Annotated in this window: 111 protein-coding genes, 2 tRNA genes and 2 pseudogenes (1 of these 115 only partly in view); 71 read left to right on the forward strand and 44 right to left on the reverse strand. The window is 52.8% G+C overall.

The features are described 5' to 3' along the window. The 7 genes from marA to P0H77_RS11300 form a co-directional block, all read left to right on the forward strand. A protein-coding gene (gene marA, locus P0H77_RS11270; protein ID WP_276164966.1) for an MDR efflux pump AcrAB transcriptional activator MarA crosses the window boundary here: on the forward strand, nt 1-263 show its 3' portion. Its footprint begins 121 nt before the window's first position; 263 of the gene's 384 nt are visible here — the last part of the coding sequence; the start codon falls outside the window, past its left edge; the stop codon is at nt 261-263. Between the two features lie 30 nt (nt 264-293). Then, nucleotides 294-512 (forward strand): multiple antibiotic resistance protein MarB, encoded by a 219-nt coding sequence (gene marB / locus P0H77_RS11275; protein WP_276164967.1) that lies wholly within the window; start codon nt 294-296, stop codon nt 510-512. Between the two features lie 330 nt (nt 513-842). Beyond that, entirely contained in the window at nt 843-2,102 is a 1,260-nt protein-coding gene (gene otnK / locus P0H77_RS11280; RefSeq protein ID WP_276164968.1) for a 3-oxo-tetronate kinase, read from the forward strand. After that, nucleotides 2,095-2,751 (forward strand): aldolase, encoded by a 657-nt coding sequence (locus P0H77_RS11285; protein ID WP_276164969.1) that lies wholly within the window; start codon nt 2,095-2,097, stop codon nt 2,749-2,751. The genes otnK and P0H77_RS11285 overlap by 8 nt, the downstream gene beginning before the upstream one ends. 10 nt (nt 2,752-2,761) lie before the next feature. Then, the gene (locus P0H77_RS11290) at nt 2,762-3,553 is read left to right on the forward strand and encodes a DeoR/GlpR family DNA-binding transcription regulator (protein WP_276164970.1); all 792 of its coding nucleotides are present in this window, start codon (nt 2,762-2,764) and stop codon (nt 3,551-3,553) included. Between the two features lie 97 nt (nt 3,554-3,650). Further along, nucleotides 3,651-5,006: a gluconate:H+ symporter gene (locus tag P0H77_RS11295; RefSeq protein ID WP_276164971.1), complete on the forward strand. Its 1,356-nt coding sequence runs from the start codon at nt 3,651-3,653 to the stop codon at nt 5,004-5,006. A gap of 24 nt (nt 5,007-5,030) precedes the next feature. Further along, a complete protein-coding gene (locus P0H77_RS11300; protein ID WP_276164972.1) occupies nt 5,031-6,392 on the forward strand; it encodes a hypothetical protein in 1,362 nt (453 codons plus the stop codon). A gap of 72 nt (nt 6,393-6,464) precedes the next feature. On the opposite strand, the gene eamA is transcribed toward P0H77_RS11300, so the two are convergent. Then, complete coding sequence (gene eamA, locus P0H77_RS11305) at nt 6,465-7,364, reverse strand: O-acetylserine/cysteine exporter (protein ID WP_276164973.1); 900 nt, start codon at nt 7,362-7,364, stop codon at nt 6,465-6,467. A 183-nt stretch (nt 7,365-7,547) separates the two neighbouring features. Here eamA and ydeE point away from each other — a divergent pair, with 183 nt between their 5' ends. Beyond that, the gene (gene ydeE / locus P0H77_RS11310) at nt 7,548-8,738 is read left to right on the forward strand and encodes an efflux MFS transporter YdeE (protein WP_276164974.1); all 1,191 of its coding nucleotides are present in this window, start codon (nt 7,548-7,550) and stop codon (nt 8,736-8,738) included. Between the two features lie 223 nt (nt 8,739-8,961). After that, nucleotides 8,962-9,114 carry a Hok/Gef family protein gene (locus P0H77_RS11315; protein WP_276164975.1) on the forward strand — a complete coding sequence of 51 codons (153 nt, stop codon included), beginning with the start codon at nt 8,962-8,964 and terminating at the stop codon, nt 9,112-9,114. A 61-nt stretch (nt 9,115-9,175) separates the two neighbouring features. Here the strand turns inward: P0H77_RS11315 and urtE are convergent, their stop codons facing one another. The 7 genes from urtE to P0H77_RS11350 all read right to left on the reverse strand — a co-directional run bounded on the left by urtE (nt 9,176) and on the right by P0H77_RS11350 (nt 16,488). Further along, nucleotides 9,176-9,874, reverse strand: coding sequence for an urea ABC transporter ATP-binding subunit UrtE (urtE, locus tag P0H77_RS11320; protein ID WP_276165110.1), 699 nt, complete (start codon nt 9,872-9,874; stop codon nt 9,176-9,178). 9 nt (nt 9,875-9,883) lie between these two features. Continuing rightward, nucleotides 9,884-10,681 (reverse strand): urea ABC transporter ATP-binding protein UrtD, encoded by a 798-nt coding sequence (gene urtD / locus P0H77_RS11325; protein ID WP_276165111.1) that lies wholly within the window; start codon nt 10,679-10,681, stop codon nt 9,884-9,886. Then, nucleotides 10,681-11,754, reverse strand: a complete 1,074-nt coding sequence (gene urtC / locus P0H77_RS11330; protein WP_276164976.1) for an urea ABC transporter permease subunit UrtC — start codon at nt 11,752-11,754, stop codon at nt 10,681-10,683. Before urtC ends, urtD begins: the two co-directional genes overlap by 1 nt. Then, nucleotides 11,754-13,328 (reverse strand): urea ABC transporter permease subunit UrtB, encoded by a 1,575-nt coding sequence (gene urtB, locus P0H77_RS11335; RefSeq protein ID WP_276164977.1) that lies wholly within the window; start codon nt 13,326-13,328, stop codon nt 11,754-11,756. Before urtB ends, urtC begins: the two co-directional genes overlap by 1 nt. Before the next feature lie 44 nt (nt 13,329-13,372). Continuing rightward, entirely contained in the window at nt 13,373-14,644 is a 1,272-nt protein-coding gene (gene urtA, locus P0H77_RS11340) for an urea ABC transporter substrate-binding protein (RefSeq protein WP_276164978.1), read from the reverse strand. A gap of 181 nt (nt 14,645-14,825) precedes the next feature. After that, nucleotides 14,826-15,929 (reverse strand): cobalamin-independent methionine synthase II family protein, encoded by a 1,104-nt coding sequence (locus tag P0H77_RS11345; RefSeq protein ID WP_276164979.1) that lies wholly within the window; start codon nt 15,927-15,929, stop codon nt 14,826-14,828. Nucleotides 15,930-16,077: 148 nt separating this feature from the next. Then, complete coding sequence (locus tag P0H77_RS11350) at nt 16,078-16,488, reverse strand: rhodanese-like domain-containing protein (protein WP_276164980.1); 411 nt, start codon at nt 16,486-16,488, stop codon at nt 16,078-16,080. A gap of 68 nt (nt 16,489-16,556) precedes the next feature. Here P0H77_RS11350 and ftrA point away from each other — a divergent pair, with 68 nt between their 5' ends. Then, nucleotides 16,557-17,561 (forward strand): transcriptional regulator FtrA, encoded by a 1,005-nt coding sequence (gene ftrA / locus P0H77_RS11355; RefSeq protein WP_276164981.1) that lies wholly within the window; start codon nt 16,557-16,559, stop codon nt 17,559-17,561. 280 nt (nt 17,562-17,841) lie between these two features. Next, nucleotides 17,842-18,084: a biofilm development regulator YmgB/AriR family protein gene (locus P0H77_RS11360; RefSeq protein WP_276164982.1), complete on the forward strand. Its 243-nt coding sequence runs from the start codon at nt 17,842-17,844 to the stop codon at nt 18,082-18,084. Nucleotides 18,085-18,132: 48 nt separating this feature from the next. Here the strand turns inward: P0H77_RS11360 and dcp are convergent, their stop codons facing one another. Next, on the reverse strand, nt 18,133-20,184 hold the full coding sequence (gene dcp / locus P0H77_RS11365) for a peptidyl-dipeptidase Dcp (protein WP_276164983.1): 2,052 nt from the start codon (nt 20,182-20,184) through the stop codon (nt 18,133-18,135). A 204-nt stretch (nt 20,185-20,388) separates the two neighbouring features. Here dcp and ydfG point away from each other — a divergent pair, with 204 nt between their 5' ends. Both ydfG and P0H77_RS11375 read left to right on the forward strand, forming a co-directional pair. Beyond that, nucleotides 20,389-21,135, forward strand: coding sequence for a bifunctional NADP-dependent 3-hydroxy acid dehydrogenase/3-hydroxypropionate dehydrogenase YdfG (gene ydfG / locus P0H77_RS11370; protein WP_276164984.1), 747 nt, complete (start codon nt 20,389-20,391; stop codon nt 21,133-21,135). A gap of 88 nt (nt 21,136-21,223) precedes the next feature. Further along, nucleotides 21,224-21,910 (forward strand): GntR family transcriptional regulator, encoded by a 687-nt coding sequence (locus P0H77_RS11375; protein WP_276164985.1) that lies wholly within the window; start codon nt 21,224-21,226, stop codon nt 21,908-21,910. Nucleotides 21,911-21,960: 50 nt separating this feature from the next. Here P0H77_RS11375 and P0H77_RS11380 read toward each other — a convergent pair whose 3' ends face one another. The 7 genes from P0H77_RS11380 to P0H77_RS11410 all read right to left on the reverse strand — a co-directional run bounded on the left by P0H77_RS11380 (nt 21,961) and on the right by P0H77_RS11410 (nt 30,743). Further along, nucleotides 21,961-23,424 carry a mannitol dehydrogenase family protein gene (locus P0H77_RS11380; protein WP_276164986.1) on the reverse strand — a complete coding sequence of 488 codons (1,464 nt, stop codon included), beginning with the start codon at nt 23,422-23,424 and terminating at the stop codon, nt 21,961-21,963. Between the two features lie 148 nt (nt 23,425-23,572). Beyond that, a complete protein-coding gene (locus P0H77_RS11385; RefSeq protein WP_276164987.1) occupies nt 23,573-25,117 on the reverse strand; it encodes an MFS transporter in 1,545 nt (514 codons plus the stop codon). A 27-nt stretch (nt 25,118-25,144) separates the two neighbouring features. Continuing rightward, entirely contained in the window at nt 25,145-26,551 is a 1,407-nt protein-coding gene (uxaC, locus tag P0H77_RS11390) for a glucuronate isomerase (protein ID WP_276164988.1), read from the reverse strand. 83 nt (nt 26,552-26,634) lie between these two features. Next, nucleotides 26,635-28,011, reverse strand: coding sequence for an MFS transporter (locus tag P0H77_RS11395; RefSeq protein WP_276164989.1), 1,377 nt, complete (start codon nt 28,009-28,011; stop codon nt 26,635-26,637). Between the two features lie 54 nt (nt 28,012-28,065). After that, the gene (locus P0H77_RS11400) at nt 28,066-29,082 is read right to left on the reverse strand and encodes a Zn-dependent oxidoreductase (RefSeq protein WP_276164990.1); all 1,017 of its coding nucleotides are present in this window, start codon (nt 29,080-29,082) and stop codon (nt 28,066-28,068) included. An 11-nt stretch (nt 29,083-29,093) separates the two neighbouring features. Continuing rightward, nucleotides 29,094-30,308, reverse strand: a complete 1,215-nt coding sequence (gene rspA / locus P0H77_RS11405) for a starvation-sensing protein RspA (RefSeq protein ID WP_276164991.1) — start codon at nt 30,306-30,308, stop codon at nt 29,094-29,096. Nucleotides 30,309-30,416: 108 nt separating this feature from the next. After that, a complete protein-coding gene (locus P0H77_RS11410; RefSeq protein WP_276164992.1) occupies nt 30,417-30,743 on the reverse strand; it encodes a YnfA family protein in 327 nt (108 codons plus the stop codon). A gap of 145 nt (nt 30,744-30,888) precedes the next feature. Between P0H77_RS11410 and P0H77_RS11415 the strand changes: the two genes are divergently transcribed. Together P0H77_RS11415 and speG are read left to right on the forward strand one after the other, a co-directional pair. Beyond that, nucleotides 30,889-31,236 carry a DUF1283 family protein gene (locus tag P0H77_RS11415; RefSeq protein ID WP_276164993.1) on the forward strand — a complete coding sequence of 116 codons (348 nt, stop codon included), beginning with the start codon at nt 30,889-30,891 and terminating at the stop codon, nt 31,234-31,236. A gap of 36 nt (nt 31,237-31,272) precedes the next feature. Then, on the forward strand, nt 31,273-31,827 hold the full coding sequence (gene speG, locus P0H77_RS11420) for a spermidine N1-acetyltransferase (RefSeq protein WP_176920787.1): 555 nt from the start codon (nt 31,273-31,275) through the stop codon (nt 31,825-31,827). 14 nt (nt 31,828-31,841) lie between these two features. Here speG and P0H77_RS11425 read toward each other — a convergent pair whose 3' ends face one another. Further along, on the reverse strand, nt 31,842-32,552 hold the full coding sequence (locus P0H77_RS11425; protein WP_276164994.1) for a YnfC family lipoprotein: 711 nt from the start codon (nt 32,550-32,552) through the stop codon (nt 31,842-31,844). Between the two features lie 106 nt (nt 32,553-32,658). Here P0H77_RS11425 and P0H77_RS11430 point away from each other — a divergent pair, with 106 nt between their 5' ends. From P0H77_RS11430 to osmV, 9 genes and pseudogenes are all read left to right on the forward strand, one after another. After that, a complete protein-coding gene (locus P0H77_RS11430) occupies nt 32,659-32,961 on the forward strand; it encodes a DUF1161 domain-containing protein (protein ID WP_276164995.1) in 303 nt (100 codons plus the stop codon). Between the two features lie 195 nt (nt 32,962-33,156). Beyond that, nucleotides 33,157-35,592 (forward strand): annotated as a pseudogene (gene ynfE / locus P0H77_RS11435) (selenate/tellurate reductase subunit YnfE). Between the two features lie 10 nt (nt 35,593-35,602). After that, on the forward strand, nt 35,603-36,223 hold the full coding sequence (locus P0H77_RS11440) for a DMSO/selenate family reductase complex B subunit (protein WP_276164996.1): 621 nt from the start codon (nt 35,603-35,605) through the stop codon (nt 36,221-36,223). 1 nt (nt 36,224) lies between these two features. Beyond that, a complete protein-coding gene (locus P0H77_RS11445) occupies nt 36,225-37,082 on the forward strand; it encodes a dimethyl sulfoxide reductase anchor subunit family protein (RefSeq protein ID WP_276164997.1) in 858 nt (285 codons plus the stop codon). 43 nt (nt 37,083-37,125) lie between these two features. Continuing rightward, entirely contained in the window at nt 37,126-37,740 is a 615-nt protein-coding gene (gene dmsD / locus P0H77_RS11450) for a Tat proofreading chaperone DmsD (protein WP_276164998.1), read from the forward strand. Nucleotides 37,741-38,067: 327 nt separating this feature from the next. Then, nucleotides 38,068-38,784 (forward strand): osmoprotectant ABC transporter permease OsmY, encoded by a 717-nt coding sequence (gene osmY / locus P0H77_RS11455; protein ID WP_276164999.1) that lies wholly within the window; start codon nt 38,068-38,070, stop codon nt 38,782-38,784. Between the two features lie 19 nt (nt 38,785-38,803). Beyond that, on the forward strand, nt 38,804-39,706 hold the full coding sequence (gene osmX / locus P0H77_RS11460; RefSeq protein ID WP_276165000.1) for an osmoprotectant ABC transporter substrate-binding protein OsmX: 903 nt from the start codon (nt 38,804-38,806) through the stop codon (nt 39,704-39,706). Nucleotides 39,707-39,715: 9 nt separating this feature from the next. Then, on the forward strand, nt 39,716-40,363 hold the full coding sequence (osmW, locus tag P0H77_RS11465; RefSeq protein WP_276165001.1) for an osmoprotectant ABC transporter permease OsmW: 648 nt from the start codon (nt 39,716-39,718) through the stop codon (nt 40,361-40,363). Next, the gene (gene osmV, locus P0H77_RS11470) at nt 40,363-41,511 is read left to right on the forward strand and encodes an osmoprotectant ABC transporter ATP-binding protein OsmV (RefSeq protein ID WP_276165002.1); all 1,149 of its coding nucleotides are present in this window, start codon (nt 40,363-40,365) and stop codon (nt 41,509-41,511) included. The genes osmW and osmV overlap by 1 nt, the downstream gene beginning before the upstream one ends. Here osmV and P0H77_RS11475 read toward each other — a convergent pair. Next, a complete protein-coding gene (locus P0H77_RS11475; RefSeq protein WP_276165003.1) occupies nt 41,508-41,939 on the reverse strand; it encodes a hypothetical protein in 432 nt (143 codons plus the stop codon). The genes osmV and P0H77_RS11475 overlap by 4 nt on opposite strands. A 171-nt stretch (nt 41,940-42,110) precedes the next feature. Between P0H77_RS11475 and clcB the strand changes: the two genes are divergently transcribed. After that, nucleotides 42,111-43,385 (forward strand): voltage-gated ClC-type chloride channel ClcB, encoded by a 1,275-nt coding sequence (gene clcB, locus P0H77_RS11480; protein ID WP_276165004.1) that lies wholly within the window; start codon nt 42,111-42,113, stop codon nt 43,383-43,385. Here the strand turns inward: clcB and bioD are convergent. The 3 genes from bioD to P0H77_RS11495 form a co-directional block, all read right to left on the reverse strand. Next, a complete protein-coding gene (gene bioD, locus P0H77_RS11485) occupies nt 43,359-44,054 on the reverse strand; it encodes a dethiobiotin synthase (RefSeq protein ID WP_276165005.1) in 696 nt (231 codons plus the stop codon). The genes clcB and bioD overlap by 27 nt on opposite strands. A gap of 127 nt (nt 44,055-44,181) precedes the next feature. Then, entirely contained in the window at nt 44,182-45,402 is a 1,221-nt protein-coding gene (gene mlc, locus P0H77_RS11490; protein ID WP_276165006.1) for a sugar metabolism global transcriptional regulator Mlc, read from the reverse strand. 95 nt (nt 45,403-45,497) lie between these two features. Next, on the reverse strand, nt 45,498-46,418 hold the full coding sequence (locus P0H77_RS11495; protein WP_276165007.1) for a LysR family transcriptional regulator: 921 nt from the start codon (nt 46,416-46,418) through the stop codon (nt 45,498-45,500). Nucleotides 46,419-46,521: 103 nt separating this feature from the next. Here P0H77_RS11495 and P0H77_RS11500 point away from each other — a divergent pair, with 103 nt between their 5' ends. The 3 genes and pseudogenes from P0H77_RS11500 (at nt 46,522) to P0H77_RS11510 (ending at nt 49,310) form a co-directional block, all read left to right on the forward strand. Next, entirely contained in the window at nt 46,522-47,775 is a 1,254-nt protein-coding gene (locus tag P0H77_RS11500; protein ID WP_276165008.1) for an MFS transporter, read from the forward strand. A 130-nt stretch (nt 47,776-47,905) separates the two neighbouring features. Beyond that, nucleotides 47,906-48,190 (forward strand): annotated as a pseudogene (gene asr / locus P0H77_RS11505) (acid resistance repetitive basic protein Asr); the annotation flags it as partial. 316 nt (nt 48,191-48,506) lie between these two features. Beyond that, nucleotides 48,507-49,310, forward strand: a complete 804-nt coding sequence (locus P0H77_RS11510) for a serine protease (RefSeq protein ID WP_276165009.1) — start codon at nt 48,507-48,509, stop codon at nt 49,308-49,310. 6 nt (nt 49,311-49,316) lie between these two features. Here the strand turns inward: P0H77_RS11510 and smrA are convergent, their stop codons facing one another. After that, nucleotides 49,317-49,880 carry a DNA endonuclease SmrA gene (gene smrA / locus P0H77_RS11515; protein WP_276165010.1) on the reverse strand — a complete coding sequence of 188 codons (564 nt, stop codon included), beginning with the start codon at nt 49,878-49,880 and terminating at the stop codon, nt 49,317-49,319. A gap of 571 nt (nt 49,881-50,451) precedes the next feature. On the opposite strand from smrA, the gene ogt reads away from it, so the two are divergent. From ogt to uspE, 3 genes are all read left to right on the forward strand, one after another. Beyond that, nucleotides 50,452-50,967, forward strand: a complete 516-nt coding sequence (gene ogt / locus P0H77_RS11520) for a methylated-DNA--[protein]-cysteine S-methyltransferase (RefSeq protein WP_276165011.1) — start codon at nt 50,452-50,454, stop codon at nt 50,965-50,967. A 184-nt stretch (nt 50,968-51,151) separates the two neighbouring features. Next, a complete protein-coding gene (gene fnr, locus P0H77_RS11525; RefSeq protein WP_133159226.1) occupies nt 51,152-51,904 on the forward strand; it encodes a fumarate/nitrate reduction transcriptional regulator Fnr in 753 nt (250 codons plus the stop codon). Nucleotides 51,905-52,045: 141 nt separating this feature from the next. After that, the gene (gene uspE / locus P0H77_RS11530; protein ID WP_276165012.1) at nt 52,046-52,996 is read left to right on the forward strand and encodes a universal stress protein UspE; all 951 of its coding nucleotides are present in this window, start codon (nt 52,046-52,048) and stop codon (nt 52,994-52,996) included. Nucleotides 52,997-53,027: 31 nt separating this feature from the next. On the opposite strand, the gene P0H77_RS11535 is transcribed toward uspE, so the two are convergent. From P0H77_RS11535 to pntA, 3 genes are all read right to left on the reverse strand, one after another. Beyond that, nucleotides 53,028-53,288: a DUF2534 family protein gene (locus P0H77_RS11535; protein ID WP_276165013.1), complete on the reverse strand. Its 261-nt coding sequence runs from the start codon at nt 53,286-53,288 to the stop codon at nt 53,028-53,030. A 106-nt stretch (nt 53,289-53,394) separates the two neighbouring features. After that, complete coding sequence (gene pntB, locus P0H77_RS11540; protein ID WP_276165014.1) at nt 53,395-54,783, reverse strand: Re/Si-specific NAD(P)(+) transhydrogenase subunit beta; 1,389 nt, start codon at nt 54,781-54,783, stop codon at nt 53,395-53,397. 10 nt (nt 54,784-54,793) lie between these two features. Further along, nucleotides 54,794-56,323, reverse strand: coding sequence for a Re/Si-specific NAD(P)(+) transhydrogenase subunit alpha (pntA, locus tag P0H77_RS11545; protein WP_276165015.1), 1,530 nt, complete (start codon nt 56,321-56,323; stop codon nt 54,794-54,796). Between the two features lie 516 nt (nt 56,324-56,839). Between pntA and ydgH the strand changes: the two genes are divergently transcribed. Both ydgH and P0H77_RS11555 read left to right on the forward strand, forming a co-directional pair. Then, nucleotides 56,840-57,784: a DUF1471 family protein YdgH gene (gene ydgH, locus P0H77_RS11550; RefSeq protein ID WP_276165016.1), complete on the forward strand. Its 945-nt coding sequence runs from the start codon at nt 56,840-56,842 to the stop codon at nt 57,782-57,784. A 217-nt stretch (nt 57,785-58,001) separates the two neighbouring features. Beyond that, nucleotides 58,002-59,339, forward strand: coding sequence for an amino acid permease (locus tag P0H77_RS11555; protein WP_276165017.1), 1,338 nt, complete (start codon nt 58,002-58,004; stop codon nt 59,337-59,339). 102 nt (nt 59,340-59,441) lie between these two features. On the opposite strand, the gene P0H77_RS11560 is transcribed toward P0H77_RS11555, so the two are convergent. Then, complete coding sequence (locus P0H77_RS11560) at nt 59,442-59,777, reverse strand: GlpM family protein (RefSeq protein ID WP_276165018.1); 336 nt, start codon at nt 59,775-59,777, stop codon at nt 59,442-59,444. Nucleotides 59,778-59,903: 126 nt separating this feature from the next. On the opposite strand from P0H77_RS11560, the gene rstA reads away from it, so the two are divergent. The 3 genes from rstA to tus all read left to right on the forward strand — a co-directional run bounded on the left by rstA (nt 59,904) and on the right by tus (nt 62,956). Next, a complete protein-coding gene (rstA, locus tag P0H77_RS11565) occupies nt 59,904-60,620 on the forward strand; it encodes a two-component system response regulator RstA (RefSeq protein ID WP_276165019.1) in 717 nt (238 codons plus the stop codon). A 28-nt stretch (nt 60,621-60,648) separates the two neighbouring features. After that, nucleotides 60,649-61,950: a two-component system sensor histidine kinase RstB gene (rstB, locus tag P0H77_RS11570; RefSeq protein WP_276165020.1), complete on the forward strand. Its 1,302-nt coding sequence runs from the start codon at nt 60,649-60,651 to the stop codon at nt 61,948-61,950. Nucleotides 61,951-62,023: 73 nt separating this feature from the next. Then, nucleotides 62,024-62,956, forward strand: a complete 933-nt coding sequence (gene tus / locus P0H77_RS11575) for a DNA replication terminus site-binding protein (RefSeq protein WP_276165021.1) — start codon at nt 62,024-62,026, stop codon at nt 62,954-62,956. Here tus and fumC read toward each other — a convergent pair. After that, nucleotides 62,946-64,349, reverse strand: a complete 1,404-nt coding sequence (gene fumC, locus P0H77_RS11580) for a class II fumarate hydratase (RefSeq protein ID WP_276165022.1) — start codon at nt 64,347-64,349, stop codon at nt 62,946-62,948. The two genes, tus and fumC, sit on opposite strands and share 11 nt — an antisense overlap. A 163-nt stretch (nt 64,350-64,512) precedes the next feature. Then, complete coding sequence (fumA, locus tag P0H77_RS11585) at nt 64,513-66,159, reverse strand: class I fumarate hydratase FumA (RefSeq protein ID WP_276165023.1); 1,647 nt, start codon at nt 66,157-66,159, stop codon at nt 64,513-64,515. 198 nt (nt 66,160-66,357) lie between these two features. Between fumA and manA the strand changes: the two genes are divergently transcribed. Both manA and P0H77_RS11595 read left to right on the forward strand, forming a co-directional pair. Next, complete coding sequence (manA, locus tag P0H77_RS11590) at nt 66,358-67,536, forward strand: mannose-6-phosphate isomerase (RefSeq protein WP_276165024.1); 1,179 nt, start codon at nt 66,358-66,360, stop codon at nt 67,534-67,536. A 100-nt stretch (nt 67,537-67,636) separates the two neighbouring features. Beyond that, nucleotides 67,637-69,253, forward strand: coding sequence for a YdgA family protein (locus P0H77_RS11595; RefSeq protein WP_276165025.1), 1,617 nt, complete (start codon nt 67,637-67,639; stop codon nt 69,251-69,253). A gap of 193 nt (nt 69,254-69,446) precedes the next feature. On the opposite strand, the gene P0H77_RS11600 is transcribed toward P0H77_RS11595, so the two are convergent. Further along, nucleotides 69,447-70,493 carry a Mal regulon transcriptional regulator MalI gene (locus P0H77_RS11600; RefSeq protein ID WP_276165026.1) on the reverse strand — a complete coding sequence of 349 codons (1,047 nt, stop codon included), beginning with the start codon at nt 70,491-70,493 and terminating at the stop codon, nt 69,447-69,449. Between the two features lie 165 nt (nt 70,494-70,658). Here P0H77_RS11600 and malX point away from each other — a divergent pair, with 165 nt between their 5' ends. The 3 genes from malX (at nt 70,659) to add (ending at nt 74,592) form a co-directional block, all read left to right on the forward strand. After that, on the forward strand, nt 70,659-72,251 hold the full coding sequence (gene malX / locus P0H77_RS11605) for a maltose/glucose-specific PTS transporter subunit IIBC (protein WP_276165027.1): 1,593 nt from the start codon (nt 70,659-70,661) through the stop codon (nt 72,249-72,251). 67 nt (nt 72,252-72,318) lie between these two features. Next, the gene (locus tag P0H77_RS11610; protein ID WP_276165028.1) at nt 72,319-73,491 is read left to right on the forward strand and encodes a MalY/PatB family protein; all 1,173 of its coding nucleotides are present in this window, start codon (nt 72,319-72,321) and stop codon (nt 73,489-73,491) included. A 99-nt stretch (nt 73,492-73,590) separates the two neighbouring features. Next, nucleotides 73,591-74,592, forward strand: coding sequence for an adenosine deaminase (gene add / locus P0H77_RS11615; RefSeq protein WP_276165029.1), 1,002 nt, complete (start codon nt 73,591-73,593; stop codon nt 74,590-74,592). A gap of 38 nt (nt 74,593-74,630) precedes the next feature. Here the strand turns inward: add and P0H77_RS11620 are convergent, their stop codons facing one another. Next, nucleotides 74,631-75,674 carry an oxidoreductase gene (locus tag P0H77_RS11620; protein ID WP_276165030.1) on the reverse strand — a complete coding sequence of 348 codons (1,044 nt, stop codon included), beginning with the start codon at nt 75,672-75,674 and terminating at the stop codon, nt 74,631-74,633. 212 nt (nt 75,675-75,886) lie between these two features. Here P0H77_RS11620 and blr point away from each other — a divergent pair, with 212 nt between their 5' ends. From blr to gstA, 13 genes are all read left to right on the forward strand, one after another. After that, a complete protein-coding gene (blr, locus tag P0H77_RS11625; protein WP_276157081.1) occupies nt 75,887-76,024 on the forward strand; it encodes a division septum protein Blr in 138 nt (45 codons plus the stop codon). 112 nt (nt 76,025-76,136) lie between these two features. After that, nucleotides 76,137-77,537 carry a GH1 family beta-glucosidase gene (locus P0H77_RS11630; protein ID WP_276157082.1) on the forward strand — a complete coding sequence of 467 codons (1,401 nt, stop codon included), beginning with the start codon at nt 76,137-76,139 and terminating at the stop codon, nt 77,535-77,537. 264 nt (nt 77,538-77,801) lie between these two features. Further along, entirely contained in the window at nt 77,802-78,017 is a 216-nt protein-coding gene (gene ydgT / locus P0H77_RS11635; protein WP_276157083.1) for a transcription modulator YdgT, read from the forward strand. 83 nt (nt 78,018-78,100) lie between these two features. Then, on the forward strand, nt 78,101-78,541 hold the full coding sequence (locus P0H77_RS11640) for a DUF2569 domain-containing protein (protein WP_276157084.1): 441 nt from the start codon (nt 78,101-78,103) through the stop codon (nt 78,539-78,541). A gap of 77 nt (nt 78,542-78,618) precedes the next feature. Then, nucleotides 78,619-79,200 carry an electron transport complex subunit RsxA gene (gene rsxA, locus P0H77_RS11645; RefSeq protein WP_276157085.1) on the forward strand — a complete coding sequence of 194 codons (582 nt, stop codon included), beginning with the start codon at nt 78,619-78,621 and terminating at the stop codon, nt 79,198-79,200. Further along, a complete protein-coding gene (gene rsxB / locus P0H77_RS11650; RefSeq protein ID WP_276165112.1) occupies nt 79,200-79,778 on the forward strand; it encodes an electron transport complex subunit RsxB in 579 nt (192 codons plus the stop codon). Before rsxA ends, rsxB begins: the two co-directional genes overlap by 1 nt. Then, nucleotides 79,771-81,891, forward strand: coding sequence for an electron transport complex subunit RsxC (gene rsxC, locus P0H77_RS11655; RefSeq protein ID WP_276157086.1), 2,121 nt, complete (start codon nt 79,771-79,773; stop codon nt 81,889-81,891). Before rsxB ends, rsxC begins: the two co-directional genes overlap by 8 nt. Further along, nucleotides 81,892-82,944, forward strand: coding sequence for an electron transport complex subunit RsxD (gene rsxD / locus P0H77_RS11660; protein WP_276157087.1), 1,053 nt, complete (start codon nt 81,892-81,894; stop codon nt 82,942-82,944). A gap of 9 nt (nt 82,945-82,953) precedes the next feature. Next, nucleotides 82,954-83,574, forward strand: a complete 621-nt coding sequence (gene rsxG / locus P0H77_RS11665; RefSeq protein ID WP_276157088.1) for an electron transport complex subunit RsxG — start codon at nt 82,954-82,956, stop codon at nt 83,572-83,574. A gap of 3 nt (nt 83,575-83,577) precedes the next feature. Then, nucleotides 83,578-84,276, forward strand: coding sequence for an electron transport complex subunit E (locus P0H77_RS11670; protein WP_276157089.1), 699 nt, complete (start codon nt 83,578-83,580; stop codon nt 84,274-84,276). Then, nucleotides 84,276-84,911: an endonuclease III gene (gene nth / locus P0H77_RS11675; RefSeq protein ID WP_276157090.1), complete on the forward strand. Its 636-nt coding sequence runs from the start codon at nt 84,276-84,278 to the stop codon at nt 84,909-84,911. Before P0H77_RS11670 ends, nth begins: the two co-directional genes overlap by 1 nt. 595 nt (nt 84,912-85,506) lie before the next feature. Continuing rightward, nucleotides 85,507-87,012, forward strand: a complete 1,506-nt coding sequence (gene dtpA / locus P0H77_RS11680; protein WP_276157091.1) for a dipeptide/tripeptide permease DtpA — start codon at nt 85,507-85,509, stop codon at nt 87,010-87,012. A 114-nt stretch (nt 87,013-87,126) separates the two neighbouring features. After that, entirely contained in the window at nt 87,127-87,732 is a 606-nt protein-coding gene (gene gstA, locus P0H77_RS11685) for a glutathione transferase GstA (RefSeq protein WP_276157092.1), read from the forward strand. Nucleotides 87,733-87,798: 66 nt separating this feature from the next. Here gstA and tyrS read toward each other — a convergent pair whose 3' ends face one another. The 4 genes from tyrS to anmK form a co-directional block, all read right to left on the reverse strand. Then, nucleotides 87,799-89,073, reverse strand: coding sequence for a tyrosine--tRNA ligase (tyrS, locus tag P0H77_RS11690; RefSeq protein WP_276157093.1), 1,275 nt, complete (start codon nt 89,071-89,073; stop codon nt 87,799-87,801). 126 nt (nt 89,074-89,199) lie between these two features. Beyond that, on the reverse strand, nt 89,200-89,856 hold the full coding sequence (pdxH, locus tag P0H77_RS11695; RefSeq protein ID WP_276157094.1) for a pyridoxamine 5'-phosphate oxidase: 657 nt from the start codon (nt 89,854-89,856) through the stop codon (nt 89,200-89,202). 62 nt (nt 89,857-89,918) lie between these two features. After that, complete coding sequence (gene mliC / locus P0H77_RS11700; RefSeq protein WP_276157095.1) at nt 89,919-90,242, reverse strand: C-type lysozyme inhibitor; 324 nt, start codon at nt 90,240-90,242, stop codon at nt 89,919-89,921. A 96-nt stretch (nt 90,243-90,338) separates the two neighbouring features. After that, nucleotides 90,339-91,463: an anhydro-N-acetylmuramic acid kinase gene (gene anmK, locus P0H77_RS11705; RefSeq protein ID WP_276157096.1), complete on the reverse strand. Its 1,125-nt coding sequence runs from the start codon at nt 91,461-91,463 to the stop codon at nt 90,339-90,341. 248 nt (nt 91,464-91,711) lie between these two features. On the opposite strand from anmK, the gene slyB reads away from it, so the two are divergent. After that, nucleotides 91,712-92,179 carry an outer membrane lipoprotein SlyB gene (slyB, locus tag P0H77_RS11710; RefSeq protein WP_276157097.1) on the forward strand — a complete coding sequence of 156 codons (468 nt, stop codon included), beginning with the start codon at nt 91,712-91,714 and terminating at the stop codon, nt 92,177-92,179. A gap of 257 nt (nt 92,180-92,436) precedes the next feature. Continuing rightward, nucleotides 92,437-93,801, forward strand: a complete 1,365-nt coding sequence (locus P0H77_RS11715) for a GGDEF domain-containing protein (protein ID WP_276157098.1) — start codon at nt 92,437-92,439, stop codon at nt 93,799-93,801. Nucleotides 93,802-93,829: 28 nt separating this feature from the next. Here the strand turns inward: P0H77_RS11715 and slyA are convergent, their stop codons facing one another. Next, on the reverse strand, nt 93,830-94,270 hold the full coding sequence (gene slyA, locus P0H77_RS11720) for a transcriptional regulator SlyA (RefSeq protein WP_276157099.1): 441 nt from the start codon (nt 94,268-94,270) through the stop codon (nt 93,830-93,832). A 194-nt stretch (nt 94,271-94,464) separates the two neighbouring features. Here slyA and P0H77_RS11725 point away from each other — a divergent pair, with 194 nt between their 5' ends. Genes P0H77_RS11725 through P0H77_RS11735 form a run of 3 tightly spaced genes read left to right on the forward strand, consistent with a single transcriptional unit; the run spans nt 94,465 to nt 97,581 of the window. Further along, entirely contained in the window at nt 94,465-94,701 is a 237-nt protein-coding gene (locus tag P0H77_RS11725; RefSeq protein WP_276157100.1) for a DUF1656 domain-containing protein, read from the forward strand. A gap of 4 nt (nt 94,702-94,705) precedes the next feature. Further along, entirely contained in the window at nt 94,706-95,569 is an 864-nt protein-coding gene (locus tag P0H77_RS11730) for an HlyD family secretion protein (protein WP_276157101.1), read from the forward strand. After that, nucleotides 95,566-97,581: an FUSC family protein gene (locus P0H77_RS11735; RefSeq protein ID WP_276157102.1), complete on the forward strand. Its 2,016-nt coding sequence runs from the start codon at nt 95,566-95,568 to the stop codon at nt 97,579-97,581. Before P0H77_RS11730 ends, P0H77_RS11735 begins: the two co-directional genes overlap by 4 nt. On the opposite strand, the gene sodC is transcribed toward P0H77_RS11735, so the two are convergent. The 3 genes from sodC to P0H77_RS11750 all read right to left on the reverse strand — a co-directional run bounded on the left by sodC (nt 97,582) and on the right by P0H77_RS11750 (nt 99,414). Next, complete coding sequence (sodC, locus tag P0H77_RS11740; RefSeq protein ID WP_276157103.1) at nt 97,582-98,103, reverse strand: superoxide dismutase [Cu-Zn] SodC; 522 nt, start codon at nt 98,101-98,103, stop codon at nt 97,582-97,584. It lies immediately after the preceding gene. Nucleotides 98,104-98,184: 81 nt separating this feature from the next. Beyond that, a complete protein-coding gene (locus P0H77_RS11745; RefSeq protein WP_276157104.1) occupies nt 98,185-99,081 on the reverse strand; it encodes an aldo/keto reductase family oxidoreductase in 897 nt (298 codons plus the stop codon). Between the two features lie 48 nt (nt 99,082-99,129). Continuing rightward, entirely contained in the window at nt 99,130-99,414 is a 285-nt protein-coding gene (locus P0H77_RS11750; RefSeq protein ID WP_276157105.1) for a DUF1289 domain-containing protein, read from the reverse strand. 63 nt (nt 99,415-99,477) lie between these two features. Between P0H77_RS11750 and P0H77_RS11755 the strand changes: the two genes are divergently transcribed. From P0H77_RS11755 to rnt, 4 genes are all read left to right on the forward strand, one after another. Beyond that, complete coding sequence (locus P0H77_RS11755) at nt 99,478-100,074, forward strand: TetR/AcrR family transcriptional regulator (protein WP_276157106.1); 597 nt, start codon at nt 99,478-99,480, stop codon at nt 100,072-100,074. A 57-nt stretch (nt 100,075-100,131) separates the two neighbouring features. Further along, nucleotides 100,132-101,229, forward strand: coding sequence for an alkene reductase (locus P0H77_RS11760; protein WP_276157107.1), 1,098 nt, complete (start codon nt 100,132-100,134; stop codon nt 101,227-101,229). A gap of 91 nt (nt 101,230-101,320) precedes the next feature. Beyond that, complete coding sequence (gene gloA, locus P0H77_RS11765; protein WP_276157108.1) at nt 101,321-101,728, forward strand: lactoylglutathione lyase; 408 nt, start codon at nt 101,321-101,323, stop codon at nt 101,726-101,728. Between the two features lie 103 nt (nt 101,729-101,831). Further along, nucleotides 101,832-102,479, forward strand: a complete 648-nt coding sequence (rnt, locus tag P0H77_RS11770; RefSeq protein ID WP_276157109.1) for a ribonuclease T — start codon at nt 101,832-101,834, stop codon at nt 102,477-102,479. 41 nt (nt 102,480-102,520) lie between these two features. On the opposite strand, the gene P0H77_RS11775 is transcribed toward rnt, so the two are convergent. Beyond that, on the reverse strand, nt 102,521-102,868 hold the full coding sequence (locus tag P0H77_RS11775) for a Grx4 family monothiol glutaredoxin (protein ID WP_176920853.1): 348 nt from the start codon (nt 102,866-102,868) through the stop codon (nt 102,521-102,523). 343 nt (nt 102,869-103,211) lie between these two features. Between P0H77_RS11775 and P0H77_RS11780 the strand changes: the two genes are divergently transcribed. Both P0H77_RS11780 and sodB read left to right on the forward strand, forming a co-directional pair. Then, nucleotides 103,212-104,021, forward strand: coding sequence for a C40 family peptidase (locus P0H77_RS11780; protein WP_276157110.1), 810 nt, complete (start codon nt 103,212-103,214; stop codon nt 104,019-104,021). Nucleotides 104,022-104,138: 117 nt separating this feature from the next. After that, entirely contained in the window at nt 104,139-104,720 is a 582-nt protein-coding gene (gene sodB / locus P0H77_RS11785) for a superoxide dismutase [Fe] (RefSeq protein WP_276157111.1), read from the forward strand. Between the two features lie 38 nt (nt 104,721-104,758). On the opposite strand, the gene P0H77_RS11790 is transcribed toward sodB, so the two are convergent. Both P0H77_RS11790 and P0H77_RS11795 read right to left on the reverse strand, forming a co-directional pair. Continuing rightward, nucleotides 104,759-105,925 carry an MFS transporter gene (locus P0H77_RS11790; RefSeq protein WP_276157112.1) on the reverse strand — a complete coding sequence of 389 codons (1,167 nt, stop codon included), beginning with the start codon at nt 105,923-105,925 and terminating at the stop codon, nt 104,759-104,761. Between the two features lie 165 nt (nt 105,926-106,090). After that, nucleotides 106,091-106,180 (reverse strand): YnhF family membrane protein, encoded by a 90-nt coding sequence (locus P0H77_RS11795; RefSeq protein WP_276157113.1) that lies wholly within the window; start codon nt 106,178-106,180, stop codon nt 106,091-106,093. Nucleotides 106,181-106,477: 297 nt separating this feature from the next. On the opposite strand from P0H77_RS11795, the gene purR reads away from it, so the two are divergent. Then, nucleotides 106,478-107,503, forward strand: coding sequence for an HTH-type transcriptional repressor PurR (gene purR, locus P0H77_RS11800; protein ID WP_276157114.1), 1,026 nt, complete (start codon nt 106,478-106,480; stop codon nt 107,501-107,503). Nucleotide 107,504: 1 nt separating this feature from the next. Here the strand turns inward: purR and punR are convergent, their stop codons facing one another. Next, nucleotides 107,505-108,434: a DNA-binding transcriptional activator PunR gene (gene punR, locus P0H77_RS11805; RefSeq protein ID WP_276157115.1), complete on the reverse strand. Its 930-nt coding sequence runs from the start codon at nt 108,432-108,434 to the stop codon at nt 107,505-107,507. 112 nt (nt 108,435-108,546) lie between these two features. Between punR and punC the strand changes: the two genes are divergently transcribed. Both punC and cfa read left to right on the forward strand, forming a co-directional pair. Then, on the forward strand, nt 108,547-109,743 hold the full coding sequence (gene punC, locus P0H77_RS11810; protein WP_276157116.1) for a purine nucleoside transporter PunC: 1,197 nt from the start codon (nt 108,547-108,549) through the stop codon (nt 109,741-109,743). 287 nt (nt 109,744-110,030) lie between these two features. Then, nucleotides 110,031-111,179 (forward strand): cyclopropane fatty acyl phospholipid synthase, encoded by a 1,149-nt coding sequence (cfa, locus tag P0H77_RS11815; RefSeq protein WP_276157117.1) that lies wholly within the window; start codon nt 110,031-110,033, stop codon nt 111,177-111,179. Nucleotides 111,180-111,214: 35 nt separating this feature from the next. Here cfa and P0H77_RS11820 read toward each other — a convergent pair whose 3' ends face one another. Beyond that, complete coding sequence (locus P0H77_RS11820) at nt 111,215-111,853, reverse strand: riboflavin synthase subunit alpha (protein WP_276157118.1); 639 nt, start codon at nt 111,851-111,853, stop codon at nt 111,215-111,217. 232 nt (nt 111,854-112,085) lie between these two features. Between P0H77_RS11820 and mdtK the strand changes: the two genes are divergently transcribed. The 3 genes from mdtK to P0H77_RS11835 all read left to right on the forward strand — a co-directional run bounded on the left by mdtK (nt 112,086) and on the right by P0H77_RS11835 (nt 113,773). Further along, complete coding sequence (gene mdtK, locus P0H77_RS11825; protein ID WP_276157119.1) at nt 112,086-113,459, forward strand: MdtK family multidrug efflux MATE transporter; 1,374 nt, start codon at nt 112,086-112,088, stop codon at nt 113,457-113,459. A 151-nt stretch (nt 113,460-113,610) separates the two neighbouring features. After that, nucleotides 113,611-113,687, forward strand: a tRNA-Val gene (locus P0H77_RS11830). Nucleotides 113,688-113,696: 9 nt separating this feature from the next. Beyond that, nucleotides 113,697-113,773 (forward strand) — tRNA-Val (locus tag P0H77_RS11835). A 76-nt stretch (nt 113,774-113,849) separates the two neighbouring features. Here the strand turns inward: P0H77_RS11835 and fumD are convergent. Beyond that, a complete protein-coding gene (gene fumD / locus P0H77_RS11840; protein WP_276165113.1) occupies nt 113,850-114,062 on the reverse strand; it encodes a fumarate hydratase FumD in 213 nt (70 codons plus the stop codon). Nucleotides 114,063-114,143: the final 81 nt, after the last annotated feature.

Below are 114,143 nucleotides of genomic sequence, written 5' to 3' on the forward strand. Positions count from 1 at the left end.
ACCTGCAAAGAATGTTTAAAAAAGAAACCGGACACTCGCTGGGTCAATATATTCGCACCCGTAAGCTGACGGAAATCGCCCAGAAGCTGAAGCAAAGCAACGAGCCGATCCTGTATCTGGCCGAGCGTTACGGTTTTGAATCGCAGCAAACCCTGACCCGAACGTTCAAGAACTATTTCGACGTGCCGCCGCACAAATACCGGATCATGGATATGCCGGGTGAAGCGCGCTATCTGCAACCGTTAAATCACTGTAATCACTAATCGCCTGTTTTAAGACGTATCGAGGAAATCATGAAACTGCTCGTCTCCGCTACTTTTGCATTAGCGATGCTGACCGCCGGTCAGAGCTTTGCGGAGCAACCTCGTCACCCTGCTGAAGGCAGCGCCCGCGCGACGTTAACGATTCCTTCCGCGTATGACCAGTCTCCGTTTGATTTTAATCATATGGGCACAGGAAGTGACAAATCCGACGCACTGGGTGTGCCTTATTATAATCAGCACAGCCTGTGATTCGTTTGCCCCGCCCAGGCGGGGCTTTTTTTGCCGCCCGATCTGCCGTTTTGCTCAATGACGTCCCGGTAATTCCCCTCCCGATCCATCCCACGCAAGCAATCCCCTCACACTGTTTAATTCCGTTGCGCACATAAAATCACAACATTCACAGAATTTCACATGGCGATGTTAAGAGATGAAAACAAGTTAACTATTTTAAAATCAATAATTTATTAATTAATACAGCGTGAAATGTATGCGTTTTTTTGTGATATTCATCATCTTAATGTGAAAGTATACCCTTCACAATAATGCACATCATCACAACGTAGCGCTGGAATAATAAGTATGAGCATACGCCTGGGCATCATTGCAGACGACTTTACAGGAGCGACCGATATCGCCAGCTTTATTGCACTTTCAGGCTGGCAGGTCATACAACTCAATGGTATTACCGACAGGAGCATTGATATCACCCATGCCGATGCCGTGGTGATTTCGTTGAAAAGCCGTTCTTGTCCGGTTAATGAGGCAAAACGTTTGACGCGCGAGGCCTGCGAATGGCTCCAGTCTCAGGGCTGTCAGCGCATCTATTTTAAGTATTGCTCAACGTTTGATTCTGGTCCGGCAGGCAATATTGGTCCTGTCACGGACCTCCTTCTTGAACTCACACAATCGCCCATGGCAGTGTTATGCCCTGCACTTCCGGTGAATGGCAGAACCGTTGTCCATGGTCATCTGTTTGTGAACGGTCAGCTACTTAACGAATCCGGGATGCAAAACCATCCGATCACCCCCATGACCGATGCCAGTCTGCTGCGCGTGATGGAACAACAGGCATCGGGCCAGTGTGGCCTGGTCTCACTGGATCAGGTGCGGGCTGGCAGTCAGGTGGTAACCCATCAACTTAATGCGCTGCAACAACAACACAAACGCTACGCGGTTCTGGATGCCATGACCGATGAAGATCTGCAGGTGCTTGCGGCGGCAATCCCGGAAAATCTCTTACTGACTGGCGGCTCAGGGCTGGCGGGCGCACTGGCTTTCCTCGCGCCTGAAACGCGTAACACCACGGATATCGGTATTCCAGGGACTGAAGGAAAATGCCTGGTGCTGGCGGGCAGTAGTTCAACCATGACCAACCGCCAGGTTAATTTTTATCGTCAGCATGCGCCATCGTTGTCTATTGATGTTGAACGCGCGTTACATGATAAAACTGCCTATCTGAAGGAACTGGTCAGCTGGTATTTATCCCGCTCAGGCTCACTGGCACCGATGCTGTATGCCACGCGTCCTGCCGACGAAGTGAAAGTGATACAACAACGCTATGGCGCAGACGCCGCCGGCATCGCTATTGAGTCGCTTATTGCGGCGCTTGCCAGTGAACTCACGCATCACGGAGTGAACAAGATCATTGTTGCGGGTGGTGAAACTTCCAGTCTGTTAGTTCAGCACCTCGGCGTAAAAGGATTTGTTATCGGCCAGTCTATTGCTCCCGGCGTACCGTGGGTAAAAGATATCTCGCGCAATATGTGGTTAGCGCTTAAATCAGGTAATTTTGGTGACGAGCGCTTTTTTATCAAAGCTCAGGAGCTTTTTAATGAATGAGTTACAACTGCGGGAGCAGATGGTCACGCTGGCCAGTTCGATGTTTATGCGCGGCTATAGCAGTGGTGGCGCAGGAAATATGAGTACGCGCCTGCCGGAGGGAGGGTTTCTGGTAACACCGACCAACTCCAGCTTTGGCTCTCTCGATCCTGCAACCCTCAGCAAACTTGATGCTCAGGGCCAGTGGGTTTCAGGAGAAAAACCGTCGAAAGAATCATTGATGCATCTGGCTTTCTATCGCCAGCGCGCCGATATTGGTGGTATTGTGCATCTTCACTCTACCTCTCTGACGGCATTGTCGTGTTTGCCCGATCTGGATCCGCAGGACTGCCTGCCGCCCATTACCCCCTATTTCGTTATGCGTACAGGTAAATTGCCACTGATCCGCTATCTACGGCCGGGGCATCCGGGTCTGGCGGATGAAGTGGCAAAACTGGCTCCGGATCATAATGCGATGCTGCTGGCGAATCATGGCCCTGTCATTGGGGGGACCACGCTGCGCGAGGCCACATTCAATGCCGAAGAGCTGGAAGATACCGCACGGATCTGGTTTATGATCAGGCCACACGGAATGAATACGCTGAATGACGAGCAGGTCAGCGAACTGAAAACCCGCTTCAGCGTCAATACTGCGCCTCCAGCCCCTTAAGGATACTGAAATGTTGCCCGACGAGCGCCGCGTTTTTATCTACAGTCATCTTCACCGTTATGCCCACGCGGCGATCGGCGATCTGGCAAAATTACTCGGTGTCTCGCACATGACCATTCGCAGAGACTTGAAAGAAATGGAGAACGAAGGAAGAGTCAAATTTATCAGCGGTGGAGCTAAATTGAATGAAGTGCTTATTCAGGAATTACCTTACGTTGAAAAAGCGATGTTACATCATTCAACTAAAAGACAAATCGGAATCATTGCCGAGCAATTTATTGATTCAGGCAGCGTGATTTATCTTGATGCCGGGACGACGACCTATGAAATTGCCCAGGTTATTGCCAATAAATTAAAAAAAGTCACCGTTATTACGAATGATTTTACGATTGCTGATTTTTTAATGTCGACATCGTGTGTCGACCTGTTTCATACCGGAGGCCGGGTTGACGTGCGTAATCGCTCAGCGGTCGGACATTGCGCCGCTCAGTTCATTCGTCAGTACAATATTGATATTGCCTTCATAAGCACCAGCTCATGGGATTGTGAACACGGGATCTCTACGCCTGATGAAGGAAAAATGCTGGTAAAACAGGCCGTCATAGCTTCATCCCGGCATAAGGTACTGGTCTCGGATTGCAGTAAATATGGCAAATACGGCATGTTCCATATTTGTCATCTTGACCAGATCGATGACATTATTTGCGACGATCAGCTTCCGGCAGAAGCCATTAATAAATTACAACAGTTGCCATTGCGCCTGCACCAGGTGAGCCATACATGGAACAACAAGGAGAAATAAAATGTAGATCTTCACTCATTCCCTACAAACGATAAATTCTATTACCAGTTTCCAATTATAAATATAAGGCTACTGCACCAGTCAGCCCGGAGGCTCTATGCAATTTGAAATCAGCCACTTTATTTCACTCATTGCATCTATTGCGATATTAGTTATTCTGATTACCAGGTTTAAGTTCCATCCTTTTTTGGCATTAATTATTGCGGCAGGTTTTTTAGGCATTGCCGCGGGATTATCGCCAACGCAAACGATAAAAAGTTTTGAGAAAGGCTTTGGCGGCGTATTGGGTTCGACCGGCCTGGTAGTAGGGCTGGGCACCATGCTCGGCGGCGTTATGCTGGAGTCGGGAGCCGCTGACAGGATCGCGAATACCTTTATTCGTCTTGGTTCGGTTCGTATGATCCCCCTGACCATCTGTATAGCCGCACTGATCATCGGTCTTCCACATCTTTTCGATGTCAGTTTTGTTATGCTGGTGCCGCTGGTGTACGTCATTGCGCGCCGTACCCGCAGTCAGTTGTTACGCATTGGTATTCCTCTGGCGGCAGGGTTATACGTTGCCCACGGTTTAATGTTGCCGCACCCCGCCCCGACGCTTGCGATGACGACCTATGGCGCTGATGCCGGTACGTGTATGTTCTATGGACTCCTGCTGGCTATCCCGATGGTTATCCTGTCCGGCCCGGTATTTACTCACTTTGCGTTAAAGGTGTTTCCGGATCTGCGTCGTCAGGATTATCGTCAAATGCAGGCTGACGATAATGTACAGGAGACGACTCACCAGAATATGCCTTCGTTCGCAATGTCGATGTTGACGATTCTGCTGCCTCCCATTTTGATGATGTGCAAAACCCTGGCAAAAGGATCTGTGGCACCTGGCTCCTTTCCGGCAGAATTGCTCAACACCATTGGCGACCCGATAGTTTCTCTTCTCATTGCCGTCTTGTTTTCTCTCTGGGCACTTGGCGTGCGCAGCGGCTTCGGCATGAGCCAGCTCCAAAAAATCGTCGGCAAAAGCCTCGGTCCGTGCGCTGCCATCATTCTTATCCTTGACGCTGGCGGCGGATTTAAAGAGATGCTGCTGGCGACCAATGTCAGTACGCTGATTGCCAGCTCTGCAATGCACTGGAACATCTCGCCACTGGTACTGGCGTGGGTGGTTACCGCCTTAATTCGCATTGCCATTGGTTCTGCCACCGTTGCCGTGGTGACTACCGCCGGGATCGTCGCCCCGCTGGCCAGCCACAGCGGAGTGAACCTCGAATTGCTGGTACTCGCGACCAGCACGGGCGGCCTGATGTTATCGCACGTGAATGACTCCGGTTTCTGGCTATTTAAAGAGTATTTTCAGCTTACGGTGGCCGAAACATTGAAAAGCTGGACCCTGCTGGTGTCGTTTCTGTCGATCCTCGGTCTGATTTTCGTTTTATTGCTTAACGCCCTCGTTGGCTAACCTGTTTATTAATGAGGAAGGAACATGAACTACACATTGCTGTTCGACACGTTAAATACCCGTGAGATACGCATCGCCATCACCGGGGCATCCGGCGGATTTGGTCGCTCGTTGCTTGTGCAGTGTCGGGAAATTCCGTCAATACAGATTGTCGCCCTCTGCGACCTGAATGTTGAAGGCTCTCAGTCATTACTTAACGATCTTAATTACTGTACGGATGCGGAAATTTGCGAAGACGCCGGGCAGGCTATTGCCGCTCAGCAGGCGGGAAAAACCGCCATTATACGCGATTACACCCTTCTGGACGCGCTCGATCTGGATATGGTGATCGAGGCGACCGGTAAGCCGGAGATCAGCATCGCTATCGCAATCCATGCATTACAGCGCGGCGTCCATGTCGGTATGGTGAGTAAAGAAACCGACTCTGTCGCGGGTCCGTGGCTGAATCAGCTGGCGCTGAAACATGATGCGGTTTACACCACGGTCGATGGCGATCAGCCTTCGAATCTGCTGGGTCTCATCACCTGGGCACAGGTTCTGGGACTGGAAATTGTTGCTGCCGGTAAATCCAGTGAGTATGACTTTGTCTGGTCGCCTGCTAACAACACCATTAGCTGGTGCGATCGTCAGGTGGAGGTTAGTGGCCTGACGGAGTGCTGGCAGTTAAGTGACGATATTGCCGCCACGCTCGCCAGGAGAACATCACTACTCAGTATGTTGCCGCTTAGCGCCACGCCGGACTACTGCGAAATGAACGTGGTAGCAAACTCCGCCGCGCTGACCCCGGCGTGCGATGAAATGAGCTATCCGATGTGCCATATCAGCGAGCTGGCCGATATTTTTATTCCTGAGGAGGATGGCGGCATCCTGACGCGTCATGGCGTGGTTGATGTGTTTAACTGCCTGCGTCGCGAGGACGAAGTGAGCTTTGGCGGCGGTGTGTTTATCATTGTGCGCTGTAAAGATAACGCCACCTGGGAAATGCTGGCCGGCAAGGGGCATGTCGTCAGCAAAAACGGAAAATACGCCTGTATTTACCTGCCGTATCACATCATGGGACTTGAATCGCCGCTGTCCATATTTTCTGCGGTGCTGCATCGTCGCGCCTCCGGAGCGACAAATCAGCAGATCCACGCAGTGATGGCCGGGTATGCCGATCGTCCGCTGAAAAAAGGCGAAATGCTGGAAATGGGTGGACATCATCACACCATACCTGACGTCAGCGCCCGGCTGTTGCCAAAATCCGCCGGTGCCGGTATTGCGCCTTATTACCTTCTGTCGAATAAAGTATTAACCCGTGATATTCCTCAGGGCGAATTGATCCCTCTTGATGCTTTGCAGATGGAAGATTCGCTGCTGTATACCGCGTGGAAGGAGACGTTTTAACCACCGCGTGAAACGGCAGTCCGGGAGTACTGATTTTTTTATCACCTGTAACCTGGACTGCCGTCGTGAGGGTTATCCCCTGACCGCTTTCACCCGCCGAATACGCAAGCCAAACACATTAATATACAGCCCTGCCATGATCAGCGCCGCGCCCACAAGCTGTAGCAGGGTCAGGGTTTCCCCCAACAACAGGGCCGCACTGGCTAATCCAACCACCGGCACCAGCAGCGATAGCGGCGCAACGCGCCAGGTTTCGTAGCGTCCCAGCAATGTTCCCCAGATGCCGTAGCCCACGATGGTGGCAATAAATGCGAGGTAGATCAGCGATAAAATGGTGGTCATATCGATTGCCACCAGGCTTTGCAGTATTGCTGCCGGACCATCAAATATCAGCGACGCCAGCAGAAATGGCACAACAGGGAACGGTGCACTCCAGACCACCAGCGACATCACTGCCGGACGGTTTTCGAGCTGCATAATTTTCTTATTAAAAATATTGCCGCAGGCCCAGCTCAGGGCGGCGGCCAGCGTCAGCATAAAGCCCAGCATCGCAACATGCTGCCCGTTAAGGCTCGACTCTATCAGCACCAGCACGCCGAATACCGCAAGCGTAATTCCGGCCAGCTGTTTGCCCTGCAGTCTTTCCCCAAACGCAAACGCGCCGAGCAGGATGGTGAAAAAAGCCTGCGCCTGAAGAACCAGTGACGCCAGCCCGGCGGGCATGCCAAATTTGATCGCCGAAAAGAGAAAGGCAAATTGGCCAAAGCTGATGGTGAGTCCGTATCCTAAAAGCAAACGCAGCGGCACTTTCGGCCGGGCCACAAAAAACAGGGCAGGAAAAGCCACCAGCAAAAAGCGCAGGCCAGCCAACAATAGCGGCGGCATATTATGCAATCCAACTTTGATGACGACGAAGTTAAGCCCCCAAACCACGACAACCAGCAGCGCCAGCAGCCCATCTTTACGCGTCATACCCTGCCTCTGTAATTGTTAGAATTATGTGAACTGTCCCACGTTAGCGGAAAAAAAGACGCTTTAACAGATCATTATTTCTGGTAGGCCATCCTTCCCCCTAGCCGCGCTATACATTGTTCTTATTGCGTGATATTCCTGATAAGACAAAATAATGAAACAGAGCACTTGTCGGGCAGGAAAATGATCACATCAACCAGGCGCTCAATTACTGCGCTGCTGGCATCGTCATTACTTTTAACTATTGGTCGCGGGGCAACACTTCCCTTCATGACGATTTATCTGACGCGTCGCTATGCGATGAGCGTTGAGGCGATCGGCTATGCGATGACTATCGCGTTGACCATTGGCGTCGTATTTAGTCTGGGTTTCGGCATTATGGCGGATAAATTTGATAAAAAACGCTATATGCTGGTTTCAGTACTGATATTTATCCTTGGCTTTATTGCTATTCCGGCAGTGAATAATGTTGCGCTGGTCGTTATATTTTTTGCAATGATTAACTGCGCATATTCGGTTTTTGCCACCGTTCTGAAAGCCTGGTTTGCCGATGTTCTTTCTCCGGCAGAGAAAGCGCGGATATTTTCGCTTAACTACAGTTTTCTGAATATTGGCTGGACGATAGGCCCACCTATCGGCACGCTGCTGGTGATGTACAGTCTGAATTTGCCTTTCTGGCTGGCCGCATTTTGCGCCGCCTTCCCGCTGGTGTTTATCGGACGTTTCGTGCAGCGGGTCGCGGCGAACACTGCCAATGGTGAGCCTGTTGCATGGTCGCCTTCCGTGCTGCTACGCGATAAGGCGCTGTTCTGGTTTACCCTGTCGGGTTTTCTGGCCTCGTTCGTCGGCGGATCCTTTGCATCCTGCATTTCACAATACGTGCTGGCGGTTGCCGACAGCAACGTTGCCGAACATGTGGTCGCGGTGGTTTTGCCGGTTAACGCCGCGCTGGTCGTGACGTTACAGTACTCAATTGGTCGGCGGTTAACGGCGAAAAATTTACGCCCGCTGATGACCGTCGGCACCGTTTTCTTTGTGGCAGGCTTAACAGGGTTTATGTTCTCTGGCGTAAATCTGGTCGTCTGGGGAATATCGGCAGCGGTATTTACCATTGGTGAGATAATATATGCACCGGGCGAATACATGTTAATTGACAATATTGCGCCGCCGGGAATGAAAGCGAGCTATTTTTCTGCTCAGGCGTTGGGCTGGCTGGGGGCAGCGGCAAACCCGCTGGCGACCGGATTGATATTAACCCATCTCCCGCACTGGTCATTATTTGTTATTTTAATGGCGGCCATCGTCCTGGCGTGGTTAATGATTATCCGCGGGATGAGTAGCAAACGTATTCATGATGTTGTGCAAACCAACTGAGACGTTGCGAGCAGCCTCGCAGGCTAAGAATAAAGCCTGAAAACAGGCTGGTACAGACGTTATCGAAGCATAGAATACACGGCGGGTGCTTGAGGCTTTCCGGTCTCAGGCCTTGTCGGAGTTCGGAAAGATGAAAGCCCCAGGAGATATTTCTATCCACCTGAGGCCAACGTCCGAACCCAACAATCGGATGTTAGTCTCTTCTTTGCACGGAGGCAATAACATGCTGACGAAATACGCCCTGGTGGCGATCATAGCGTTGTGTTTAACAGCGCTAGGGTTCACGTTGATGGTGCGCGACTCGCTCTGCGAGCTGAATATCAGAGATTGTGGTATGGAGTTTAAAGCTGTTCTCGCTTACGAATCGAGGAAGTAGCTAACACGCGGGGAGCAATCCCCGCGTACCGGCTGTCGGGTCTGGTCCTCAGCGCACCCGTTTAAATTGCCACCATCCCCCGTACGCCTTCGGCGTCCATGTCCATTCCCCGGCCCTGTTGCACGATGGCGCCGCGGGACATTACCAGGTAGCAGTCCGCCAGTTCGGCGGCGAAATCATAAAATTGCTCTACCAGCAAAATGGCCATATCGCCACGACGGGCGAGTTCACGGATCACCACGCCAATTTCTTTAATCACTGACGGCTGGATACCTTCCGTCGGTTCATCAAGAATAAGCAGTTGCGGGCGGCTTGCCAGCGCACGACCGATGGCCAGTTGCTGCTGCTGTCCGCCGGACAAATCGCCACCGCGACGATGTTTCATCTCTTTTAATACCGGAAAAAGATGGTAGATATCGTCAGGCACCGTACGCGCATCTCGCGCCGGAAAGCGCGACAGCCCCATCAGCAGATTTTCCTCTACCGTGAGACGGGGGAAAATGTCGCGCCCCTGCGGTACATAGGCAATACCGGACTGCACCCGCTGATGCGGTTTGCGGAGGGCGATCGGGCGATCCTGCCAGACGACCGAGCCGCTGCGCGCCGGAATAAGCCCCATCAGGCATTTTAGCAGCGTGGTCTTACCTACTCCGTTACGCCCCAGCAGACAGGTGATTTCCCCGGTTTTGGCCGTAAAACTGACACCCCGCAGGATATGGCTTCCGCCATAGTATTGATGCAAATCGCTAACCTGTAACATCATCGCTCCTTAACGTCCGAGGTAGACTTCAATAACCTGTTCATTTTGCTGGACCTCACGTAGCGATCCCTCCGCCAGCACCTGCCCCTGATGCAGCACGGTGACCCTGTCGGCGATGGTTTCAACGAAGCCCATGTCGTGTTCGACCACCATCAGTGAATGTTTTCCTGCCAGCTGGCGAAAAAGCTCGGCGGTATAGGCGGTTTCGGCATCGGTCATCCCGGCGGCAGGCTCATCCAGTAATAAAAGGTGTGGTTCCTGCACCAGCAACATTCCAATCTCGAGAAACTGTTTTTGCCCGTGGGACAACAGTCCGGCACGTCGATGACGCTCTGCACCAAGACGCAACAGCAGTAAAATTTCATCGATACGGTCCTGCTGCTCGCCACGTAATCTCGCCCGCAGAGTCGCCAATACCGACTTGTCGGTTTTTAATGCCAGTTCAAGATTCTCTGCGACCGTTAACGCTTCAAAGACCGTCGGCTTCTGAAATTTGCGCCCAATCCCGCGACGCGCAATTTCGATGGGATCCAGACCGGTCAGTTCCAGCGACTGATCGTAAAGCGCAGAGCCACTCTGCGGTCGCGTTTTGCCGGTGATGACGTCCATCAGAGTTGTTTTTCCTGCCCCGTTCGGCCCAATCACACAGCGCAACTCGCCGACGCCGATATTTAGCGTCAGATCGGTCAGCGCCTGAAAGCCGGCAAAGTTAACGTTGATATTTTTCAGTTGCAGTACCGGATCGGTCTGCTCACGAAAGCGGTCTCCCGGAAGCTGGCGGGTGAAAAGCCCTTCGTCAGGTTGCATCATTTCTCTCCTCTGCGCAGCAGGCCAATGACGCCGCGGGGTAAAAACAGGGTAACCAGAATAAATATCAGGCCGAGAAATACCTGCCAGTACTCCGGCATGGCAACGGTAAACAAGCTTTTTGCGCCATTGACCAGCCCGGCCCCCAGGACCGGACCAATTAAGGTCCCTCGTCCCCCGAGCGCGACCCAAATCGCCATTTCAATGGAGTTGGTGGGCGACATTTCGCCGGGGTTAATAATGCCGACCTGAGGAACATACAGTGCGCCTGCCAGCCCGCAGAGAACGGCGGACAACGTCCAGACCAGCAGCTTAAAACCGCGTGGATCGTACCCGCAAAACATTAGCCGGTTCTCCGCATCGCGAACGGCGGTGAGGACCCGGCCAAACTTACTTTTTGCCAGCGCATAACCAACGGTCAGCGACAGCACCAGCAGGATCACGGTTGCCAAAAACAGAGCGATTCGCGTGGACGTGGCCGTCACCGGAAAACCGAGAATGGTGGTAAAGCCGGTAAACCCGTTGTTGCCGCCAAATCCGGTTTCATTACGAAAGAACAGCAGCATGCCCGCGAACGTGAGTGCCTGGGTCATAATCGAAAAGTAGACGCCTTTAATTTTCGAGCGAAAGGCAAAGTAGCCGAACACCAGCGCCAGCAGTCCCGGCACCATGACTACCAGCATCATTGCCCAGGCGAAATGCTGCGTTCCCCACCAGAACCACGGTAATTCATTCCACGATAAAAACGACATAAACGCGGGTAGCCCGCCACCGGCGGCCTGACGCATCAGATACATTCCCATCGCGTAGCCACCGAGGGCGAAAAAAATCCCATGTCCGAGCGACAGTAATCCCGCATAGCCCCACACAAGATCCAGCGCCACGGCGACAACCGCATAGCAAAGGATTTTACCAATCAGCGTCAGCATCCATGTCGACAGAAACAGCGGATGGCTGGCAGGCAACAACGCCAGAAACGGTAATATCAGCAATCCGGCCATCAGGATCCCGCCGACAATACGCAGCGTAAGAGGCGCTTTTTGCGCCAGAGTAAGCGTCAAAGGCTGGCTCATTAGTCAATGCTCCTCCCTTTCAGGGCGAACAGCCCTTGCGGCCGTTTCTGAATAAACAAAATAATGACAACAAGAATAAGGATCTTACCGAGCACCGCGCCCAGCTGCGGTTCGAGGATTTTATTGAAGATCCCCAGACCAAACGCTGCGACTACGCTGCCCGCCAGCTGGCCGACCCCGCCAAGAACTACGACCAGGAAAGAGTCGATAATGTAACCCTGTCCCAGTTCCGGCCCGACGTTGCCAAGCTGGGAGAGCGCCACGCCACCCAGCCCGGCAATACCGGATCCCAGGCCAAAGGCCAGCATATCAACCCGTCCCGTCGGTACGCCGCAGCACGCCGCCATGGCGCGATTCTGCGTCACCGCCCGCACATTCATGCCCAGCCGCGTTTTGTTAAGAATAAGCCAGGTGAAAAACAGTACCAGTAGCACAAATCCCAGTACCACCACCCTGTTCCACGGCAGGATGAGGTTGGGCAACGCCTGGATCCCGCCCGACAGCCAGCCCGGATTGGCAACCTCAACGTTTTGTGCGCCAAACAGCATACGCACCAGCTGGATTAGCATCAGGCTGATACCCCACGTCGCCAGCAAGGTTTCCAGCGGACGCCCGTACAAATGGCGGATAATCGTGCGCTCAAGCAACATTCCCATCCCTGCCGTCACGGCAAAGGCTACCGGCAGCGCCACCACCGGATAGAATGCCAGCCACTGTGGCGCAAACTGCGCCATCGCCTGCTGTACCAGCCAGGTGCTGTACGCGCCGAGCATCAGCATTTCGCCATGCGCCATATTGATGACGCCAAGCAGACCGTAGGTGATCGCCAGCCCAAGGGCCGCCAGTAATAAAATGGAACCCAGCGACAATCCCATAAAGGCTTGTCCCAGGACCTCACCAAGAACCTGACGCTGCTTAATTTGCGCAATGCTGCTTATGGCCGCCTCGCGAACGCTGGCATCGGGTTCAGTGTGGCTATCGGTAAACGGGGTAAGCCGCGATTGCGTTTCAGGATCGGAGGAGTTGCCCAGCTCCACCGCAGCATCACGACGTATCGCCGCATCGGCACTGCTGAGTTGCAGGCTGGCGAGGGCAATGGTCAGTTGCGCTTTGACCTCGTCATCCTTTTCGAGCGCTTTACGCTGTATCAGCATGGGTAACATCGAGGGCTGCGCGTCACGACGCAGCGTTTTTGCCGCGGCCAGCCTTTCCGTGACGTTGTCACTTATTAGCAAGTGCGTGGCGAGGGCTACTGCCGCCAGATTACGTAACCGGTTTGTCAGACGGACTTTTTTAAGCCCGCCCTCGGGCGTTGAGGTTCCATCCAGCGCCACGGGCTGACCGTTCTCCAGCGCAAAGGCATGACGTTCGCCATCAACATTGAGATTTTCTGCGGCCAGCGCGCGCAGAAAAGGGATCCGCTGTGGTTGCGGTTCAGCCGCCCATTTTTCCAGTAGCGTTGCCTGCGCGGATCGGCTGGCGGCAACAAAATCATCGGCATCCGCCGCCTGTGCGTTCAGCGGCAGGATCCCTGCCAGCAATAATAAACAGCACATCATACGTATAACGTTCATAACCCCTCCTCCCGAAACGCGCCCTCCGTGAGGAGGGCTAAAAATCATTGCCCGCCTGATTTAACCGGGCTGTCAGATTTTTTTTCATTTCCGGGAATGAACGGGCTCCACGGCTGGGCGCGGACCGGGGCGTCGGTTTGCCATACCACGTTAAACTGACCGTTATTTTCGATTTCACCAATCATCACCGGTTTATGCAGATGGTGGTTGGTTTTATCCATGGTCAACGTAAAGCCAGACGGCGCGGCGAAAGTTTGCCCAGCCATCGCCTCACGCACTTTATCTACATCGGTGGTCCCTGCTTTTTCAACCGCCTGCGCCCACATATGCAGGCCCACATAAGTAGCTTCCATCGGATCGTTAGTTACCACGGTATCGGCGTTGGGCAGCTTATGGGCCTTAGCCCACGCTTTATAGTCGGCGACAAACTTCTGGTTAGCCGGATTATCGACGGATTCAAAATAGTTCCACGCCGCCAGATTGCCCACCAGCGGTTTGGTATCGATGCCACGCAGTTCCTCTTCTCCCACCGAAAACGCCACAACCGGTACATCGGTAGCTTTCAGCCCCTGGTTTGCCAGCTCTTTGTAAAAAGGAACATTGGAATCCCCGTTGATGGTGGACACCACTGCCGTTTTGCCGCCCGCGGAGAATTTTTTAATATTGGCAACGATAGTCTGGTAGTCGCTATGGCCAAACGGGGTATACACCTCTTCGATATCGCTATCCTGCACGCCTTTTGAATGCAGGAACGCGCGGAGGATCTTGTTGGTGGTTCGTGGATAAACATAGTCAGTCCCGAGCAGGAAGAAGCGTTTAGCGCTGCCGCCATCTTCACTCATCAGGTATTCCACTGCCGGGATGGCCTGCTGATTAGGAGCCGCGCCGGTGTAAAAGACGTTCGGCGACATCTCTTCGCCCTCATACTGCACCGGATAGAACAACAGCCCGTTGAGTTCTTCAAATACCGGCAAGACTGATTTGCGGGAGACGGACGTCCAGCAGCCAAATACCACCGCAACTTTATCCTGAGTTAATAATTGCCGCGCTTTCTCTGCGAACAACGGCCAGTTAGAGGCCGGGTCGACGACCACCGGCTCCAGTTTTTTGCCCAGCACGCCACCTTTGGCGTTGATCTCATCAATGGTCATCAGCGCCACATCTTTGAGCGGCGTTTCAGAAATTGCCATGGTGCCGGAGAGCGAATGCATAATGCCGACTTTAATCGTGTCGGCAGCATAGACGCTAAAGGTCATCCCCATGCTGACAACGGAGGCGGAGAGCGCAAAAGCTTTTAACAGGGTACGACGTTGCATAATTCACTCCTGAATATTCAAATGACGACGGTCAAGGAAAGCGTTCAGAAGAGATCAGGCAAAAAAGATGCCAGGTATGTTTTTATCGCGGGAATCAAGGAGAAAAGACGGAACAGCGGGCGTGGAGCATTATTGTGGCACAGCGCTGCATTATTACAGTGCAACGCTGTGCCGTTGCGTGTTACCAGACCTGAGAAGCAACATCCGTTACCAGACGGACTTTATCCCACTGCTGCTGTTCGGTCAGCGAGTTACCTTCCTCGGTCGAGGCGAATCCGCACTGCAGGCTCAGGCAGATCTGTTTTAAATCGACGTATTTCGCCGCTTCACGAAGACGAGCTTTTACCCCTTCAGGATCTTCCAGCTCGCCGTTTTTGGTGGTGATCAAGCCCAAAACAACCTGCTGATGACCAGGACGAATAAAGCGCAGCGGCGCAAAGTCACCGGAGCGATCGTTGTCATATTCGAGGAAAAACGCATCCACGTTCACCGTGCCGAATAAGATCTCTGCTACCGGCTCGTAGCCGCCTTCCGAAATCCACGTCGAGCGGAAGTTACCGCGACAAACGTGCAGGCTCACCGTCAGATCGTCAGGCTTACCTTCCAGCGCTTTATTCAGCACCCTGGCATAAATTTTTGCCAGCTCATCCGGATCTTCGCCACGTTCACGCACCTGACGGCGCTGGTCGTCTGAGCACAGATACGCCCAGACGGTGTCATCAAGCTGTAAATAGCGACATCCCGCTGCGTAAAATGCCTGAATCGCATCGCGCCAGGTGGTGGCGAGATCGGCGAAGTAATCGGCCAGATCCGGATAAACACGGGCGTCAATGTCTTTACGCCCGCCGCGGAAATGCAGGACGCTGGGCGACGGGATGGTCATTTTGGGCTCAGCATTACCACTGATGCTTTTCAGATAGCGAAAATCTTCCAGCATCGGGTGATCGCCGAATGCCAGCTTTCCGGTCACACGCACGCCGTGGGCTTTGGTCTGTACGCCGTTAAACTGAATACCTTTATCGGAATCGTAGCGTTCCACGCCCTGTAATCCATCAAAGAAATCAAAATGCCACCAGGCGCGACGGAACTCGCCGTCGGTCACCACATGCAAACCGCATTCGCACTGCTGTTGAACCACATGGCGGATGGCGTCATTTTCTATTTCGCGAAGCTGGCTGGCGGTAATGTCACCGCTCGCCAGTTGTTGACGCGCCTGCTTAATGCTGTCCGGACGTAAAAAGCTGCCGACGATATCTGCGCGGTACGGGCCATGTTGCTGTGACATATTTTCTCCTCTGGCTATGGGCAGTTCATTGCCCACAGTGATAATTCAGCATGTGAACTTATAGACTTCTGGATGGCTATATGTCTAAAAGATGACACAGTCTATATCACATCGCAAAGGAGAAAATTTCACGGCGCATGAAAATAATTCACGTTGCCGCTGATGACTCTCCGGCAAATGCAAAACCTTCATCGTGCCATCCGGTCATGCCGCCGAGCATCAGCTTCACCGGTCGGCCCAGCCTGGCGATTTTCAGCGCGGCTTTATCCGCACCATTACAATGTGGGCCGGCGCAATACACGACAAATAACGTTTCCGGGGGCCACTGCGCTACTGTTTGCGCATTGATTTGCCCATGTGGAAGGTGTACGGCACCCGGCAGATGTTTCTGGTCAAAATGCGCCGGTTGGCCAATCACGTGGAGTAGAACAAAGTCCTGCTGATGGTGGCTTATCGCGTCATGAACGTCCGAGCAGTCCGTTTCGAGGCTCAGGCGACGGGAAAAATACGCAGCGGCTTCCTCAGGGGCAGCAGCAGGATAATCAGTAACGTAACTCATAGCGTGTTCTCCTGGTTTATGTTAACAATGATTTAACCAGAGTGCGCCCGGTAAAACCGCCCATTAACATGTCAGAAAACAGCGTAAAAATGACAATCTCGCCCTCCCCACTTACGCCACGACGCGTAGTCGTTCTCGCCTATGATGGCCTTTGCACGTTCGAGTTTGGCGTGGCGGTCGAAATTTTTGGCCTGCCGCGCCCCGAATTTGGCGATAACTGGTACCAGTTTGCCGTGGCGGCTGTGGATAGCGGCGAAATGCGTGCTACGGGAGGGATCCGCATCATGGCCGATGGCGGACTGGATTTACTGGCGCAGGCGGACACCATTATTATTCCGGGCTGGCGTGGCATTGATTCCCCGGTGCCGACGGCGCTTATCGACGCATTACGTCAGGCTTACGCGCGCGGCTGCCGGATAATATCGATCTGCTCCGGCGTGTTTGTCCTCGCGGCGACAGGATTGCTCGCGGGTATGAAAGCGACAACCCACTGGCGCTATACGCGGATCCTCCAGCAGCGTTTTGCGGATATCACGGTGTTGAATGATGTCCTTTATGTCGCCGGACAGCGCGTGATGACCTCGGCGGGCAGCGCAGCAGGTATCGATCTTTGCCTGCACGTGGTACGTGAGGATTACGGACTGGAGATCGCCAATAGCGTTGCGCGTCGACTGGTGATCCAACCCCACCGTGATGGCTCCCAGGCGCAGACTGTTCCCCGTCCCGTCGCCAGCGCCCGTGAAAGCCAGACGCTGGGCCAGCTATTTGATTATCTGCATCAGCATCTGGCGCAGAGGCACAGTCTGGAGGTTCTGGCACAGCGGGCAGGCATGAGTCCCCGAACCCTGCTACGCCGGTTTGCCCTTGCGACCGGCACCACGCCCGCACGCTGGATTTTGCGCGAGCGCCTGCGCTGTGTTCAGGCGCACCTGATGCATAGCCAGCACAGTATTGAGACCATCGCAGAGTTGACCGGGTTTGCCAGTGCCAGTGTATTACGTCAGCACTTTCGCCAGCATTTTGCGCTATCACCGACCCAATTCCGTAAAGAAAACCGTCGCGTTAATCAATAATGGCGCTCTGCTTTCTGGCACAAAAATAAGAAGAGTGAGAAAAAGACAGATCGATTATTGCGGTATTTATCTACTCACTTTTTTCTTTTCTACGTCCCGGCTGTCTCCCGCATACGTAGAATGCATTAAAAAAGTTAATGTGTTGTTATTTATTTGAGCATTTAAAAATATTTTTGCGTTTGAATTTGTACATTTGCAGGTTTGTGACTAGTTTAAAACCGTTGAGATTAAGCGTCCCGACTTTCCACTATCGTTAACTATGCACGGTGCAACATAAAACATGCCAATACAAGAAGTCGACCAGAGTTCCCCGCTGTCGTTTGGTTATAACCATGATGATGCCGGGCAAAAAGTCATTTCTGAGATTATGCAGGATCTCTTGTCCAGAAAAACCGCCGTTAATAATAAAGATATCATTCTGGAGCTGGTGGTCCGGCTTGAAACAGAAAAAGATATCGTCAAACTGGATATCTACCGTAGCGCATTAGAAATGGTTGTACTGAATACGCCTGACGATATTTAAACGTCAGCCTACAGAACAGATAAACAAAACGGGCTTACGCCCGTTTTTTTATTCCTGCTCGCTCAGACCACGGTGTTTAAGCATCGGCGCAATGAGAGGGTCGCTTCCCCGCCACTGACGATACAATGTTTCCAGATCGGCGCTGTTTCCCCTGGATAAAATGGCTTCACGAAAACGTTGACCATTTTGCGCCGTTAATCCGCCCTGTTCGACGAACCACTGGTAGCCATCATCAGCCAGCATTTGCGTCCACAGATAGGCGTAATAGCCCGCCGCGTAGCCGCCACCAAAAATATGCGCAAAGTAACTGCTGCGATAGCGCGGAGGAACGGCCGGGAGATCCAGATGTTCCTGACGGATCGCCGCCGCTTCAAAGCTATCCACCGATTCAGGAATATTATCTGCGCTGACGCGATGCCAGTTCATATCGAGCAATGCCGCACTGAGCAGTTCGGTCATTTCATAGCCTTTATTAAAATGCGTCGCCTGTAGCATGCTGGCCTGCAACGCTTCCGGCATTGCTTCCCCGCTCTGATAATGACGGGCGAAACGGGAAAATACCTGCGGATGCGTCGCCCAGTGTTCGTTAATCTGCGAAGGAAACTCAACGAAATCACGCGGGGTATTGGTGCCTGACAGGCTGGCGTAACGCTGACGCGCAAACAGGCCGTGAAGCGTATGACCAAATTCGTGGAACAGGGTGATCACATCATCCCATGAGATCAGCGCGCTGTGACCTGCCGCGGGTTTTTGATAGTTACACACATTGTAAATCACCGGCTGGGTGTTAAGCAGCGTCGATTGTTCGACAAAGTTACCCATCCATGCCCCGCCGCTCTTGGAATCGCGGGCAAAGAAATCGCCGTAGAATAATGCCAGACCTTCACCACTGGCATCGAAGATCTCCCAGACGCGAACGTCCGGATGGTAAACGGGGATATCAAAACGCTCGACAAAACGGATGCCAAAAAGCTGCGACGCGGTCCAGAAAACGCCCTCTTCCAGCACGGTATTCAGTTCCAGGTAGGGTCTGACCTGCGATTCGTCAAACGCATATTTTTCCTGGCGAACCTGGTCGGCATAAAAATCCCAGTCCCACGCCTGCGCCTGAAAGCCGCCGTTCTGCTTATCAATGACCTGCTGGATCGCGGAATGCTCCTGTTCTGCCCGCGCCCGTGCCGCCGGGACAATTCTGCGCATGAATGCCAACGCCGCCGCCGGGGTTTTCGCCATTTGATCGGCCATTTTCCAGCTGGCGTAATCCTCGAAACCAACGAGCCCGGCCTGTTTTGCCCGAATCTCCACCAGCTGTAATATCAGCGATCGGGTATCATTTTCGTCATTTTTTACGGTGCGGGTCCAGCCCGCGTTAAACAACTGCTCCCTGGCCTGACGATCGCGTAATGCCGCTAACGCAGGCTGCTGGGTGGTGTTTAGCAGGGGTAATAACCAGCGATCGGTTAATCCTTTTTCCCGCGCGGCATCCGCCGCCACGGCGATTTCATCCGCAGTCAGCCCCGCAAGCTGCTGCTCGCGTTCAACCACCCATGCTCCGGCTTTATTTGCCGCCATCAGGCGCTGGTTAAACTGGCTGGTCAGGGTAGCGGCTTCGGTATTAAGCGTTTTTAACGCCGCTTTCTCTGCCTCGCCCAGCGTTGCGCCCGCGAGAACAAACTGCTGGCGGATCGTCTCAACCAGACGGCGGGTTTCATCATCCAGCCCCAGCGACTCGCGCTGCTGCCAGACATGCTCCACGCGTTGAAAAAGGGCATCATTGAGGTAAATATCGTTCGCCAGCGCCGCCAGTTCGGCAGAAAACTGCTCATCAAGCCGTTGCAGCGTATCGTTGGTATGGGCATGGGACATGGCAAAAAAAACATGGGTTACACGTTCTAACAATAAACCGCTTTTTTCGAGCGCCACGAAAGTATTCTCAACATCTGCCGGGGCCGGATTGTGCGCGATAGCCTCGATCTCTTCGCGCTTGAGACGGAGTCCTTCATCAAAGGCCGGGCGATAATGCTCATCCCTGATTTCATCAAACCGGGGAGCCTGATAAGGCAAGGTGCTCACATTAAAAAACGGATTGTTTAACGACATCACTTTCTCCTGAAAACCTGACCGTTCAGACCAGGCTTTTCGCTGATCCACCACGCTTCATTAGACATTCGCACAAAAATAACGTGGATGCGTCATCTATCCAAACGTTAGCGGCACTTTTTTGCCACACTTAACTTCGGTTTCCCGCAAACCGGGAACGCATGTTAAGGTTATACAACACAAAAAGCGTTGAGGAACAGTGAGATGATTATTCTGGTAACAGGCGCGACGGCGGGTTTTGGTGAAAGCATTACGCGCCGTTTCGTTGGAAATGGACATAAAGTGATTGCAACCGGCCGCCGCCAGGAGCGTCTGCAGGCGCTGAAAGATGAGCTTGGCGATGCCATTTATCCACTGCAACTGGATGTACGCGATCGCGCCGCAATCGACGAGAAACTCGCGTCACTGCCCGCAGAATGGCGCGACATCGATATCCTGGTTAATAACGCCGGACTGGCGCTGGGCATGGAGCCTGCACACAAAGCGAGCGTCGAAGACTGGGAAAATATGATCGATACCAATAATAAGGGGCTGGTGTATATGACGCGCGCCTTCCTGCCCGGCATGGTCGAGCGCAACCGTGGGCATGTGATTAATCTCGGGTCTACAGCCGGTAGCTGGCCGTATGCGGGAGGTAACGTGTACGGGGCAACCAAAGCGTTTGTCCGTCAGTTCAGCCTCAACTTACGAACCGATCTTAATGGAACTGCAGTCCGCGTGACGAACATTGAGCCGGGGCTGGTTGGGGGCACCGAGTTTTCCAATGTGCGCTTTAAAGGCGACGATGCGAAAGCGGATAAAACCTACGAAAACACCACCGCGCTGTCTGCGGAAGATATCTCTGAAGCGGTGTGGTGGGTTGCCACACTGCCGAAGCATGTCAACATTAACACCCTTGAAATGATGCCCGTGAGTCAGACCTATGCCGGGTTGAGCGTACATCGGGGTTAATTTTTATCGCCCGGTCGCAAGGCCGGGTATTGAAAATAGTGAAGTGGTGGTAAAATCAACTGGTTAATCGCCTAAAAAGTAAGAATGAATGACCTTCGAGACCCAACTGAACCCTACACAGCCAGTTAATCAGCAGATCTACCGGATTTTACGCCGGGATATCGTGCATTGCCTGATTGCGCCCGGCACGCCGCTCTCCGAGAAAGAAATTTCAGTCCGCTTTGATGTCTCTCGTCAGCCGGTGCGAGAAGCCTTCATTAAACTTGCAGAAAATGGTCTGATCCAGATCCGTCCGCAGCGCGGCAGTTACGTCAACAAGATCTCACTTTCCCAGGTGCGGAACGGGTGTTTTGTTCGTCAGGCGATTGAATGCGCCGTCGTCCGGCGCGCAGCAGGGATGATTAATGATGAACAACTCTGGCAGCTTGAGCAAAACCTGCATCAGCAGCAGATTGCCATTGAGCGTAAGCAGCTCAACGATTTTTTTCTGCTTGATGACGAATTTCATCAGAAGCTGGCGCTGATCGCGGACTGTCAGCTGGCGTGGGATACTATTGAAAATATCAAAGCGGCCATTGACCGGGTGCGTTACATGAGTCTTGATCATGTTTCCCCACCGGAAATGCTCCTCCGCCAGCACCTTGATATTTTTGCCGCTCTCCAGCAGCGCGATGCCGATACGGTTGAAAAGGCAATGGCGCTACATTTGCAGGAAATTAGCGGTTCTGTACAGCTGATTCGTCAGGAAAACCGCGACTGGTTTAGTGAAGATTGACTGTAAAAAATGTTGCCGGACGAGGTGGTTCCGTCCGGCCCTGTTAACGTTTAGCGATTAGCCACAACGTGTGCGACCGTTGCTTTCGCGCCCTTCTCCAGCAGCATCTGATACGCCTGCGTTACGGCGCTGACAAATTGACTGTCATCCGGCAGTCCCTTACCAAAGATCGCCTCGATGCCCAGCAGTGCCTGAACACGCGCTGGCCCCTCTTCGCTACGGTTCACCGCCTCCTGAATGACCGCTAACTGCGGATCGCAGATTTCAATGGGGTTACCCTGATCGTCCACGCCACTCACGTAGCGCATCCAGCCAGCCACGCCCAGCGCCAGAAGCGCAAAGCGGCTCTGGTGCGCCAGATGCCAGCGCACGGAGTCCAGCATCCGCTGCGGCAGTTTCTGGCTACCGTCCATGGCGATTTGCCAGGTACGGTGGCGCAGCGCCGGGTTACTGTAGCGTTCAATCAGTCTGTCGGCGTACTGTTTGAGATCGACGCCCTGCACTTTCAGCGTAGGTGCCTGCTCCTGGAGCATAAGCGCATGGGCGGCAAGACGGTAATTATCATCTTCCATACAGTCATTGATATGCTGATAGCCGGCAAGATAGCCCAGATAGGCGAGGAAGGAGTGACTGCCGTTAAGCATACGCAGTTTCATCTCTTCGAACGGCAGCACATCGGCCACCAGCTCCGCACCGGCTTTTTCCCATTCAGGACGCCCTGCCACGAAGTTATCTTCAATCACCCACTGACGGAAAGGTTCACAGGCCACGCCAGCCGGATCGCGCACGCCCGTCAGTTGCTCAATCTTATTAAGCGTATCCGGCGTTACTGCCGGTACGATACGGTCCACCATCGTTGACGGGAAGGTGACATTTTGCTCAATCCACCCGGCCAGATCGGCATTCACTTCGCGAGCGTAGGCGCATACAACGTTACGCATGACGTGGCCGTTTTCAGGCATGTTGTCGCAGGACATCACACTGAAGGCCGGTAGCCCGGAGGCTTTACGGCGCGCCAGGGCTTCGACAATCACCCCGACCGCTGATTTCGGTTGGTGCGGGTTTTGCAGATCTCCCACAATCAGCGGATGGTCGAGCATCAGCTTCCCGGTCGCCGGAGAGTGGCAGTACCCTTTCTCGGTGATCGTCAATGACACGATGGCAACCTGTGGTTCACACATTTTTGCCAGTACGGCTTCCAGCCCATCAACCTGCGCGTGCAGCGCTTCCTTTACCACTCCGACAACCCGAGCGGTCCAGGCATCCGCCGACATTTCCGCGACGGTATAAAGGTGGTCCTGCTTTTTGAGATCGGCAACCTGCTGCTCGCCGCCAATTAAATTTACTTCAACATAGCCCCAGTCGCTGCCGTGTTCTGAAGCCAGGATATCCGCGTAAACGCCCTGATGCGCACGATGAAACGCCCCGAAACCAAGGTGAACGATACGGGGTTTGAGTGCGCTCCGATCATAAGCCGGAAGCGTGGCTTTCGCTTTTAAGAGTTCGTTTTCCATATTTAACTCGCTATAGGATGATTTTACTGCACCAGATTACCCTCCGGTGCAGCGGATACTTTGATTTGTATTAAACTCGTCGCAATTGGTATAACAAAATCAAAACATGTGTGACAGCATCGGAATCTTCTGCCGATGCCATCGGGCATTAATGTGCTTTAGACAAATTTTCCGCGGGTACCACACCTGCCTGCGCGGGATCGTTCCACAGCTGGTCATAGCGATAACCGGTAAGATCTTCGACAATCTGCCGCGTTTTCGGGTCCACGTCCTGTTTCGCACCATGCGCTTTAAGTCGTTCAACTTCATCAACGAAAATTTTGTGGGTTTGCTTATTAAGATGGAAAGTCAGCGCCTGCCATAATGCGATGACCAGCAGACATCCCGTCCCGGCAAACAGCAGGATGGCGATCGTCGTAATGGCTTCCTGTGGCTGCACCTGACTGCCTTTAACATAACCTCCGCTTTGTAACAGCACGCCGACCACAAAGGTGGCAATGGCAACCGTCGTTTTACGGGAGAACGTCATCACGGCGGCGAACAGCCCTTCCCGACGCTGGCGGGTGATCATTTCGTCAATATCGGGAATGAACGGAAAGACGTTCCACGGCGTAAACTCCAGAACGCAGCGCCCGACCTGATAAACCGCAGCCAGCACAATCAGCGTCGGAATGGTATTCCACGCCGGGAACTGATAGACGATAAAAAAGCCAAGCAGGCATAACAGCATGACGCTATAGGCAAAAACATATAGCCGTGATGGCCCAAATTTAATAATGGCAAGACCGGCTAATAATGTAACCGGCAGCCCCACAATACTCATGGAGAGTAAGCTGCCGGCAAAAGCCGAAGAGACATTCAGGCAATAGACGCAAAAAAAGACGAATACCGTGTTGTAAACATCTTTGCCGGTAAAGGAAAACAGGTAGATAGCCAGATGTTTTCTGAACGCCCTGACTTTCAGGGTTGAAGCGTAATCTTTAAATAAGCCGCCGACCCTGCGCATATTTTCAGCGAACGTTTTCGGCGCAGCCGTGCTTTCAAGCTCGGCCAGCATCTCTGGCGTTAATTCCCGCTCCCAGGTCACTTTCCACGAAATAAATACGCAGAACATAAACAGTACCGCAAACACGACGCCGTTAATCATATAGGCGTTGGCATTATGTTCACCAAAATGATTAATCAGCAAGCCGGGAATAAAAGTGGCGAGGAAGGTGCCGGTGGCAGACAGAAACATGCGGCAGGTCGACAGTTTAGTCCGCGAGTTAAAGTCTTTGGTCATCTCCGAGGGTAATGTCTCCCATGGAATAAGTACCATAGCGGCAATCACCTCAAACGCCAGGTACACGGCCAGATAGAAACCGTAGCCCATGCCATCCAGCCACAGTAAGGTATAGACCAGCATTAAAGGCGCACCGATCAGCAGAAAGAAACGACGGCGGCCAAATTTTTTACCTAGCGCGTTCTTGTAGAAATGATCGGTAAAACTCCCCATAAACAGGCTGACAATCGCATCCACAATACGGGCGATAGCCACGATAGAGGCGGCCTCAACGGGAGAAAGGCCGACAAACGTTGTATAGAAAAATAATAACCAGGCACCAATAACCGTGAAAGCCCCACCGCCCATAATATCGGTCAGGCCATAACCGATACTCACCGGTATGGTTATTTTTTTATTTTTGCGAGTCATGTTCTATCCTCATCGGAAGCTATCTAATTAAAATTTGAAATAGTTCTCAGCATTGTCGTGGCAAATATTTTTTATCATACGGGTCAGTATGTCTTTATTATCAGGGACTTCGCCACGCTCAACCCACCCACCGATGAGATTGCACAGGATACGGCGGAAATAATCGTGCCGGGTGTAGGACACGAGGCTACGCGAATCCGTCAGCATGCCGACAAAATTCATCAGCAGTCCCTGATCGGCCAGAGAATTAAGCTGGCTTTCCATTCCGCGGCGGGTATCGTTAAACCACCAGCCAGAGCCAAACTGGATCGGCGACTTAACCCCCTCGTCTGCGGACTGAAAATTAGCCACGGTGGTCGCGACAATATCGTTATAGACAGGGTTCAGGTTATAAAGAATGGTTTTAGGCAGGGCATTCTGTTGGGCCATTGCATCCAGTAAGCGATTAAGGCTGGAGGCGAGATTGACCTGATCGTTAATCGAGTCAAAGCCGGTGTTGATGCCCAGGGCTTCACGCATTTTGCTATTATTATTGCGGATCGCGCCAAAATGGATCTGCATTGCCCAGCGGTGTTTTTTATACTGTTTCGCCAGCTGGATAAACATCGCGCTGCTGATAATGGCGTTTTCATTCACGTCTAGCGTTTCGCCATTGAGCTTCCTCAGAAACAGGCTCGCGACCTGTGCTTTATCGGCTGGCACATAATTGATGGCCAGTGGGCCATGGTCGGAAATACGGCATCCCACGTCATGAAAGAAATCAATCCGCTGAGCAATCGCGGCCTCGAAATCATCAAGCGACGAAATCTGTTTGTCGGTTAGTTCCGCGAGCTTCGTTATAAAAGCTGACCAGGTGGCGGGATTTTCATCAAACATTTCATCCGGACGGAACGTCGGTAATACTTTAAAGGGCAGCGTGTTATCACTGGCTAACAGCCGATGATAGTGTAATGAGTCCAGCGGTGAGTCGGTGGTACAAATGACCTCGACGCCAGAGCGGGAAATCAACGCTTGCGGCTTAAATTCATCTTCTTTTAACCGGCGATTACATGCCTCCATTACCTCGCGCCAGTTATGGCTGTCCAGCATTGTGTCGCAGGCAAAGTAAAAGTTTAATTCCAGGTGCGTCCAGTGATAGAGCGGATTGCCAAAGCAGGACTCCACCGTTTGCGCCCAGGCCTGAAATTTTTCCTCGTCGGAGGCATCTCCGGTAATCAGGGCTTCGCTGACGCCATTCGCCCGCATCGCTCGCCATTTATAATGGTCGCCCGCAAGCCACAGTTGGGTGATATTATCAAATGCCTTATTTTGATAAATTTCTCTGGCATCAAGATGACAGTGGTAATCAATAATCGGCAGATGTTTAGCGACCTGTTGATAAAGTTCAAGACCAGGTTCGTTGGTGATCATAAAGCGATCGTTTATAAAACTCATAATATTCTCCACACCCGACGGAGTGGTAAATAGCCGTCGGACAAAGCTGAATGAAAGGCACTGCTTACACAGCACCCTTTAGTTCAAATATAATGACGGGCGCTCGTCGCTTTTACCGCTTTTTGAACTTCAGCGGCATCTTCAGCAATACTTAAATCGCGATCTTTAACCTCAGGCATTATCCACGCCGCAACAAGGCCAATAAATGAATAGATGATAAGCATGGCGACAATAGGCAACCACGACCCCGTCATATTACAGAAAATCCCTGCCAGTACCGGGCCAAACCCAACCGCAACCAAACCACCCGCTTCTTTCGAAATAGCCATCCGGGTAAAGCGGTTCCGCGAACCAAATATTTCTGCCATGGTAATATTTTCCAGGGCAAAAAGTCCCAGCACCGCGAAGTTGTGAATCACAATAAGCGCCAGCATAATTACGCCGGGGGTATACGTTTTATCCACAATAATAGCCAGCATAGGATATGCCAGAACAATGGCGGAAATATTCAACAAAATATACGGTAAGCGACGGCCAACTTTATCTGACAACCAGCCTAATAAAGGAATTGTCAGGAAACCCAGCACTGAACTGATCATCAGCGCATCGGTGGGAATACCCTTATCAAAGAGCAACGTTTGCACCAGATAACCCGCCAGAAACGTCTGGATCAGACCTGAATTTCCGGCCTGGCCAAAACGAAGCCCGGTTGCCAGCCAGAAGGATTTGCTTTTAAACGTTGCGCCCAATGTTGTCTGCTGAGACTGAGCGCTCACCTGAGAACGCCCGGTATCATTGACTTTTTCGAACACCGGACTTTCTTTCAGGTTCAGGCGGAGCCAGATGGCAAAAACCATGACCACTACACTTGCCAGAAATGGCACTCGCCAGCCCCAGGCCACTAACTCATCCCGGTCGAGAAAGAAAAACATCGCCGCCCAGATGGCTGTGGCGCTCAATGTTCCGCAGTTCGTACCCAGCGCCACCAGTGAAGAGATAATGCCGCGTTTTCCCTTTGGGGCATACTCAGCAAGCATGGTTCCGGCACCCGATATTTCTGCACCGGCTCCCAGCCCCTGAATAATGCGCAAGGTGACTAATAAAACAGGTGCAAAAATACCAATCTGCGCATAGGTTGGCAGTACACCGATGAGCGTAGTACAGATCCCCATCATGGTGATGGTAATAAATAATACCTTTTTGCGGCCAATGGTATCGCCCATCTTGCCAAAAATAAACGCACCAATAATTCGCGCAATATAACCTGCACCATACGTACCCATTGCAAGAATAAGCGCCATAGCGGCTGATTGTTCCGGGAAGAATATTTCATGGAAGACCAGTGCTGCACCCAAAGAGTAAAGCTGGAAATCCATAAATTCCAGTGCTGTTCCTAACCAGCCGGATAAAGCGGCCCGAACCAAATCCTTAGTGCTTCTTTCATGTTTAATTTGCGTCATATTGGCGTTCTCAAAAGGTAAGGTGCGTACCACTAGCTCGCATGGATATAATCATTAAGCAAACGTGAGTAATACCTTGCAGCACTGCTGCTGATCTTTCTCAAAAACGTTAATGGCATCAACGACCTGCTGATACTCAAAAGTATGCGTAATGAGTTTCTCTGGATCGATAAGTCCCTTGGTTAACCAGTCGATGACCACCGGAAATTTATGCGCATTCAATCGCGAAGAAAAAATAGAAATTTCTTTTCCGGTAATCCCCTGCTGGATAATTTCACCAGGCTCGCTGGAGAATCCCATAATGACGATCCGTGCCGCTGGCGAAGCCAGTGAAATGGCTTCCTGTAAAATAGAGGGATGACACGCGGCATCGATAATCAGCGTGGGTTGTATCCCTTTTTCTGCCAGCTGCGCCGCCAGAGAGTGCTCACGGTTATTTATAACCCAGTCGGCACCACTCTTCTTCGCCATCGTAAGGCGTTCATCAATACGATCGACAACAATGACCTGACTGACGTTATACACCCCTTTCAGCACCTGCACGGTGGTCAATCCCATCGGCCCGGCACCGTAAACCAGCGCAATATCCCTGGCGTCGGGGGCGACCTGACCGGTCACATTCGCGGCAATAGTAAAAGGTTCGACCATCACCGCGTGCCGGTCGGGAATAGCGTCGGGAATAACAAACGCATTCCTGGCCGGGACCACGGCATATTCGCTGAATCCGCCGTCACGGTGAACGCCCAGTACCACCAGCGAGGTACATACATTGGGTTTTCCGACCGAGCATGGATAGCAATGACCGCAGCTTATGACCGGATCAACGGACACGCGTTGCCCCAGACGCGACGTTTCAATCCCTTCACCCACCGCATCAATAACGCCAAAGAATTCATGTCCGATGACGCGCGGATATTTCGCAAATGGATTATGCCCCCGGTAAATATGGCTATCTGAACCACATATACCGGCCAGTTTAATTCGTACCCGCACCTCTCCTGCGGCGGGAGTCGGTAGCGGACGATCCTCAATAACTAAATCATCAGGCTGTTTAACGACAATGCTTTTCATATTTTGCTCCGTTACCAGTTCCACAATGTGCCATCTTCCAGTCGGGCGACGGGTAAATAAGCCGGGTCATAGGGATATTTCGCCGCGAGCGCTTCATCAAACTCAATGCCAAGACCCGGTTTATCGCCGGGATGCATGTAGCCGTTGTCGAACGTCCAGTTATGCGGGAAGACTTCCAGCATTTGCTCCGAATAGCCCATATATTCCTGAACGCCGAAATTTGGTACCCACAGATCGAAATGCAGCGCGGCGGCCATACAAACCGGCGAAAGATCGGAAGGACCGTGAGAGCCGGTGCGCACCTGGTATAAAGAGGCAAAATCGGCAATACGGCGCATGCCGGTGATGCCACCAGCGTGGGTTATGGTGGTGCGGATATAATCAATAAGCTGTTCTTCAATCAGCTGTTTGCAATCCCAGATGCTGTTGAAGACTTCACCTACCGCGACCGGCGTTACCGTATGCTGACGAATCAGGCGGAAACACTCCTGATTCTCCGCCGGCGTAGGATCTTCCATCCAGAACAGGCGATAGTCTTCGATACTTTTACCGAAGCGGGCGGCTTCAATCGGCGTCAGGCGATGGTGCATGTCGTGAAGCAGATGTTCATTAAAGCCAAATTTTTCGCGCACGGCCGCAAACAGTTTCGGGGTGAAATCGAGGTATTTTTCCGTGGACCACAGTTGCTCTTCCGGCCATTGGCCTTTCGTTGCCGGCTCGTAAGCCAGCCCTTTCCCTTTCGACATGCCGTAAGTGGTTTTCATGCCCGGCACGCCGCACTGAACGCGGATGGCTTTAAAGCCCATCTCTTTGTGGCGGGCATAATCTTCCAGCACATCATCCAGTGAATGACCGGTGGTGTGGCAATACACCATTACCCCTTCGCGCGAAGCGCCACCGAGCAACTGGTAGAGCGGCATGTTGGCTGCTTTCGCCTTGATATCCCACAGCGCCATGTCCACGGCGGAGATCGCCGACATGGTGACCGGACCACGACGCCAGTAAGCCCCTTTATAAAAGAATTGCCAGATATCTTCGATGCGATGTGCATTGCGGCCAATCAGCTGGGGACACACATGATCCTTCAGATAGGACGCGACGGACAGTTCACGGCCATTCAGCGTGGCATCACCCAGACCCGTAATACCCTCGTCGGTGGTAATTTTCAGCGTAACGAAGTTACGTCCGGGGCAGGTAACGAAGACTTCAGCGCCAACAATTTTCATTTTAATCCCTTACATCTCAGTATGTGATGCCGGGAATTTACTCACCTGAACTACTACCATACAAGTATTACTATCAAAAAAGCGGCCTTCGATCACAAAAAAAGGCGCTCAGGCGCGCCCCCATCCCGCGATAATAATCAACATGCCGCACAGGGCGATTACGGCTCCCGCCCAGTCATAAACGCTGAGTTTTACGCCGTCAACCACCCGCAGCCAGATCAACGCCGTACAGACGTACACGCCGCCATAAGCTGCATACACGCGTCCGCTTGCCGCCGGGTGAAGCGTCAATAGCCAGACGAACATCGCCAGAGCCAGACCTGCCGGGATCAGCAATAACGGCGTGGCCCCTCGCTTCAGCCACAGCCAGGGCAGAAAGCAGCCGATGATTTCACACAGCGCGGTGATAAAAAAAAGAAGGGTTGTTTTTAACATGTGACCATTTCAGTGAGGTGCGGTTGAACCATCATACGACATAATCAGTTGAGCATATTCACACACTCTCTGTGGGTAGGCGACGTGTGAGAGATAGAGTAGAATCTGCATTATATTATTCCGTGTACTGACAGAGGGATCCTCAATGAAAATGACACTGAGCAAACGCCTGGGTCTGACCGCGATGCTGGCGCTGGCCGCCGTGGTTTATACCGCTTCCGGCACGGTATATGCCGAAACCAGCAAGCTGGTGATCGAGTCGGGTGACAGCGCCCAAAGCCGACAGAATGCCGCGATGGACAAAGAGCAGTGGGACGATACTCGCTCACTGCGCCAGAAGGTCAACAAGCGTGCCGAAAAAGAGTGGGATAAAGCCGATGTTGCCTTTGATGCCGAGGATAAATGCAACCAGAGCGCCAATGTGAACGCTTACTGGGAGCCGAATACGCTGCGCTGTCTCGATCGCCGCACCGGTCGTGTCGTCACACCCTAAGTGTCTGTTGTTAACAATGACAAGAAAGGAATTCTGATGACCGACGTCATTAAACTGCGCCCGCTTGAGCGTGAAGATTTGCGCTTTGTGCACCAGCTCGACAATAACGCCAGCGTGATGCGCTACTGGTTTGAAGAGCCTTACGAGGCGTTTGTCGAGCTGTCCGATCTCTATGACAAGCACATACACGATCAAAGCGAGCGTCGTTTCGTCGTTGAATGCAATGGCGATAACGTGGGGCTGGTTGAACTGGTAGAGATAAACCACGTTCACCGCCGGGCTGAGTTCCAGATTATCATTTCGCCTGAACATCAGGGGAAAGGGCTGGCCTCTCGTGCGGCAAAGCTGGCGATGGATTATGGCTTCACCGTACTAAACCTTTATAAGCTCTATCTGATCGTCGATAAGGAAAATGAGAAAGCGATCCATATTTATCGCAAGCTTGGATTCCGTATCGAAGGTGAGTTGATCCACGAGTTTTTTATTAACGGTGAATACCGCAACACTATCCGTATGTGCATATTCCAGCAGGAGTATCTGGAAAACCACAAGCCATCCGGCCAGACGCTGTTAAAACCGACCGCGCAATAAAATGCGCGGTCGGCTTAGTAATATTTTGTGCTGTATTTAATCGTATAGTGCGTCTCTACCGCAGGAGAGGCGCTTTCATCGGTGAGCAGCAATTTACAGCTTACCGGGTTATCGTGGCTATCGTAATCGCAGGATTGTTTCGCCCGGGTCAGTGGCTTGTCGTTCAACAAGCTTACCGCGGTATAATCCATTTTTTTGCGCGGATCGGCTGACGGTTTAATCTCATCTTTAAGCTGTTTATCTTTTGCTTCAGAGGTTTTGCCCAACGGATAGCCTTCGTCGTCGTATTGATAGTGTATCTGGACCTCACGCCCTTTCGCAGCGGTTATAAAACCTTTGTCATTCGTTTCCCAGGACAGCCCCGCGGCAGGCAGTTCCGCCAGCTGGCATTTACCCTGGGTGCGGAGTTTTTTCTCATGCGTTTGCGCATCCAGATAATAATTCGCATCCAGGATCAACGCCACGCCAGAGTCGTTAGCCACGTCATGTAACTCCAGCACGTCAAAGCATCCCTCTTTGGACATGGAGGCAGAAACGCGTTTCGCGACCTCGCCCTTCTCGTCGAGCAGCGTCTGGCTGAATTCTTTAACAGGTCCACGCAAGGGATCAAAGTCGAATTCGCTGGAAAACCCCGCCATTTCCGGGGTAAAAGCCACCGGCGCGGTCGGTTCATCACAGCTTGCCAGCAGTGCCCCGAAGGGGATTAAAATCAGTAATTTGTTCACGTTATCTACCTGAGTCAGGACCTTTCTCAATTATAATAGCAAATACAGACGTTTACACTGCCTGTGCTATGCTTTAGCGTAAATCCTGAGATTAGGAGATGATGAAATGAAAACGTCCCGTTGGTTAATCGCCCTGCTTTTAGTGGGTTCAGCCCCGGCGCTGGCCGCCCCGGATTCCTGTGAGCGGGTGAAAAGCGATATTCAGCAAAAAATCATTAATAATGGCGTACCGGAAGCGGGTTTCACGCTTGCCATCGTACCTAACGATCAGACGGACCAGCCTGATTCGCAGGTCGTGGGTCATTGTGCTAATGATACCTACAAAATCCTTTATACCCGTACCAGCAGCGGCAACTATCCGGTAAGCGGTAACGCGACCCAGGACGGACAGCCAGCTGAACCGCAGTAAATCAGTTCAATCTTAGTAATGGCGTTTAATACTGTGAGCCAGATCTATTAAACGCCTTTTTTTCTTTCCTTAATGCCTCCCCGTTTGACCCGTGATAATAATCCGTACCCATGAAGAGGTAGCATTGTCCATCATTAGGCCGGTATTAATTTCGGCCGGTAATGTTTTTATTACGATAACTATGATGGAGCAATTATGTCCAATGTCGAAAATCCTGGTGGGATCAGCCGACGAACCCTTGTCAAATCAACGGCAATAGGTTCGCTGGCGCTGGCTGCCGGAAATTTTTCTCTACCTTTTGGGTACAAAACCGCAGCTGCAGCCGTTCAACAAGCCACTCAGCCCTCGGATAAAGTGGTGTGGGGAGCCTGTTCCGTCAACTGCGGCAGCCGCTGTGCTTTACGCCTGCATGTTCGTGATGACGAAGTTTATTGGGTAGAAACCGATAATACCGGCCACGACGTTTACGGCGATCACCAGGTGCGGGCCTGTTTACGCGGGCGTTCTATTCGCCGACGGATTAATCATCCCGACCGCCTGAATTATCCTATGAAACGGGTGGGTAAACGCGGAGAAGGTAAATTTGAGCGCATAAGCTGGGATGAGGCGCTGGATACAATTAGTCAAAACCTGAAAAACGTGGTGGAGAAGTACGGTAACGAAGCCGTTTATATTAATTATTCCTCCGGCATTGTGGGCGGTAATATTACCCGCTCCTCGCCATATGCTTCCCTGGTGGCCCGACTGATGAACTGCTATGGCGGGTTTCTGAGTCACTACGGCACCTATTCTACCGCGCAAATTGCCTGCGCGATGCCCTACACCTACGGCTCGAATGAGGGCAACAGCACCTCTGATATTGAAAACTCAAAGCTGGTAGTAATGTTCGGTAATAACCCTGCTGAAACCCGCATGAGCGGCGGCGGGATCACCTGGTTTCTGGAGCAGGCACGCGAGCGTTCGAATGCCAGAATGATTGTTATCGACCCGCGCTATACCGACACGGCCGCCGGGCGCGAAGATGAGTGGATCCCCATCCGTCCCGGCACGGATGCCGCACTGGTCGCCGGACTGGCCTGGGTACTCATTACTGAAAATCTGGTCGATCAGGATTTTCTCGATCGTTACTGCGTTGGCTATGATGAGAATACCTTGCCTGAAGGCGCTCCGGCCAATAGCCATTATAAAGCGTATATTCTGGGTGACGGCGATGACGGCGTGGCGAAAACACCTGCCTGGGCAGCGCATATTACCGGTATTCCCGCCGAGCGGATCATCAAACTGGCCCGGGAAATCGGTTCTGCTAAACCTGCTTATATTTGCCAGGGCTGGGGACCGCAGCGTCAGGCTAACGGCGAATTAACGTCGCGGGCCATTGTAATGTTGCCGATCCTGACCGGCAATGTGGGGATCAGCGGTGGTAACAGCGGTGCGCGCGAATCAACGTACACCATCACCATTGAGCGTATGCCGCTGCCGGATAACCCGGTTAAAACGCAAATCTCCTGCTTTAGCTGGACTGATGCCATCGCCCGTGGCCCGGAAATGACGGCCACCCGCGACGGCGTGCGCGGAAAAGACAAGCTCGACGTGCCCATTAAGTTCATCTGGAACTACGCGGGCAACACCATTACCAATCAGCATTCCGATATCAATAAAACCCACGATATTTTGCAGGATGAGAGCAAATGCGAAACCATCGTCGTTATTGATAATTTTATGACCTCATCAGCAAAATACGCCGATATCCTGCTGCCGGATCTGATGACCGTTGAACAGGAAGATATTATTCCTAACGATTATGCCGGGAATATGGGGTATCTCATTTTTATCCAGCCCGCCACCGCGCCGAAATTTGAACGTCGCCCGATTTACTGGATGATGAGCGAAGTGGCAAAACGGCTGGGCCCGGATGTTTATCAGCGATTTACGGAAGGCCGCACTCAGGAAGAGTGGCTGAAATACCTCTACGCGAAAATGCTGTAAAAAGATCCCCTTCTGCCGTCGTATGACGAATTGAAAAAAATGGGGATTTACAAACGTAAAGATCCGGCAGGGCATTTCGTTGCGTATAAAAAGTTCCGCGACGATCCGCTCGCTAATCCTCTCAAAACGCCGTCCGGCAAGATTGAAATCTACTCCAGCCGTCTGGCAGACATCGCGACCCACTGGGAACTGGAAAAAGATGAGGTGATAAGCCCGCTGCCCGTATATGCCTCTACGTTCGAAGGCTGGGACGATCCGCAGAGGAATACATTCCCGCTGCAGCTTTTTGGCTTTCATTACAAAGCGCGTACCCACTCCAGCTACGGCAACATTGATGTGCTGAAAAGCGCCTGCCGCCAGGAGGTGTGGATCAATCCGCTGGATGCGCAGAAGCGTGGAATTGCCAATGGCGACATGGTCCGGGTGTTCAATGCGCGCGGCGAAGTGCGTATTGCCGCGAAAGTGACGCCGCGCATTATGCCGGGGGTGAGCGCGATGGGCCAGGGCGCATGGCACGATGCGGATATGACCGGCGACAGAGTCGATCATGGCTCCTGCATGAATACGCTCACCACCCATCGTCCTTCGCCGCTGGCGAAAGGCAATCCTCAGCATACCAATCTGGTTGAAATCGAGAAGGTTTAAGGAGCCGCACATGACCACGCAATACGGATTTTATATCGATTCCAGCCGCTGCACCGGATGCAAAACCTGCGAACTGGCCTGTAAAGATTATAAGGATCTCACCCCGGACGTCAGTTTCCGCCGAATTTACGAATATGCCGGTGGAGACTGGCAGGAAGATAACGGCGTCTGGCAGCAAAACGTGTTTGCCTATTACCTGTCAATTGCCTGTAACCATTGCGACGATCCGGCGTGTACCAAAGTCTGTCCAAGCGGCGCAATGCACAAGCGTGAGGATGGTTTCGTTATCGTTGATGAGGATATCTGCATCGGTTGCCGCTACTGCCATATGGCGTGTCCTTACGGCGCGCCGCAGTATAACGCCGCGAAAGGCCATATGACCAAATGCGACGGCTGCCACGACCGCGTCATCAACGAGGGGAAAAAACCGATTTGCGTCGAATCCTGTCCACTGCGGGCGCTGGATTTTGCGCCGATTGCTGAACTACGGGAAAAATACGGTGAGCTGGCGGCGGTGGCGCCGTTGCCAGGCGCACATTTCACCCGGCCGAATATCGTGATTAAACCTAATGCCAACAGCCGTTCATGTGGGGATACCACTGGTTACCTGGCAAACCCGGAGGAAGTCTGAAATGGGAAATGGATGGCATGAATGGCCGCTGGTGCTGTTTACTGTACTCGGACAATGCGTGGTGGGCGGACTGATTGTCACGGGACTGGGGTGGATGGCGTGCTCTGACGATCGTGCCGGTCAGCAGCGGATTGTCCGCAGCATGTTTTTTCTCTGGCTGGTAATGGGGATTGCTTTTCTGGCCTCGGTAATGCACCTCGGCTCACCGCTGAGAGCGTTTAACTCGCTGAATCGGGTCGGTGCCTCCGCACTCAGTAATGAAATTGCCAGCGGCTCGCTGTTTTTTGCTGTGGGCGGCATCGGGTGGCTGGTCGCCGTGATCGGTAAAATGCCTGCGCTATTGGGTAAAATCTGGCTGATTATCAGCATGGTGCTGGGGATTCTTTTCATCTGGGCCATGACCCGCGTGTATCAGATTGATACGGTGCCGACCTGGTACACCGGCTATACCACGGCAAGTTTCTTCCTCACCGCATTGACAGGCGGCCCTATTTTTGGCGCATTACTGCTGTGTGCGGCACGAATTCCGTTTAAAGGGACCGTGTTCGCCTCGCTTAGCATTGTCGCCTTACTGGTCAGTGCTGCGGTTATGCTATTACAGGGCGCACACATTGGCACGGTACAAAGTTCCGTACAGCAGGCCAGCGCGCTGGTACCAGATTATGCTGTGATACAGATTTGCCGTCTGGGATTGCTGGCGCTCGGTCTGGGCTGCTGGATTTGCCCGCTTGTCCGCCGTCAATCGCCGCACCTCATCAGCTTATTAACGGGTTGGGTACTGATTGTCGCCGGTGAAGTACTGGGACGCGTGGTGTTTTATGGTCTGCATATGACCACTGGCATGGCCGTTGCCGGATAAGTAGCAGGCGCAGCCCACGCTGCGCCTTTTAAGGAAACAAAGAATGAATGAATTACACGAGTGCGGATCGTTTGCTTTTACAGCTCGCGTGCTGGGCGCACTCTTTTATTATCCGCCGGATACGCCTGATGTTGCCACGCTGGCAGATGCCTTTGTCAGCGGTGAATGGGCCGGGCAGTGGCCGCTTCCAGCGGAAGCACTGGAGCCGCTGGTTAACACCTTCAGTCAAAAAAGCGACGAGTCTCTGCCCGAAGCTTTCCAGCGCCTTTTTGTGGGCCCGTGGACCCTGCCCGCGCCACCCTGGGGGTCCGTCTGGTTGGATCGGGAAAGCGTGCTATTTGGCGACTCGACGCTCGCGCTGCGCCAATGGATGCGTGAAAACGACATTGCCTTCGATAGTCATCAAAATGAGCCTGAAGATCATTTCGGCACCCTACTGCTGCTGGTTGCCTGGCTCAGTGAACATGGCCGCGAGGCGCAATGTGAACAGCTCCTGGCCTGGCATCTGCTGCCGTGGTCGGGACGTTTTCTGACGCTATTCAGTGAGCATGCTGACCATCCCTTTTATCAGGCCCTCGGTCAGTTGGCGCAACTCACGCTGGCACAATGGCAGGAACGGTTGTTAATTCCGGTCGCCCAAAAGCCGCTTTATCGCTAATCGTAGCAACATGCCGGGGCGCCCTCGCACTCCGGCATGTTTTAGCTTTCTGCTTGAATAAAAGACAATTTTACTGATTAAATGTTAACTCAAGTGACACCGTCACTTTTAAAAAGATTTTTTAAGACTTTTCCGTAATATTGTCCTCAGCCATTACGTTATAAGGCATAACCAATGGTTACACTTCCCTGACGAAACTATTAATTTCGTGACTTTGTGGCATCCCTTCCCCTCCCTTGCTATAGCTCTATGACCCTGCCAGACATGGCATAACAACATGCAACCAACGGGTTGCTATAACACATGCATACAGGGAGAGGGACAAGAATGCATAATGTTACTGCGCTTCAGCGCGCGCTTTTATTCGTTGCAGCAATCATTATCGTGCTGGCATTACTGGTTTGGGGCATTGGTCCCGAAACGATTATGGCGCGAAAAGTTGACCTCATTTATCTCGGACAACAGCATCTGATCCTCGTATTTAGTTCTATGTTTTTAGCGCTGCTGGTAGGTATTCCTTGTGGGATCTTACTTAGTCGCCCTGCCGCTCGCGGCGTGGCGGAATACGTGATGCAGATATTTAATATCGGCAATACCCTGCCACCGCTGGCCGTGCTGGCACTGGCGATGGTGTTTATCGGCATCGGTGACACGCCGGCGATAATTGCACTTTTCCTTGCGTCTCTGCTGCCGATTGTGCGTAACACCTACGCCGGGCTGTGCTCGGTTCCGGCCTCGCTGCTGGAGGCGGCGAATGGTATTGGGATGACCAAATGGCAGCGTCTGCGCCAGGTGGAATTGCCTAATGCCTGGAGCGTCATGCTTTCCGGGATCCGCATTGCCACGGCAATCAACGTAGGTACTGCCCCGCTGGCCTTTCTTATTGGTGCCAGCAGCTACGGTGAGCTGATTTTCCCCGGCATCTATCTCAATGATTTCCCAACGCTCATTCTTGGTGCCACGGCGACTGCGCTGTTTGCCTTAATTCTTGACGTCCTGCTGGCAAGCCTTGGCCGGATCCTGACGCCGCACGTCGCCCGATAACAATAATAAGGAGCGTTATATGACGTTACGTAGACACTTTATTGGCCTGCTTGCGGCGGCGACGCTTGTCGCCACGCAGGCCAGCGCCGCCCCGCTGGTCCTGGCAACCAAAAGCTTCACGGAACAGCACATTCTTTCAGCCATGACCGTGCAATATTTGCAAAAGAAAGGATTTCAGGTTCAGCCGCAGACCAATATTGCGACGGTCATTTCGCGCAATGCCATGATTAACAAGCAGATTGATATGACGTGGGAATACACCGGCACGTCACTGATTATCTTTAATCACATCAACAAAAGAATGACCCCGCAGGAGACCTACGACACGGTGAAAAAGCTGGATGCCAAACACGGTCTGGTCTGGCTCAAACCCGCGGATATGAACAATACCTACGCCTTTGCCATGCAGCGTAAGCGTGCTGAGGCTGAGCACATAACCACCATGTCGCAAATGGTGGCAAAGATCGAAAATATTCGTCAAACCGATCCGGATAAAAACTGGTTGCTGGGACTGGATCTCGAATTTTCCGGGCGCAGCGACGGCATGAAACCGCTTCAGAAGGCCTATCAGATGGAACTTGACCGCCCGCAAATCCGCCAGATGGATCCGGGTCTGGTGTACAACGCCATTCGTGATGGCTTCGTTGACGCGGGTCTGATTTATACCACTGATGGTCGTATTAAAGGCTTCGACCTGAAAGTACTGGAAGACGATAAAGGCTTTTTCCCAAGCTATGCCGTCACCCCGGTGGTGCGTAAGGATACGCTGGAGGCTAACCCGGGACTGGAGGAAGCACTCAATACGCTGTCGGACCAGTTGAATAACGAAACGATCATCGATTTGAACGCCAAAGTGGATATCGATCATCAGTCACCTCAGCAGGTCGCCCGCGACTTCCTGCACAGCAAAGGCCTGCTATAAGGAGCGCAGATGGATACCATACATTACATGATTGATAATGCTGGCTATATCTCCAGCCTGACGTTCCAGCACCTGTGGCTGGTTGGGCTGGCGGTGGGGCTGGCGATTATTATTGGCGTACCGCTTGGAATTGTGATTGTACGCTATAAATGGCTGGCAACCCCGGTGCTGGGACTGGCGACCATTCTGTTGACCATTCCTTCCATTGCGCTATTCGGCCTGATGATCCCGATCTTTTCCCTGATAGGCCAGGGGATTGGTGCCCTCCCCGCTATTACCGCCGTGTTTTTGTACTCGCTGCTGCCTATCGTGCGTAACACGCATACCGCGCTGGATAATCTGCCGCCGGGTTTGCGCGAGGCGGGTCGCGGCATTGGTATGACGTTCTGGCAACGTCTGCGCTGGGTTGAGATCCCGATGGCGCTGCCGGTTATTTTCGGCGGTATTCGTACTGCGGTAGTAATGAATATCGGGGTAATGGCGATAGCCGCCGTCATTGGCGCAGGCGGGCTGGGCCTTTTATTACTTAACGGTATCGGCGGAAGCGATATTCGCATGCTGATTGCCGGCGCATTAATGATTTGTCTGCTGGCGATTGTGCTGGACTGGTTACTGCATCGTCTGCAAATCATGCTGACACCGAAGGGGATACGATAATGATAAAACTGGAAAACCTGACTAAACAATTTAAGCAAAAGAACGGCCAGACATTTAACGCGGTCGACAACGTTAACCTCAATGTGCCTGAAGGTGAGATGTGCGTTTTGCTCGGCCCTTCCGGTTGCGGTAAGACCACGACGCTGAAAATGATTAACCGGCTGATTCCCTCATCTGGCGGTAAAATCCTGATTAATGGTCAGGACACCAGCGAGATGGATACCGTAACGCTGCGGCGTAATATTGGCTACGTGATCCAGCAGATTGGCCTGTTCCCCAATATGACCATTGAAGAAAATATCACCGTGGTTCCCCGGATGCTGGGCTGGGACAAAGCGCGCTATAAAAGCCGCGCCGAAGAGCTGATGGATATGGTGGCGCTGGATTCGAAAAAGTTTCTGCACCGTTATCCGAAAGAAATGTCGGGTGGGCAACAGCAGCGTATCGGCGTTATTCGCGCCCTGGCGGCCGATCCGCCGGTATTGCTGATGGATGAACCTTTTGGTGCGGTCGACCCGATTAACCGTGAGGTGATCCAGAATCAGTTCCTGGAAATGCAGCGCAAGCTGAAAAAAACTGTCATGCTGGTCAGTCACGATATCGATGAAGCGCTGAAGCTTGGCGACCGGATTGCCGTCTTCCGCCAGGGGCGCATCGTTCAGTGCGCCAGCCCTGACGAACTGCTGGCAAAACCGGCGAATGAGTTCGTGGGCTCGTTTGTTGGTCAGGATCGCACGCTCAAGCGTCTGCTGTTAGTGTCAGCCGGTGACGTTACCGACCAGCAGCCAACCCTGACCGTGCGCCGCTCAACGCCTGCCGCAGAGGCGTTTGCAATAATGGATGATAACGACATTCGGGCGATCACCGTTGTTGACGTCGACGGTAAGCCGCTGGGCTTTATCAAACGTCGGGAAGCACGTAACGCGACCGGAGAAAGTGCGGCCCTGCTGCATCCGTTCCGCGTCACCGGTAAAGCTGAAGATAACCTGCGCGTGGTACTGTCGAAATTGTATGAGAGTAACACCAGCTGGATGCCGATTGTCGATGAAGAGGGTCGCTACAGCGGTGAAATCTCTCAGGACTATATCGCCGATTATCTCAGCTCCGGGCGTACCCGCCGCGCGTTGAATATTCACAGCGATAATTAATCGTCATGCCTCCTGGTGGGCTTGCCCATCAGGAGGTTGAGAATAAAAGCGCTTCCCAGCGCCGATAGCCCACCGGTCAGCGCGAAAAGCGGAATGATATACAGCACAGGCAATCTCATCATCCACGCCAGCCATAAGCTTGCAATCACGCTCAGCAGGCATGACGTTATTGCCCCGATGAACGTCGTTGAAAGCAGCACATGGGGCGTCTCACGGTTAAACGCATAACATAGCCCCGTTGCCAGCGCGGGCAGGGATCCCACCACATAGCAACACAAAAGAATAAAGCCTGACTCGTTAAACACGCGCTCGAGGAAATAGCCTACATCCGGAACCACAAAAAGATAGAACGTGATGGTGATCATAAAGCCAAATAGCGGCCCCAATAAAACAAACCCTACAATGGATTTAACTCCCTGATATTTCATTTTCCAGTATCCCTGAAGACGTTATGCGGACAGAGTAAAACCCTTATGTGAAAATAAGGTGAAGTGAAAACAATAGAAAGCTATTACTCTGCGCGGTAGCACGCTAACCTTTTGTAATCGCCCCGCATTGACGGCACAATTATGCTATTCACCCATTGCCTGTAATGATTCATGCACCGTCTTCATACCTACCCTGACTCAACCGTCATGCTTCGGCGTTTGTTGTTTGCGATTGCCGTTGGCGTGCTGGCAGCGCTGGCTGTAGCCCTGTTCCGCCATGCGATGCTGGCGCTGGAGTGGATCTTCCTGAGCAATAATAGCGGCAGCCTGGTCAACGCCGCCAATGGGCTACCGTGGTGGCGACGCCTGATCACGCCCGCCATCGGTGGACTGGCAGCAGGCGGCCTTTTATTCTGCTGGCAGTGGTACACCCGCCAGCGCCCTCATGCGCCAACCGATTATATGGAAGTGCTGGAAAGTGAAAACAGCGAGTTTGATGTCGGTTCCAGTCTAATCAAATCATTTGCCTCACTGCTGGTGGTGGTCAGCGGTAGCGCCATCGGTCGTGAAGGCGCGATGATCCTGCTTTCTGCCCTTGCCGCCTCTTTTCTGGCGCGCCGTTTTACGGCAAAGGAGGAATGGAAACTGTGGATTGCGTGCGGTGCAGCAGCCGGGATGGCCAGCGCCTATCATGCGCCGCTGGCGGGCAGTCTGTTCATTGCCGAGATTTTATTCGGTACCTTAATGCTGGCCTCATTAGGACCCGTCGTCATTGCAGCAGTGACCGCTTTGCTGACCACTTCGCTGCTCAACGGTGGACCGTCTCTGCTCTACAACGTTCAGCTTACATCACCTGTGGAAGGGATTGGCTATGTGTTGATGCTGGCGACCGGCCTGCTTGCCGGGTTGTGTGGTCCGCTGTTTATCTGGCTTATGTCGGCCAGCCACCGCCTTTTTCTTAGCCTGAAGTTGTCACCGCCGTTGCAGCTGGCCGCGGGTGGCCTGATTGTCGGTGTATTATCCCTGCTCACGCCGGACGTCTGGGGCAATGGGTATAGCGTCGTGCAGGGATTTTTGCATCTGCCACCGCCGTTTGCGGTAGTGGCAGGCATATTTGTCTGTAAGCTGTTTGCCGTGCTCGCCAGCAGCGGATCGGGCGCGCCGGGAGGCGTTTTTACACCGACGCTCTTTATGGGTATGGCAACGGGGATGCTTTTTGCGAGTCTGTGGGCGCTGTGGCTACCGGGCTATGGAGATATTGCCGTTCTGCTGGGATTAACCGGCATGGCGACATTGTTAGCGGCGACCACTCATGCCCCGATTATGTCGGCGCTGATGATTTGTGAAATGACCGGGCAATATGTGTTATTACCCGGCTTGTTGCTCTCCTGCGTGGCGGCCTCCGTTTTGTCACGGACCTTACGCCGGAACTCCATCTATCATTAGTACATCTTTGAGCATCGTGAGATGGATATAGGATGCCAGATCGCGCTGCTCCGCCCTGGGCAAATAAGGCAACTCGCCCACCAGCGGTGCGGGCAGTTTTTTACTGAGCACGTCAATAATTTCAGCATAGTGCGCCAGCCCCGGATTGATACGGTTGGCGACCCAGCCCATCAGCGGCAATCCGTCATTGGCAATGGCCTGCGCGGTCAATAACGCGTGGTTGATACAGCCCTCCTGAATGCCAACCACCATCAGCACCGGAAGCTGCTCCTGTACCACCCACTCGGAGAGCGGACGCAGATCGTTCATCAGGCTACGCCATCCCCCTGTGCCTTCGACCACAACGTGATCAACCTGGCGGGTCAGGCTGGCAAGCCCTTCAGAAAGGCGCGAGTAGTTGATGGGCGAACTGTGTGCCACGCTGCTTTCCTCTTCGCTCAGCGCGACGGGATTAATGGCTTCGTAAGGCAGAGCGAGTGATGAAACGCTTTGCAGCACCAGAGCATCTTTATTACGCAGTCCCTCCGGCGTCTGTTTGCTCCCTTTGGCGACGGGTTTGTACCCCGCCACGCTTTTGCCGCAGGCAGCCATCGCCTGGAGCAGCGCGCGGGAAACCACCGTTTTTCCGACAGCAGTATCAGTACCGGTAATAAAGAAACGCTTAAGCATGATTCACTCCACCGTTGAATCGGGTAAATATCATTCTGATTAATAGATCAGGGTAGAGAAAGTCTAAGTGAAGATGTCAGTGGCTAAATTGAGTTAGCGCAATTTTTAGGTCATCAGTAAACATTTGTTAACCCTGCAACAGGCGAATCAATAAAGATCCATTATACATGGCGTCTTTTACCAGCGCGGCACCGGCCATCGTTCCCTGATTGGAAAATTGGGTGCTTTCGACCGTAATATGCTTGCTATAGGCAGGTAACGCCTGCTGGCGAATGCAATCTGCGATAGCGGGAAACAGCGTATCCGCCGCCTGATTGAACGGTGAACCGATTAAAATCTTTTGTGGATTAAATAAATTTACCATGATGGCAATGATGCGGCCAACGTGAGTACCGACACCACTAATAATATCTTTGGCGAGCAAATCCCCCTGCTGCGCCGCCTCGCATAATGAGGTGACGGTCAGCGGCTGCTCATGAAGCCGGGAACTCATCGACTGGCTCATGCGCGCCTGCGCAAGCTCAAGCACGCTCTCGATACTGGCGATGGTTTCCAGACAGCCATGGTTGCCGCAGTAACAGCGTTTTCCCCACGGATCGACCTGCGTATGGCCTATTTCCACCAGGCTGCTGCTCCCGGCATGCAAAAGACGTCCATCCGTGATCACCCCCGCACCGACGTTATGATCGATGACAACCTGAATCACATCCCGCGCACCGCGCGACGCGCCAAACAGGAGTTCCGCCATGGTCCAGGCGCTGATATCGTGCTGAATATAAACAGGGACGCCGGTATGTTTTTCCAGCGTCTCACCCAGCGGCATCTCTTTAACATCCAGATAGAACGGCATGCGGTGTACAATGCCATTTTCGGTGTCAATGATACCGGGTAGCGTGATGGCGATGGCGGTCAGACGTTCAAGCTTATGCTGATGGCGGATAAAAAACTGGTCAATATGGGTAATAATGCGGGTTAACAGCGGTTGCGGATCGTCCAGCGGCAGTTCAAGTTCTTCTTCAGCCACCGATTTGCTACTCAAATCACGCAGTGCAATCTGGATAGTGCCACGATTAATGCGCAGGGAAAGATAGTGCCAGGCGTCCGTCTCGACCTTCAGGCCGACGGCCGGACGACCGCGGCTTCCGGGATCCTGGATTTCCGTTTCCTGTACCAGGTGCGCTTCCAGCATTTCACGGACAATTTTAGTAATGCTGGCAGGAGCAAGCTGTGCGAGACGTGATAAATCAATACGTGATACCGGGCCAAGCTGATCAATCAGGCGATAAACTGCTCCCGCATTGGTTTGCTTAATCTGATCAATATGTCCTGGCTGACTATCGGCTACCACCGCTGACTCCCTTTATTTTCGCGCTTCGAAATAATCTGTAGGCTATGGTGAAACACTTCAATAGCCAACGTCAACTTTTTGCTTAGCCATGTGATTTAACGCACATTTTTTTGTTGTTTTTGGGCTTTTGCACCAGTTAAAAGCCGGTCTTTAAAGCGAACTGCTGCCGGACTGAGCGTGCGATGATTCGCCCACACCAGCCACATTTGCGAAACCGCATCTTTTTCGAGCACCGGTAGCCAGCGCATTTCGTCCAGCTGTACGCGCCGGAAAGACGCCGGTAAAATCGAAACGCCCAGTCCGGCCGCCACCAGGCCAATTATCGTCATTGCCTCGCCCACCTCCTGCGTTATTACGGGTGATAAACCATAGCGGCGCATCAGTCCCAGAATATCGTCATACAGCCCTGTTCCAACGTGGGGATCGAAGAAAACAAACGGCTCACGTGCCAGCTCCGCTAAAGAAACGACACGCTGGTTCGCCAGAGGATGCTCGCGATGGATCATGGCCAGTAACGGTTCATGCAGGATCGCCTGCCAGCTCAGGGTGTCAGGCAGTTGCGTATTACGCATCAGTCCTAAATCCAGCGCACCGTCGTTGAGGGGGGCAATCTGCTCGCGGGTATTGGTTTCGCGCGTCTGAATATGGACATCCGGATAATCCTGACGAAAGGAAGACAGGGTGTCAGAAACGGATTTGATAAAGGGGGCTGAAGAGGTAAAACCGAGGCGTATTTCCCCCGCTTCCCCCTGATGCAGACGGGTGGCACGCGAGGCGGCATCGTCAACCGCGGCTAAGATCTGTCGGCTATCGGCAAGAAACTGCTTGCCCGCGGTCGTCAGACTGACGCTGCGATTGGTACGGTTAAACAGCCGCGCGTCGATCTGTTGCTCAAGGATCTGGATTTGCTGGCTGAGCGGAGGCTGAGAGATATTGAGGCGGGCAGCAGCGCGACCAAAATGCAACTCTTCAGCCACCGCAATAAAATAGCGCAAATGGCGCAGTTCGATATTCATATTTTATAAGTATCAATTAAGACTATTAATATATTAGACAGAATATTTACAATTTCCTACCCTTGAGGTGAGATTCATTTTCGTTATGCGCAAGGAATTCCCATTGAGCCGTACATCCACCGTCGATGCCAATCCGCCAGACGACGTTATCGCCACGCCATCTTCATCGCAACCTGCAAAATATATTCAGCGCGGTACCCGACAATTTATTCGCGTTACGCTGGCCCTTTTTTCTGCCGGACTGGCTACCTTTGCCCTGCTCTATTGTGTTCAGCCTGTTCTGCCTGTGTTATCACACGAATTCGGCATTTCGCCTGCCAGCAGCAGTATTTCGCTCTCCATTTCAACGGCCATGCTGGCAATTGGATTGTTATTCACCGGTCCGCTGTCTGATGCCATCGGCCGCAAGAAAGTGATGGTCACCGCCCTTCTGCTCGCCTCTTGCTGTACGCTGCTATCCACCATGATGACCAGCTGGCACGGAATTTTAGTGATGCGGGCCTTGACCGGGCTGTCGTTAAGCGGCGTTGCCGCGGTAGGCATGACCTATCTGAGTGAGGAGATCCATCCAAGCTTTGTCGCCTTTTCCATGGGTCTGTATATCAGCGGAAATTCAATTGGCGGGATGAGCGGTCGTCTGTTGAGCGGGGTGATCACCGATCTGTTTAACTGGCGTATCGCGCTGGCGGCGATTGGCTGCTTCGCGCTGGCGTCCGCCATTATGTTCTGGAAAATCCTTCCGGAATCTCAGCACTTCAAAGCCTCATCGTTGCGCCCTAAAACTCTGGTACTGAATTTTCGCCTGCACTGGCACGACAGAGGGCTGCCGCTACTGTTTATGGAAGGTTTTTTGCTGATGGGGTCGTTTGTTACCCTGTTTAACTACATTGGCTACCGGTTAATGCTCTCGCCGTGGTCATTGAGTCAGGCGGTAGTGGGTCTGCTTTCTGTCGCCTATCTGACCGGCACGTGGAGTTCGCCGAAAGCGGGCGCGCTGACCCTGCGCTATGGTCGGGGACCGGTGATGATTTTCTCGACCGGGATAATGCTTATTGGTCTGCTGCTGACTCTTTTTGCATCGCTGTGGCTGATATTTGCCGGCATGCTGCTGTTTTCGGCGGGTTTCTTTGCCGCCCACTCTGTCGCCAGTAGCTGGATTGGTCCACGCGCACGCCGGGCACGCGGTCAGGCTTCCTCGCTGTACTTGTTTAGCTATTACGTTGGGTCCAGTATTGCTGGCACCCTGGGCGGGCTATTCTGGCACAACTATGGCTGGAATGGCGTGGGCGGTTTTATTGCCTTAATGCTTACTGTCGCCTTAATAGTGGGCTACGTTTTACACCGGCGATTACGTTAACGCAGTGACGTTGTACAAACGGTTACACGCGGAAACCAAACACTCACGGAAAGGCTGAATACTCAGGGATATAGTGTTTTCAACGGCCCCGCAGTGGGGTTGAATGAAAAACCAATTCGAGGATATCAGAATGAAAAAAGTATTAGCTCTGGTTGTTGCCGCTGCTATGGGTCTGTCATCTGCTGCATTCGCTGCTGAAACCACCAGCACCACGCAAACGCCGGCCGCGACCACCACTACTACCACGACGCACGCCACCACCACTAAAACCACGCATCACAAAAAACACAAGAAAGCAGCCAAACCGGCCGCTGACCAGAAAGCGCAGGCCGCTAAGAAACACAAAAAAGCGGTAAAACAGGATGCGACTAAACCGGCTGCTCAGAAAGCGCAGGCTGCCAAAAAAAGCAAAAAAACCGTGAAACACAGCGCGGCAAAACCTGCCGCAGCAAAACCAGCCGCTCAGCCAGCTGCGTAATACCAGTTTCTGATTTACCTGGTCAACACATCGGCGCTGTTTCAGCGCCGATTTTTATGGAGAGCGGTGATGCTGCGTCGCTATCGATTTGAGCTCATTCTGATTACATTAATTCTATGTGCGCTTATCGCTACACACCTCTTCCTGAATTAATGTAGCACGCTGATTTTGCTCCCACTTTCTTCGCGTCCCGTCTATAGTTATCTCATTGGGTTCACTTTTAATAATCATAATTACCCCGTCTGAGAGTGATATGCGTAAAACCGTTGTGCTGTTAGGATCTCTTCTGCTTTCTTTTGTTGCTCATGCGGATGAAACAATGAGTGCCAAAGATATCAGAACGCTGTTTTTTGGTCATGATGATCGAACGCACGTCACCACTCCCACTGAAGCTCCCTGGGATGCCATTGGCCAGCTCGAGACGGCCAGCGGTAATTTGTGTACCGCGACGCTCATTTCGCCACACCTTGCGCTCACCGCAGGCCATTGCCTGTTAACACCGCCCCGGGGCAAAATGGATAAAGCCGTCGCGCTGCGGTTTGTATCGCAGAAAGGAGTATGGCGCTATGAGATACATGGCATTGAAGGCCGTGTGGACTCTGGATTAGGTAAACGCCTGACGCCGGATGGTGAGGGCTGGATCGTGCCGCCCGCCGCCGCTTCCTGGGACTTTGGGCTAATTGTGCTTCGCTACCCACCGTCGGGCATTACGCCGCTGCCTCTGTTTGCGGGGAGTAAAGCTGACCTGACCGCCGCCCTTAAAGCGGCCGACCGGAAGGTTACGCAGTCAGGTTATCCGGTCGATCACCTTGATGATTTGTATAGCCATCAGGATTGCATTGTGACGGGCTGGGCACAAAATTCAGTGCTGTCTCATCAGTGCGACACGCTACCGGGTGATAGCGGTTCACCGCTGATGCTTAAAACCGAACAGGGCTGGCAACTGATTGCAGTTCAAAGCTCAGCACCCGGGGCAAAAGATCGATGGCGTGCCGATAACCGGGCTATCGCGGTGACCGGCTTTAGCGACAAACTGGATGCACTGGCCAAACAATAGCGGCGTTTACCGGCTGCGTTTAGCGTGACGCTCCCAGTTATCCCGCTTCGCCTCGCTGGACTTACGTAGCGCAACGTAACATGCCCCGCTGCCGCCATGCTGCGCAGCGGCGACGCAATACGCCTGTACATCATCCAGTTCAGCGAGCCATCGCGCGAGGTAGCTGCGAATAATGTTGGCGTGAGCGTTATCATCACGTCCTTTACCATGCACAATCAGCACGTTACGTAACCCTTCTTTATGCGCCTGCGTGATAAACGCGAAGACGTTTTGCCGGCATTTTTCAACGGGCTGACGAAGGAGATTCAGGCTGGCCTGATGGTGGTATTTGCCGAGGCGGAGTTTGTCAATCACCCCATTTTGTAAGCCTTCACGTTTGAATTCCAGCGGTGTCGCAAGCGGGATCACGTCCAGAAAACCGGTCGTCAGAAAATTATCCAGCTGCAGGGAATCAATGCGCTCAGGGGCGCGAGTATTGCGGTTCGGATACCACTTAACATCACTACATCGTTTTAGCGGCTGGACATCCTCCATGGCGTCAAGGAACAGCGATTTGTCGTCAAGGTTCATGTCTACTCCTCCGGCTACCTCTACCCGATCACTATAGCGGCGCGGCCCCCCACGCTCAATACGATTTACACTCTTTACCAGTGATTTCCGGGGAGATACATCGCAATCCGTGCTCGCTACCCGCCCTTATTAGAAAACTTTAATAAAGCTTAATAGTCATTAACCGACGTTAATATATTGATCGAACTTAAAAATATGTGAAATATATCACCCGATATTGCTGGAAAATAATGAACAACTTGTTATAACTTAAGTTATCCGCATCACGGAAAATAAATGTGGTAATAATGAAGGATACAACTACTTAATCACTCTGGAGTCTGTTGGATGTCGGCAGGCTCTGTTTTTTATCCACTTTTTGTGACGTTCCCTCCCCCTTTCGCGCTTACTCACCGCTACTTTTTTAAACCATTTCTTTCACGTATAAATACTACTAATGTATTATGGTAATATTTTTTGACATCGTGATAAATACGGCTATGGGTATTCAATATGCAGATGCAAAAGGTAATGCTTGCGTCGATTACAAAAGATGCACATTATTTGTCCTTTAAGGTAAAAGGAGGAAATAATGCTGACGCTTTTACAGGATAAAATTCCGACACCGCTTGGCGAACTATGGGTGATATGTGATGAACAATTTCGCCTGCGTGCGGTGGAATGGGAAGAACACAGCGCGCGTATGGAGCTGCTACTCGACCTGCATTATGGAAAGGAAGGATACCAACGCAAAGATGCCAGCAACCCAGGCAACCTCAGTCAAAAACTGGCGGACTATTTTGCGGGCGATCTGGAAATTATTGACACCCTACCTACCGAAACGGCCGGCACTCCTTTTCAGCGCGAGGTGTGGAAAACGCTGCGCGAGATCCCCTGTGGCCAGGTGATGCATTATGGTCAGCTTGCCGCCCATCTGGGACGTGCCGGAGCCGCAAGAGCGGTGGGAGCGGCCAATGGCTCCAATCCGGTCAGCATTGTTGTTCCCTGTCATCGTGTGATTGACAGCAACGGCACCATGACCGGTTATGCGGGTGGCGTACAGCGTAAAGAGTGGCTTTTACGCCATGAAGGCTATCTTTTGCTTTGATTATACGTGCGTAGTTTTCAGCGTTTTTACGCTACCCTGCTTCATAACCTTAATAATATCAAGGAGATGAATTCTTCTTTTTTACAACTGTTTCATTATTCAATCAATGCCGTTTCAGCAGGGTTACTTGCTCACAAAAAAGATGGTAAAATTGACCAATATCAATAACGGCCTGAGCAGACCTATGATCCCGGAAAAGCGAATTATACGGCGCATTCAGTCTGGCGGTTGTGCAATCCATTGTCAGGATTGCAGCATCAGTCAGCTTTGCATCCCCTTCACGCTGAATGAGCATGAGCTTGATCAGCTCGATAATATTATCGAGCGAAAAAAGCCCATCCAGAAAAGTCAGACGCTGTTTAAAGCGGGTGATGAACTGAAATCGCTGTACGCTATCCGTTCTGGCACCATTAAAAGCTACACCATCACCGAGCAGGGTGATGAGCAGATCACCGGTTTTCATCTGGCGGGCGATTTGGTCGGCTTTGATGCCATTGGTACCGGCCATCATCCGAGCTTTGCCCAGGCGCTTGAAACCTCAATGGTATGTGAAATTCCATTTGAGACGCTGGACGATCTCTCCGGCAAAATGCCAAACCTGCGTCAGCAAATGATGCGTCTGATGAGTGGCGAAATTAAAGGCGATCAGGACATGATCCTGCTGCTGTCGAAAAAGAACGCTGAGGAGCGTCTGGCAGCCTTTATTTACAACCTGTCTCGTCGTTTCGCTCAGCGGGGCTTTTCACCGCGCGAGTTTCGTCTGACCATGACCCGCGGCGATATCGGCAACTATCTGGGCCTGACGGTTGAAACCATCAGTCGCCTGCTGGGACGCTTTCAGAAAAGCGGCATGCTGGCGGTGAAAGGTAAATACATCACCATTGAAAATAATGACACGCTGGCGCAGCTGGCGGGCCACAGCCGTAATCCCGCCTGATTTCTACGTTGTATCCTCCCTTCGCCAGATATTATATTTTTCTGATTTATTGATCTGGCGAAGGTAATTTCCTGTTTCATTTTACATAGATGAGTTATCTTGTAGTTACAGACTGTGGCGACAGTTGTAAGGAGACCCACTATGGCAAAATATCAAAATATGCTGGTCGCTATCGACCCGAATCAGGACGATCAACCCGCATTACGGCGTGCCGTTTATTTGCATCAACGGATTGGTGGCCGCATCAAAGCCTTCCTGCCGATCTACGATTTTTCGTATGAGATGACCACCCTCCTCTCCCCGGACGAGCGCACCGCCATGCGTCAGGGCGTGATCGGTCAACGTACCGCATGGATCCGGGAGCAGGCAAAATTCTATCTCGAATCCGGCGTTCCTATCGATATCAAAGTGGTCTGGCATAACCGGCCTTTTGAGGCGATTATTCAGGAAGTGATTAGCGGCGATCACGATTTGCTGCTCAAAATGACCCACCAGCACGACAAGCTGGAGTCGGTCATTTTTACCCCAACCGACTGGCACCTGCTGCGTAAATGCCCGTGCCCGGTATGGATGGTTAAAGATCAGCCGTGGCCTGAAGGCGGTAAAGCGCTGGTGGCGGTCAACCTTGCCAGTGAAGAGGAGTACCACAACTCCCTCAACGAGAAGCTGGTCAAAGAGACCATCAGCCTGGCAGAACATGTAAACCATACCGAAGTCCATCTCGGCGGAGCCTACCCGGTTACGCCTATCAATATTGCTATTGAACTTCCCGACTTTGACCCCAGCGTCTACAACGATGCCATCCGGGGGCAACATCTGCTGGCAATGAAAACGCTGCGCCAGAAGTTCAGCATTAGCGAGAATATGACCCACGTGGAGAAAGGATTGCCTGAAGAGGTGATTCCCGATCTGGCTGAGCATTTGCAGGCCGGGATTGTGGTTCTTGGCACGGTGGGCCGTACCGGTATTTCCGCTGCGTTTCTGGGCAATACGGCTGAACAGGTTATCGATCATCTGCGCTGTGACCTGCTGGTGATCAAACCTGACCAGTACCAGACGCCAGTAGAGCTGGATGACGACGAAGACGATTAAAGGTTAAAGACCCGGCTTGCCGGGTCTTTTTTTATTGTTTATCGTCACCGCCGAGGAAATAAATTCCCAGCGGAATCGACAGCAAAATGGTAAATACCAGGCTGTAGACGCAGATCATTGCCGACTGAATCACAAACATGGACGGCGTCCAGTTGGACAGTGGAATGTTATATTGCTGGATCACGCCGACAATGGTCGCCCGCCCCACTACCGCCAGTGCAGTGATAAACACCAGCACGACTCCCGCAATAAATTTCTTCCCGTTTCGGCTTTTCAGCTTTGCCATTATCATGATCAGGGTTCCTTTTAGAGAAACATCTTCGCTACCCACCATTAACATACCATGTACGAGGCAAAAAAAACCGCTCCGAAGAGCGGTTTTGTAGACGATAAGCTGATTAGAGCGCTTTTAAAATCGCGTCCACGCTGGCTTTCGCATCGCCAAACAGCATCTGAGTATTGTCTTTAAAGAACAGCGGGTTCTGCACGCCTGCATAGCCTGTATTCATGGAACGTTTGAATACGATGACATTCTGCGCTTTCCAGACTTCCAGCACCGGCATCCCGGCGATGGGGCTACGCGGATCGTCCTGCGCTGCCGGGTTCACCGTATCGTTGGCACCGATAACCAGCACCGTGTCGGTATCGGCGAAATCATCGTTGATTTCATCCATCTCCAGCACGATGTCATACGGTACTTTGGCTTCCGCCAGCAGAACGTTCATATGCCCTGGCAGACGCCCGGCTACCGGGTGGATGCCGAAACGCACTTTGATGCCGCGCGCGCGAAGTTTTTCGGTAATTTCAGCCACCGGATACTGCGCCTGCGCCACCGCCATGCCGTAGCCCGGGGTGATGATGACCGTTTGCGAGCCTTTCAGCATTTCAGCCGTTTCTTCCGCCGTGATTTCGCGATGCTCCCCAACCTCTGCATCGCTGCCATCGGAGCTGCCGTCCGTGCCAAAACCACCGGCAATGACGCTGATAAACGACCGGTTCATCGCCTTACACATAATGTAAGACAGAATTGCACCCGACGAACCGACCAGCGCACCAGTGACGATCAGCAGGTCATTGCTGAGCATAAAGCCCGCTGCCGCTGCCGCCCATCCTGAATAGGAGTTCAGCATGGAGACCACCACCGGCATATCCGCGCCGCCAATGGACGCCACCAGGTGCCAGCCAAATGCCAGGGCAATAATGGTCATCACCAGCAGCGCCAGCGCCTGAAGCGTTACGCTGTCGGTACGAACGAAGACAATCAGCAGCAGGAATGATACCACCAGAGCGGCCAGGTTCAGTTTGTGACGGTTTGGCAGCATCAGCGGCTTAGAAGAAATCTTGCCGCGCAGTTTACCAAAGGCCACGATCGATCCGGTAAAGGTTACCGCACCGATGAAGATGCCGAGGAACACTTCGGTCAGGTGAATATTGACCAGAATCGGCTCCATGCCAGGTTCGTGATACAGGTAGCTGTTAAAGCCTACCAGCACCGCCGCCAGACCGACAAAGCTGTGCAGAATAGCAACCAGCTCCGGCATTTCGGTCATTTCTACACGCTTCGCCAGACGCATACCAATCGCGCCGCCGATGACCATCGCCACGATAATCCAGACGACGTTGCCGGTATCCGGCCCGAAGATGGTGGCAATCAGCGCAATCGCCATCCCGGCAATCCCGAACGTGTTGCCCTGGCGTGAGGTTTCGTGCTTCGATAACCCCGCCAGGCTGAAAATAAACAGGATCGCGGCAACAATGTATGCAGCTGTAACTAATCCTCCAGACATGTGTTACCCCTTAGTTCTTCCGGAACATTTTCAGCATACGCTGAGTCACGGTGAAGCCACCGAAAATGTTAATGCTGGCAATTAATACGGCGATGAAGCTGAAGAAGCTGACCCATCCGCCGTGCCCAATTTGTAATAGCGCGCCCACCACGATAATCCCCGAAATGGCGTTCGTTACCGACATCAGTGGCGTATGCAGCGCGTGAGAAACGTTCCACACCACGTAGTAACCCACCACGCAGGCAAGCGCGAATACGGTGAAGTGGCCGAGAAACTCTTTCGGTGCCACGTCAGCAAGCCAGCCAAACAGGATAATAGCCAGCGCCATCACGGCATATTTACGCCACGGCGAGACCGGTTTTTCTGGCTCTTTCGGTGCGGGGGCAGCTTTAGGTGCAGCCTGCGGCTGAGCGGAAACCTGAATCGGCGGCGCCGGCCAGGTAACTTCACCGTCGCGGATCACGGTGACGCCACGGACAACGACATCGTCAAAATCAACAATAATGTTGCCGTCTTTCTCTTTGCAGAGCAGTTTGAGCAGGTTGACGAGGTTGGTACCGTAAAGCTGAGAAGACTGCGTCGGCAGACGACCCGGCAAATCGGTGTAGCCAATGACCTTCACGCCGTTTGGGGTGGTCACCACCTGGTTGGCAACGGTGTATTCACAGTTACCGCCGTTTTGCGCGGCCAGATCGACCACCACGCTGCCGGACGTCATTGAGTCCACCATCTCGCGGGTAATGAGCTTAGGCGCTGGTTTACCCGGAATTAACGCGGTGGTGACGATAATATCAACGTCTTTTGCCTGTGCCGCGAACAGTTCCATTTCCGCTTTGATGAAGGCTTCAGACATGACTTTTGCATAACCATCACCGCTGCCCGCTTCTTCTTTGAAATCCAGTTCGAGGAACTCCGCCCCCATACTCTGAACCTGTTCTTTCACTTCCGGACGGGTATCAAAGGCCCGGACAATCGCACCCAGGCTGTTCGCCGCACCGATGGCCGCCAGACCGGCCACGCCGGCACCAATCACCATGACTTTCGCCGGCGGCACTTTGCCTGCGGCAGTGATCTGCCCAGTGAAGAAACGGCCAAATTCATGCGCTGCTTCAACAATGGCACGGTAGCCAGCGATATTCGCCATCGAACTGAGGGCGTCAAGCGACTGCGCACGCGAGATACGCGGCACCGCGTCCATTGACATAACGGTCACATTACGCGCCGCCAGTTTTTCCATCAGCTCCGCATTCTGCGCTGGCCAGATAAAGCTGATAAGCGTGGTGCCAGGATTAAGCAATGCGATCTCAGCGTCGGCTGGCGCATTTACTTTGAGAATGATATCCGACTGCCAGACGCTGCTTTCCTCGACCACGTCTGCGCCCACCCGGGTGAACGATTCGTCATCAAAGCTCGCCAACTTCCCCGCACCGCTTTCAATAGCGACGGTGAAACCAAGTTTTAGCAACTGCTCTACCGTTTTCGGCGTTGCTGCGACTCGCGTTTCACCGGCCCACCGCTCTTTTGGTACCCCAATACGCATAGTTTTCCCTTCCATCGATTTTTGAAGATGGTTGTTGTATCACCAGAAGCATTGTCTGACGCGACTCGCGCGACCGAATCACCTCTGAAAAATAAAACAGTAACAAACTTTCTATAACCTACTGAAAATAACGGCTGTGATCCACCGCAAGAAAAAAGTATTTGCCAATTTATTGCGTAAACATCGTGATTGGCGACATCAGAGTGAGTTTCGTCGGCAAAATTATTAGCACGGCTGATAATAAGCGCCGTGAGCCGCTGATAAGATAATGATATCCAGCATGAAAAATGTATTTAACATTACGTTAACTTATTAAAGTACTATCGATTCCCGAATAACGCGTTCAAGCGCCTGTTTTTTCAACATACCGAAAAAAATCGTCACCTGAGCGCCGTACCGAATCGGTGGGGTGAAAAATCACGCAGACAATTGCGCCGTTTAAATGCAATAATCAGCATAATTTCAGTCAACAACAATACCAGTCACTGGTTTGCGCAAGGCGAAGGACTCTCTTTTATGAAGCTTAAGAACACACTCCTGGCATCCGCACTCCTGTCTGCCACCGCTCTGTCGGCACAGGCAGCCACAGAATTAACGCCGGAGCAAGCAGCAGCGCTGAAGCCCTACGACCGTGTGGTCGTCACCGGTCGTTTTAATGCCATTGGCGATGCGGTCAACGCCGTTTCCCGCCGTGCAGATAAAATGGGCGCAGCGTCTTTTTACATTCAGGATACGTCAGATGCCAATAACAGCGGCAACTGGCGCGTGGTCGCCGACGTTTATAAAGAAAATGCCCCCCAGGCCGACAAGCCGCAAAACCGCGTCATTAACGGCGTGATGGAACTCCCAAAAGATCAGGCCGTTGCGCTGGAGCCGTTTGATACCGTCACCATTCAGGGATTCTTCCGCAGTCAGCCTGAAGTGAATGACGCCATTACCAAAGCGGCAAAACAAAAAGGCGCAGCGTCGTTTTATATCGTTCGTCAGGTCGATGCTAACCAGGGTGGCAACCAGCGTATTACCGCTTTCATCTATAAGGCCGATGCCAAAAAACGCGTTTTGCAAAGCCCGGATGCCATCCCTGCTGATTCCGACGCCGGACGTGCCGCGCTGGCAAAAGGCGGCGAAGAAGCCAAAAAAGTTGAGATCCCGGGCGTAGCCACCAGCGCCGCGCCAAGCGCGGAAATTGGCCGCTTCTTTGAAACCCAGTCATCAAAAGGTGGGCGTTACACTGTCACGTTACCGGACGGTACCAAAGTTGAAGAGGTGAATAAAATTACCGCGGCGCAAATGGTGCCTTTCGATAGCGTTAAGTTCACCGGCAACTACGGCAACATGACTGAAGTGTCCTATCAGGTGGCAAAACGCGCGGCTAAAAAAGGCGCGAAATACTACCACATCACTCGTCAGTGGCAGGAACGCGGTGGCAACGTGACCATCAGTGCCGATTTGTACAAATAATTCTGACGGTATCGCGTCGGGCCTGAAACAGGCCCGACTTTCAGACCCATCCTCTTACCCTCTGCTTTTTTGACAATATCCTCACTATTCCTTCTTTCCAATATTGCATCTCAGTAACACACTTCGTACAATCCCGCGCCTCAGAGCGATCCACCATCTTTATGCGATTTTGTAAAATAAATATTCGCTTGTGCCCTATTTTTGCCACAGGATACCAATGGAAAAGAAACTTGGCCTGAGTGCCTTAACCGCACTTGTTTTGAGCTCCATGCTGGGAGCAGGCGTATTTAGCCTGCCGCAAAATATGGCTCAGGTTGCCAGCCCGCTGGCATTGATCATCGGCTGGGCCATCACGGGTGTCGGGATCCTGCTGCTGGCCTTTGCGATGTTATTGCTGACGCGCCTGCGGCCCGACCTCGATGGCGGCATTTTCACCTACGCCCGCGAAGGTTTTGGCGAGCTGATCGGCTTTTGTTCCGCCTGGGGTTACTGGCTGTGTGCGGTGATCGCTAACGTCTCATACCTGGTGATCGTGTTTTCCGCCCTCAGCTTCTTTACCGATACGCCTGAGCTGCGTTTATTTGGCGACGGGAATACCTGGCAGGCGATTGCAGGCTCATCAGTACTATTATGGGTGGTACATGCCCTGGTCCTGCGCGGTGTGCAGACCGCTGCCGGAATAAATCTTGTTGCCACGCTCGCTAAATTGCTGCCACTGGGGCTCTTTATCGTGCTCGCGGGGTTAGCCTTTAGCCTTGATACCTTTACCCTGGATTTCAGCGGCGTAAATTTAGCGATGCCGGTTTGGGAGCAGGTCAAAGGCACAATGCTCATTACGCTGTGGGTATTTATCGGTGTTGAGGGCGCGGTAGTGGTCTCCGCGCGGGCGCAGAATAAGCGTGACGTAGGCCGCGCGACACTGCTGGCCGTTGTCGCCGCGCTGGGTGTTTATCTACTGGTCACGATGCTGTCGCTTGGCGTGGTTGCCCGCCCTGAACTGGCGAAAATGCGTAATCCCTCCATGGCCGGGCTGATGGTCAATATGATGGGATCGTGGGGCGAAGTGATCATTGCCACCGGGTTAATTATTTCGGTCTGCGGCGCTTACCTTAGCTGGACCATCATGGCGGCCGAAGTCCCGTTGGTGGCGGCGACCTATAAATCCTTCCCGCGTATTTTTGCCAGACAAAATAAAAATAACGCCCCGGCGGCGTCGCTGTGGCTGACTAATATCAGCGTGCAGGTTTGCTTATTGCTGATCTGGCTGACGCACTCCGATTACAACACGCTGTTGAACATTGCCTCAGAAATGATCCTCGTACCCTACTTTCTGGTCGGCGCGTTTCTGGTGAAAGTGGCTGCCCGTCCGCTTCACCGCGCGACAGGTATCGGAGCCTGTATTTATGGCTTATGGCTATTGTATGCCTCTGGTCCCATGCATTTATTGCTGTCGGTGATACTGTACGCACCAGGCTTACTTGTGTTTATCTACGCTCGCCGCACGCATCAGCATGACAGCACATTAAGAACCGGCGAACGGGTATTGATCGTATGATTACTGGTGGCTGCGGTTCCTGCGACATGGATACTCGTGGGGTAAAGGCGCACCCCATCGCCGATCCTTTTGGTCAATAGTGTGATGAAGATGCCCACTGCGTTAGTGGAATCGGCTCCAGCCCAGAATAAGCAGCCAGGCACTCAGGCTCCAGCAGAGTACGGCGGCGCTCAGCGCCAGCGGAAGGCGCATGATACCGGTGAAATACCACAGCGACAGCAGATAAATAAAGTAGGGAATAATCGACCACATCCCAAACACGATAGTGGTTCGCAGCGCTTCAATACCCCGCTCACTGGCGACGATATAGTGCGCGATAAGGGCAAAGGTCGGAAACAGAGGGATTAGTCCGGCGATATAATAATTCTTCGTTTTTGACAGCACGCTAATCAGCACAACGACCAGCGCCCCCAGCGTTGCTTTGAGCAGAAGCCCCATTCCTTTGCCTTTAACAGATGAATAACAATTACCGCAGCATAACGGAAGTGACTCTGTTTATGAACGATTAATGGAAGCTTTTGCTCAGGCGGTGTATGTTGGCTTTTTTTGTGCCGTATCAATTATATGAATAAGATTGTTTTTGTCGAAGACGATCCTGAGGTTGGCGCGCTTATCGCCGCCTGGCTTGGGAAGCATGATTTTGCTGTCGTCATAGAGCCACGCGGCGATCGCGCGGAAGAGACCGTGATGCGGGAAGCCCCCGATCTTGTGCTGCTGGACATTATGTTGCCAGGCAAGGACGGAATGACCATTTGCCGCGATCTGCGCAAGCAGTGGCAGGGGCCGATTGTCCTGCTGACCTCACTCGACAGCGATATGAATCATATTCTCTCTCTTGAGCTGGGGGCGAATGACTACATTCTTAAAACCACGCCACCCGCCGTATTACTGGCCCGCCTGCGTTTACATCTCCGTCAGCATATGGCCCCCTCTTCTGATCCGGCCATCGCCGCATTGACGCCGCATAAAGCTATTCGTTTTGGCTCGCTGGCAATCGACCCGGTTAATCGCCAGGTACTCTTAGGCAGCGATAACATCGCCCTCTCCACCGCCGATTTCGATCTCCTGTGGGAACTGGCTACCCACGCCGGACAGATTATGGATCGCGATGCGCTGTTGAAAAACCTGCGCGGTGTCAGCTATGACGGTATGGATCGCAGCGTTGATGTAGCCATCTCTCGCCTGCGTAAAAAATTGCAGGACAACGCCACCGAACCTTATCGAATTAAGACCGTGCGCAATAAAGGCTACTTATTTGCCCCTCACGCCTGGGACAATTGATAACTCGCAGACCGGATAAAATACCGCCATGAAGAAACTGTTTGTGCAGTTTTACCTCCTGCTGTTTGTCTGCTTTCTGGTGATGACGATGCTGGTAGGACTGGTCTATAAATTCACCGCCGAGCGTGCCGGGCGTCAGTCGCTGGACGATCTGATGAAAAGCTCGCTCTATTTAATGCGCAGCGAACTGCGTGAAATTCCGCCGCACGCGTGGAATAAAACCCTCAAGCGGCTGGATCTGAACTTATCGTTTGATTTACGCATCGAACCGCTCAGCAAATTTACTCTCGCGGCCAGCGATATGCAGCACCTGCGCGCCGGAGATATTGTCGCGCTGGACGATCAGTACACGTTTGTTCAACGTATTCCGCGTAGCCACTACGTGCTGGCCGTCGGGCCAGTGCCCTATCTCTATTTTATGCACCAGATGCGGCTTCTCGATGTGGCGCTGATGGCGTTTATCGGCATCTCGCTGGCCTTCCCGGTGTTCATCTGGATGCGCCCGCACTGGCAGGATATGCTGCGGCTGGAGTCGGCGGCCCAGCGTTTTGGCGAAGGACATCTGGCCGAGCGCATTCATTTCGACAGTATGTCCAGCTTCGAGCGGCTCGGCGTGGCGTTTAACCAGATGGCGGATAATATCAATGCGTTGATTGCCAGCAAAAAACAACTGATTGACGGCATAGCCCATGAACTGCGCACGCCGCTGGTCCGCCTGCGCTACCGGCTTGAGATGAGCGAAGGTCTGGCGCCGGAAGAGTTGCAGGCGCTGAATCGCGATATTGAACAGCTTGAGGCGCTGATTGAAGAACTGTTAACTTACGCCCGCCTCGATCGTCCACAAACGGCCCTCACCCTGACGACGCCGGATTTACCCGCCTGGATTGCGGCGCATGTTGATGATGTGCAATCGGTTAACCCACAGCGGCAGATTATTGCTGGCAACATCTCTCCCGGTGACTACGGCGCAGTGGATATGCGTCTGATAGAGCGGGTGCTGGACAATCTGCTGAATAACGCGCTGCGCTACAGTAAGCAGCAGATTGTGGTCAGTCTGACGTTAACGGGCAACCGTGCCTGCCTGACGGTTGACGATGATGGCTGCGGCATTGCGGAGCATGAACGGCAGCGCGTCTTTGAGCCTTTTGTTCGCCTCGATCCCAGCCGTGACCGGGCGACCGGCGGCTGTGGCCTTGGGCTCGCCATTGTCTCCTCCATCGCTCAGGCGATGGCTGGGGATGTCGCCTGCGAGATCGGTCCCGCCGGAGGCGCACGTTTTCGTTTTAGCTGGCCGCTATGGCATAACATCGCCCTGCCAACCTCTGCCTGAAAAAGTTGCACTGGAGCCAGAGCTTGCGTACAGTAAAACACTACAAGTATGTTGTAACTAATGAGAGGTATCCATGGCCAGTTATGATGTTGTTGAGCGGTTAACCTCTACCTTCCGTGAGCTGGAGCATGAACTGGCTGAACTGCGCCAGGATCTTGAAAACTGTCGGCTGCTGGCGGCACGCGTGTTTGAGCTACCGGAGATCAAAAAACAAGATGAGCATTCGCCGCTTAACCGGATCCGGGTGATCCAGCACGTGGGCAAAGCAGCATTCGCCCAGGCGCTCGGCCATTTTGGCCACTTGTTCATCCAGCAGCAGTCTGAAGTTCGCAGCAGTAAAGCGGCGGTACGCCTCCCCGGCGTGCTTTGTTTTCAGGTAACGCCTGCGCAGCAGGAGGCGCTGCACACCCGCGTCAGTCATATAAACGCGCTCAAAACGGCGTTTGAGAATATCGTCACCGTAGAATCTGGTCTGCCGTCCACAGCACGTTTTGAATGGGTGCATCGCTACCTGCCGGGGCTTATCACTCTCAACGCTTATCGCACGGTAACGCTACTTGACGATCCGGGTACGCTGCGCTTTGGCTGGGCCAATAAGCACATTATTAAAAATTTGACGCGTAATGAGGTACTGGAACAACTGGAGAAAAGCCTCAGGTCGCCGCGGGCGGTAGCGCCCTGGACCCGTGAACAGTGGCAGGCCCGGCTGGAACGGGAGCATCAGCATGTAGCCGCCCTGCCTGAACGGGCGAAACTGAAAATTAAGCGGCCGGTAAAAGTGCAGCCTATCGCCCGCGTGTGGTATCCCGGTCAGCAGAAACAGGTTCAGTACGCCTGCCCCGGCCCCATTATTGCGCTGATCTCCGGCACGGGCGGCGTCAGCGTGCCGGATATTGGTGAACTACTGGATTATGACGCTGAAAACGTACAGCACCGTTATAAGCCGGAGGCGCAGTCGTTGACGCCAATTATTCCCCGACTGCACCTGTACGTGGCTAACGAGTAGCGGGCATGCTACCGACCATGTCTTGCGGTCGCACCCAGCGCTCAAACTCCTCTTCAGTCAGATAGCCAAGCTTAAGGGCGGATTCTTTCAGCGTCAGCCCTTCCTTGTGCGCCTTTTTGGCAATTTCCGCCGCCTTGTCGTAGCCGATATGCGTGTTCAGCGCGGTGACTAACATCAGCGAGTCGTTAAGCAACTGCGAGATGCGCTCGCGATTTGGCTCAATACCGGTGGCACAGTGCTCGTTAAAACTCTCGATACCGTCCGCCAGCAGGCGCACTGATTGCAGGAAGTTATGGATCACCAGCGGGCGATAGACGTTGAGTTCAAAGTTGCCCGATGCGCCCCCAAGGTTGATGGCCACATCATTGCCGAGCACCTGACAGCACAGCATGGTCATCGCTTCGCACTGCGTCGGGTTGACCTTGCCGGGCATGATTGATGAGCCCGGCTCGTTTTCCGGAATGGACAGCTCGCCGATCCCACAACGTGGGCCGGACGCCAGCCAGCGCACATCGTTGGCAATTTTCATCATCGACGCTGCCAGCCCCTTAAGCGCGCCGTGCGAATGCACCAGCGCATCACAGGTCGCCAGCGCTTCAAATTTATTCGGTGCGGTAACAAAGTCCTGCCCGGTTAGCGACGCCAGCTCTTGTGCCACCCGCTGCGCGTATTCCGGATGTGTATTCAGCCCGGTGCCCACGGCGGTGCCGCCCAATGCCAGTTCACTCAGGTGCGGCAGGCTGTGTTCAAGATGGCGAAGATTATGCTCAAGCATTGCCACCCAGCCGGAAATTTCCTGACCGAGGGTGAGCGGTGTCGCGTCCTGCAAGTGGGTGCGGCCAATTTTGACGATATCGCGGAAGGACGCTGATTTCTCCGCGAAGGTGCTCTTCAGTACATTAAGCTGCGGGATCAGATCTTCCTTGATGGCAATAATGGCCGCCACGTGCATGGCTGTCGGGAAAACATCGTTGGAGCTTTGGCTCTTGTTAACGTCGTCATTAGGATGGACTTTACGCTCCATGCCTCTCACGCCACCCAGCAATTCGCTGGCGCGGTTCGCCAGCACCTCATTCATATTCATGTTGCTCTGGGTGCCGGAGCCGGTCTGCCAGATAGCCAGCGGGAACTCCTGTGGATGCTTTCCGGCAAGGACTTCATCGGCGGCGTTAATGATAGCAGTGGCTTTCTCGGCGGGCAGCAGCCCTAAATCCTGATTCACTTTCGCGGCGGCGCGTTTGGTCAGCGCCAGCGCACGGATCAGCGAGACCGGCATTTTTTCGGTGGAAATACGAAAATGCTCCAGCGATCGCTGGGTCTGAGCTCCCCACAGTTTGTCTGCCGGGACCTCAATAGCCCCCATCGAATCTTTCTCACTGCGATGCGTTGTCATGACTGGCTCCTTGAATAAATGATGGAAGGGTCGACATTGCTCATCTGCAACAGAGATGAAGTATCAGCTATTTTTGGCAACTCGCTTAATGCTTCGTGCGCTTAACTGAAAGCGCAAAGGTGGTTTCCCGGCAGCGCATCTGCCGGGATCGTTATGGTTAACGCTATTTCACGCAGCGCGCGCATTGTCCGCTGTTAATCTGCTGGAAAAAGTCGTTACCTTTATCATCAACCAGAATAAAGGCCGGAAAATTCTCGACTTCAATTTTCCAGATGGCTTCCATTCCCAGTTCCGGATATTCGACGCATTCAAGATGCTTAATGCTGCTCTGCGCGAGAACCGCCGCCGGACCGCCGATGCTGCCAAGATAAAACCCACCGTGCTGATGACAGGCATCGGTCACCTGCTGGCTGCGGTTGCCCTTCGCCAGCATAATCATGCTGCCGCCGTTAGCCTGAAGCTGATCGACATAAGAGTCCATCCGTCCGGCGGTCGTCGGGCCAAGCGATCCCGACGCATACCCCTCCGGCGTTTTCGCCGGGCCCGCGTAATAAATTGGGTGATCTTTAACGTACTGCGGCAAGCCCTCGCCGCGATCCAGACGCTCTTTGAGCTTCGCATGCGCAATATCGCGGGCAACAATAATCGTCCCCGTGAGCGACAGGCGAGTAGAAACCGGATATTGCGAGAGCTGGCCGAGAATATCGCTCATCGGGCGATTGAGATCGACATGGATCACGTCGCCCTCACCGGCCTGACGCAGCGCTTCGGGAATGTAACGCGCCGGGTTATTTTCCAGCCGCTCAAGCCAGATACCGTGACGGTTAATTTTCGCTTTAATATTACGGTCCGCAGAGCAGGAAACGCCCATCCCCACCGGACATGACGCCCCGTGACGCGGCAGGCGGATCACCCGAATATCATGGGCAAAATACTTACCGCCAAATTGCGCGCCGAGACCGAGATTTTGCGCCTCCACCAGCAACTCCTGCTCCAGTTGCACATCGCGGAACGCCTGACCCAGCTCGTTCCCTTCGTGGGGTAGCCCGTCGTAGTATTTGGTTGACGCCAGCTTGACCGTTTTTAGCGTCGCTTCGGCTGAAGTGCCACCAATGACGAAAGCAATATGGTACGGCGGACAGGCGGCGGTGCCGAGGGTACGCATTTTGTCGACCAGATAATTTTTCAGTTTGCCGGGCGCCAGCAGGGCTTTGGTTTCCTGATACAGATAGGTTTTATTTGCCGAGCCGCCGCCCTTAGCGATGCAGAGAAATTTGTATTCATCGCCGTCGACGCTGTACAGGTCAATCTGCGCAGGCAGGTTGGTGCCGGTGTTGACCTCGGTATACATATCCAGCGCCGCGTTTTGCGAATAACGCAGGTTATCTTCGATATAGGTGTTATACACTCCGCGTGCCAGCGCCGCTTCATCGCCGCCACCGGTCCATACGCGCTGTCCTTTTTTACCCATAATGATGGCCGTGCCGGTATCCTGACAGGTCGGCAGAATACCTTTGGCGGCGATTTCCGAGTTGCGCAGGAATTGCAGTGCGACGTATTTGTCGTTTTCGCTGGCATCCGCATCGTTCAGAATATCGGCGACCTGCTGCTGATGAGCCGGGCGCAGCATAAAGGAAGCATCGTGGAAGGCGTGCTGGGTCAAAAGCGTCAGCGCCTGCGGATCGACGTTGAGTATTTCTTGCCCGGCGAAGTGGTCAACAGACACATAATCACTACTGAGGAGATAGTATTCGGTTTCGTCCTTTGCCAGGGGGAAAGGATCCTGATAACGGAAGGGTTTGTTCGACATTTTGCTCTCACTGATGACGTAATCTGGTTATTTGTAGAGGCAGATATTCCATTTGCCCTGTTCAACGCGAGTTCGCTTATCCTACACAACTTTTTAACAAAAACTGAGAGTAATACGACTTTTTAGAGCCACGCGTTACTTCTGCACGGTTTATTGGTTTAATACCGGGATTAACTCCATTAAATACAGGGCTTGATAATGCAAAAACTCATCAACTCAGTGCAAAACTATGCCTGGGGAAGTCATTCTGCGTTAACGGATCTCTACGGTATCGCCAATCCGCAAAACCTGCCGATGGCAGAGTTGTGGATGGGCGCACATCCGAAGAGCAGCTCAAAAGTGCAGGACGCCAGCGGAAATGAACGCTCGCTGCGCGAGATCATCGACGCTGATAAAGCGTCTCTTCTCGGCGAAAGCGTTGCTGCCCGTTTTGGCGAGCTGCCGTTTTTGTTCAAGGTGCTTTGCGCCGCACAGCCGCTCTCGATTCAGGTACATCCCAACAAAAAAGCGTCTGAAGAAGGCTTTGCCAGAGAGAATGCCGCCGGGATCCCGCTGGATGCCGCCGAACGTAATTACAAAGATCCCAACCATAAACCCGAACTGGTTTTCGCCCTTACGCCGTTCCTGGCGATGAATGCGTTCCGCGAGTTTTCAGAAATTGTCTCTCTGCTGCAACCTGTCGCCGGCGCACATACCGCTATCGCGCATTTTTTGCAGCAGCCGGATGACGATCGCCTTAAGCAGCTTTTCGCCAGCCTGCTGGCACTGGAAGGCGAAGAAAAAAGCCGGGCGCTGGCTATCCTCAAATCGGCGATCGAGACTCAGGAAGGTGAGCCGTGGCAGACCATTCGTCTGATTGCGGAGTTTTACCCGGATGACAGCGGCCTTTTCTCACCGCTACTGCTGAATGTGGTGAAGCTCAATCCTGGCGAGGCGATGTTTCTGTTTGCTAAGACACCGCATGCCTACCTGCAGGGCGTGGCGCTGGAAGTCATGGCGAACTCAGATAACGTCCTGCGCGCGGGTCTGACGCCAAAATATATCGATATTCCTGAACTGGTTGCTAACGTTAAGTTCGTGGCTAAACCCGCGGCAGAACTACTGACCCAGCCGGTGAAAAATGGTCACCAGCTCGATTTCCCCATTCCGGTCGATGACTTCGCCTTTTCGCTGCACGATCTGTCGAACCAGGAAAACCAGATTACTCAGCACAGTGCTGCAATTCTGTTTTGCGTTGAAGGCGAAGCGGTGCTGCGTAAAGATGAGCAGCAACTGGTCCTTAAGCCCGGCGAGTCGGCGTTTATCAGCAATGCTGAATCAACCGTCGCCGTCAGCGGAACGGGGCGTCTGGCGCGTGTCTATAACAAGCTCAAGTAAGTTGCTGAACTTTTTTGAGAAGTCTTGCTACGCTTAAAGGTAGCCTTGCATGCTTATCGGGCGGGATGTTCCGCCCGTTTTTATTTTAGGGATAAACACTATGAAAAAAACTGTGGTTGCTGCCGGAATTATCGTTGCCCTGGGTGTCGTCTGGACGGCGGGTGCCTGGTATACCGGAAAGCAGTTCGAAAACCGGATTGCGACGGTCGTTCAGCAGGCCAATGAACAGCTCAAACGTACTGCGCCGGAGGCGAACGTAGAGCTGAGTTACGCTAACTATCAGCGCGGCCTGTTTACCAGTCATCTGGATCTGGTGATTAAACCTGTCAACGGAGCAACGAGTCCGTGGCTGAAGAACGGTCAAAGCGTAGTGTTTAATGAACGCGTTGATCATGGCCCGTTCCCGCTGGCCCAGTTGAAGAAATTCAACCTTATCCCGTCCATGGCGTCCGTTAAGACGACGCTTGCCAATAATGAAGCGTCTAAACCGATTTATGATATTGCTAAAGGCGAGACGCCTTTCGAAGCCAATACCCGTATTGGTTATTCCGGCGATAGCCATTCGGATATCAGCCTGAAACCGCTGAACTATGATAAAGACGGTGAGAAAGTGGCGTTCAGCGGCGGTGATTTCCAGCTTGATGCCGACCGTGAAGGCAATGTTTTCTCTCTTACCGGCGATGCTGAAAGCGGTATGGTCGATGCGGTGAATGAATATAACCAGCGCGTGCAGATGACCTTCAATAAGCTGAAAACCGAAGGTGAAAGCAAGCTCACCTCGTTTGATGAGCGTATTGGTAATCAGAAACTGAGCGTCGAAAAACTTGCTATTTCGGTTGAGGGCAAAGAGCTGGCGGTGCTGGACGGCATGAATATCGTCGGCAAATCCGAACTGGGTAAAGACGGTAAAACCATTGATTCCCAGATTGATTACACCCTTGACAGCCTGAAGCTCCAGAATCAGGACATGGGTAACGGCAAACTGACGTTGAAGATCGGTCAGATCGACGGTCAGGCATGGCATCAATTTAGCCAGCAGTACAATGCACAATCCCGCGCGCTGATGGCACAGCCTGAAGTGGTACAGAACCCGCAGCTTTATCAGCAGAAAATGACCGAGGCGTTCTTCGGCGCGCTGCCGCTGCTGCTGAAGGGTGAGCCGGTGATCACCATCGCCCCGCTGAGCTGGAAAAACAGCAAGGGCGAAACCACGTTTAACCTTTCGTTATTCCTTAAAGATCCGGGTCAGGCCACCGAGCCTGCTCAGACGCTGGAGCAGGAAGTGGATCGCAGCGTGAAGTCGCTGGATACGAAACTGGTGATCCCAACCGACATGGCGACCGAGTTTATGACGCAGATCGCTCGTCTGGAGGGGTATCAGAATGAGGAAGCGGCGAAACTGGCTAACCAGCAGGTGAAAGGCCTGGCGGCGATGGGCCAGATGTTCCGCATCACCACCATGGAAGACAACAACATTACCACCCGCCTGCAATACAGCAATGGCCAGGTGACATTGAACGGACAGAAAATGCCGCTGACCGATTTTGTGGGCATGTTCGGCATGCCGGATCTGGGTATTCCTGCGCCGCAGTCGGTTAACCCGGCAACACCTGCGGAGCCTGCGACCCCGGCGGTTCCGGCGATCCCCGCCACGCCTGCCGATCCGGCAGCCCCCGTGACGCTAACGCCACCCGCTGCCCCCGCGCCACAACAGTAACGTTTTAGCCCCTCTCCGGAGGGGCTAAAATTGTTGACGAACGTTATACCGTGGAATGATGCCTGGCGGCGCTTCGCTTGCACAGGCCTTCGGGTTATGCATAACTTATTGATATTGATGACTTTCACAGGCAGGTCAAGGCGAAGCCGCCACCCGGCAAAATAGCGCAAACACTGACAACATGTTGTTAACCTCAGCCCTTCAATCCGGACAAATTTTTACCTGCCAGCCTCGGCGACATAATCTGATTGCGCAGCGTCGTCGTCCCCTGGGTAATACGCTGCAAAATACGATCGGCCAGGCTCTCTCCCATTTCTCTTGCCGGGGTAATCACCCAGCTAATCGGAATATCGTCCAGCGCGTGTTCCGGTACGTCAGCAAAGGCCGCCAGCGCCACCTGCTGCTCAAAATAACGCTCGATGCCGCTCTCATCACTGTGTTTCCCGGCGCGAAGCAGACCAAACCATGCCCCCATCGCCACAACGCTGTTATCACACAGGATGGCGCTAATGGTCGGATTTTGCCGCAGCAATACTCCTACCGCTTCTGCGGCCTGTTTTTGACTGGCTTCGCACTCCACCACCCACTCGCTGTGAAACGGTAAACCAAACTTAAGCAACGTCGCACAGTAGCCGCCGACGCGTTCGGCGCGGGTCAGGGAGGCGCTTTGTCCGCCGAGCCAGGCAATACGCTGATGACCTCGCTGGATCAACTGCCCGGTGATGATTTGTGCCGCCTGCATATTATCCGGGCGAATGAGATCCACTTCATCCAGATAGCTGGCGCGCGAGGCAAACACCAGCGGAATACCCGCCTCGTCCGCTGCCTGGCGCAGATCGGTTCCACGTGCCAGCGGACCGGCAATGATAATCCCGTCCACGCCCTGAGAAATGAGCATCTCCAGGCGTTGCAGCATCCATTCACCGTCGTTGCCGCTCTGAGTCAGGAACACCATTCGCCCCTGTGACTCAAGTCTGGCAGTGATCCCGGCGGTCAGTTCGGCATAAAACGGTGCACAAATATCGCTGACAATCAGTCCTATGACCCCGCTGTGCCCGCCTCTGAGCGACGCAGCCTGGCGGTTGCGAACGAAGCCCAGATGCTCAATTGCCTGATTAACGCGTTCACCGGTCGCAGACGATATACGTCCCTTTCCGCTCAAGACCAACGAGACCGTGCTGACGGAAACGCCTGCCGCCTGCGCAACATCGTTGATCGTAATTTTTTTTGCGCTTGCCATCTGATTGTCCGTTTCTTTTAGGCTGACAGGTAAAACGTTTTATCCATCATTCTGTCAACAGAACACTATCTTAACCTCATAATGTGATGGAAATCCCACTAAAATGAGGTAAAACGATTTATCTTGCCGCTACGTTTTGATTATAACATTGACAAGGAGTCATGAATGAATCCAAAAGCACCAGCAAAAGTCACGCTGTGGGAGTTTTTCCAGCAGCTCGGCAAAACCTTTATGTTGCCCGTGGCGCTACTCTCTTTCTGTGGGATCATGATGGGAATTGGCAGTTCCCTGAGCAGTCACGATGTCACCACCCTCCTTCCATGGCTCGATACCCCTTTTCTGCAGGCTATTTTTGGCTGGATGAGTAAAGTTGGTTCATTCGCTTTCAGCTTTCTGCCGGTAATGTTCTGTATTGCCATCCCCCTGGGGCTGGCGCGTGATAATAAAGGCGTGGCGGCATTTGCCGGTTTTGTCGGTTACGCAGTGATGAACCTTGCCGTTAACTTCTGGCTAACCGCAAAAGGTATTTTACCGACGACGGATGCCGCGATTTTAAAAGCCAATAACATCCAGACCATTCTGGGCATTCAATCCATTGATACCGGGATCCTCGGGGCGGTGATTGCCGGGATCATTGTCTGGGTATTGCACGAACGTTTTCACACCATCCGTCTGCCGGACGCCCTGGCCTTCTTTGGCGGCACACGCTTTGTGCCGATCACTACCGCTGTAGTGCTGGGTCTGGTCGGCCTGGCGATCCCGCTTATCTGGCCAGTATTTGCCATGGGCATTAATGCGCTGGGCTACGCCATTAACAGCGCGGGCGATTTTGGCCCGATGATTTTTGGTACTGGCGAACGCCTGCTGCTGCCTTTTGGTTTACATCACATTCTGGTGGCGCTAATCCGCTTTACCGAAGCTGGCGGCACCCTGGATGTCTGTGGTCACAGCGTAAGCGGCGCACTCACCATTTTTCAGGCGCAGTTAGGCTGTAGTGAAACCCATGGCTTCGCTGAGAGCGCCACTCGCTTCCTGTCTCAGGGTAAAATGCCGTCTTTCCTCGGCGGTCTGCCGGGAGCGGCGCTGGCGATGTATCACTGCGCGCGCCCGGAAAACCGGCCTAAAATTAAAGGGTTACTTATTTCCGGCGTGGTCGCCTGCGTGGTCGGCGGCACGACTGAGCCGCTGGAGTTCCTGTTCCTGTTTGTGGCACCGGTACTCTACGTGATCCATGCCCTGCTCACCGGGCTGGGCTTCACCATCATGGCGGTGCTCGGCGTGACCATCGGTAATACCGACGGTAATATCATCGACTTCGTGGTCTTTGGTATGCTGCACGGGCTGGCTACCCGCTGGTATATGGTGCCGGTAGTCGCGGCAATCTGGTTTGTGGCCTATTACGCCATCTTCCGCTTTGCGATTGTACGCTTTAATATCAAAACGCCTGGACGTGAAGTTGATACCACCAGCCCGCTGGAAAAAGCCGTCGCTGGCGTCACGGGTAAATCCGGCTATAACGTTCCTGCCATCCTTGCTGCGCTGGGCGGTGCAGAAAACATCATCTCGCTGGATAACTGTATTACCCGCCTGCGTCTGTCGGTGCAGGATATGAGTAAAGTTGACAGTGCGGCGTTAAAAAACCTGCGCGCGATTGGGGTGGTGCAGCTTAACCAGCACAATCTTCAGGTCGTCATTGGTCCTCAGGTGCAGTCGGTCAAAGATGAAATGGCGACGCTGATGAATACGGTTCAGGTCTGAAATACATTTTCCCCCTGTACTTTGAAGGGGGAAAATCAGCCTTCGATTTAACGATAAGGACGCTGACATGTTTGACTTTTCAACCCCGGTAGACAGACACGGCACCTGGTGTACGCAATGGGATTACGTCGCCGACCGCTTCGGCGCAGCCGATCTGCTGCCTTTTACCATTTCCGATATGGATTTCGCCACTGCGCCCTGCATTCTTGACGCGCTTCGCCAACGACTGGAGCACGGCGTGCTGGGTTACAGCCGCTGGAAAAATGACGACTTTTTAGCGGCTATCGCGCACTGGTACGCCACCCGGTTTACCAGTCGGATCGATACGCAGCAGGTAGTGTATGGCCCTTCCGTGATTTACATGGTGGCTGAGATGATCCGCCAGTGGTCCGCCCCCGGCGACGGCGTGGTGGTCCATACTCCCGCCTACGATGCGTTCTACAAGACCATTGAGAGTAATCAGCGCCGCGTGGTGGCGGTTCCGCTGCGCAAAGAGCATAACGACTGGCAGTGTGATTTCGCCCGGCTTGAACAGGCGCTGGCACAACCGCAGAACACCATTATGCTGCTGTGCAGTCCGCAGAATCCCAGCGGAAAAGTCTGGACGCGCGAAGAACTGACCACCATGGCGCAGCTGTGTGAGAAACACAACGTGGCGGTGATCAGCGATGAAATCCACATGGATATGATTTGGGGAGCGCATCGGCACATCCCGTGGTGTGAGGTGGCGCGCAGCCGCTGGGCGCTGTTAACGTCCGCGTCCAAAAGCTTTAATATCCCGGCACTGACCGGCGCGTATGGCCTGATTGGTGATGCGCCCTCACGCGAGGCTTACCTGAACGCGCTAAAAAATCGCGATGCGCTCTCTTCTCCGTCAGTGCCTGCACTGGTAGCGCACATCGCCGCCTATCAACAGGGCGCGCCCTGGCTGGATGCCTTACGCGACTATTTACAGGGTAATTTACGCTATATTGCCGATGCGCTGAACGGTGCATTTCCCGAGCTTAACTGGCAGCCGCCGCACTCTACCTATCTTGCCTGGATCGATCTGAGCCCGCTGGGCGTGGATCAGCACGCGCTGCAAAAAACGCTGATCGAGCAGCAAAAAGTGGCCATCATGCCAGGCTATACCTATGGTACGGAGGGCAATGATTTTATACGCCTCAACGCGGGCTGTCCGCGCAGCAAGCTGGAACAAGGAGTAGAACGTCTCATTGCCGGGATCCGCTCGTTACGATAATGTTTTTTGCGCAAGAGAGAAATCTGTTGCGCAAAATAGCTTTTTTCGCGGATTTGTTTTTATAATGGATCGCACTTTACTTAAAAAAAGAGTGCGATCATGATTGATACAACCCTCCCATTGACCGATATTCACCGCCATCTGGATGGCAACATTCGCGCCCAAACGATCCTTGACCTCGGTCGCCAGTACAATCTTACCCTGCCCGCCGAAACGCTTGCTGCGCTTATTCCGCATGTGCAGGTCACGCGTAATGAGCCAGACCTGGTCAGTTTTCTGGCAAAACTCGACTGGGGGGTAAAAGTCCTTGCCTCGCTGGAGGCCTGCCGTCGTGTGGCATATGAAAATATGGAGGATGCGGCCCGCAACGGCCTGCACTATGTCGAATTGCGTTTCTCTCCCGGCTATATGGCGATGGAACACAATCTGCCCGTGGAAGGTGTGGTTGAAGCCGTGATTGCAGGCGTTCGTGAAGGCAGCCGTGATTTTGGCGTTGAGGCCCGGCTGATTGGTATTATGAGCCGCACCTTTGGCGAAGCGGCGTGTCAGCAGGAGCTTGACGCATTGCTGGCGCATCGCGACGGTATTACGGCACTGGACCTGGCGGGAGACGAACTGGGCTTTCCAGGGTCGTTATTCCTGAGTCATTTTAATCGCGCACGCGATGCAGGCTGGCATATTACCGTCCACGCCGGAGAAGCTGCGGGTCCGGAAAGCATCTGGCAGGCGATACGCGAACTGGGCGCTGAGCGCATCGGTCACGGGGTTAAAGCGGTTGAAGATCCGGCGCTCATGGAGTTCTTGCGTGAGCAGCGGATCGGCATTGAATCCTGTCTGACCTCCAACATTCAGACCAGTACCGTGGCGAGCCTCGCTCACCATCCCCTGAAAACGTTCCTCGAACAGGGCATGCTGGCAACGCTCAATACTGACGATCCGGCGGTGCAAGGGGTGGATATCATTCATGAGTATACCGTGGCAGCCCCAGCCGCCGGCCTGAGCCAACAGCAAATCCGCCAGGCACAAATTAACGGACTGGAAATTGCCTTTTTAACGCCGCAGGAAAAGACTGCATTGATTCAACGCGTGGCACAGCGCTGATAAACATCCCGCTCATCATCTGGATGAGCGGGAAATGGTTATGCCAGATTCAACGTGGCACGTTGTTTCGAGGATTCGATCCCGCGTTCAATCAGCTCCATAATCTGAATGGCCTGGCTTGCGGGAACCGGATTCTCACCGTGACCGTTCAGCGCATCACGGATAGCGGCATAGTAAGCCGGGTAGTTACCCGGACTGGTCAGCAGCGGCGCTTCTTCAACACGATCTTCTCCCACTGCCTGCGTCAGTACGCCGTCACGCATATCATAGCCCCAGTCTTCCTGCGGCAGACGCTCCCCGTTTTTCAACCGCTCTTCCTGCGGATCGAGACCGTACTTGATGTAACTGCCGCGCGAACCGTGGATGATAAACCGTGCGGTCTCCGCAGCGGCCAGCAGCGTACCGTGCAGCACCACGCGCCGCTGCGGGTAACTGAGGATGGCATGAAAATAATCTGTGGACTGGGCACCCGGGCGAAGCTGCGCTAAATCGACGGTCATACTGACCGGCAATCCAAATAAATTGACGGCTTGATCCAGCAGATGCGGCCCCAGGTCATACCAGATACCGCTGCCCGGTCCACCCTGTTCACGCCAGCGGTTGCGCACCTGCGGACGATAACGATCAAAATGAGATTCAAACCACGCCACTTCGCCCAGCGTACCTTCTGCGAGCAGCGCTTTAACGGTCAGGAAATCACTGTCCCAGCGACGGTTATGAAACACAGACAGCAGACGTCCCAGGCTTTTTGCCAACGTATCCAGCTCCCGCGCTTGTGACAACGTCACGGTGAAAGGCTTATCTACGACCACATGTTTCCCGGCTTCCAGCGCCGCTTTTGCCAGCGGAAAGTGGGTATCATTAGGCGTAGGGATCACAACCAAATCAATAGAGGGATCGTTGAACAGGTGCTTCGGCTCGGAAACAACCTTTACGCCAGGCCAGTCGGCTTTAACTTTAGCTTCATCACTGCTGGAGATAACCGCCAGTTCTAGTCCCGGCGTGCCGTCAATGAGCGGTGCATGAAATGTTTTACTGGCATAACCGTAACCAATTAATCCAACGCGTAAACTGTCACTCATTTTATAGCCCTCTTTTTTACCAGCCTCTATTTCACCCTATCTTTCCTGCCGCCACAACACATTAATAACATCAACCAACCTCCGAATTTTCATCAGAGTTACTGAAAAATAACCTCGCAACACCGTGACATAAATTAAATAAGGTCAGTGACTTGCTGACCTCATACCTGCCAGCTAGCATTTACCGACATTTTCAATTAGGTTTATAAAGAATGTCCTCTTCTTTTTCACGCATCCTGCAAATGGCTGGTTGGGCTATTGTCGGCCTCACGGTCCTGTTACTTATCGCCGCCAATCATATCGACCGCTACGAACCACCTCAGACCGATACTCCGGCGCTGCATAAATAAACTCGCCGTGGAAAGTGATCCGGCTCGCAATGCTGCAACCGGTTTCTGAAACCGGTTGCATACCGTTAACGACTGTTCTTACACTGTTGTTTTTTGCGAACAGGAGATAAGCATGGCTGCTTTTCCGAACAATTTTCTGTGGGGCGCGGCGACGGCGGCGTACCAGGTTGAAGGTGCACATGATAAAGACGGCAAAGGCCCGTCTATCTGGGACATCTTTTCACATCAACCCGGTACAACCTACCAGAATACCAATGGTGATATTGCGGTTGATCACTACCATCGTTTTCGCGAGGATGTGGCGTTAATGGCGGAGATGGGGCTGCAAAGCTACCGTTTTTCCGTATCCTGGCCGCGCCTGCTGCCTGACGGGCGTGGCGAAATTAATGAAGCCGGGGTGAAATTCTACAGCGATCTGATCGATGAACTACTGGCGCATAATATCGAGCCTATGCTGACGCTTTACCACTGGGATCTTCCTCAGGCCCTGCAGGATGAGGGCGGCTGGGAATCCCGCGCCACGGCGGAGGCCTTTGTTGAATATGCGCGTCTGTGTTACGAGCGCTTTGGCGACAGAGTTAAGCTGTGGGCCACGTTCAATGAAACGATAGTATTTATCGGCCATGGCTACATCACCGGCAGTCATCCCCCTTCCGTTAACGATCCCGCCCGCGCAATTCAGGCCTGTCACCACGTTTTTATTGCTCACGCTATGGCGGTGCGTGCTTTTCGCGAAAGCGGCATTAGTGGTGAAATCGGCTTCGTTAATGTCCTTCAGCCGCATACTCCATTAACGCAAAGCCCTGAAGACATTGCCGCCACCGAATTGGCCGATGCCATTCATACGCACTGGTTTTACGATCCAATCCTTAAAGGCGCTTATCCCGACGAACTGCTTCGGCAGACCCGGCAGCTGTGGGGCGTACCACAATGCGCCCCTGACGATATGGCGCTACTGCGTGATAATCGCTGCGATTTTATTGGTCTTAATTATTATCGGCGCGAAACCGTGGCGGCGAATCCGTATGAAACACGTACGCAGGCGAATCACAGCGGTGAACGCCAGAGCGGCGGCGAGTTTGGCTTTAAAGGCCTGTTTAAATTCGTGCGTAATCCTGAAGGTGTTTATACCGACTGGGACTGGGAGATCTGGCCGCAGGGATTAACCGACGGCATTATGATGATAAAAGCACGCTATGGCGATATTCCGATTTATATTACCGAAAATGGTTTGGGCGCAAAAGACCCTGTCGTTGACGGTGAGGTGGTCGATGATCCGCGTATTGACTATCTGCGTATGCATATTGATGCCCTGGAAAAGGCCATCAAAGCAGGTGCCGACGTTCGCGGTTATTATCCGTGGTCTTTTATCGATTTGTTGAGCTGGTTAAACGGTTATAAAAAGCAGTATGGCTTTGTTTATGTCGATCATAACCAGAATTTAGCACGTAAACGCAAAAAGAGTTACTACTGGTATCAGAACGTGATTGCCAGCCGCGGCGAACAGCGTTAATCTTCTCTTAGCAGGTGCCTTTCGGCACCTGCTATGTCTGATGGATATGCTTTACATCCCTTTTAAGTAAATCAGAAATTATTCGTGTCCTTGCCTTTACCTTGTATTTTTTAAATACTGTCAGCGGCATTCAGCCAGGGAAAGCGTTGCTTCCAGGATGGGTGGTAAGCGGAGTACGGGTAAAAGCACGAGCAATGATGCATATCCTGATGTGATAAGTCTAAATTCATATAATTATTCTCATTATAAATGGACCCATTTAATATGACCGTTCAGGACTATTTATTAAAATTTCGTAAAATCAGTTCCCTTGAAAGCCTGGAAAAATTGTTTGACCATCTCAACTATAACCTGACCGATGAGACCGAAATCATCAATATGTACAGGGCTGCCGACCACCGTCGTGCTGAACTGGTGTCAGGCGGTAAATTGTTCGATATTGGCCAGGTTCCGAAGACCGTCTGGCGTTACGTGCAATAAAGTCTGTAAATAGTAGCGCCAGTTGTTTTATACTTCCCGCCCGGTCGTAGACCTCTTATCTGGCGCTAATTTCTGGAGTGGGCATGTCTGTAAAATCCGGTGAACGTATTGGCGGCTGGCTGCTGGCACCCTTAGCCTGGCTGTTGCTGGCCTTATTGAGCACGTCGCTGTCGTTGTTGATTTATGCGGGCGCGCTACTGACACCAGATATGCTGTCTTCGCTGAAGACGCAAAGCAGTAGCTATGTCGCCCTGTGGGCTATCTCCTGCGCGTTCGCCGCTGCCATGTGGTATTATACGCTGTGGTTAACCATTGCCTTTTTTAAACGGCGTAAAGCGGTGCCGAAGCACTATATTGTCTGGCTGCTCATCTCCGTCGTGCTGGCGATCAAAGCCTTTGCTTTTTCACCGGTTTCCGACGCGCTGGCAATCAGGCAACTGCTGTTTCCTCTTCTTGCGGCTGCGCTACTGGCCCCCTATTTCAGACGATCGCAGCGGGTTAAAAGCACTTTCGTCAATCTGTAATAACCCTACAGTTATCCTGTTGTCGCATGGTCTGGTTTGACCGATAATAGACGGCTTTTTTTGTTTCAGGTCGAATAATGACTGACTATTTATTACTCTTTGTTGGAACAGTCCTGGTAAACAACTTCGTCCTGGTGAAGTTTCTGGGCCTGTGCCCCTTTATGGGGGTCTCTAAAAAGCTGGAAACAGCGATGGGTATGGGTCTGGCCACCACGTTTGTGATGACGCTGGCGTCTGTCTGCGCGTGGCTGATTGATAACTGGATCCTCATTCCACTGAATTTAGTCTATTTACGCACTCTGGCCTTTATCCTGGTCATTGCCGTGGTTGTGCAGTTTACCGAGATGGTGGTGCGCAAAACCAGTCCGGCGCTGTATCGCCTGCTGGGCATATTTCTGCCGCTGATCACCACTAACTGTGCGGTACTCGGCGTAGCCCTGTTGAATATTAACCTCGGGCATAACTTTCTTCAGTCAGCGCTGTACGGCTTTTCGGCCGCGGCGGGTTTCTCACTGGTAATGGTTCTGTTCGCCGCCATCCGTGAGCGTCTAGCGGTGGCCGACGTACCCGCGCCGTTTCGTGGTAACGCCATCGCTCTGATTACCGCAGGGCTGATGTCACTGGCCTTCATGGGCTTTAGCGGTCTGGTGAAACTGTGATGACGGCAATCTGGATAGCCATAGCGGCACTCGGCATTCTCGGGCTGATTTTTGGCATTATATTGGGCTACGCCTCCCGCCGCTTTGCGGTCGAGGAAGATCCGATTGTTGAAAAAATTGATGCCATTTTACCGCAAAGCCAGTGCGGACAGTGTGGCTTTCCCGGCTGTCGCCCCTACGCTGAAGCGGTAGGCCGCAACGGTGAGAACATTAATAAATGTGCGCCCGGTGGCGAAGCGGTGATGCTAAAAATAGCCACCTTGCTTAACGTTGATCCTCAGCCGATAGAAGGCGATGCCCAAACGCTTGAGCCGGTTCGAATGCTGGCAGTTATCGATGAAGAGAATTGCATTGGCTGTACTAAATGCATTCAGGCCTGCCCGGTAGATGCCATTATTGGGGCAACCCGTGCAATGCATACCGTGATGAACGACCTGTGTACCGGCTGTAATCTGTGTGTGGATCCCTGCCCGACGCGGTGTATTACCCTGCAACCGGCAGCCACCACCACTGAAAACTGGAAATGGGATTTACAGACCATCCCCGTCCGTATCATTCCTGTGGAACACCATGTTTAAACTATTTTCTGCCTTCAGAAAGGACAAGATCTGGGATTTCAACGGCGGCATCCATCCGCCGGAAATGAAAACGCAGTCCAGCCTGACGCCGCTGCGGCACGTGCCGCTGGCGCAGCGCTTTGTTATTCCACTGAAGCAGCACATTGGTGCTGAGGGTGAGCTGTGCGTAAAGGCAGGCGATTATGTCCTGCGTGGCCAGCCGTTGACCCGTGGCTGGGGACGCATGCTGCCTGTACATGCGCCCACGTCTGGTGTGGTGACGGCGATTGCCCCCCACTCTACCGCGCACCCTTCCGCGCTGGCTGAATTAAGCGTCATAATCGACGCCGACGGCGAAGACCGCTGGATAGAGCGTGACGGCTGGCAAGACTATCACCATAAAAGTCGTGATGAACTGATTGAGCGTATTCATCAATACGGCGTGGCGGGTTTAGGCGGTGCTGGTTTCCCTACCGGCAGCAAACTGCGCGGCGGCGGCGATAAAATCGAAACGCTGATCGTTAATGCGGCCGAGTGCGAACCGTATATTACCGCTGACGATCGGCTGATGCAGGAGTGCGCCGCCCAGATCATCGACGGCGTGCGTATCCTCGCGCATATTTTACAACCCCGGCAGGTGCTGATCGGCATTGAAGATAACAAGCCGCAGGCAATTTCTATGCTGCGTGCGGTGCTGGCAGATGCGCACGATATTTCTCTGCGGGTGGTTCCAACCAAATACCCGTCCGGGGGAGCTAAGCAGCTTACGCAACTCCTGACCGGCAAGCAGGTGCCGCACGGCGGACGTTCATCAGATATTGGCGTGTTAATGCAAAACGTCGGTACTGCCTATGCAATTAAGCGGGCGGTTATCGACGGCGAGCCACTGACAGAGCGTGTGGTCACGTTGACCGGAGAAGCCGTTGCCAGGCCGGGTAATGTCTGGGCGCGACTGGGTACCCCAGTGCGTCATTTACTGGAATTCGCTGGCTTTTGCCCATCTTCCGACCAGATGGTCATTATGGGGGGGCCCCTGATGGGCTTTACCCTGCCGTGGCTGGATGTACCGGTGGTTAAAATTACCAACTGCCTGCTGGCTCCCTCCATCAGTGAAATGGGTGAGCAGCAGGAAGAAAAAGGCTGCATCCGCTGTAGCGCCTGCGCCGATGCCTGTCCTGCCGATCTTCTGCCGCAACAGTTGTACTGGTTCAGTAAAGGTCAGCAGCATGATAAGGCTACGGCGCATAATCTTCAGGATTGTATTGAATGCGGTGCCTGTGCCTGGGTTTGCCCCAGTAATATCCCGCTGGTGCAGTATTTCCGTCAGGAAAAAGCCGAAATTTACGCTATCAGCCTTGAGGACAAACGGGCGGCTGATGCAAAAGCTCGCTTTGAAGCGCGTCAGGCGCGCCTTGAGCGCGAAAAAGCCGCGCGTCAGGAGCGTCATAAGCGCTCGGCCATACAGCCTGCCGCGCAGGATCAGGATGCGATTCAGGCGGCTATTGCCAGGGTACGGGAAAAACAGCAGGCAGCAGGTCAACCGGTCGTCGTCCAGGCTGGAGAAACGCCGGATAACCGCGAGATAATTGCCGCACGTGAGGCCCGCAAAGCGCAGGCTCGCGCGCACAAAGCGGAAAAAATTCAGCAGACGGATAACGCTTCAGAGGCTTCCGATCCGCGCAAAGCCGCCGTCGAAGCGGCGATTGCCCGCGCGAAGGCCCGTAAAGCAGAACAGCAGACGCAAAGTGACGCGGTTTCGGAGCCTGTCGATCCGCGCAAAGCCGCCGTCGAAGCGGCGATTGCCCGCGCGAAGGCCCGTAAAGCAGAACAGCAGACGCAAAGTGACGCGGTTTCTGAACCGGTCGACCCGCGTAAAGCTGCCGTCGAAGCGGCGATTGCCCGCGCGAAGGCCCGTAAAGCAGAGCAGCAGATGCAAAGTGACACGGTTTCTGAACCGGTCGACCCGCGCAAAGCTGCCGTCGAAGCGGCGATTGCCCGCGCGAAGGCCCGCAAGCTTCAGCAGCAGGCCAGTGACCCCGCGCCCGGGGACGATCCGCGTAAAGCAGCGGTCGCAGCCGCAATTGCCCGCGTTCAGGCACGAAAATCAGCACAGCAGGCCGTTAACGAGGATTAAATGGTTTTCAGAATTGCAAGTTCTCCCTATACCCATAATCAGCGCCAGACATCCCGTATTATGATGCTGGTGCTGCTGGCAACCCTGCCGGGTATCGCCACGCAGCTTTGTTTTTTTGGCTGGGGAACGTTAATACAGCTGATCCTCGCCAGTGTGTCAGCCTGGGGCGCAGAAGCCATCGTACTTAAATTGCGTAAGCAATCTGTCGGCAGCATTCTGACTGATAATTCGGCGTGGCTGACCGGCGTGTTACTGGCTATCAGCATCCCCCCGCTTGCGCCATGGTGGATGGTGGTACTGGGCACCGTTTTTGCGATCATCATCGCTAAACAGCTTTATGGTGGCCTCGGACATAACCCGTTTAACCCGGCAATGATTGGTTATGTGGTTCTGCTGATTTCCTTTCCGGTCCAGATGACGTCATGGTTACCGCCGCAGGACATCGCTGCCAGAACACCTGATATTGTTGAGGTGCTGCAGATCATTTTTAGCGGCCATACGGCTACGGGTACTGACATGAATGCCCTGCGTCTTGGCATCGACGGTATCAGCCAGGCGACGCCGCTGGATACCTTTAAAACCTCGCTGCACGCCGGACGCGACGTGACGCAGATTATGCAGTCCACGATTTATCAGGGCGCGTTTGCGGGCGTTGGCTGGCAGTGGGTCAATCTGGCATTTCTGGCCGGTGGTCTGTTTTTACTGTGGCAAAAAGCGATCCGCTGGCATATCCCGCTGAGCTTTATTGTAAGCCTTGCCGTGTGCTCTACGCTCGGCTGGCTCTTTGCCCCCGACCATCTGGCGTCACCGTCCATTCACCTGCTCTCAGGTGCGACGATGTTAGGGGCCTTCTTTATTTTAACCGACCCGGTTACCGCCTCCACAACCAATCGCGGCAGGCTGATTTTTGGTGCGCTGGCGGGGCTTCTCGTCTGGCTTATCCGCAGTTTCGGTGGTTATCCTGACGGTGTGGCGTTTGCGGTACTGCTGGCAAATATTACCGTACCGCTGATCGATTACTACACGCGTCCCCGCGTTTACGGTCATCGCTGAGGAAAGAACATGCTGAAGACTATGCGTAAACATGGCGTCACGCTGGCACTTTTCGCCGTCGGCACAACGGGGCTAACGGCGGCCATCGATCAGGTGACAAAAAATACCATCGCGCAGCAGGCAGCTGGCCAGCAGAAAGCGCTTTTCGACCAGGTACTTCCCGCAGAACGCTATAACAACGATTTGCAAAAAAGTTGTTATCTGGTGAGTGCGCCAGCGCTGGGTAAAGGGCAACACCGGGTCTATATTGCAATGATGAATGAGTCCCCGGTTGCTGCCGTTCTGGAGACCACGGCTCCTGACGGATATTCCGGCGCCATACAGTTACTGGTCGGCGCAGATTTTCACGGTACCGTATTCGGTTCACGCGTTATTCAACATCATGAGACACCCGGTCTGGGGGATAAGATTGAATTGCGTCTCTCCGACTGGATCACGCATTTTGCCGGAAAGAAAATTGATGGTAAGAATGACAGCCGCTGGGCGGTGAAAAAAGACGGCGGTGATTTCGATCAGTTTACCGGCGCGACCATTACCCCGCGCGCGGTGGTGAATGCGGTTAAGCGCACCGGTCTCTATGCTGAAACGCTACCTGCGCAACTCTCTCAACTCTCAGCCTGTGGAGAATAAACCATGAGCGAAGTCAAAGACGTTATTGTACAGGGTCTGTGGAAGAATAACTCCGCGCTGGTGCAACTGTTGGGCCTGTGCCCCTTGCTTGCGGTAACCTCCACCGCCACCAATGCGCTTGGCCTCGGGCTGGCAACGACGTTAGTTCTGACGCTGACTAACACAGCGGTCTCCGCCCTTCGCCGCTGGGTTCCCGCTGAAATTCGTATTCCCATTTACGTCATGATCATTGCCTCAGTGGTCAGCGTCGTCCAGATGCTCATCAATGCTTTCGCTTATGGACTGTATCAGTCCCTGGGGATTTTTATTCCCTTGATCGTGACCAACTGCATTGTTATTGGCCGGGCAGAAGCGTTTGCCGCTAAAAAAAGCGTGCCGCTCTCTGCGCTGGACGGCTTTTCCATCGGTCTGGGCGCGACAAGCGCGATGTTTGTGCTTGGCTCGCTGCGTGAAATTCTGGGTAACGGTACACTATTTGACGGCGCGGACGCACTGCTCGGTCCGTGGGCTAAAGCGCTACGGGTTGAACTCTTTCATACCGATACGCCCTTCCTGCTTGCGATGCTCCCACCCGGCGCTTTTATTGGTCTTGGCATGATGCTGGCGGTAAAATACCTGATTGATGAACGTTCTAAAAAACGTCGGGCGCAGGCCGCGGTCAATACCGTGATTTCCGCCCCTACGGCGTCAGAGAAAGCCTGATGAACAAACAAAAACGACTGACTATCCTTACCCGCTTGCGTGAAAATAATCCGCATCCCACGACAGAACTGCATTTCACCTCACCGTTTGAATTGCTGATTGCGGTGTTGCTTTCTGCCCAGGCGACTGATGTCAGCGTCAATAAAGCGACCGCCAAATTATATCCGGTGGCCAACACGCCGCAGGCGATGCTTGAACTCGGCGTTGACGGGATTAAGTCTTATATCAAAACCATTGGCCTCTATAACAGCAAGGCCGGGAACGTGATTAAAACCTGCCGAATGCTGATTGAATTACACGGTGGCGCGGTGCCGGAAGACAGGGCTGCCCTCGAAGCGTTGCCGGGCGTCGGACGTAAAACGGCAAACGTAGTGCTCAATACCGCGTTTGGCTGGCCCACCATCGCGGTCGATACGCATATTTTTCGCGTTTGCAACCGAACACAATTTGCCCCAGGTAAAAATGTCGAACAGGTGGAAGAGAAATTACTTAATGTTGTCCCTGCGGAGTTTAAAGTGGACTGTCATCACTGGTTAATTTTGCACGGGCGTTACACCTGTATTGCACGTAAACCGCGATGTGGCTCCTGCATCATAGAAGATGTCTGTGAGTATAAAGAAAAGGTGTATGCCTGAGATCGCGCCTGGCAGGCAAAAGATAATGTCCGCTGCCTGCTGACTTTGGTTTTTGCCGCCGGTTAAGTTTTTTCTCACCCTCTGCTTTACCCTTTTTCGCTGCGTTAGACTCTCTTACCAGTGAAATCCTTTTTTCAGAGCGAAAATTTTCTAAGCGTTAACCTTACGGGTCATTTATTTAACGTAATGTTAAGAATTTGTTCTTACCCGGCGTAATTACATTTACATTACTTATATGAAACCATTGCAGAACAAAACAAAAAACCATCTTTTTTTCAGAATATAGCCCATATCACTACAAAAAACGTAAAACAGCAAAATATATCGCCATTGCGCCAGCTTTACCGGCTTTTACCAGTTTAAAAAACCACTAATAGCGAAACATTGAAATTAAACGCTGGATAACATTTGCAGAGCAGGTTAATTATACGGTAAAATTTATGTGTAACAGACTATTACAAAAGTATTGCCTGAGTGGACAGGATAGTGAACATTAGCTGCCGTTTCCCCTCCAGAATAACTATAAAGCGGATGTTTATTGAGCATCCCACCGAAAACGCCCCCGTTGATATGGGATGTAAAAAAAGAGGTATATGTGTCAACTGCAAACAATAAACCAACAGAAAGCGTGAGTATGAACGCTTTCAAACAACCAAAAGCGTTCTATCTGATCTTCTCGATCGAGTTATGGGAACGTTTTGGTTTCTATGGCCTGCAAGGGATTATGGCGGTTTACCTGGTAAAACAGCTGGGTATGACCGAAACGGACTCCATTACGCTGTTTTCATCCTTCAGCGCATTAGTCTATGGTCTGGTCGCTATCGGCGGCTGGCTTGGCGATAAAGTCCTCGGTACCAAACGCGTCATTATGCTTGGCGCAATCGTGCTGGCAATCGGCTATGCGCTGGTCGCCTGGTCCGGTCATGATGTTGCCGTCGTCTATATGGGTATGGCAACCATTGCGGTAGGTAACGGTCTGTTTAAAGCTAACCCATCCTCGCTGCTTTCTACCTGCTATGCGAAAGATGACCCGCGTCTCGACGGTGCTTTTACCATGTATTACATGGCCGTCAACATTGGTTCCTTCTTCTCAATGCTGGCAACTCCATGGCTGGCAGCAACGTTCGGCTGGAGCGTGGCGTTCGCCCTGAGCGTTGTAGGTATGCTGATCACCGTGATTAACTTCGCCTTCTGCCAGCGCTGGGTTAAACAGTACGGTTCTAAGCCGGACTTCGAACCTCTGAAAGTCGGCAAACTTTTAATCACGATTGTAGGCGTTGTCATTCTGATCGCAATTGCCACCTGGCTGCTGCACAACCAGGGTATTGCACGTATGGTTCTGGGCGTTATTGCGCTGGGTATCATCTGCATCTTCGCTAAAGAAGCATTCTCAATGCAGGGTGCTGCACGTCGCAAAATGATTGTCGCGTTCATTCTGATGCTGCAGGCTATCATCTTCTTCGTACTTTATAGCCAGATGCCGACATCGCTGAACTTCTTTGCAATCCACAACGTTGAACATGCTATTTTCGGCATTAACGTCCAGCCAGAACAGTATCAGGCGCTGAACCCGTTCTGGATCATTATCGGTAGCCCGATTCTGGCCGCTATCTATAACAAAATGGGCGACACGCTGCCGATGCCGACCAAATTTGCCATTGGCATGGTGCTGTGCGCGGGTGCGTTCCTGGTTCTGCCGTTAGGGGCTAAAATGGCTACCGATGCCGGCATCGTCTCTTCTGGCTGGCTGGTCCTGAGCTATGCCCTGCAGAGCGTTGGTGAACTGATGATTTCCGGTCTGGGTCTGGCGATGGTTGCACAACTGGTGCCGCAGCGCTTGATGGGTTTCATCATGGGTAGCTGGTTCCTCACCACGGCGGGCGCTAACCTGATCGGCGGTTATGTCGCAAACATGATGGCCGTTCCTGAAGACGTTACCGACCCTCTGGTTTCCTTACAGGTCTATAGCCATGTCTTCATGCAGATCGGCATTGTTACCGGCGTCATCGCTATTCTGATGCTGCTTACAGCGCCGAAACTTAACCGCATGACACAAAGTGACGAGAAAGACGTGAAAGCAGCGCAGACGCCTGTCGCGTAATATCATCGGGAAACACAGACTTTTGAGCCGCTAACTCCGTTAGCGGCTTTTTTTTTATCGGCTGCCGCACTACCATACGAATACGCATACTGTTGCCTTCGAAGGGGTGTACTGATGAAGCTATTTTATAAACCTGGTGCCTGTTCTCTCGCTTCACATATCGTTCTGCGTGAAAGTGGCGTGGACTTTACGCTGGAAAAAGTCGATCTGGCAAATAAACGTCTGGAAAATGGTGGCGACTTTTTCAACGTCAACCCCAAAGGCCAGGTTCCGGCCGTTCAACTGGATGACAACACGTTGCTCACTGAAGGCACCGCAATTATGCAATATATTGCTGACAGCGTACCTGACCGCCAGCTTCTGGCGCCGGTAGGCAGCATTACGCGTTATAAAGCCCTGGAATGGCTCAATTATGTTGCAACTGAGCTGCACAAGGGATTCACCCCGTTGTTCCGTCCCGATACGCCAGAAGAATATAAACCCGCCGTGCGCGCGCAGCTAGAGAAAAAATTGCGGTTCATTGAAGAGGCATTGAGTGATAAGCAGTGGATTAACGGTTTACGTTTTACCATTGCCGACGCCTATCTCTACACTGTTCTGCGCTGGGCGCGTGCGGTAAAACTCACGATGGACGATCTGAGCAATGTGAATACCTATATGGATCGGGTTGCGGCACGACCTGCGGTGATTGCCGCGCTGGCAGCGGAAGGACTGTCGTAAAGTTTCTTGTGCCTGAGCCAAAAAATCAGGGGCGTGGTTTCCCGCGCCCCTTCTTGCCTCGCTGATTTACTTCCAGCAGACCAGGCAGTAGTTTTTCTTACCCCGGCGCAGCAGAGTATAACGTCCGAACAGACGATCGCTGTCAGCAAAGGTATATTCCGGATCGGTCTGTTTTTCGCCGTTAATGGTGACCGCGTTAGAGGCGATAGTTTTGCGCGCCTGACCGCGAGAAGGCTGAAGTTCAGAGTCCACCAGCGCCTGCATCAGATCGGCACCTTTCTCCATTTCGATCATCGGCACGCCGTCCTGGGCCAGCTGTTCAAAATCGGCTTCGCTCAGGGCGCTGAGGGTGCCGTTAAACAGGCTTTCGGTGATGCGTTTCGCCGCCGTCAGACCCTCTTCACCGTGCACCAGACGCGTTACCAGCTCGGCCAGTACGTACTGTGCACGCGGTGCTTTACCGCTGTTTTTGTCTTCTTCTTCCAGCGCGTTAATCTCAGCGATATCCATGAAGGTGAAGAATTTCAGGAAGCGATAAACGTCCGCATCCGCCGTATTGATCCAGAACTGGTAGAATTTATACGGGCTGGTTTTCTTCGGATCGAGCCAGACTGCACCACCTTCAGTTTTACCAAATTTAGTGCCGTCTGCTTTGGTAATCAACGGAACCGTCAGGCCAAACACCTGATTTTGATGCAGTCGGCGCGTCAGATCGATGCCGGAAGTAATATTCCCCCACTGATCGGAGCCACCAATTTGCAGCGCAACCCCATGCAAATTATTCAGGCAGGCAAAATCGTAGCCCTGAAGCAGGTTATAGGAGAACTCAGTAAAAGAGATCCCCTGGTCGTCACGGTTGAGACGCTGCTTGACCGCTTCTTTGTTAATCATCTGGTTAACGGAGAAGTGTTTGCCGATATCGCGCAGGAAGGTCAGCACATTCATGCCGCCAAACCAGTCGTAGTTGTTGGCCGCAATAGCTGAGTTGTCGCCACAATCAAAATCGAGGAACGGCGCAACCTGTTTGCGGATTTTATCCACCCACTGTTGCACCGTATCTTCGGTATTCAGCTTTCGCTCGGCGGCTTTAAAGCTCGGATCGCCAATCAGGCCAGTCGCGCCCCCCACCAGTGCAACAGGTTTATGCCCGGCCTGCTGGAAGCGTTTCAGGCATAACAATGGAACAAGATGCCCCAAATGCAAGCTATCAGCGGTAGGATCGAAACCGCAATAGAGTGCAATTGGCCCTTGCGCCAGTCGCTCTGCTAACGCTTCTTCGTCCGTAATCTGGGCAATAAGCCCCCGCTCTTGCAATTGTTTAATCAAGTTACTGCTTGCCATCAAAATCTCCATGTATAAAACGACTGCACCTTTGCCGGTACACGACTGTTCGCCTGATGCGAAGGGGTTATAGAATAAAGCGCCGGAATCAGGAGTACCAGTACATAAAACAACATTTTGCCATCATTACGGTGCCAGACGATCTATTTTCCACTCATTGCCGTCACGCTGGTATAAAAAACGATCGTGCAGGCGATTTTCGCCCCCCTGCCAGAATTCCATTTGTTCATAGCTCACCCGGAAACCGCCCCAGAAACTCGGCAACGGAACCTCGCCTTGCTGGAACTTCTGCTTGAGTTCAAGAAACTTACTTTCCAGAATACCGCGCGCGGAAATACGGCTGGACTGCCGGGAAACCCAGGCTCCGATTTGACTGTCACGAGGGCGACTGTGGAAGTATTTAATCACATCAAGCGTTGATAACCGTTCGGCTTTACCGATGACCATGACCTGACGCTCCAGCATATGCCAGGGAAAAAGCAAACTGATACGCGGGTTTTGTTCAAGATGATGCGCTTTACGACTGCCAAGGTTGGTATAAAAAACCAGCCCTTTTTCGTCATAGTGTTTTAGCAACACAATCCGCTGGTACGGTTGTCCGTGTTCATCAACGGTTGCGACAACCATTGCTGTCGGATCGGCAAGCCGGGCATCGCACGCTTGTTTGAGCCAGCGTTCAAACAGCGCCAGAGGTTCCGGAGGGAGATCGTGGCGACGGAGGCCGCCCTGGGTATATTCACGGCGCAAATGCGCAATGTGCTGGAGATCGTCATTATCTGGCATAGCGTTTGACCTGGACTGTTATCTATCACGTAGCGCTATTGTGCGCTGCCCAGGTCTAAATCTCAACGCTTCGCCGTATGCAACTGACAGTTGTTCAGAACAATACGATCGCGGTTGTAAACCGTTGCGCTATCACCTTTCGACCAGAAGACCCAGATCCCGTCGGTATACCGCGAGCCAGAAGCGGACAGTCCCTGCTTAAGCGTGAGCGGTTTATCGTCATAGACAAAATTCACCTCCTGACGCGTATTATTAAGCTTTACGGTTAACGGTTTTTCGTCGCACTGGTATTCAAGAGTATCAGTATGCATGCGCTCAACCATTTGACCATAATAACTACAACCGGCAAGCATGAGCGGGAAGACGGCGATGGCTATTTTTTTCATGAGACGGATCCTTCAGACGTTCCGAACGCGGGAGAATATTTCCATCCTCCCTGGAAACGTCCAGTCTACCGATAGACTAGCCAGTCGGTTATTCGGTTAACTCTTATTTTGCCGGGGATTAGCCGGATAAATCGCCCCCAGTACGGTCGCTTCAGATGCGCCAGTAACTGACGGCAGATTCCCTGGCTTCCCGGCGATGGTGCGCCATGCCAGCCAGGCAAACGCCAGCGCTTCCATATCATCGCCTGAGATCCCGGCGGCGTCGGTAGTAGAGACTTCGGTTCCGGCAAGGAGCCCGGCCAGACGCGCCATCACCAGTGGATTTCGGCTGCCACCGCCGCAGACCAGCAAACGATCGCAGCCGCCGTTGAGTAATACCTGCTCTGCGATGGTCACCGCCGTTAATTCCGCCAGCGTCGCCTGTACATCTCCGGCATCCAGTCCAGGGTAGCGCGATAAATGCGACTGAAGCCAGCCATAGTTGAAATACTCTCTGCCGGTACTTTTCGGGGCCGGGGCCGCAAAGTAAGGATCGCTGAGCATCTCCTGCAACAGCGGGATGATCACCCTGCCCGCGCTGGCCCATTCAGCGTCTTTATCATACGGTTTTTGCCGCTGACGCCAGATCCAGGCGTCCATCAGCATATTGCCCGGTCCGGTATCATAACCCCGCACCGGCTTAGACGGGAACAGCAGCGACAAATTGGCAATGCCGCCAATATTAAGCACCATTCGCCGCTCGTCAGGATGTGCTAACAGCGCATGGTGAAAGGCCGGTACCAGCGGCGCGCCCTGACCGCCAAGGGCCATATCGCGGCGACGAAAATCACCTACCACGGTAATGCCGGTGCGGGCAACAATCTGGTTATTATCGCCAATTTGCAGAGTATGTGGGGCATCACCACCCGGTTCATGCCATACGGTTTGCCCGTGGCAGCCGACAGCGATAATGTCTTGTGGACGCAGATTTTCCTGACGCATCAGCGCCTGTACCGCCTCGGCGAACAGACGGCCAAGACGGGTATCTAACTGGCCAAGTTGCGACAATGTCAGCTGTTGCCCCTGGCAAATGGCCAGAATCGCCTCTTTAATTGCCAGCGGAATCGGCCATGACAAGCTGGCCTGCTGCGCCACCATATTCTCATCAATCGTTGCGAGGACAACATCTACACCATCAAGACTGGTGCCTGACATTACCCCAATGTAGCGACCGGATATCATTCGTCTTCCTTAATTTTTCTGGCGATGGGTTTACTCCATCATAAAGCGACGCCTAATACTATGATCCGTTAATATTTTTTATCAATATTTGTACGACCGGAAGCGCGGTTTACGTCCCGTTCATCCTCGGCAGATTATTATTTTTGCTATTGTTTCGCCGCACGCTATGAACTATGGCGATGAAACGCATATAATTACTTATAGACGGATGCTCGCCTGAGCTTTCTTGGTGAACAGGAGATTCATAGATGATTTTACGTGCATTAGCCGTTTCGATGATAGGTTTTACGCTGGCAGGCTGTGTGAACAACAGCGGCCTGTCCGGAGACGTTTATTCCGCATCAGAGGCCAAACAGGTTCAAAATGTGACTTACGGCACTATCGTTAACGTCCGTCCAGTGCAAATCCAGGGTGGTAATGATTCAAATGCTATCGGCGCGATTGGCGGCGCTGTGCTGGGTGGTTTCCTCGGTAATACGATTGGCGGTGGCGCAGGTCGCTCTCTGGCAACTGCCGCCGGTGCCGTTGCGGGTGGCGTGGCAGGCCAGGGCGTTCAGGGTTCAATGAATAAAACCCAGGGCGTTGAACTGGAGATCCGTAAGGACGATGGTAATACCATCATGGTGGTCCAGAAACAGGGTGATTCTAAATTCTCTGCCGGTCAGCGTGTGGCTATGGCCAGCAATGGCAGCCAGATTACCGTTTCCCCGCGATAATGTTTTGTGCGTGGTGAATATTCACCACGCACGCCTCTTCCTCCCGCCTCGGCACCACTACCCCATACAATATTCGCATTATTAATTAGCTTTATATTCACCACATTAATATATTAAATAACATTTCTTGTTAAATAATTTGCTCCTGAGCAATACTTATATTATTTATAAGTTATAGAATAGTTACCAAACAAGCTGAAGACCTGATAATAGACAGCTTTGTTTTTGGTATTCCTCTGGACAACAGGAAGTTATTGATGAGTGCAAAAAAACGTCTCCTGCATCGTTATTTCTCTTTTTTTGCGATCTGTTTTATCGCTATTACTTTACTGGAGCTGGCGTTCGGACAGGTAATGCAACTTGATCAGTCATTCTCACCTCTGCTTTTTCCGGCGTTGACTATCTTTCTGCTGGTTTTTCATGTCATGGTCGCTGGCTTTATGCTGATGAAATACATGTGCGATAAAAAACACCTCTATCTTGTCGCTATCGCCTGTGCGTTTGCCGGCTCTGCTATTATGATGCTCGGCACGCTGCGTAGTTTTCCGGCCTGGTTTATGTGTGACGCTACCACTGACGCTAACTACAACGATGCCATCATCTTTTTTACTTTCCGTAATATGATGATGGCGATGTTATTTGTCGCTTCTATCGTTTTATTTCGCCAGCAAAAATGGGCTGCGCGGGGAGCAGGGTTTCATACGATTATCGTTTCAGGAATCGTCTTTTTTACGTTATTAATGTTAACAATGGCGTATCTCTATTCCAGCTATACTCCGCTATTAAGCGTTTCGCTGGTGGATAATGAAACGCATGCTTTTACCGCATTGTGGAATCACTTTTTCAGCTGGCTATTGGTCGCATTATGGACATTAACATTAATCACACTGATACACGTCTCCCAATTAAAGTCTATTTTTTGGTTTAGCGGCGGATTCTTTTGCATCTGTTATATCTTTACCATGATGTTTTTGCTTTCCGATCGCAATAGTGAGGGACTGGGCTGGTATCAGGCGCGTTTTTTCGAAGCGACCTCAACGTTGTTTATAATCTTCACTTTGCTGTACGACATTTTTAATCTCTACCGTGATTCGCAGAATAAATATCTTCATTCGTACCAAAATTCAATTCGCGATCCGCTGACCCGCTTACACAATCGCAGCTATTTTTACGATACCCTGGTCAAACAACTGACTGAAGCGTCTGCGTTCAGGCCCGTTTCGGTTATCGTCAGCGATCTGGACCATTTCAAGCGCATCAATGACACCTATGGGCATTTGCAGGGCGATAAAGTCATTCAATTCGTTGCCAGCATCCTGCAACAGTCCATCCGCCAGGATGATGTCGCCGCACGCATTGGCGGTGAAGAGTTTGCTCTGCTTCTGACCAATACCACCGCTCAGGATGCACAACGTATTGCCGAACGTGTTCGTCTTACCATTGCCGGGCATGATGCCGCGACCAGCCAGCAGCAACTGCCGGAACCCATCACGATTTCTCTTGGAGTCTATACCGCTACCCACCCTTCACTCCCTGCCGAAACGTGCGTAGAACGCGCGGACAAGGCAATGTATCGGGCCAAGGAGGCGGGCCGTAATCAGGTGGTGGTATGGCAAGAGTAAGAGCCTTGCATTATACAAGGCTCTGCCTTCACCCTTTTGCCTGCAGGTCGATAATATTGTGTTCCAGACGCTGAATCATGTTAATCAGCGATTCCAGCTCCTCAGGTGAGATCCCTGACAGGATCTCGCCGCGCGTTTTGCTGATTACGCCTTCCATTTCCGCAATGAGAGGTTCAGCTTTTGCGGTGAGCTTAATACGTTTCGCACGGCGATCGTTTGCACAGGTTTGCCGGGAGATAAGCCCCTTTTCTTCCAGCTGATCTAACGTACGAACCAGGGATGGCTGCTCAATACCTATCGCTTTTGCCAGCTGAATTTGCGACTGTTCGGGAGGTAGCTGATGTATGTTATGCAGCGTGACCCAATGTGTCTGCGTTAACTCCAGAGGTTTCAGGCGATGGTCAATCAGAGCCCGCCAGATTCGCACTAAACGTGCCAGGTCGGATCCAAGTGGCGATTCCAATTTCATCTCCTTATAATTAGCTTGCTAAGTTATTATACTGATTTTAGAATAGTGTGCAGCATTTGTATTGCCAAAACAAATGCATTGCCGCATTCGCTCAGGGAATTGCAATGATTTACACTGAGTAAACCGGTGCACCGTTTGCAAGCTTAGTTGATGCTGACGAGTCAATACTCATTTACTGCAAAGGATTTCTGCTCGTGGAGTTGATTTTCAATGCTTCAGGATTACTCCTGGAGGATCTGGTGGCTGGTGCATCCATCTACTTTCCCCCACTTTTCAAAGCCGTGATCGTGGGCTTCATTATCTGGCTTGTTGTTCATCGCCAACTGCGTGACTGGATGTATGCTGGTGACATCTGGCATCCAATGCTGATGGATCTCTCATTGTTTGCGCTGTCTGTTTGTCTGGCGCTGGTTATCCTTGTCTGGTGGTGATGCTATGTCTTTCAAAAAACTAAAATATTTTTCCACCTTACTGGTGGTCGTCGCGGCGGTGGCGGCAGTGTGGGCGATGTGGAATTTTTATATGCACTCTCCATGGACTCGCGACGGCAAAGTTCGCGCTGAGCAGGTTAATATTACGCCGCAAGTCTCGGGGACGATCCAGTCCTTAAACGTGGTTGATAACCAGTTTGTTAAGGCCGGCGATGTTCTGTTCCGGATTGATGAAACGCCCTGGCGCATCGCCGTTCTCAATGCGCAAGCACAGTTAGCCAAAGCTCGCGCCGATCTTGCTAAAGCCAGCCATGAAGCCAGCCGTCGCCGCAATTTGCCACAAAACTATATCTCAGCAGAAGATCTCGACACCGCCAATACGACGGTAGATGCGATGAAAGCAAGCGTGGGGGCGGCTCAGGCAACGCTTGACCACGCCAGGTGGCAACTTGAACAAACCACGGTTAAAGCCCCGGTTGATGGCTGGATCACTAATCTCGCGACGCGCGTTGGCAACTATGCTTCCGAGGGCCAGCCGGTTTTTGCTCTGGTCGACAGCCATTCGTTTTATGTCATCGGCTATTTTGAAGAGACAAAGCTGCGGCACATTCAGCCGGGAAACGCGGCAAAAATCATTCTCTATAGCAGCGATCAAACGTTACAGGGTCACGTTTCCAGTATTGGCAGAGCGATATACGATCAAAGCGTTGAAAGCGACAGCGGACTGGTAGCCGATATCAAGCCCAATATTCCCTGGGTCAGACTGGCACAGCGTGTTCCGGTACGAATTGAATTCGATCATCTTCCGCAAGATATCACGCTGGTCTCCGGGACGACGTGCAGCGTGGCGATTGGCGACCACAAATGAAGCTTTTGCACCTGTCATGGCAAACGCTGCCCTGGTGTAAAGCCACGTCAGGGCAATGGCGTTATGCGCTGCGAAATACCATGGCGATGTGCCTGGCACTCAGTATTGCCTACTCTCTTAATCTGGATGAGCCATACTGGGCCATGACGTCTGCGGCGGTGGTTAGCTTTCCCACGGTCGGTGGCGTTATCAGTAAAAGCTTTGGCCGCATCGCCGGAAGCCTGTTTGGCGCGACAGCCGCGCTGATTATCGCGGGTCATACGCTGGTGGACCCGTGGCTTTTTCTGTTCAGCATTTCGGCGTGGATTGCCGTTTGCACCTGCGCCTGCGCCATGTTCAACAACAATGTTACTTATGCTTTTCAGCTTTCTGGTTATACTGCTGCAATCATTGCGTTCCCGGTAATTAACATTGTCGATGCCACCCAGCTATGGGAAATAGCCCAGGCGCGTGTTTGTGAAGTCATGCTGGGCATTCTGTGCGGCGGTATGATGATGATGATCCTGCCCAGTACCTCTGATGGTACTGCGCTGCTGACCGCGCTTAAGAATATGCATGCGCGGCTGCTTGAACACGCAGCCTTGCTCTGGCAGCAAGACACAACAGATGCCATTCGGACCGCGCACGAAGGGGTGATCCGCCAAATTCTGACCATGAATCTGCTGCGCATTCAGGCATTTTGGAGCCACTACCGTTTTCGTCGGCAAAATAATCTGCTTAATTACCTTTTGCATCAGCAGTTGCGCATGACCAGCCTTATTTCCAGCCAGCGACGAATGCTGCTGAACTGGCCCAATCCTCCCGAGAATTTGCAGCAGGTGCTTGGCGATCTGATTCAGGCGCTATCCCGACCGGATGCGGACATCTATACCCTTTCCCGGATTATCGCTCCGCTCGCGCCGCGTGACCCACAGGATTATCGTCATCATGCCTTCTGGCAGCGATTGCGCTATTTTTGCCGCCTCTATCTGCGCAATAGCCGTTGGTTGCAACGACTGGAAAATGCTTCTGCGGTGGCGCAATTTCAGGTCCCTGCCAGCCCGGCACTGGCACGCCATACGGATTATATTGAAGCGCTGTGGAACGGTTTTCGCGCCTTTGCCGCGCTGTTGATGGTGGGCGCGTGGAGCATCAATACCCAGTGGGATTCAGGCTCGGCGGCGTTGTCGATGACGGCAATCGGCTGCGTGATCTACGCAACGGCACCTTCACCGTTTAATTCCCTCACGTTGCTGTTGCGAACCTTGCTGCTCCTGTCGCTTTTTAGTTTCGTGGTTAAATTTGGCCTGATGGTGCAGATCACCGGGCTGTGGCAATTTCTGCTTTTCCTGTTCCCTCTGTTGACCACCATGCAACTGTTCAAATTACAAATTGCCAGGCAGGCGGGCCTGTGGGGGCAGTTAATTGTCTTTATGGGATCGTTCATCGCGGTAACCAATCCGCCGGTTTACGATTTCGCCGATTTTCTCAATGATAATATTGCCAAAATACTGGGTGTTGGCCTGGCGTGGCTGGCCTTCGCCGTGCTCCGCCCCGGTTCAGACGCGCGAAAAAGCCGGCGCCATATTACGGCGTTACGGCGTCACTTTATCGATCAGTTGCGCTCGCATCCGACCCGCAGTGAGAATGAATTTGAGTCGCTGGTTTATCACCGTATCAGCCAGCTCAGTACCAGCCAGGACGCGCTGGCGCGGCGCTGGTTATTACGCTGGGGCGTGGTGCTTCTGAATTGCACGCATGTGGTCTGGCAGCTACGTGAATGGGAGACGCGCTCCGATCCTCTGGCGCGGGTTCGTGATATTTGCGTTGGCTTGTTGCGCGACGTTATGAGCGAGCGTGGCGTTCAACAACGCCCGCTGGCCGCCACGTTAAAGGAATTACAGCATATTAGTGATACTCTCTCACGGCATCACCAGCCTGCCGCCAGAGAACTGGCGGCGATTGTCTGGCGTTTGCAGTGTTCGCTCTCACAGCTGGAAGCGACATCGGACATCACCGCGGTTCAGCAATGATTATTTAATCACGCCGCAGGCGAAACGTGCTCCGCCACCGCCTAAAGGTTCAGGTTTGTCGGACATGTTGTCACCGCCGACGTGGATCATCAGCGCCTTGCCCTTCACTTCATCAAGCTTTTTCAGACGCGGGGCAATCACAGCCTGAGTAGCTTTACCGTCTTTGTCCACCACCAGCACGGGCAGATCGCCGGCATGACCATGACCTTCCGGTCCTTCATGTTTACCGGTTTTTTGCGGATCGAGATGTCCACCTGCGGCTTCCGCCGCGCTGGGTTTACCCTCTTTCATCGCCGGTTCGCAGCTGCCCATGGCGTGAACATGAAAACCACGCTCACCGGGCGGCAACGCTTTAAGATCCGGAGCGAACTCCAGCCCTTTATCGGTCTCGCTAATTTTCACTTCGCCGATGGACTGACCAATCCCCTGCGAGGTGACCAGATTCATCTTCACTTCTTCACTTGCGGCCTGGGCGCCGGTACAGACAACCAACGCTAAAAGAGCCAGATTGAAACGCTTCATACGACCTCCGGTAAATTCAGTGTCCGCGATAAGTGTAAACCACGGCCACTGCTTTCACCGGAAAGTGCTTAAAAGCGTGCGTCAGGGCACATCATAACCAAGGGCTGCTTTACGGATGCGGAACCACTGCTGACGAGTCAGTTGCAGTTGCTGAGCGGCGATAGCCGAGCGTACGCGCTCGATTTTGCCGGAACCAATAATCGGCAGCGGCTGCGACGGCAAACGCAGGATCCACGCATACACCACCTGCTCAATGCTGTCAGCACCGACTTCCTGCGCCACGGTCTTCAGCTCATCGCGTAATGGTCTGAACGATTCGTCGTTAAATAAACGCCCGCCGCCCAGACACGACCACGCCATTGGCCGAATGCGCAGTTGCTGAAGCTGGTCTAACGTGCCGTCAAGCAGCAACGGCTGGTGCACCGGAGAGATTTCGACCTGATTTGTGGTCAAAGTAAACGGCAGGCGCGATTGCAGAAGGGTAAACTGGCGCGGCGTAAAGTTAGATACGCCAAAATGACGCACTTTCCCGCTCTGATGCAGCGCCAGAAAAGCTTCCGCGACGTCATCCGCGTCCATCAAGGGATCGGGGCGATGGATCAGCAATAAATCCAGACGGTCGGTTGCCAGATTTTTCAGCGACTGTTCGGCACTGCGGATAATGTGATCGCTATCGGTGATGTAGTGCCCCAGCGTGTTTTCCGGCCGGGCAGTGATGGCTATCCCGCATTTGGAGACAATTTCCATCTGCTCACGTAAATGCGGCGCGAGTTTTAGCGCCTCACCGAACGCGGCTTCACACTGATAGCCACCGTAAATATCGGCATGATCGACGGTCGTTATTCCCAGTTCAAGATGCGCCTCGATAAAACTGACCAGTTGCTGCGCAGACATTTTCCAGTCCATCAACCGCCAGTAGCCCATCACAAAACGTGAAAATTCCGGCCCTTGTGGAGCCATAGTAATACGTTGAACCATTATGTTTTCCTCAACAAAGAATTTCATCGAGTATACGTAATTACGTTATCAAAAAAGTGAGGGTTGCTGCGGTTCTTCATCGGAAGTGGGTTTGTTTGCGCGTAATTTACGCAGTAAACGCTGGCGGCAGAGTCGCAGCACCTGCTGTTTTTGCGCATCGCTGAATTGCTGCCAGTTAAAACGCTCTTCCCGGCTGCGCATACAGCCGCGACAAAATCCGCGTTCATCCACCTGACAGATGCCACGGCAAGGGCTTTGCAGCGGGAAAAATTCCAGTTGTTCTGCCACGAATACCTCGCGTATGTGGATAATATAGTTATTGAAGACCCTCATCGCGGAACGCGCAACTTAAAATGACGGGTTGCATTAGACCGACTGGTCTATTAGAGTAACTGTATGACCAGACATACTGAACATGACACCCGCGAACATATCCTTGCCACTGGCGAGCAGCTTTGTATGCATCGCGGCTTTACCGGCATGGGGCTGAGTGAACTGTTGAAGACGGCTGAAGTTCCTAAGGGGTCGTTTTATCACTATTTTCGCTCGAAAGAGGCGTTTGGCGTTGCCATGCTGCACCGGCATTATGCGGGCTATCAGCAGGCGCTCAATCAGCATTTTTTTAGCGCGCAGGGTTCGTCCCGCGCTCGTGTACTGGCGTGGTATCAGCAAACGATTGAGCAATTTTGCCAGCATGGCACCATCAGCGGCTGCCTGACGGTAAAACTGTCTGCGGAAGTGTGTGATCTGTCGGAAGATATGCGTGCTGAGATTAACGTCGGCGTCAGCACGATCATTTCCCTGCTGGCTCGGGCGCTGGAGCAAGGGCGTGAAGAACAGAGCCTGGCCTTTGCAGGTGACGCCCATACCCAGGCGCAGGTGCTCTACTCTTTATGGCTGGGAGCGAATTTACAGGCCAAGATGTCGCGCAGTGCTGTTCCACTGGAAAGTGCGCTGGCTCATGTTAAAACCATAATTGCAGCGCCTGCCTAATCACAGGCGTTTTTTATTTCCTTTTTTTCAAGACGACCGGTCTACTCAGGAGTGAATATGACAACCGAAAAGCTGTTTACCCCCCTAAAAGTGGGTGCGATTACTGTTCCTAATCGGGTCTTTATGGCTCCGCTTACCCGTCTGCGCAGCATTGAGCCCGGCGATATCCCGACGCCACTGATGGGCGAGTATTATCGCCAGCGCGCCAGCTCCGGGTTGATTATCTCTGAAGCAACGCAGATCTCCGCGCAGGCTAAGGGTTACGCAGGCGCACCAGGCTTACACAGTGCCGAACAAATCGCCGCATGGCAGAAAATTACCGCCGGGGTTCATGCTGAAGATGGCCGTATCGCCGTGCAACTCTGGCACACCGGGCGTATTTCCCACAGCAGCATTCAGCCTGGTGGACAGGCGCCGGTCGCACCGTCGGCACTGAATGCTGGTACGCGCACCTCGCTGCGTGATGAAAATGGCCACGCTATTCGTGTCGATACCTCCACGCCCCGCGCGCTGGAAACCAGTGAAATTCCGGGTATCGTCGATGATTTCCGTCAGGCGGTGGCAAATGCCCGCGATGCAGGGTTTGATCTGGTTGAACTGCACTCGGCACACGGTTATTTGCTGCACCAGTTCCTGTCCCCCTCTTCCAACCATCGTACCGATCAGTACGGCGGCAGCGTAGAAAACCGTGCTCGTCTGGTGCTGGAAGTGATTGATGCCGTTAGTAAGGAGTGGAGCGCCGACCGCATTGGCATCCGCGTTTCACCCGTCGGCACGTTCCAGAATACGGATAACGGGCCGAACGAAGAAGAAGATGCCCTGTATCTGATTGAAGAGCTGAACAAGCGCGGCATTGCCTATCTGCATATGTCTGAGCCCGACTGGGCAGGCGGTCAACCGTATAGCGAGGCGTTCCGTCAGAAAGTTCGCGAGCGTTTTGATGGCGCGATTATCGGTGCCGGTGCCTATACGCCGGAGAAAGCCGAAACCCTGATCGCCAAAGGTCTGATTGATGCAGTTGCTTTTGGCCGTGATTACATCGCCAACCCGGATCTGGTCGAGCGCCTGGCACGCAAAGCGGAACTGAACCCGCAACGTCCGGAAAGTTTCTACGGCGGCGGTGCTGAAGGCTATACCGATTACCCCTCTTTGTAATCCTGCATTGATAGCGGCAAGGATCCGCCGCTATACTAAAACGACGTTTCTGTTTGAAATGAAAAGACAAACTTTTACCTGAGAGGATGAGATGCGCTTACTTCACACTATGCTCCGTGTTGGCGACCTGCAACGTTCTATCGATTTCTACACTAAAGTCCTTGGCATGTCGCTGCTGCGTACCAGCGAAAATCCGGAATATAAATACTCTCTCGCCTTCGTCGGTTACGGCCCGGAAAGCGAAGAGGCGGTGATTGAGCTGACCTACAACTGGGGCACCGACCATTACGATCTGGGTACGGCGTACGGTCATATCGCACTGAGCGTTGATAACGCCGCTGAAGCCTGTGAAAAAATTCGCCAGAACGGCGGTAACGTAACCCGTGAAGCAGGTCCGGTAAAAGGCGGTACGACCATCATCGCCTTTGTGGAAGATCCGGATGGCTATAAAATTGAGCTGATTGAAGCCAAAGACGCAGGTAAAGGTCTGGGCGATTAATTGCCGGTGGGCCTGTTCTGGCCCACCCTTTTCTCTTCGCATACTGCAACGCCGGGCAAAATTTGCCATAATGCGCGCTACTTTTTTCTACTAAGAGATACTGATGTCCGATAACGCTCAACTGACTGGTCTGTGCGACCGTTTTCGTGGTTTTTATCCTGTCGTCATTGATGTCGAAACGGCTGGATTCAACGCCAAAACGGATGCACTACTCGAGGTCGCTGCTATTACCCTGAAAATGGATGAACACGGTTGGCTGATGCCGGACACGACGCTGCATTTTCACGTTGAGCCTTTTGAAGGGGCAAATTTACAGCCTGAAGCGCTGGCATTTAACGGTATCGATCCCACTAATCCGCTGCGCGGCGCCGTCAGCGAATATGACGCGCTGCACGCGATTTTCAAAGCGGTACGTAAAGGCATTAAAGATCAGGGCTGTAACCGGGCAATTATGGTGGCGCACAATGCGACCTTCGACCATAGCTTTATGATGGCCGCTGCCGAACGCGCATCGCTGAAGCGTAACCCGTTCCACCCTTTCGTCACCTTCGATACCGCCTCGTTGAGCGGGCTGGCTCTGGGGCAAACGGTCCTGTCCAAAGCCTGCACTACCGCCGGGCTTGATTTTGACAGTACGCAGGCACACTCCGCCCTGTATGACACGGAACAAACCGCGCTGCTGTTTTGTGAAATCGTGAATCGCTGGAAACGCCTTGGCGGATGGCCGCTGCCCGTACAAGATGAAGCATAATAAAAAAGCGACCCTGGAGTCGCTTTTTTTTTGCCGGTAGCTTACTGAGCGTCGGTGCCGTCAGTCGCGTGTTTGGCGGCAGTCTCTTTGATCAATGACTGCAGCTCGCCACGCTGATACATCTCGATAATGATGTCGCAGCCGCCAACCAGTTCACCGTCTACCCACAGCTGTGGGAAGGTCGGCCAGTTCGCGTATTGCGGCAGTTCCGCGCGAATATCCGGGTTTTGCAGGATATCAACGTAGGCAAAACGTTCGCCACAGGCAGAAAGCGCCTGTACGGCCTGAGCAGAGAAACCGCAGCTCGGTAATTTCGGTGAGCCTTTCATGTACAGCAGGATCGGGTTTTCAGCGATCTGACGCTGAATTTTTTCAATTGTCGTACTCATTGTCATGCTTCCTTAACTTCTTTTACGGCAGTAGTCTGTCATTGTAGCGTTTCAGGCCCTGGACCGAAAATAACATTTTATTCACTCACTATTATTCTATCGTCTGAATCCAAAAGATGCTTTATCAATACCGTTTTATTATCGATGAGACAAATTAATCGCACAAACTGTGCGCAATTTGCCCGCCAACGGGCGATTTTTTTTGCGCCCGGTAACGAATCAGTCTTTTAGATGCAAAAAGACTATTAACTTTCTGGCTTTTTATGCATTAGAATCGACTGGCTTTTTGTCACCATCATGCGCAGGCATATCTTCATGCCTGCCCGAACCAGGGGAATGCTCAGTGGCGCGGATAAATAAAGTCTCGATCACGCTCTGTGCCTTACTGTTTACATCGTTTGTTTTTTCACCACTTGCTCAGGCTTCTGAGCAGGCGAGAGCGTCTGCCATACAGAAAACGCATTTAGCAAAGACCTCAGAACAAAAAACGAAAAGTAAAACAACCAGTAAAAAATCCAGCAAGACCGTCACTAAAACAGCGACGAAATCCAGTAAAAGCACCAGCAAAACGAAAGCCAAAACGGCCCTCACCTCCAGTAAATCCAGACGCGATAAAACCAAACCCACCAAAACCGCTGTCGTAAAGCTGGCCGATAAAAAATGTACGGTGCGTAAGGGTTATAAGAATAAATGCCTCAATGCCTCGACCAAACCGCTGGCGCTGAGTGACGTTCACAAGGTCCGTATGCAGAAAGCGCAAAGAACGGCCATGTCCAAGTTAATGAATCAGATTGGCAAACCCTATCACTGGGGTGGTTCGTCACCGCGTACCGGATTCGATTGCAGCGGTCTGGTTTACTACGCGTACAAAGACCTGGTTAAAATCCCGATCCCGCGCACGGCGAACGAAATGTATCATCTGCGCGATGCTGCGCCGATTGAGCGCAGCAGCCTCGAAAGCGGCGATCTGGTCTTCTTCCGCACTCAGGGACGCGGCACCGCCGATCACGTTGGCGTTTATGTTGGCAACGGCAAATTTATTCAGTCACCGCGTAGCGGCCAGGATATCCAGATCTCGTCGCTGAGTGAGGATTACTGGGTACGCCACTACGTTGGCGCACGCCGGGTCATGACGCCGAAAACCATTCGCTAATCGCTGTCCTGCTGCTCATGCAGCAGGACAGGCTCTTCTTACGGCTCCGTTATTTTGTTAATATACCCGTGCTTAATATGTGGATATTGAGTTATCAAAATAAAAAGGAGTATCGCAATGTCGTTCGAACTGCCTGCATTACCGTATGCACAAGACGCGCTGGAGCCGCATATTTCTGCGGAAACCCTCGCTTATCATCACGGCAAACATCACCAGACCTATGTGACCAATCTCAACGCACTCATCAAAGATACGGACTGGGAAAATAAATCACTGGAAGAGATCGTTCGTGGCGCCGAAGGCGGCATGTTTAATAATGCGGCTCAGGTGTGGAACCACACCTTTTACTGGAACTGTCTTGCCCCTTCTGCCGGTGGTGAACCTGGGGAAGCGCTGGCAAATGCGCTCAGCCAGGCCTTTGGCAGCGTAGACGCATTTAAAAAGCAGTTCACCGATGCGGCAATCAAAAACTTTGGTGCAGGCTGGACATGGCTGGTCAAAAAAGCGGACGGCACTCTGGCGATCGTTTCTACGTCTAACGCTGGCACGCCGTTAACCACCAGCGATACACCCTTGCTGACCGTGGATGTCTGGGAGCACGCTTACTACATTGACTACCGCAATGCCCGTCCGGGTTATCTGGAGCATTTCTGGGCGCTGGTGAACTGGCCGTTTGTGGCACAAAACCTGGCAGCCTGAGTAACTGCGCAGAAGACGTTTGCCTTCTGCGCTATCGCTTAACGGCTGGCGCAAACTTCACGCGCGGGCTGACGGGCGGAAAAGAACACCACCAGCAGTGCCAGGCCCGCAATGATGGCCCCCATTACCGGAACAAAGCTATAACCCAGCCCGCCGGAGATCACCGCTCCACCGGCCATCGCCCCTAAAGCATTACCGAGATTAAACGCCCCGATATTCACCGACGATGATAAGCCCGGCGCTTCGCTGGCCACGCGCATAACGCGCATTTGCAGCGGTGGAACCACGGCAAATGTCGCGGCACCCCATACCAGCATACTTAACGCCGTGCCAAACTCATTGCGGGCCAGCAGCGGGATAGCCAGCATGATCGCAATTAATAACAGCAGAAAACCTTTTAACGTGGCATTCACTGAACGATCGGCAAATTTACCGCCGAGATAATTGCCGATGGAGAACCCTGTCCCCACCAGGACCAGCATCGCAGTAATAAAGAGTGGCGTTGCCGCAGACAGACTGTGCAGAACCGGCGCGATGTAGGTGTAAAGCGTAAACATCGCGCCTGCCCCCAGCACGGTCGTCAGCAGTGCGCTAAGAACCTGCGGACGCAGCAGCACCGTCAGTTCCTGCCGCACGTTGGGCCGCTCCCCTGCACTGCCTTTTGGCAGCGAGAACCACAGGCTCGCCATGGCAATAACCCCCAGACCCGCCGTCGCAAGAAAGGACATCCGCCAGCCAATCGCTTCACCCAGCCAGGTGGCCGCCGGAACGCCGCCAATGTTGGCGATGGTGAGCCCCATAAACATGGTCGCCACCGCGCTGGCCTGTTTATGTTTTGGCACCACGCTTGCGGCAACCACCGATCCCAGACCAAAGAACGCGCCGTGGTTAAGGCTGGTGACAATACGGGAAAGCATCAGCGTGGTGTAATCGGGTGCAATCGCAGAAAGCACATTGCCGAGGGTAAAAATCGCCATCAGAAAGATTAGCGCGTTGCGCCGGGCGCGGTGGGAAAGCAGGAGCGTCATGATGGGAGCACCGACCATTACGCCAATCGCATAGGCGCTGATAAGCATACCCGCAGTGGGAATAGAAACATCGACCCCTTTGGCAATCGTGGGCAATAATCCCATCGGAGAAAACTCGGTGGTGCCAATACCAAACGCACCGATAGCCAGCGCCAGCAGGGGAAAATTAACTTTCATGAACAGACTCCGTTTTGGCCGACATCACCACGACACGACGCAAAGAAGCCAAAAGCATGACATCAATCACAAAAAAACGAAAGTGAGGCAAAATGCAAAAGAGTTTTGCTGAGAGGTGCAAAATCGCAAAAGCGGCGTGAGGGAGAAGACTCTCCCTCGGATGAATCAATGCAGAACGGCAACCAATGCGCTGGCAACAATCAACCCCAGCACAATAATGGTCGTTACCAGAGAAAACTTAAGATCGGCACTCATCAATTTTTACTCCTTGTTATGACCCTGTGAAAAGTGAGCTTGTTCATTTTTACACACTTAACGGCGAAAATCTTGCAGGATTTAGATTGATATACATTTTTTCTCTTTCCCTTTTCATCAGGATCGGCCAAAATTCCACGCTTAATTATAAGCGTACCAGCCATTGACCCCCACCTGACGTTCTGTGTCGATTTCCCGACCTAAGCAATGATCGCAAAATTGCGCCAGGGGTGTGTGAAGGCAAACGTTTACCCTCCTATTTGCAGGCGTTCAGGCCAGGGTCCGGAGTAAGATGTAATGGCAACAATTAAAGATGTCGCGAAACGCGCAAACGTTTCCACTACAACTGTGTCACACGTTATCAACAAAACCCGTTTTGTTGCTGAAGATACGCGTAATGCAGTGTGGGCGGCAATTAAAGAACTTCACTATTCTCCCAGCGCTGTTGCCCGCAGCCTGAAGGTTAATCACACCAAGTCGATTGGCCTGCTGGCGACCAGCAGTGAAGCGGCCTATTTTGCCGAAATTATTGAAGCGGTTGAAAAAAGCTGTTTCCAGAAAGGTTATACCCTGATCCTTGGCAATGCGTGGAACGATATTGAAAAGCAACGCGCTTATTTGTCGATGATGGCGCAAAAACGCGTCGATGGCCTACTGGTCATGTGCTCTGAATATCCTGAATCGCTATTAAGCATGCTGGAAGAATACCGTCACATTCCGATGGTAGTGATGGACTGGGGCGAATCAAAAGCGGACTTTACCGACTCGGTGATTGATAACGCGTTTAAAGGTGGCTATATGGCCGGGCGCTATCTGATCGAACGCGGCCATCGTGATATCGGTATTATTCCAGGTCCGCTGGAACGTAATACCGGGGCCGGGCGTCTGGCCGGGTTTATGAAAGCGATGGACGAAATTCAGGTCACGATCCCTGAACAGTGGATTGTCCAGGGGGATTTCGAACCGGAATCCGGCTATCAGGCGATGCAACAGATCCTCAATCAGTCCCAGCGCCCCACCGCCGTCTTCTGCGGTGGCGATATCATGGCGATGGGGGCATTATGTGCCGCCGATGAGATGGGCCTGCGCGTGCCGCAGGATATTTCGGTGATTGGTTACGATAACGTGCGCAATGCCCGTTTCTTTACGCCAGCGCTGACGACGATTCATCAGCCGAAAGATTCCCTCGGCGAAGCCGCGTTTAATATGCTGCTGGATCGCATTGTGAATAAGCGGGTTGAATCGAAGTCCATTGAGGTGCACCCCCGCCTGATTGAACGCCGCTCGGTAGCCGATGGTCCGTTCGTCGACTACCGCCGTTAAGTTAGCCTGCGGGAGCCGTTTCTTCCGGGTCCCGCAGCCACTCTTTGTTCAGCGTTTCGCTGTCTCCCAAATACTCCAGCAGCCATCCCAGCGCGGGCGAGATATCGCTCTGCTGCCAGGTTAAGCAGCAGGCCGCATCAGGAAACGGGTTCTCGAGGGCCAGCGCGACCCACTCGCCCGAATCTGTCCATGGCCGGGCAAAATGTGAAGGCACCATCGCCGCACAAAGACCCGCTGAGATACAGGTTGCCGATGACTCCCAGTCCGGCACCACGACGCGCTTTTGATTGTCCAGCAGCCACGTCGTGCGCTTTGGCAACGAGCGTGAGGTATCCTCGCGCACCAGTGAAGGCCAGTTACGTAGCTCATCGTCGCTTAACGGCCCCGGCTGTTTTGCGAGGGGATGGTCGCAGGAGACAACGCAGTTCCAGCTCAGCATTCCCATATCCCGAAACGCGTAGCGCCCACCGACCGGAATAGCCTGGGTTGCGCCGATGGCCAGTTCCACCCGCCCATCGGCCAGCGCATCCCACACACCGTTGAACACTTCCTGAAAAACAATCAGTTCGACGTCAGGAAAATGGCGATAGAAATCGACAATCATTTGCCGGGTACGTTCGGGCCTGACAATATTATCTACGGCAATGGGAAGCTGGCTGCGCCAGCCATTGGCAATTTGCTGACACTGCTGACGGGTGATCAGCATTTTTTTGATAACAGTGCGCCCTTCTTTTAAAAACCAGCTGCCGGCCGGGGTTAACTCTACATCGCGATGGCGCCGCTCAAATAGCGGCACCCCCAGCCACTCTTCCATCTGACGCACGGTATAACTGATTGCTGACGGAACACGATGCAGCTCCTGCGCCGCTGCGCTAAAGCTGCCGTTGCGGGCAACCGCATCAATGACTTCAAGAGAATATTCTGACCACATTTTCTGCCTGCAAATTTTTTGATGTCAATGTACAAATATTAGCGTTTCACAAGTCTTATTGCACTGCCTACACTCTTGCTCCTGTCACCTGCTTGTAAAAAAGAGAATGTATATGCAGCCTGGAAAAGGGTTTCTGGTCTGGCTGGCCGGACTCAGCGTGCTGGGATTTCTGGCCACCGATATGTATTTGCCCGCGTTCGCGGCGATTCAACACGATCTTAATACCCCGGCCGCCGCGGTCAGCGCCAGCCTGAGCTTATTTCTGGCCGGCTTCGCGCTGGCCCAGCTTATGTGGGGCCCCCTGTCGGATCGCTTCGGGCGGCGTCCCATTTTGCTTATCGGGCTGGCCATTTTCGCCGTAGGTTGCCTGGGTATGCTGTGGGTGCACGATGCCACGATGCTGCTGGCGCTGCGCTTTATACAGGCGACGGGCGTTTGCGCTGCCGCTGTGACCTGGCAGGCGATGGTGACTGACTATTATCCGGCTCAACGCGTTAACCGGATCTTCGCCACCATTATGCCGCTGGTGGGTCTCTCCCCCGCTCTGGCACCGTTGCTCGGCAGCTGGATCCTGACCCATTTTGACTGGCAGGCCATTTTTGCGACGTTATTTGCTATCACCCTGCTTCTGATGCTCCCGGCACTGCGTCTGAAATCCGTCGCGCATCAAAAAACGGATAGCGAAGAGAAGCTGACATTTGCCACGCTGCTGCGCTCACGGTTATATCTCGGTAATGTACTGATTTATGCCGCCTGTTCGGCCAGTTTCTTTGCCTGGCTCACCGGCTCGCCTTTTATCCTCAGTGAAATGGGCTACGGTCCGGCGGCGATTGGCCTGAGCTATGTCCCGCAGACCATTGCATTTCTGGCAGGAGGATATGGTTGTCGTGCGGCGCTGCAAAAATGGCAGGGAGAGCAGTTACTACCGTGGCTTCTGGGATTATACGCCTTCAGCGTGGTGGCAACCTGGCTGACGGGCCTCCTTGACGGCAGTTCGCTGACGGCGCTGTTAATCCCCTTCTGTGTGATGGCGATAGCCAACGGCGCGATTTACCCGATTGTGGTGGCACAGGCCCTGCGCCCTTTCCCTCAGGCGACCGGGCGTGCTGCTGCGTTACAGAATACCCTCCAGCTCGGCTTGTGCTTTCTGGCAAGCCTGGTGGTCTCGTGGCTGGTGGCAACGCCGCTTCTTACCACCACCAGCGTGATGCTGATCACGGTGCTGCTGGCGGGCGCAGGCTACTGGATGCAGCAGGTAGCAAGCCGCGCTGCTCAGCAAAAGATGGCGGCAAAAACCTGTCGGGCGTAGCCTTACAAACGACCCGTTAGTTAGGCTGCTAACATTTTTGTATTGAATCAGCGAGTTTAGCGTCCTATACTCGATTCTGTTGCCAAATTATTATAAAAGAGTGTTACTTAGCGGATGATGGATTTCATCCGTTTCTCCCATGGACGGCATTTCGGCAAGGGTCTTCTCCCTTCCTCTGTTTCTACGTCGGATAGCAGGCTTACGGATTTCCCGTAAGATTTCTCACAAACCAAAATAGCATCTACGCTGTTTTAAGGTTCTGATCACATACGCGTGATGGAGAAGCTATGAGTTCATCGTGTATAGAAGACGTTAGCATACCGAACGACGACTGGTATCGCATTACGAACGAGTTATTAAGCCGCGCAGGTATTGCTATTAATGGTACTGCTCCCTGTGATTTACGGGTTAAAAACCCGCATTTCTTTAAGCGAGTACTGCAGGAAGGGTCGCTCGGTTTAGGCGAAAGTTATATGGATGGCTGGTGGGAATGTGACCGGCTGGATATATTCTTTACCCGCGTTCTGCGCGCCGGACTGGATACTCAGCTACCGCACCACCTGAAAGATGTGCTTCGTGTCGCCGCCACCCGCCTGATTAACTTACAAAGTAAAAAGCGCGCCTGGATTGTCGGTAAAGAGCACTACGATCTGGGTAACGATCTGTTTACCCGCATGCTCGACCCGTATATGCAATATTCCTGCGGGTACTGGAAAGAAGCTGATAATCTGGCCGATGCCCAGCAGGCCAAGCTACAGCTTATTTGTGAAAAACTACAGCTTGAGCCAGGCATGCGCGTGCTGGATATCGGCTGCGGCTGGGGGGGGCTGGCGTCATGGATGGCGAAACACTATGACGTGAGCGTTACCGGGGTGACCATTTCTGCTGAGCAGCAAAAACTGGCTCAGGCCCGCTGCGCCGGGCTCGACGTGACCATCCTGCTTCAGGATTATCGCGACTTGCAGGATCAATTTGACCGGATCGTGTCCGTCGGCATGTTTGAACATGTAGGACCTAAAAACTATAAGACCTATTTTGATGTCGTGGATCGTAATCTGAAACCGGACGGCCTGTTTTTGTTACATACCATTGGGGCGAAAAAAACGGATAATAATGTCGATCCATGGATCAACAAATATATCTTCCCCAACGGCTGCCTGCCGTCAGTGCGCCATATTGCGATTGCCAGTGAACCCCATTTCATTATGGAAGACTGGCATAATTTTGGCGCCGATTATGACAAAACACTCATGGCCTGGTACGAACGTTTTGAAGCCTCATGGCCAGAAATTGCCGGTAATTATTCTGAACGCTTCAGGCGTATGTTCCGCTATTATCTGAATGCCTGCGCCGGAGCATTTCGTGCCCGGGATATCCAGCTCTGGCAGGTGGTTTTTTCGCGCGGCGTGGAGAATGGTTTACGCGTCGCCCGCTAACCTGTAAAAACCCCGGCCTGCCGGGGTTTTTAACATCACTCAGCCACGTTCTGTAATAGCGCCGCTTCCCGCGCGGCCAGTACCCGCTCAACCGTATCCACTACCGCCTGGGTTTGCGGGTCGATTTCAATATTAATTCGCTGCCCCAGTTTTTTCTGGCCGAGGGTGGTGCGCTGTAATGTTTCCGGGATTAGATGCACGCAGAAGCGGGTCGCAGTCACCTCTCCCACGGTTAAACTAATGCCATCGATACCGATGAATCCTTTATAGAGGATATATTTCATCAGCGTCGGGTCCTGCAATTTAAACCAGATCTGACGGTTATTTTCTGAGGTAAGAATTTTCGACACCTCAGCCGTGGTCATGATATGGCCCGACATTAAATGCCCACCAATTTCATCGCTAAATTTTGCCGCACGTTCAACGTTAACGATATCACCTGGCTGTAAATCACCAAGATTGGTGATGCGCAGCGTTTCTTTCATTAAATCAAAGCTAATATGATTACAGTTGATTTCTGTCACTGTCAGACAGCACCCGTTGTGCGCCACCGACGCGCCGGTTTCCAGCCCGTCAAGCATATCGTCGGGTAATGCCACGACGTGAGTACGGAAATTGGGTTTCTCATCAATGGACACAATTTTTGCAGTGCCCTGCACGATACCAGTAAACATGCTTTTAACTCCTGTATGCCATCAAGGCGGTCTGTTCCCCGCCATTCTGTCAGGCACAATAACAGGTGGAAAATAGGCTTGCCAGTCCAGACTGTGCGCTATCCACTTTTTCACTGGCTTAATAGATAATCCTCGTTACAATAGCAGCATAACCTCTTGTTAATTCTTTCCTGCTGCCTTTTATGGCGGCTTTTTTAGTCTCTCAAATAACAACAATACTAAAGGTGTTCACGTGCAGAAGTATCTCAACGAAGCGCGTCAGCTTCTGGCGCTGGCAATTCCGGTGATTATTGCGCAGGTTGCGCAAACGGCGATGGGTTTCGTCGATACGGTCATGGCGGGCGGCTACAGCGCCACCGATATGGCCGCCGTGGCTATCGGCACCTCCATCTGGCTGCCCGCCATTCTGTTTGGTCACGGTCTGTTGCTGGCTCTCACCCCCGTTATCGCCCAGCTTAACGGCTCCGGACGACGCGATCGCATCGCACATCAGGTGCGTCAGGGTTTCTGGCTGGCGGGCTTTGTCTCCGTGCTGGTAATGGTAGTGTTATGGAATGCCGGGCACATCATCCACGCCATGCATAACATCGATCCAGAACTGGCAGATAAAGCCGTTCGCTACCTGCGTGCGCTGCTGTTTGGCGCGCCTGGCTATCTGTTCTTTCAGGTTGCGCGTAACCAGTGCGATGGCCTGGCAAAAACCAAACCGGCGATGTTTATCGGTTTTTGCGGACTGCTGGTTAATATCCCGGTGAACTACATTTTTATCTACGGTCATTTCGGGATGCCGGAACTGGGCGGCGTTGGCTGTGGCGTGGCAACGGCTTCAGTTTACTGGGTGATGCTGCTGTGCATGCTCTCTTATATTAAGAATGCCGGTTCAATGCGCGATATTCGTAACACAATGCGTTTTAGCAAACCGGAATGGGCAACGATGCTACGTCTCGGACAACTGGGTTTACCCATTGCGCTGGCGCTGTTCTTCGAGGTGACGCTGTTTGCGGTCGTGGCTCTGCTGGTTTCTCCGCTGGGGATCGTGGATGTTGCCGGGCACCAGATTGCGCTGAACTTCAGCTCACTGATGTTTGTCCTGCCGCTGTCGCTGGGTGCGGCGGTGACGATTCGCGTGGGCTATCGCCTCGGACAGGGATCGACGCTGGAAGCACAAACTTCAGCGCGTACCGGTCTTGGCGTCGGCGTATGCATGGCTGTTCTGACCGCGATTTTTACGGTCTCACTGCGCGAGCATATCGCCCTGCTTTATAATAACAACCCTGAAGTAGTTACCCTGGCCGCGCACCTGATGCTGCTGGCTGCCATTTATCAAATCTCCGATTCTATTCAGGTGATAGGCAGCGGCATTCTGCGTGGATATAAAGATACCAGCTCGATTTTCTTTATTACGTTCATCGCCTACTGGGTGTTAGGTCTGCCGAGTGGATACGTGCTGGCGTTGACCGACTGGGTAGTGGAACCGATGGGGCCCGCAGGTTTCTGGCTTGGATTTATCATCGGTTTGACCTCAGCGGCGGTGATGATGATGGTAAGAATGCGCTTTCTGCAACGTCAGCCTTCAGCCGTCATTTTGCGCCGCGCCGCACGTTAAGTCTGCGATAGCCGCCGCCGGGCGGCTACTTTCTCAACATTTTGCGCAGTAGTTCCGCAATCGCGTGAATTATGAAAGAAAAATAGCGTTTTCCTCTTGCCACATCCCTACGCTGCCGCTAATATTCGTCCCCGTTGTCAGGCACAACAATGCGTTCATAGCTCAGTTGGTTAGAGCACCACCTTGACATGGTGGGGGTCGTTGGTTCGAGTCCAATTGAACGCACCATTCTTCAGTGCGTCCGTAGCTCAGTTGGTTAGAGCACCACCTTGACATGGTGGGGGTCGGTGGTTCGAGTCCACTCGGACGCACCATTCATGATGTTTCCGTTTTTCTCCTCCCCTTTTATCAGCTTGTTCTTTTCCTGCTATAACCGCACCAGCAACCAGGTTACGATCCCGCCAGCGCTTTTACCACCTGCTCCATCGCCTCGCGATTCAGGTCAGAGCGAACCGTTTTTTTATTTGCCAGGGCGGTTCTTATTACGCCAGCAATAACGATATGCTTAGGCTCCTGACCCAGATCGCGCATTTCAAGAACGACTTTGCCGACAACCCGGCACATTTCCTGATATAGCTCGTTTTCTTTTGCCCGGTTACCCATCATATATTCCTGAAAGTTTTAACAACATAATTACATTATTGCCAAAAAATCGATGTAAATCAAACAACACCCGCGTGCCAT

The organism is Superficieibacter sp. HKU1 (assembly GCF_029319185.1).
Classification (GTDB): Bacteria; Pseudomonadota; Gammaproteobacteria; order Enterobacterales; family Enterobacteriaceae; genus Superficieibacter.

What these genes read in the sequence shown, in the direction of transcription:
- marB (WP_276164967.1), top strand. Translation starts at nt 294, where the DNA reads ATGAAACTGCTCGTCTCCGCTACTTTTGCATTAGCGATGCTGACCGCC.
- otnK (WP_276164968.1), top strand. Translation starts at nt 843, where the DNA reads ATGAGCATACGCCTGGGCATCATTGCAGACGACTTTACAGGAGCGACC.
- P0H77_RS11285 (WP_276164969.1), top strand. Translation starts at nt 2,095, where the DNA reads ATGAATGAGTTACAACTGCGGGAGCAGATGGTCACGCTGGCCAGTTCG.
- P0H77_RS11290 (WP_276164970.1), top strand. Translation starts at nt 2,762, where the DNA reads ATGTTGCCCGACGAGCGCCGCGTTTTTATCTACAGTCATCTTCACCGT.
- P0H77_RS11295 (WP_276164971.1), top strand. Translation starts at nt 3,651, where the DNA reads ATGCAATTTGAAATCAGCCACTTTATTTCACTCATTGCATCTATTGCG.
- P0H77_RS11300 (WP_276164972.1), top strand. Translation starts at nt 5,031, where the DNA reads ATGAACTACACATTGCTGTTCGACACGTTAAATACCCGTGAGATACGC.
- eamA (WP_276164973.1), bottom strand. Translation starts at nt 7,364, where the DNA reads ATGACGCGTAAAGATGGGCTGCTGGCGCTGCTGGTTGTCGTGGTTTGG.
- ydeE (WP_276164974.1), top strand. Translation starts at nt 7,548, where the DNA reads ATGATCACATCAACCAGGCGCTCAATTACTGCGCTGCTGGCATCGTCA.
- P0H77_RS11315 (WP_276164975.1), top strand. Translation starts at nt 8,962, where the DNA reads ATGCTGACGAAATACGCCCTGGTGGCGATCATAGCGTTGTGTTTAACA.
- urtE (WP_276165110.1), bottom strand. Translation starts at nt 9,874, where the DNA reads ATGTTACAGGTTAGCGATTTGCATCAATACTATGGCGGAAGCCATATC.
- urtD (WP_276165111.1), bottom strand. Translation starts at nt 10,681, where the DNA reads ATGCAACCTGACGAAGGGCTTTTCACCCGCCAGCTTCCGGGAGACCGC.
- urtC (WP_276164976.1), bottom strand. Translation starts at nt 11,754, where the DNA reads ATGAGCCAGCCTTTGACGCTTACTCTGGCGCAAAAAGCGCCTCTTACG.
- urtB (WP_276164977.1), bottom strand. Translation starts at nt 13,328, where the DNA reads ATGAACGTTATACGTATGATGTGCTGTTTATTATTGCTGGCAGGGATC.
- urtA (WP_276164978.1), bottom strand. Translation starts at nt 14,644, where the DNA reads ATGCAACGTCGTACCCTGTTAAAAGCTTTTGCGCTCTCCGCCTCCGTT.
- P0H77_RS11345 (WP_276164979.1), bottom strand. Translation starts at nt 15,929, where the DNA reads ATGTCACAGCAACATGGCCCGTACCGCGCAGATATCGTCGGCAGCTTT.
- P0H77_RS11350 (WP_276164980.1), bottom strand. Translation starts at nt 16,488, where the DNA reads ATGAGTTACGTTACTGATTATCCTGCTGCTGCCCCTGAGGAAGCCGCT.
- ftrA (WP_276164981.1), top strand. Translation starts at nt 16,557, where the DNA reads ATGTCAGAAAACAGCGTAAAAATGACAATCTCGCCCTCCCCACTTACG.
- P0H77_RS11360 (WP_276164982.1), top strand. Translation starts at nt 17,842, where the DNA reads ATGCCAATACAAGAAGTCGACCAGAGTTCCCCGCTGTCGTTTGGTTAT.
- dcp (WP_276164983.1), bottom strand. Translation starts at nt 20,184, where the DNA reads ATGTCGTTAAACAATCCGTTTTTTAATGTGAGCACCTTGCCTTATCAG.
- ydfG (WP_276164984.1), top strand. Translation starts at nt 20,389, where the DNA reads ATGATTATTCTGGTAACAGGCGCGACGGCGGGTTTTGGTGAAAGCATT.
- P0H77_RS11375 (WP_276164985.1), top strand. Translation starts at nt 21,224, where the DNA reads ATGACCTTCGAGACCCAACTGAACCCTACACAGCCAGTTAATCAGCAG.
- P0H77_RS11380 (WP_276164986.1), bottom strand. Translation starts at nt 23,424, where the DNA reads ATGGAAAACGAACTCTTAAAAGCGAAAGCCACGCTTCCGGCTTATGAT.
- P0H77_RS11385 (WP_276164987.1), bottom strand. Translation starts at nt 25,117, where the DNA reads ATGACTCGCAAAAATAAAAAAATAACCATACCGGTGAGTATCGGTTAT.
- uxaC (WP_276164988.1), bottom strand. Translation starts at nt 26,551, where the DNA reads ATGAGTTTTATAAACGATCGCTTTATGATCACCAACGAACCTGGTCTT.
- P0H77_RS11395 (WP_276164989.1), bottom strand. Translation starts at nt 28,011, where the DNA reads ATGACGCAAATTAAACATGAAAGAAGCACTAAGGATTTGGTTCGGGCC.
- P0H77_RS11400 (WP_276164990.1), bottom strand. Translation starts at nt 29,082, where the DNA reads ATGAAAAGCATTGTCGTTAAACAGCCTGATGATTTAGTTATTGAGGAT.
- rspA (WP_276164991.1), bottom strand. Translation starts at nt 30,308, where the DNA reads ATGAAAATTGTTGGCGCTGAAGTCTTCGTTACCTGCCCCGGACGTAAC.
- P0H77_RS11410 (WP_276164992.1), bottom strand. Translation starts at nt 30,743, where the DNA reads ATGTTAAAAACAACCCTTCTTTTTTTTATCACCGCGCTGTGTGAAATC.
- P0H77_RS11415 (WP_276164993.1), top strand. Translation starts at nt 30,889, where the DNA reads ATGAAAATGACACTGAGCAAACGCCTGGGTCTGACCGCGATGCTGGCG.
- speG (WP_176920787.1), top strand. Translation starts at nt 31,273, where the DNA reads ATGACCGACGTCATTAAACTGCGCCCGCTTGAGCGTGAAGATTTGCGC.
- P0H77_RS11430 (WP_276164995.1), top strand. Translation starts at nt 32,659, where the DNA reads ATGAAAACGTCCCGTTGGTTAATCGCCCTGCTTTTAGTGGGTTCAGCC.
- P0H77_RS11440 (WP_276164996.1), top strand. Translation starts at nt 35,603, where the DNA reads ATGACCACGCAATACGGATTTTATATCGATTCCAGCCGCTGCACCGGA.
- P0H77_RS11445 (WP_276164997.1), top strand. Translation starts at nt 36,225, where the DNA reads ATGGGAAATGGATGGCATGAATGGCCGCTGGTGCTGTTTACTGTACTC.
- dmsD (WP_276164998.1), top strand. Translation starts at nt 37,126, where the DNA reads ATGAATGAATTACACGAGTGCGGATCGTTTGCTTTTACAGCTCGCGTG.
- osmY (WP_276164999.1), top strand. Translation starts at nt 38,068, where the DNA reads ATGCATAATGTTACTGCGCTTCAGCGCGCGCTTTTATTCGTTGCAGCA.
- osmX (WP_276165000.1), top strand. Translation starts at nt 38,804, where the DNA reads ATGACGTTACGTAGACACTTTATTGGCCTGCTTGCGGCGGCGACGCTT.
- osmW (WP_276165001.1), top strand. Translation starts at nt 39,716, where the DNA reads ATGGATACCATACATTACATGATTGATAATGCTGGCTATATCTCCAGC.
- osmV (WP_276165002.1), top strand. Translation starts at nt 40,363, where the DNA reads ATGATAAAACTGGAAAACCTGACTAAACAATTTAAGCAAAAGAACGGC.
- P0H77_RS11475 (WP_276165003.1), bottom strand. Translation starts at nt 41,939, where the DNA reads ATGAAATATCAGGGAGTTAAATCCATTGTAGGGTTTGTTTTATTGGGG.
- clcB (WP_276165004.1), top strand. Translation starts at nt 42,111, where the DNA reads ATGCACCGTCTTCATACCTACCCTGACTCAACCGTCATGCTTCGGCGT.
- bioD (WP_276165005.1), bottom strand. Translation starts at nt 44,054, where the DNA reads ATGCTTAAGCGTTTCTTTATTACCGGTACTGATACTGCTGTCGGAAAA.
- P0H77_RS11495 (WP_276165007.1), bottom strand. Translation starts at nt 46,418, where the DNA reads ATGAATATCGAACTGCGCCATTTGCGCTATTTTATTGCGGTGGCTGAA.
- P0H77_RS11510 (WP_276165009.1), top strand. Translation starts at nt 48,507, where the DNA reads ATGCGTAAAACCGTTGTGCTGTTAGGATCTCTTCTGCTTTCTTTTGTT.
- smrA (WP_276165010.1), bottom strand. Translation starts at nt 49,880, where the DNA reads ATGAACCTTGACGACAAATCGCTGTTCCTTGACGCCATGGAGGATGTC.
- ogt (WP_276165011.1), top strand. Translation starts at nt 50,452, where the DNA reads ATGCTGACGCTTTTACAGGATAAAATTCCGACACCGCTTGGCGAACTA.
- fnr (WP_133159226.1), top strand. Translation starts at nt 51,152, where the DNA reads ATGATCCCGGAAAAGCGAATTATACGGCGCATTCAGTCTGGCGGTTGT.
- uspE (WP_276165012.1), top strand. Translation starts at nt 52,046, where the DNA reads ATGGCAAAATATCAAAATATGCTGGTCGCTATCGACCCGAATCAGGAC.
- P0H77_RS11535 (WP_276165013.1), bottom strand. Translation starts at nt 53,288, where the DNA reads ATGATAATGGCAAAGCTGAAAAGCCGAAACGGGAAGAAATTTATTGCG.
- pntB (WP_276165014.1), bottom strand. Translation starts at nt 54,783, where the DNA reads ATGTCTGGAGGATTAGTTACAGCTGCATACATTGTTGCCGCGATCCTG.
- pntA (WP_276165015.1), bottom strand. Translation starts at nt 56,323, where the DNA reads ATGCGTATTGGGGTACCAAAAGAGCGGTGGGCCGGTGAAACGCGAGTC.
- ydgH (WP_276165016.1), top strand. Translation starts at nt 56,840, where the DNA reads ATGAAGCTTAAGAACACACTCCTGGCATCCGCACTCCTGTCTGCCACC.
- P0H77_RS11555 (WP_276165017.1), top strand. Translation starts at nt 58,002, where the DNA reads ATGGAAAAGAAACTTGGCCTGAGTGCCTTAACCGCACTTGTTTTGAGC.
- P0H77_RS11560 (WP_276165018.1), bottom strand. Translation starts at nt 59,777, where the DNA reads ATGGGGCTTCTGCTCAAAGCAACGCTGGGGGCGCTGGTCGTTGTGCTG.
- rstA (WP_276165019.1), top strand. Translation starts at nt 59,904, where the DNA reads ATGAATAAGATTGTTTTTGTCGAAGACGATCCTGAGGTTGGCGCGCTT.
- rstB (WP_276165020.1), top strand. Translation starts at nt 60,649, where the DNA reads ATGAAGAAACTGTTTGTGCAGTTTTACCTCCTGCTGTTTGTCTGCTTT.
- tus (WP_276165021.1), top strand. Translation starts at nt 62,024, where the DNA reads ATGGCCAGTTATGATGTTGTTGAGCGGTTAACCTCTACCTTCCGTGAG.
- fumC (WP_276165022.1), bottom strand. Translation starts at nt 64,349, where the DNA reads ATGACAACGCATCGCAGTGAGAAAGATTCGATGGGGGCTATTGAGGTC.
- fumA (WP_276165023.1), bottom strand. Translation starts at nt 66,159, where the DNA reads ATGTCGAACAAACCCTTCCGTTATCAGGATCCTTTCCCCCTGGCAAAG.
- manA (WP_276165024.1), top strand. Translation starts at nt 66,358, where the DNA reads ATGCAAAAACTCATCAACTCAGTGCAAAACTATGCCTGGGGAAGTCAT.
- P0H77_RS11595 (WP_276165025.1), top strand. Translation starts at nt 67,637, where the DNA reads ATGAAAAAAACTGTGGTTGCTGCCGGAATTATCGTTGCCCTGGGTGTC.
- P0H77_RS11600 (WP_276165026.1), bottom strand. Translation starts at nt 70,493, where the DNA reads ATGGCAAGCGCAAAAAAAATTACGATCAACGATGTTGCGCAGGCGGCA.
- malX (WP_276165027.1), top strand. Translation starts at nt 70,659, where the DNA reads ATGAATCCAAAAGCACCAGCAAAAGTCACGCTGTGGGAGTTTTTCCAG.
- P0H77_RS11610 (WP_276165028.1), top strand. Translation starts at nt 72,319, where the DNA reads ATGTTTGACTTTTCAACCCCGGTAGACAGACACGGCACCTGGTGTACG.
- add (WP_276165029.1), top strand. Translation starts at nt 73,591, where the DNA reads ATGATTGATACAACCCTCCCATTGACCGATATTCACCGCCATCTGGAT.
- P0H77_RS11620 (WP_276165030.1), bottom strand. Translation starts at nt 75,674, where the DNA reads ATGAGTGACAGTTTACGCGTTGGATTAATTGGTTACGGTTATGCCAGT.
- blr (WP_276157081.1), top strand. Translation starts at nt 75,887, where the DNA reads ATGTCCTCTTCTTTTTCACGCATCCTGCAAATGGCTGGTTGGGCTATT.
- P0H77_RS11630 (WP_276157082.1), top strand. Translation starts at nt 76,137, where the DNA reads ATGGCTGCTTTTCCGAACAATTTTCTGTGGGGCGCGGCGACGGCGGCG.
- ydgT (WP_276157083.1), top strand. Translation starts at nt 77,802, where the DNA reads ATGACCGTTCAGGACTATTTATTAAAATTTCGTAAAATCAGTTCCCTT.
- P0H77_RS11640 (WP_276157084.1), top strand. Translation starts at nt 78,101, where the DNA reads ATGTCTGTAAAATCCGGTGAACGTATTGGCGGCTGGCTGCTGGCACCC.
- rsxA (WP_276157085.1), top strand. Translation starts at nt 78,619, where the DNA reads ATGACTGACTATTTATTACTCTTTGTTGGAACAGTCCTGGTAAACAAC.
- rsxB (WP_276165112.1), top strand. Translation starts at nt 79,200, where the DNA reads ATGACGGCAATCTGGATAGCCATAGCGGCACTCGGCATTCTCGGGCTG.
- rsxC (WP_276157086.1), top strand. Translation starts at nt 79,771, where the DNA reads ATGTTTAAACTATTTTCTGCCTTCAGAAAGGACAAGATCTGGGATTTC.
- rsxD (WP_276157087.1), top strand. Translation starts at nt 81,892, where the DNA reads ATGGTTTTCAGAATTGCAAGTTCTCCCTATACCCATAATCAGCGCCAG.
- rsxG (WP_276157088.1), top strand. Translation starts at nt 82,954, where the DNA reads ATGCTGAAGACTATGCGTAAACATGGCGTCACGCTGGCACTTTTCGCC.
- P0H77_RS11670 (WP_276157089.1), top strand. Translation starts at nt 83,578, where the DNA reads ATGAGCGAAGTCAAAGACGTTATTGTACAGGGTCTGTGGAAGAATAAC.
- nth (WP_276157090.1), top strand. Translation starts at nt 84,276, where the DNA reads ATGAACAAACAAAAACGACTGACTATCCTTACCCGCTTGCGTGAAAAT.
- gstA (WP_276157092.1), top strand. Translation starts at nt 87,127, where the DNA reads ATGAAGCTATTTTATAAACCTGGTGCCTGTTCTCTCGCTTCACATATC.
- tyrS (WP_276157093.1), bottom strand. Translation starts at nt 89,073, where the DNA reads ATGGCAAGCAGTAACTTGATTAAACAATTGCAAGAGCGGGGGCTTATT.
- pdxH (WP_276157094.1), bottom strand. Translation starts at nt 89,856, where the DNA reads ATGCCAGATAATGACGATCTCCAGCACATTGCGCATTTGCGCCGTGAA.
- mliC (WP_276157095.1), bottom strand. Translation starts at nt 90,242, where the DNA reads ATGAAAAAAATAGCCATCGCCGTCTTCCCGCTCATGCTTGCCGGTTGT.
- anmK (WP_276157096.1), bottom strand. Translation starts at nt 91,463, where the DNA reads ATGATATCCGGTCGCTACATTGGGGTAATGTCAGGCACCAGTCTTGAT.
- slyB (WP_276157097.1), top strand. Translation starts at nt 91,712, where the DNA reads ATGATTTTACGTGCATTAGCCGTTTCGATGATAGGTTTTACGCTGGCA.
- P0H77_RS11715 (WP_276157098.1), top strand. Translation starts at nt 92,437, where the DNA reads ATGAGTGCAAAAAAACGTCTCCTGCATCGTTATTTCTCTTTTTTTGCG.
- slyA (WP_276157099.1), bottom strand. Translation starts at nt 94,270, where the DNA reads ATGAAATTGGAATCGCCACTTGGATCCGACCTGGCACGTTTAGTGCGA.
- P0H77_RS11730 (WP_276157101.1), top strand. Translation starts at nt 94,706, where the DNA reads ATGTCTTTCAAAAAACTAAAATATTTTTCCACCTTACTGGTGGTCGTC.
- P0H77_RS11735 (WP_276157102.1), top strand. Translation starts at nt 95,566, where the DNA reads ATGAAGCTTTTGCACCTGTCATGGCAAACGCTGCCCTGGTGTAAAGCC.
- sodC (WP_276157103.1), bottom strand. Translation starts at nt 98,103, where the DNA reads ATGAAGCGTTTCAATCTGGCTCTTTTAGCGTTGGTTGTCTGTACCGGC.
- P0H77_RS11745 (WP_276157104.1), bottom strand. Translation starts at nt 99,081, where the DNA reads ATGGTTCAACGTATTACTATGGCTCCACAAGGGCCGGAATTTTCACGT.
- P0H77_RS11750 (WP_276157105.1), bottom strand. Translation starts at nt 99,414, where the DNA reads ATGAGGGTCTTCAATAACTATATTATCCACATACGCGAGGTATTCGTG.
- P0H77_RS11755 (WP_276157106.1), top strand. Translation starts at nt 99,478, where the DNA reads ATGACCAGACATACTGAACATGACACCCGCGAACATATCCTTGCCACT.
- P0H77_RS11760 (WP_276157107.1), top strand. Translation starts at nt 100,132, where the DNA reads ATGACAACCGAAAAGCTGTTTACCCCCCTAAAAGTGGGTGCGATTACT.
- gloA (WP_276157108.1), top strand. Translation starts at nt 101,321, where the DNA reads ATGCGCTTACTTCACACTATGCTCCGTGTTGGCGACCTGCAACGTTCT.
- rnt (WP_276157109.1), top strand. Translation starts at nt 101,832, where the DNA reads ATGTCCGATAACGCTCAACTGACTGGTCTGTGCGACCGTTTTCGTGGT.
- P0H77_RS11775 (WP_176920853.1), bottom strand. Translation starts at nt 102,868, where the DNA reads ATGAGTACGACAATTGAAAAAATTCAGCGTCAGATCGCTGAAAACCCG.
- sodB (WP_276157111.1), top strand. Translation starts at nt 104,139, where the DNA reads ATGTCGTTCGAACTGCCTGCATTACCGTATGCACAAGACGCGCTGGAG.
- P0H77_RS11790 (WP_276157112.1), bottom strand. Translation starts at nt 105,925, where the DNA reads ATGAAAGTTAATTTTCCCCTGCTGGCGCTGGCTATCGGTGCGTTTGGT.
- P0H77_RS11795 (WP_276157113.1), bottom strand. Translation starts at nt 106,180, where the DNA reads ATGAGTGCCGATCTTAAGTTTTCTCTGGTAACGACCATTATTGTGCTG.
- purR (WP_276157114.1), top strand. Translation starts at nt 106,478, where the DNA reads ATGGCAACAATTAAAGATGTCGCGAAACGCGCAAACGTTTCCACTACA.
- punR (WP_276157115.1), bottom strand. Translation starts at nt 108,434, where the DNA reads ATGTGGTCAGAATATTCTCTTGAAGTCATTGATGCGGTTGCCCGCAAC.
- punC (WP_276157116.1), top strand. Translation starts at nt 108,547, where the DNA reads ATGCAGCCTGGAAAAGGGTTTCTGGTCTGGCTGGCCGGACTCAGCGTG.
- cfa (WP_276157117.1), top strand. Translation starts at nt 110,031, where the DNA reads ATGAGTTCATCGTGTATAGAAGACGTTAGCATACCGAACGACGACTGG.
- P0H77_RS11820 (WP_276157118.1), bottom strand. Translation starts at nt 111,853, where the DNA reads ATGTTTACTGGTATCGTGCAGGGCACTGCAAAAATTGTGTCCATTGAT.
- fumD (WP_276165113.1), bottom strand. Translation starts at nt 114,062, where the DNA reads ATGGGTAACCGGGCAAAAGAAAACGAGCTATATCAGGAAATGTGCCGG.